Below are 113536 nucleotides of genomic sequence, written 5' to 3'. Positions count from 1 at the left end.
TGCGCGGGCGAGAGCCGGTCTTCGAGGATCAGGCCGGTCTTCGCCTTCAAGTACCCCATGTCGAGCGGTCCACCCGCGATCAGCTCGAAGAACGCGTTCGGGTCGACGTCCAGGGACTGCGACAGGGCGAGGACCTCGCCGGCCGCGGCGGTGGCCGCGATGACCCAGCTGTTGGCCACCAGTTTCAGGCGGGTCGCACTGCCCTCGCCGCCGTCCTCACCCGTCCACACCGTCCGCGCGCCCACCGCGTCGAAGACCGGCGTCACCGCGTCGCGATGCTCGCTCGGGCCCGCCGCCAGCACGGTCAGCCGACCCGCCTCGGCGGGTTGCCGGGTGCCCAGCACGGGAGCGTCGTAGAAGACGAGGTCGTGCTCGCGGGCGAAGGCGGCCAGTTCGCCGACGGCCCCCGTCCCGGCGGTCGTCGACTGCGCCCAGGCGGCACCGGCACGCAGTCCGGGAGCGGCCTCGCGCATGACGTCCAGGGCGGCGGGACCGTCGTACAGCATGGTGAGGACGACGTCCGCGCCCTCGACGGCCTCGGCGGGGGTGTCGACGACGTGGACGCCGTCGGCGGCGAGCGGCTCGGCCTTGGCGCGGGTGCGGTTCCAGGCGCGCACGGTGTGGCCCGCCCGGGCCAGGTTGCGGGCCATCGCGGCGCCCATGATGCCGGTGCCGAGGACGCCCACGGTCAGTTCGTCTGTCATGGCTTCAACCTACTTCGACGCCACGGCGACCAGGCCGTCCAGCCACGCCTGGTGGCCGTTGAGCATCGGGTTCGGCCGCTCGCCCGCCAGGGCGGCCGCGGGCTGCCCGATCTGGGTCTCCTGGGTCAGGATGCGGACCCGGCCGCCGGGCAGGTCCTCCACCAGCCAGGCGTGCAGCACGTCGAGCCGCTCCTCGGGCGTGCCGTCCTGCCCGGCCGTCCAGGACAGGCGGCCGGGGACGCCGTCCGCGGGGGCCCGGAACTCGACGACCAGCGCGTCCAGGGGCGGGAAGCCGAAGGTGCCGAAGCTGAACGCGAGGCCGTCCTTCAGCCGGGGGCCACCGCCCTGCGGGAAGGAGATGTCCGCGACGTTGTCGTAGTAGCCCTCCCACGTGGAGGTGTCGATCAGGAAGTGCCAGACCTTCGCGGCCGTGAGGCCCCGCACGATCACCTCGTTGGAGACGAAGTTGTCGCCGGTGCCGGGGAGGTACTGCTCGGGCCAGGTGATCGCGTTCTGCGTGGTCATCGTGGGTCCTTCCGGGGAGTGCGGGTGCCGCCGCTCGGCGACCGCTTCGACGGTAGGACCGCCTCCCATCGGGATGCCAATAGAGCGGTCGATGTCTGCCATCGGGATGCCGATGCGTACGGCGGTTAGGCTGGTCGGTATGGAGAACCGGACGTCCGACGTCGGCGAGCTCGTCGGCAAGGGTGGCCTCGTCGGCAAGGGTGGCGGGGCCGCCGCCGGCAGACGGCTGCCGACGCACGCCGACCTGAACCTGCTGCGCACCTTTCTGGCCGTGTACCGCTCCGGCTCCTTCACGGCGGCGGCCCCTCTGCTGGGGCTCTCGCAGCCCACCGTGACCGCCCAGATCCGCGCCCTGGAGCAGCAGACCGGGCGTGAACTGTTCACCCGGCTGCCCAGGGGGGTGGAACCCACACCGCCGGCGCATGAGCTCGCCGGGCAGGTCGCCGCGCCGCTGGACGCGCTGGCCGCGCTCGAGGGCGGTCCGCAGTCCGGGCGGAGCACGCCGGTGCATCTGGCGGGGCCGTCGGAGCTGCTCTGCGTGCGGGTGCTGCCCGCGCTGGCCCCGCTGGTCGCCGACGGGCTTCGGCTGCGGGTCACGCAGGGGCTGACCGAACCGCTGCTGGACGAGCTGCGGGCCGGCCGGCACGACCTGGTGATCGCCACCCGGCGGCCGCGCGGTCGTGCGCTGGAGTCGGTGCCGCTGGCCGACGAGGAGTACGTCCTGGTCACCTCCCCCGCCTGGGCCCGGCGGGTCGAGGAGCACGCCGGGGACGGCGGGCTGTCCGCCGCGCTACGGGACGTACCGCTGGTGACGTACGCCGAGGATCTGCCCATCGCCCGCCGCTACTGGCGCAACGTCTTCGGCAAGCAGCTCACCGCGAGCGCCGCGGTCACGGTGCCCAATCTGTACGCGGTCCTGTCGGCGGTCAACGCGGGCGCCGGGTACAGCGTGCTGCCGTACTCCCTGTGCCAGGAGTACCTGGACACGGGCCGCCTGGCCCGGCTGCACTCCCCCGAGGAACCGCCGCTCAACACGCTCTTCCTCGTCCAGCGTCCCGGCGGCGAGGCCGACCCCGATGTGCTCCGGGTCCGCGACCGGCTGCGGGCGGCGGCGCGGAGCTGGTAGCAACCGGCCCACGGACCTTGTCCGTCGTGCCCATGGAGGTCAGGATGTGAGTCTCCTCCAGGGGGTGACCATGCGGATCCGGTACGCCGCCGCGGCCTGCCTCGGTCTTGCGATGCTGGCCTCCTCGACCGGCTGCACGGTGCCGGAGGCGGGCAGCACGGGCATCACGGTGACCGAGGACGGACAGCCGGTCGGTGTGCTGATGGTCTGTCATCACCACATCGACGGAGCCGTCCTGTACACCGGGGACGGCGGCCAGGAGACCGAGGACGTGGGGAGCTGGAGCCGCGCGGAGCCCGCCGACGGCTTCGTCACCTGGCCGCTGCGCACCGGAGGCGAGGGCTGGAGCCTCGACGGGCAGCAGCCGGTCACGCTCGAACGGCAGCGCACCTACGTCCTGTACGGATCGACCGAGGACAACTCCTGGTCGACGGTCGACGTCTCCTTCACACTCGCCCACCTGGCCGCGCTCACCCCGGGTCAGGTGCGCTACTTCGCGGGTGATGTGCCGGGCGCCGACGACGACGGCTATCTGACCGCGTCGACCGCGGACTTCCGCGCCGACGCCTGCGAGGACGACTGACCCGGCACCGACCCGGCGTCACAGCGGTCCGTACTTGACCGATCGTTCTCGTCTGATCTAGCGTCACCTCATGGCCAGGACCAAGGAATTCGACCCGGACGCGGCCCTGCGGTCGGCGCTGGAGCTGTTCTGGCGGCGCGGCTACGAGGCCACGTCGATGGCGGACCTCGTCGCGCACCTGGGCATCGGCCGCGCCAGTCTCTACGCGACCTTCGGCAACAAGCACGACCTGTACCTGAAAGCGCTGGACCGGTACGGCGAGACACACCAGCCGCTGCTCCTGGACGAGTTGTCGCAGCCGGGTCCCGCGCTCCCCGCGGTGCGTGCCCTGGTGCGGCGGTTCGCGGCGGAGGCCACGGACGAGACGAGCCGCGCGTACGGGTGCCTCGTCACCAACACGGCGGCGGAACTGGCCCCGCACGACACCGCGGCGGCCCGCCGGGTCGAGCGGAGCTGGGAGCATCTGGAGACGCTGCTGGAGTCGGCGCTGGTGCGCGCGCGGGCGCGGGGCGAACTGCCGGCCGGGCGGGATCCGCGCGGACTGGCCCGCATGCTGCTGGTACTGCTCCAGGGACTGCGGGTGGTCGGCAAGGCCTCCCCCGATCCCGCGCGGGTGCGCGACGCGGCGGAGCAGGCGCTCACCCTGCTGGACTGACGGCCCCCGGGAAACCGCCAGGGTCGCTCCCCCTGCCCGCGACGGCACTGCCACCCGCCCACATATTGGAACGATCGGTCCGGAAAGGACTGGCATGCCTCGAAACCGTTTCTCCGGCCGCACCGCACTCGTCACCGGCGGTGGCTCCGGCATCGGACGTACCCTCGCCCTGGCCTTCGCCGCCGAGGGGGCCCGGGTCGTCGTGGCCGGACGCACCCGCGCCTCGCTCGACGAGACGGTCGGGCTCGTCGAGCGGGCCGGCGGAACCGCGCTCGCCCAGGTCGCCGACGTCTCACGCGCCGCCGAACTGGACACGCTCGTCGGGGCGGCCGTCGACCGCTTCGGCTCACTCGACGTCGCCGTCAACAACGCGGGGGTCCTGCGGGCGGGACAGCCGCTCGCCGATGTCGACGAGGCGGACTGGCGGTCCATGGTCGACATCAACCTGACCGGGGTCTTCCTGGCCCTGCGGGCCGAGGTACGGCAGATGCGGACCCAGCCGGACGGCGGCGCGATCGTCAACGTGTCGTCCAACATCGGTGTGCACCGGCAGATCCCGGGCGTGACCGCGTACGCCGCGAGCAAGGCCGCCGTGACCGCCCTGACCCGTGGCGCAGCCCTGGAACACATAGGGGACGGCGTCCGGATCAACGCCGTCAGCCCCGGCCCGTCCGACACGGCCATGTCGCTGCGGCCCGGCGAGTCCGAGGGCGACCGTGCCCTGCGGATGAAGGAGCAGTCGCCGCTGGGCCGGGTGTCGTCGACGGACGAGGTGGCCCGGGCGGTGCTGTATCTCGCGTCGGACGACGCGGCGTCCGTCGTGGGCGCCGACCTGGTGATCGACGGCGGAGCCGCGCTGTAGGCCGGGCAGAGGCGCAGGACGGGAACGGCCGGTTTGCCCTGCCGGGCCGCCCGGCAGGGCGGTGAGCCGGGCGGAGCCGCAGGGCCGGCGGTGTCGTGGGTGGCGCCGTGGGTCACACGGGGCCCAGCGCCCCCAGCGGGTCGTCCAGTACCGGCTGCCAGGCCAACTCGGCCGCGCCGACCAGGCTGTTGTGATCGAGGGAGCAGGCGAGGATGGGGACGCCACCGCTGCGGCCCCACAGACTCCGGTCGGCGACGACGGCGCGCAGCCGGTCGGGGTCGGCGTCGAGAAGGGTGCGGTGCAGACCGCCGAGAATGATGCGGTCGGGGTTGAGGATGTTCACCAGGCCCGCCAGGCCCAGGCCGAGCCGGTCGATCAGGGCTTCGGCGGCCGTACGGACCACCGGATCGCCGTACTCCTCGGCGATCAGTTCGTTGGCCTGCTGGAGCAGGGAACCCTCGGGGCCGGGTTCACGGCCCGCGGTGGTGAGCAGGGCCAGCGGATCGGCCTCGACGTCGAGACAGCCCCGGCTGCCGCAGTAGCAGGGGCGGCCCTCCGGGTTGACGGTGAGATGGCCGACCTCCAGAGCGAGGCCCGAACTGCCCGTGTGCAGACGGCCGTCCAGGACCAGCGCGCCGCCGACGCCCCGGTGGCCGGTGGCCACGCACAGCAGGTCACGGGCACCGCGTCCGGCGCCGTGCCGGTGTTCCGCGAGAGCGGCGAGGTTGACGTCGTTGCCCACGAACCCGGGGCCGGTGAGACCGGCCGCGCGGATCCGTTCGGCGAAGATCTCCCGCACGGGCGCGCCCACCGGCCACGCCAGGTGCAGGGGGTTGAGCGCCAGTCCCTCGGGTTCGGTGACCGCGGACGGTACGGCGAGTCCGGCGCCCACACAGGGCCGGCCCGTCTGCCGCAGCAGCTCGGCGCCGGCGTCGACCGCGGCGCCGAGGACCTTGGCGGGGTCGGCGTCGACGGTCTCGCAGCTGGGCGTGGTGGCGACGATCCGCCCGCCGAGACCGACCAGCGCGGCCCGGAACCCGTCGGCGTGGACCTGCGCGGCGAGCGCGACCGGGCCTTCCTCCGCGACCTCGAGCCGGTGCGAGGGGCGGCCCTGCGAACCGGCGGCGGCGCCCGGCCGCGCGTCGACCCTGATCAGGCCCAGCGCCTCCAGCTCCGCGGCGACCGCGCCGGCCGTCGCGCGGGTGACGCCGAGTTCGGCGGTGAGTACCGCACGGGTGGGCGCCCGCCCGGTGTGCACGAGCTCCAACGCGGGCCCGAGCGCACCGCGCCCCCGGTCCAACCGCGCTCTCGAGGTGGTCCCATCCCCCGCCGGCCGGGGGTCCGCCTTGCCGCTCATGAGGGCGAGTCTCCCATGATCCGTTCCTCAGGTGGCGTCCGGGAAGCCGCTCACCCGCAGCGTGACGTTCAGCCGTCCCGTCAGGCCGAGGCCGGCCGGCGCCGTGCCCGGCAGGACCCGCGGCACCCCGTGGTAGGCGAGCCGCGACGGCCCCCCGAACGCGAACAGGTCGCCGCTGCGCAGCTCGACGTCGGTGTAGGGCCGGGTCCGGGTCCGCGGGTTGCCGAAGCGGAAGACGCAGGTGTCGCCGAGGCTGAGGGAGACCACGGGCGCGTCGGATCTCTCGTCGGCGTCACGGTGCATGCCCATGCGGGCATCGCCGTCGTAGAAGTTGATCAGTGCGATGTCGTACGCGGCCCCCCTGGCCTCGGCCGGTCCCAGCGTGTCGGCCACCGCGCGCCGGCCCAGCTCGCCCAGCCAGGCGGGGAAGGGCTTGACGGGCGCGCCGTCGCCGTCGCTGACGGTGCGGGCGTAGGCGTACGGGTACCAGTGCCAGCCCAGGCAGACCTGGCGGGCGGTCATCGTGCCGCCGCCGGGCGTACGGACCGTGCGCAGGCCGGCCGGCGGACGGGCCCAGTCGCGGCAGGCCCGGAGCAGCTCGCGCTGGTGTGCCGGATCCATCCAGCCGGGCACGTGCACCGCGCCCGGCGCGACCTGCGCACGTTCGCGCGGAAACAGCTCGGAGTCCATGGACCCATCCTCCGCCATGGGTCCGACACCGGGCCTGAGCTGCTGCTCGGTTAGCCTTGGGGCACGATGAACGACCGTATGACGACGCCGTGGGGCGAGGTCACGCTGGCCCGCCACCCCGAGGATCCGCGTGAGACGCTGCGCGCCTGGGACGCATCCGACGCCTACCTGCTCAGACACCTCGCGGAGCAGGACGTCCCGCTGACCGGCACGGTGGTGGTGCTGGGCGACCGCTGGGGCGCGCTCGTCACGGCGCTCGCCGCGCACCGCCCGACGCAGATCACCGACTCCTGGCTCGGGCAGGAGGCGACCCGGGCGAACCTGGCGCGGGCCGGCGTGGAGACCGGTGCGGTCCGGCTGCTCACCACCCAGGACCCGGTGCCGGAGCGGATCGACGTGCTCCTGGTCCGGGTGCCCAAGAGCCTGGCGCTGCTGGAGGACCAGCTGCTGCGGCTGGCGCCCGCCGTGCACGCGGGCACGGTCGTCGTCGGCACCGGCATGGTGAAGGAGATCCACACCTCGACGCTGAGGCTGTTCGAGCGCATCCTGGGGCCGACCCGGACCTCGCTCGCCGAGCAGAAGGCCCGGCTCGTCCTCTGCACACCGGCCCCGTCGCTGCGACACCCGGCCAACCCGTGGCCGCTCGCCTACGACCTGCCCGACGACGTCGGCGGCGCCCTCTCCGGCCGTCCGGTCGTCAACCACGCGGGCGTGTTCTGCGCCGAACGGCTGGACATCGGCACCCGGTTCCTTCTGAAGCACCTGCCGGGGACCAGCGGCGCCCGCCGGGTCGTCGACCTGGGCTGCGGCAACGGGATCGTCGGCACGGCGGTGGCGCTGGCCAACCCGGAGGCCGAGGTGCTGTTCACGGACGAGTCGTTCCAGGCGGTGGCGTCGGCGGAGGCCACGTACAAGGCGAACGGTGTGCCGGGGCACGCCGAGTTCCGGGTCGGCGACGGGCTGGCGGGGGTGGCGGACGGCAGTGTCGACGTCGTGCTGAACAACCCGCCGTTCCACTCCCACCAGGCGACGACGGACGCCACCGCCTGGCGGATGTTCACCGGGGCCCAGCGCGCGCTGCGGCCGGGCGGTGAGCTGTGGGTGGTGGGCAACCGGCACCTGGGCTACCACCTAAAGCTGAAGCGGCTGTTCGGCAACAGTGAACTGGTCGCCGGTGACCGGAAGTTCGTGGTGCTGAGGTCGGTCAGGCGAGGGTGAGACCAGACCCGCACCGGTGACGATCCGCTCGACGGTCCGCGTCATGGCTTCATTCGAACGGCTTCAAGCATGCGAACGGAGAACGTCGATGTCGCGTGACGCCCGCTGGAAGGCGCTGCTGGAGCTCCTCGTCGAGCGCGGCCGGCTGGACGTCGAGGACGCGGCGGCCGAGCTCGCCGTGTCGGCGGCGACGATCCGCCGTGACTTCGACCAGCTCGCCGAGCAGCAGATGCTGTTGCGCACCCGGGGCGGGGCGGTGGTGCACGGGGTGTCGTACGAGCTGCCGTTGCGGTACAAGACGGCCCGGCAGGCCTCCGAGAAGCAGCGGATCGCGAGGGCGGTGGCCGATCTGGTCGCGCCCGGCGAGGCGGTCGGACTGACCGGCGGCACGACGACGACGGAGGTGGCGCGCGCGCTGGCCGTGCGGGGCGATCTGACGTCCGGCTCGCCCGCGCTGACCGTGGTCACGAACGCGCTGAACATCGCGGCGGAGCTGGCGGTGCGCCCCCAGTTCAAGATCGTGGTGACCGGCGGGGTGGCACGGGCGCAGTCGTACGAGCTGGTCGGGCCGCTCGCGGACGGGGTGCTGGGTCAGATCACCCTCGACGTGGCGGTGCTCGGTGTCGTGTCCTTCGACGCGACGCACGGCGCCGCCGCGCACGACGAGGCCGAGGCGGCGGTCGACCGGCTGCTGTGCGAGCGCGCCGAGCGGGTGGTGGTGGCCGCCGACTCCAGCAAGCTGGGGCGGCGGGCGTTCGCCCGGATCTGCGCGGCCGACGCGGTGGACACGCTGGTCACGGACACGGCGGCCGACGCGGCGGCGGTGGAACGGTTCGAGGAGGCGGGCATCAGGGTCCTCCTCGCCTGAGCCCGCGAGCCACCCGCTATCCGAACCGGTCCCCGGTGTGGGCGAGTTCGATGTCGTGGTCGTCCACGTCACCGTCGCCGAGGCTGACGCCGGTCGCGCGGGGCGGGTAGCCGGTCGCGATGACCGTGTACCGGCCGTCGTCCAGGTCGGAGAAGGCGTACGCCCCGTCGCTGCCGGTCGTGGCGGTCGCCACGACGTTCCCGGCCCCGTCCACCAGGGTCACCCGCGCGTCGCCCAGCGGTGCGCCCGCACCGCGTATCGTGCCCCGCACCAGCGCGCCGGGCCGCAACACGACATCGACCCGGGTGACACCGGTGCCGCCGATCTCCACGGGCAGTGCCAGCGGCCGGTACCCGGGCGAGCTGACCGCGAGGGTCACCGGACCCGGCGCCGGTCCGGCGACGGAGAACTCGCCCGTGCCGTCGGTCCGCGTGGTGACCAGCACATCGCCGCGCACGTCCGTGAGGATGACCACGGCCCCGGCGACGGGCGCCCCGCCGTCCACGGAACGTACCGTGCCGACGAGCCCGCCGGCGCCGCTGAGCAGCACGTCGTACGTCACCGGCTTCGCCCCGACCACCACGGTCGTCGCCTGTGGCCGGTGTCCGTCGGCGGAGGCGATGAGCACGTAGGTGCCCTCTCCCGGCGCCTCGACGGCGTAGGAACCGTCCGTCTCGGCGACCGTCCTGCTCAGCTGCCGCCCGCTCAGGGAGATCAGGGTGAGCGCGGCGCCGTCCACGGGCGCGCTCCGCGCGTCCCGCACGTGCCCGCGTACCGGATGCCCGCCACCGGCCGGACCGCCTTCGGTCAGCCCGGGGACGACCGCGACGAGTTCCGCGACCGCGCGGGCCAGCGGCACGGCGACCGCGGCGCCCACGACCTGCTCGTCCGGTACGGCGACCGCCGGCCTCGTGAACACCGGTGCGGCGAGCACCTGTTCGGCTCCTGCCGGACCGGCCTCGGCGGGCGACGGGGAGGCGGGTCCGGCGGCCGGCGTGGCCGGGCCCGCCGGCCGCTGCCGCGGGATGAACGCGGCGACCACGAGCGCCAGGAGCGCCGCTCCGCAGCCGACGGCCATGACCACCTTGAAGCCGTTCTCCGAAGGCAGCGCGGTACCACCGAAGCTGGTGGTCATCCGGGCCAGGATCACCCCGGCGACGGCGCCGGCGGTGGACGTTCCGATGGACCGCATCAGCGTGTTGAGGCTGTTCGCGGCGGCCGTCTCGGAGGGGTCCACGGCGCCCATGATGAGCGCGGGCATGGCCCCGTAGGCGAAGCCGATGCCGGCGCCGATGACGCAGGAGACCAGGACGAGTTCCCACACCGCGTCCATCAGCACGATGCTGAGGCCGTACCCGGCGGCGACCACGACGGCGCCGAGCATCAGGGTCGCCTTCGGGCCCCGTGTCCTGGAGATCAGCGCGGAGAGCGGCGCGGTGGCCATCATCACCAGGCCCGTGGGGGCCATCACCAGGCCGACGGCCAGCAGCGACCTGCCCAGACCGTAGCCCGTCGCCTCAGGCAGCTGAAGCAGCTGAGGGAGGACCAGGGACATCGCGAACATGGAGAAACCGAAGGCCGTCGAGGCGAGGTTGGTCACCAGCACCTGCCGGCGGGCGGTGGTGCGCAGGTCCACCAGGGGTTCCCTGACGCGCAGTTCGAACCCACCCCACAGCAGCAGGACGACGACCGCGGCGGCGAAGAGCCCGAGGGTGGCGCCGCTCCCCCAGCCCCAGTCGGCGCCCTTGGAGATCGCGAGCAGCAGACACACCAGCCCGGCCGCCATGCCGAGGGCGCCGACCAGGTCGAAGCGCCCGCCGGTGCGCACCTTCGACTCGGGCACGAGGACCGGGACGAGGACGGCGGCGACGACGCCGAGGGCGGCCGACGTCCAGAACAGCGCGTGCCAGTCGAAGTGGTCCGCGATGAGCGCGGCGGCGGGCAGTCCGAGGGCACCGCCGATGCCGAGGGAGGCGCTCATGAGGGCGGTGGCCGAGCCGAGCCGCTCGGCGGGCAGTTCGTCCCGCATGATGCTGATGCCGAGCGGGACGACCCCGGAGGCGAGTCCCTGGAGGGCCCGGCCGACGATCATCGGGACGAGCCCGTCGGCCAGCGCGGCCGTGACCGAGCCCGCGATCAGCACGAGAAGGCTGACGAGCAGCATGCGGCGCTTGCCGTACATGTCGCCGAGCCGGCCCATGACGGGGGTGGCGACGGCGGCCGCGAGGAGGGTGGCGGTGACCACCCAGGCCGTGTCGGAGGCCGGGGCGTCCAGCAGCTTCGGCAGCTCCGGGACGATCGGGATCACCAGGGTCTGCATCAGCGAGACCACGATCCCGCCGAAGGCCAGCACCGCCACGACGAGGCCGGCCCGCGGTGCGGCGGATCCCTCCCCCGCCTCCGCGGACCTGGGTTGCGCATGGGACATGGCCGAGCCTCCGTGGGGCGATGCGGTTCTGCACGACTGCGCAGCATCGTATGCCCGCTTGATTGACTCAAGCAACGAGTACTTTCGGTGTGCGCCGCGTGAAGGAACCGGGCAGAGGGCGCTGCCCGGTCCCCACGGCGTCGACTACAGCGCGCGCTCCAGCTGGTCCGCCACCAGCTTCACGAACCGTCCGGGCTCCTTCGGCCGCCCGCCCTCGGCGAGGACCGCCAGCCCGTGCAGCAGTTCGGCGGTCTCGGCGAGCCCCGCACGGTCCTCCCGCTCCTTGTAGGCCTGGTTCAGGCCCTTCACGAGCGCGTGATCGGGGTTCAGTTCGAGGATCCGCAGGGCGCGCGGCACCTCCTGCCCCATTGCCCGGTACATGTTCTCCAGCGCCGGGGTGAGATCGTGCGCGTCGGAGACGATGCAGGCCGGGGACACGGTGAGGCGGGACGACAGCCGCACCTCCTTGACGTCCTCTCCCAGCCGCTCCTTCATCCAGTCGAGCAGACCGGCGTACTCCTCGCTCTGCTTCTCGCGCTCGCCGTCGGCCTTCTCGTCGTCCTCCCCGCCGAGGTCGACCTCGCCCTTCGCGACGGACCGCAGCGGCTTGCCCTCGAACTCGCCCACCGCGTCGACCCACACCTCGTCGACCGGATCGGTGAGCAGCAGGACCTCGATGCCCTTCGCCCGGAACGCCTCCATGTGCGGGGAGTTCTCGATGCTCTGCCGGGACTCGCCGGTCAGGTAGTAGACGGCGTCCTGTCCGTCCTTCATCCGCTCCACGTAGCTCTTCAGCGTGGCCGGCTCCTCCGCGCTGTGCGTGGTCGCGAACGAGGAGACGGCGAGGAGGGTGTCGCGGTTGTCGGAGTCGGTCAGCAGTCCTTCCTTGAGGACGGCGCCGAACTCCCGCCAGAAGGTGGCGTAGCGGTCGGGGGCCGCGGTCATCATGTCCTTGACCGTGGAGACGACCTTCTTGGTCAGCCGGCGCTGCATCATTTTGATGTGCCGGTCCTGCTGGAGGATCTCGCGCGAGACGTTCAGCGAGAGGTCCGCCGCGTCGACCACGCCCTTGACGAAGCGCAGGTAGGGAGGCAGCAGCTCCTCGCAGTCGTCCATGATGAAGACGCGCTTCACGTACAGCTGCACACCGCGCTGGTAGTTCTGGTTGTACAGGTCGTGCGGCGCGTGCGAGGGGACGAACAGCAGCGCCTGGTACTCGAAGGTGCCCTCCGCCTGGAGCCGCACGGTCTCCAGCGGTTCGCGCCAGTCGTGGCTGATGTGCTTGTAGAGCTCGTGGTACTCGTCGTCGGACACCTCGTCGCGCGAGCGCGCCCACAGGGCCTTCATCGAGTTCAGCGTCTCGGGTTCGGGCGCGGCGCCGGCGGTCCCCTCGGTGTCCGTGGTGTCGGCGGTGGCGCCGTCGACCGCCTTCGGGACCAGCCTGATGGGCCAGGTGATGAAGTCCGAGTAGCGCTTGACGATCTCCTTGATCGTCCGGTCCGCGGTGTAGTCGTGCAGCTGGTCGTCGGCGTCGGCCGGCTTCAGGTGCAGCGTGACCGTGGTGCCCTGCGGCGCGTCGTCCACCTTCGCGAGCGTGTAGGTGCCCTCCCCGCGCGAGGACCAGCGGGTGCCGTGGCTCTCACCGGCCCGCCGGGTCAGCAGCGTCATCTCGTCGGCCACCATGAAACCGGAGTAGAAGCCGACGCCGAACTGCCCGATGAGCCCCTCGGCCCCGGCCTCCTCCTGGGCCTCGCGCAGCTCCTGCGCGAACTTCGCCGTGCCCGAGTTGGCGATCGTGCCGATGAGCCGGCCGACCTCGTCGTACGACATCCCGATGCCGTTGTCCCGCACGGTCAGGGTGCGGGAGGCCGCGTCGATCTCGATCTCGATGTGCGGGTCGGAGACGTCGGCGTCGAGCGTGTCGTCCCGCAGCGCGGCGAGACGTAGCTTGTCCAGCGCGTCGGAGGCGTTGGAGACGAGTTCGCGGAGAAAGACGTCCTTGTTCGAGTAGACCGAGTGGATCATCAGCTGCAACAACTGACGGGCCTCTACCTGGAACTCAAACGTTTCGGTCGACATGATGGGCGTGTACCTCACAGGTTCCGGAGTCTCCTGGACTGGCGAGAGCCACTGTAAAACACCAAGTCAGCCCGCGACGCTAGCTGTTCGTGATCGTCCGGATGCGGGCACCCCGGGCAGACGATCGCGGCGGGGGATCAATGCGGGAGATCAGCGCGGGGGATCAACGCGGGATCTCCTCCACCTTGGCGAAGCCGTCCGTTCCGCTCCACCGGAGCCGGGTCAGCGACTCGGTGGAACCGCGGGTGAAGACGAGGTCCCCCGAGCCGCCCACGGAGGCGACCTTCGACCAGCCGTCGAAGCTTCTGGTGAGTTTCGTGTCCCACCGGGTGAGATCCGCCGTACCGACGGCGGCGAGCGACTCCATGGGCGGCTCGCCGTCGTAGCAGTAGTCGCCCCAGTCCGCGATGACCGCGACCGTCCCGTCGAACGCCTTGAGCGTGAGGCTCTGGCACCGGTCGGTCGCGGTCGTGTACAGCACGCGCGGCGCGCTCCACGCCCCCGAGTCCGCGTCCCGGTGCCGTTCCACGAGCCCGCGCCCCTCGACGTACGCCATGCCCACCCGTCGGCCGTCGGGCAGGCCGATCTCCGCGTCGAACCGGGGGGCAGGTGCGGTCGGCGAGGCTTTGGTGCCTGTATCTGTATCTGTATCTGTACCTGTACCCGTGTTGTCGGCTGTGGCGGGCGCGGTGGCCGTGGCGGTCGGCGACGCGCCGCCGTCCCCCTGCCCGCCGCAGGCCGCCGCGGCACCCATCACCAGCACCGCCCCCGCCAGGGCCCCCCACCGCTCTCCGTGCATCCGCATGCCCCTATGTTCCCCTCTCCTATGTTCCCCTCTCCCCGGGTCACGTCGGATCAGGCCGGTTACAGGCAGGCCGGTTCAAGGCAGGCGGTTCAGGTCGAGCCGGTTCAGGGCGGGTCAGCTCGGTCGGATCGGTCAGGTTCCGTGGGTGACGCGGATCTTGGACTGGCCGTGCGGGAGTTCCTCCCAGTCGTCCATGAAGCCCGCTCGCAGGCCGTGCTTCTCGGCCAGGGCCACCAGGGTGTCGGTGCGGTAGTAGAAGTCCTCGCGCAGTACGTGGTGTTCCTCGCCCTCGGTGCGGTCGAAGGTGAAGTCGAACCAGCCGCCGGGCGCGAGCACCCGTCCCACGTGGGCCAGGCACTCCTCGATGACCGGGAGCGGCGAGTGGGAGAAGACGCTGTGCGCGTGCACCACGTCGAAGTGGGCGTCGGGCAGGAACCGCAGCGTCAGGTCGCGCACGGGTGTCAGCGCCGGCAGCCGCTGTTGCAGCCCCATCTCCACGATCGTGTCCTGGGCGGCCACGAGGATGTCGGGTGAGATGTCGATGCCGTGGTAGTGGCCCGGTTCCAGGTGCCGGATGAACCGCCAGCCGCCCCGCAGATTGCCGCAGCCGATCTCCAGCATGCGGTGCTCCGGACGCAGACCGTGTCCGAGCAGGTAGTCGAACTGCATGGCCCCGAGGGCGAGCCACCGTTCACGGCTGCGGCTGCCGACCGCCGCGTCCGGATCGGCCCGGGTGTCGGAGCGCATCACCGCGCGGTAGTAGGAGACATGGTCCTGGTGGCGGCGGCTCAGCCACAGGTCCCGGGCCGCGCGGGCGACATGGCGGGGCACCTTGTCGGGGTGGCGCAGGGCGTACCCGATGCGGTGGCCGAGCGCGGCGCGGTTGACGGTGAGTTTCTTGGCGGGCATGAGGGTTCCCGGCCTTTCCGAGCGAAGTTCCCGAGCGACGTTCCCGAGCGGCGGCTCCCGCACCGTGCGGGAGGATCCGGTTCCAGCCTCGGGGCGTACCGGCGTGACCGCGTCGTTCGACCGTCCCGGCCCGCCGGTCGGTCCGGGCGACCCGGATGTCAGCCGATCGGTTGATGCGACCGGGCGTCCGTCACGTTAGACACGGAGGATGAGACACACCGATCCGGACGAGCGCTGGCTCGGCACGGTCGTGCACCTCGCGTTCTTCGTGCTGCTCGGCTCCTCGTTCGTCCGCTTCCTGAGCCGCGACCGGGGCGGGACGCACACCGGATGGGTGCTGACGCTGTACGCGGCCTTCTGCCTGCTCTACGTCCTCGGGCGGTTCCTGGCGCCTGCGCCCCGGCCCGGTTCCGCGCCGACCTCGCGCCATCTGGCGTGGCTCGGCTCGGTGTCGGCCGTCTGGGTGGCGCTTCTGGTGCTCGCGCCGAGCGCGACCTGGTGTGCCATGCCGCTGCTGTTCGCCGGCCTGCACGCGCTGCCGCCCCGGATCGCGGTGCCGCTCGCGGCCGTGCTCACCGCGCTGGTCGTGGTCTCGGAGGTGCGCGTGGCCGACGGCGCGCTCAATCCCAACATGGTCGTCGCCCCGCCGGCCGTCGCCGCGGTGGCCACCGCCGTGATGGTCCATCTGCAGCGCCAGGGGGCCCGGCAGCGGGTGCTGATCGACGATCTGGTCCGGACCCGTCGCGACCTCGCGGCCTCCGAGCGGCAGGCGGGTGTCCTCGCGGAGCGTCAGCGGCTGTCCACGGAGATCCACGACACCCTCGCGCAGGGCCTGTCCAGCCAGCGGATGCTGCTGCACGCGGCCGAGCGCGTCTGGGAGTCGGACCCGGACACGGCCCGGGAGCACCTTCGCGAGGCCGCCGAGATCTCCTCCCGGGGCCTCGCCGAGGCCCGTCGGTTCGTACACGACCTGGCGCCGGCCGACCTCGCCGCACATTCGCTCCCCGAGGCCCTCGCCGTGCTCGCCGCGCGGGAGAGCGGGCCCGGCCTGGCCGTGGAGTTCCGGCTCGACGGCGACCCGGGCCCGCTGCCCGAACGGGTCGAGGCCGCGCTCCTGCGCATCGCCCAGGGGGCGCTGGCCAACGTACGCGAACACGCCGCGGCGACCCGCGGTGTCCTGACCCTGACCTGCCTGGACGACCTGGTGTCCCTGGACGTCGCCGACAACGGGCGCGGATTCGGGCCGGGGACGGGGAGGGAGAAGGAGCGGGGGAAGGAGCGGGGGAGGGAGCCGGGACCGGGGCCGGGGCCGGGGACGGGGACGGGGCCGGACGGACCGGCTCGCTCCCGGGGTGCCGGCGACGCACTCGCCGCGGCCGCCTCTCCCGACTCCCCTCCAGACACCGCCCCGGACCCGGCTCCGGACACGGCGGCTCCGAACCCTGGGGCTCCCGACACGGAGGCTCCCGACACCGGGGCTCCGAACTCGGGGGCTCCCGACACCAGGGCTGCGGACCCGGAGGCTCCCGACACCAGGGCTGCGGACCCGGAGGCTCCCGACACCAGGGCTGCGGACCCGGAGGCTCCGGACTCGGCTCCGATGCCGGAACGGGACCGCACGCGCGGGCACGGGCTGCCGGCCATGCGGATCCGGGCCCGGCAGGCGGGCGGCACGCTCAGCGTCGAGTCCGCCCCGGGCGAGGGCACCGTCGTCACCGTCGCCGTGCCCCTGACCTCGTTCGTCCCCGATCCCCTCAAGGAGCCCGTCGCGTGAGCGCGTCCGTGTCCCCGCCGCCCGTCCGGCTGCTGCTCTGCGACGACCACGCCGTCGTCCGGGCCGGACTGCGGGCCCTGCTGTCCAGCGCCGACGGCATCGACGTGGTCGGCGAGGCGGGCACCGGCGAGGAGGCTCTCGCCCTGGCCGCCCGGCTGCGCCCCGACGTGGTGCTGATGGACCTTCAGCTCGACGGCGGCATGGACGGCGTGACGGCCACGCGGCAGCTGACCGGCGGCCCGGAGGCGGGTCCCCGGGTTCTGGTGCTCACGATGTTCGACACCGACGCCGACATCACCCGGGCCATCGAGGCGGGCGCCACCGGCTACCTGCTCAAGGCGGAACGGCCGGACGAACTCTTCGCGGCGATCCACTCCGCGGCGGCCGGCCGCACCGCGCTGTCGGCCCCCGTCGCCGACCGGCTGCTGACCAGGCTGCGCAGTCCGCGTCCCGCGCTGTCCGCCCGTGAGCACGAGATCCTCGCTCAACTGGCCCGCGGCCTGGGCAACCGCGAGATCGCCCGGGCGCTGTTCATCAGCGAGGCGACGGTCAAGACCCATCTCGGCCGGATCTACGGCAAGTTGGGAGTGGAGACGCGGTCGGGCGCGGTGGCGGTCGCCAAGGAGCGACGACTGCTGCCCTGACGACGCGGTACGCGGACACCCCGTGCCGTCACCCGGCACGCGCCCCCGGCCACGCGACACCGGGCACACGACATCGGACAGCCCCCTCCGAGCGCTCGTCACCCTGCCCGACCGGTGACGAGCGATCCGCCGAGGGGGCCGGTGCCGAAGCCCCGGCCTTGTTCAGCACAGGGCGACCGCTTAGCCTGATTTTGTGCCGCAAATAAACAAAACCCGAACGCGCGACGCGGTGCCGGGTCACGGCACCGACCTCGTCCGGCTCCGTATCGCCCTGACCACGTTCTTCGCCCTTGACGGCTTCGTCTTCGCCGGGTGGGTCGTCCGGATCCCCGCCATCAAGGAACAGACCGGCGCCTCCCCCAGCACCCTCGGTCTGGCGCTCCTCGGCGTCTCCGCGGGCGCGGTGATCACGATGATGTTCACCGGCCGTCTGTGCAGCCGCTACGGCAGCCACCCGGTCACCGTGGTCTGCGCGGTCCTGCTCTCCCTCAGCGTCACGCTTCCCCCGCTCACCCACTCCGCCGCCGCGCTCGGCGCCGTCCTGCTGCTGTTCGGCGCGGCGTACGGCAGCATCAACGTCGCCTTCAACAGCGCCGCCGTCGATCTGGTCGCGGCACTGCGCAGGCCGGTCATGCCCACCTTCCACGCCGCCTTCAGCCTGGGCGGCATGATCGGCGCCGGTCTCGGCGGGCTGGTCGCGGGATCCCTGTCCCCCACGCACCATCTGCTGGGCCTCGGGATCATCGGCCTGCTCGTCACCGCGCTCACGGCACCCACGCTGCTCCGGCAGGAGCCGCCCCGGCCGCCCGAGCACGCCACCTCCGGACCCGCGGATGTCTCCGCCGGGCCCCCGGATGCCGCGGCCGGACCCGCGCACGCCACCTCCGGACCCACGGATGCCACCGCCGGGCCCGCGGGTGCCACCGCCGGGCCCGCGGGTGCCACCGCCGGGCCCCAGGATCCGACGCCCGCGAAGGCGGCCCCGCACCGGTCGGCGCCCCGCACCCGTCGTCTCGTCGTCGTCTTCGGTCTCATCGCCCTCTGCACGGCCTACGGCGAAGGGGCCCTCGCCGACTGGGGCGCCCTGCATCTGCGACAGGACCTGGGCTCCTCCGCGGGGGTCGCCGCGGCCGGGTACTCGTGTTTCGCGCTCGCCATGACCATCGGCCGGCTCACCGGCACCACCCTCCTCGAACGGCTCGGCCACACCCGTACGGTCGTGCTGGGCGGCGGTGTCGCGGCGGCGGGGATGCTGCTCGGCGCCCTCGCCCCGGCCCTGTGGGCGGCGCTCCTCGGCTACTCGATCGCGGGGCTCGGTCTGGCCAACCTCTTCCCGGTGGCCGTCGAACGGGCGGGCGCCCTGGCCGGCCCGAGCGGCGTCGCCACCGCCTCGACGCTCGGTTACGGCGGCATGCTCCTGGGTCCGCCCGCCATCGGCTTCATGGCCGACTGGTTCTCCCTGCCCGCCGCCCTCACCAGCGTGGCCGTACTGGCTGCGGCGGCCGCGGCGATCGGCTTCGCCACCCGCCGGGCGACGGCCGGCTGAAGACCGCCGCCCCTCCCCGCGACCGCACTCCGTCCGGCACACTCCCCCACATGGATACTGCCGAGTTCATCCGCGTCCTGGACCAGGAGGGCCGGTCGCTCGCCTCCGCGGCGGCGGAAGCGGGCCCCGACGCGAAGGTGCCGACCTGTCCGGCCTGGCAGGTCAGGGACCTGCTGCTGCACACAGGCGCGGTGCACCGCTGGGCGACGTCGTTCGTGGCCGAGGGCAACCCGTCGTTCCGCCCCTTCGACGAACCGCCGGAGCTCGACGGCGACCCGCTGCTGGAGTGGTTCCGCGAGGGCCACCTGCGACTCGTCGGCACCTTGTCCAGCGCCCCGCCCGACCTGCGGTGCTGGCACTTCCTGCCCGCGCCGTCGGCGCTCGCGTTCTGGGCGAGACGGCAGGCGCACGAGACGGCCGTGCACCGCGTGGACGCGGAGTCGGCCCGTGGGCGCGCGCCCGAGGAGATCGCCCGGGAGATCGCCGTCGACTTCGCGGCGGACGGCATCGACGAGCTGCTGCGCGGGTTCCACGCGCGCGAGAAGAGCCGGGTGCGGACCGACGGACCCCGGGTCCTGCGGGTACGGGCGACGGACACGGCCGACGCCGTGTGGACCGTACGTCTGTCGTCGGAGCCGCCCGTGACCGAGCGGAACGGCGAAGCGGACGCCGACTGCGAGGTGTCCGGTCCCGCGGCACTGCTCTACCTGTCGTTGTGGAACCGGCTGCCGCTGCCGGCCGTGACCGGGGACGCCGCGCTGGCGACGCTGTGGCGGGAGAAGTCCGCCGTCAACTGACGGGCCGGCGCGGTCAGTCCGTCAGCATCCGGCTCAACACCGCGCGCTGCACCGGCCGTACGTCGCCGTGCAGCGCGCGTCCCTTCCCGGTGAGCGCGACCCGGACGCCTCTGCGGTCCTCCGCGCACATGCCGCGCTCGACCAGACCGTCCTTCTCCAGACGGGCGACGAGCCTCGACAGCGCGCTCTGACTGAGATGGACGCGCTCGGCGATCTCCTGGACGCGATAGCTGCACGAGCCGTCCGGCGCCGCCGACTCCGCGAGGACGTCGAGCACCTCGAAGTCGCTTCCGCACAGGCCGTGTTGGTGCAGCGCCCGGTCGAGTTCGCACTGGGTCCGCGCATGCAGCGCCAGCATGTCCCGCCACTGTTCCACGAGCGCCTGCTCGACCTCGGTCCCGGCCTCGCCCTTCTTCGCCGCCATGGGGCGCACCGTAGCAGAGAACACCGATTATTGCATCGGAATTAAATGCACTTGCATTCGATGCATGCGCATGTAGTGTCTGCGTCATGACCTCTCCGCTCCCCTCCCCCGCGTCCCCTCTCGCCGAGGGCCGCTGGACCTCGCGGCTGTGGGGCACCCTGCTGGTGCTGTGCGCCGCGATGTTCCTGGACGCGCTGGACGTGTCGATGGTCGGCGTCGCCCTGCCGTCCATCGGCTCCGACCTCGGCCTCACCACCTCGACCCTGCAATGGATCGTCAGCGGCTACATCCTGGGCTACGGCGGCCTGCTCCTGCTCGGCGGTCGCGCGGCCGACCTGCTCGGCCGCCGCCGGGTCTTCCTGATCGCCCTCGGTGTCTTCGCGCTGGCCTCGCTGCTCGGCGGGCTGGTCGACTCGGGTCCGCTGCTGATCGCGAGCCGGTTCATCAAGGGCCTGAGCGCCGCCTTCACGGCCCCGGCCGGCCTGTCCATCATCACCACGACGTTCCCGGAGGGACCGCTGCGCAACCGGGCGCTCTCCATCTACACCACCTGCGCCGCCACCGGCTTCTCGATGGGCCTGGTCCTCTCCGGCCTGCTCACCGAGGCGAGTTGGCGTCTCACCATGCTGCTGCCCGCGCCGATCGCCCTGATCGCGCTGGTCGCCGGCCTGAAGCTGCTGCCGCGCAGCGAACGCGAGAAGGACCACAACGGCTACGACGTGCCCGGCGCCGTCCTCGGCACCGCGTCGATGCTGCTGCTGGTCTTCACCGTGGTCCAGGCGCCGGAGTCCGGCTGGACCTCCGCCCGTACGCTGCTGTCGTTCCTCGCCGTCGCCGTCCTGCTGACCGTCTTCGTACGCGTCGAGCGCCGCTCGGCCGGTCCGCTGATCCGGCTCGGCGTCCTGCGTTCCGGCAGCCAGATCCGTGCCCAGCTCGGCGCGATGGCCTTCTTCGGCTCGTACGTCGGCTTCCAGTTCCTGGCCACCCTCTACATGCAGACGCTGCTCGGCTGGTCGGCGCTGCACACGGCGCTCGCCTTCCTGCCGGCCGGTGCGCTGGTCGCGGTGTCCTCGACCAAGATGGGCTCGATCGTCGACCGGTTCGGCACTCCCCGGCTGATCGCGGCGGGCTTCGCCTTCATGGTCACGGGATACGCGCTGTTCCTGCGCGTCGATCTCGACCCGGTGTACGCGTCGGTGATCCTGCCCACCATGCTGCTGATCGGCGCGGCCTGCGCGCTGGTCTTCCCCTCGCTCAACATCCAGGCCACCAACGGCGTGGCGGACCATGAGCAGGGCATGGTCTCGGGGCTGCTCAACACCTCGGTGCAGGTGGGCGGCGCGATCTTCCTCGCGGTGGTGACGGCGGTGGTGACCGCGGGAGCCCCGGCCGACCCCACCCCGCAGGCCGTCCTCGACAGCTACCGGCCGGGGCTGGCCGTGGTGACGGTCATCGCCGCCGCGGGCCTGCTCATCACCCTCCCCGGACTGCGCACCCGGCGCACCCGGAACTCGGTCGTGATCGCCAGGTCCACCGTGGCGGAGGCGGACGCGGAGCCCGTGGGGGCCCGCGACTAGACCCGTCGGTCCGAACAGGTCCTCACCCGGGGCCTGTTCGGACCGACGGGTCCTGAGGGGGAAGCCGCCTCCAGGAGTGCGCCCGGCGGGGCCGATTGCCTCGCCGGGCGCACACCTGTGAGACTCGCCGTATGAGCGGGTACGGGGGCCGGCGCACACAGGCCGAGCGGGACGCGATCACCGTCGAGATCGGATACGCGCTGTTCAGCGCGGCGTTCGCGGCGGCGGTGCTCTTCGGGGCGGTCGCCGGTCCGGCGCTGCTGTTCGAACTGCCGCACCTGGCGGAGAAGTCGCTGCTGCGGGCGGGCCTGGCGCTCGCGCCCGTGGTGTTCCTGGTCCGGGTGGTCTCCGTGCTCGTCCGCCTGCGTACGGCCGCTCAGCCCAGCCAGCCCGGCCGGACCAGCCCCGACTCGTAGGCCAGGACGACCAGTTGGGCCCGGTCCCGGGCGCCCAGCTTCACCATCGTGCGGCTCACGTGCGTCTTGGCGGTGAGCGGGCTGACCACCAGCCTGCGGGCGATCTCCTCGTTGGACAGGCCGATCCCGACCAGCGCCATCACCTCCCGTTCCCGCTCGGTGAGCCGGCTCAACGCGCCGACCGCCGCGGGCTCCTTGGAGCGGGCCGCGAACTCGGCGATGAGGCGGCGGGTGACTCCCGGCGAGAGCAGCGCGTCGCCGGCTACCACCGCCCTTACGGCACGCAGGAGTTCCTCCGGTTCGGTGTCCTTGACCAGGAAGCCCGAAGCGCCCGAGCGGATCGCCTCGAAGACGTACTCGTCGAGTTCGAAGGTGGTGAGCATGATGACCTTGACGTGGGAGAGCGCCTCGTCGTCGGTGACCCGACGGGTGGCGGCCAGACCGTCGAGGTGAGGCATCCGGATGTCCATCAGCACGACGTCGGGACGTAGTTCACGCACCGCGCGCACCGCTTCCTCCCCGTCGGCGGCCTCGGCCGCCACCTCGATGTCCGGCTGCGCGTCCAACAGGGCCCGGAACCCCGCCCGGACCAACGACTGGTCGTCGGCGAGCAGTACGCGGATCACCGCGCCTCCCTCGTCCACGGGTCCCCTCCCGTCCACGGGTCCTCTCTCGTCCACAGGTCCCCCTCGTCCACCGGCCGTGCCCGGTTTCCCACCCGCTCTGCCCCGTCCACCCGCTCTGCCCCGTCCACCCGTCCCGCCCCGTTCGCCGGGCCTTCCCCGCTCACTGTTCCGCCCCGGCCCTCGTGGGCAGTACGGCGAGCACCCGGAAGCCTCCGTCGGGCCGCGGTCCCGCCTCGATCGTGCCACCGAGGGACGCGGCCCGCTCCCGCATCCCGGCGAGACCGTTGCCGCTGCCGCCCGCGTCGGCGCCGGATGCCGGACCGTCGTCGTCGATACGCAGCCGCAGCGTCCCGCCACCCTGATCGAGCCGCACGCGCGCATGGCGCGAGCCCGAGTGGCGTACGACGTTGGTGAGGGCCTCCTGGACGATGCGGAAGGCGGCGAGATCCGTGTGCGGCGGCAACCGGGGCGGCCGGCCCGCGACATCGACCGTGAGCCCCGCGCGCGCCGCCTGCTCCACCAGTTCGGGCAGCCGGTCCAGTCCGGGTGCGGGGGCGCGCGGCGCGTCCCCCGGCGTGCGGAGGCTGTCGAGCACTTGGCGCACCTCGCCCAGCGCCTCCTTGCTGGCGAACTTGATGGTGGTGAGCGCGGTGCGCGCCTGCTCCGGGTCGGAGTCGAGGAGCGCGAGGCCGACGCCCGACTGCACGTTGATCACCGAGAGGCTGTGCGCGAGGACGTCGTGCAGTTCGCGGGCGATCCGCAGCCGTTCCTCGTCGGCGCGCCGCCGGGTGGCCTCGGCGCGCTCGGCCCGTTCACGGGCCCACTGCTCGCGCCGGATCCGGGCCAGCTCCGCGATCGCCACGATCGCCACGGCCCATCCCGCGACGACGATCTCCTGCCCGAAGGAGGCCAGGTCGTCGCCGTCAGGCGGCAGCCACCGGTACAGCCAGTGCGCGACCAGCAGATGGACGGCCCACAGCAGGCCCAGAGCGGTCCAGGCGGCCCGCCGGTGCCCGGCGACGACGGCGGTGAAGACGGCCACGGCCACCGTCAGGAAGACGGGTCCGTACGGGTAGCCGGCGCCCAGGTAGAGCGCGGCGGCGGACGCCGTGCCGAACACGACGGCCACCGGGTGGCGCTGCCGCCACAGCAGCAACCCGGAGGCGAGCACCAGCAGCGCGCACGCGAAGGCGTCGAGCGGTGCCCGCTCACCCTCCTGCGCATGGGCCGCGAAGTTCGAGCCGACGAGGACGAAGACGGTGAGCAGCACGGTGGACCGCCAGGGCCGTCGCGCGGCCCGCGACTCCGGGTCCGCCCCGCCCTCCCGGCCCTCCGGGCGGCGCGGCCAGGGCGGCGACCGGTGCGACCACCACTGTCCCGGGCCGCCGGGCCCACGCGTCCGCTCGTCTTCCATGTCCGCCACGCTAGACGCCGCCGACCGCGCCGGACGTCCGCCGGGCGAGGTGATCAGGCGTACTCCCCTGGAAGTACGCGCCGCCCCTGGGGACGGTCGGTGGCCTTCGTCACCGGCCTTCAGCGGAAGTTCCCAGGCCCGGCGGACGCCCAGCGGTGTGCCCGGCGGTGTGCCTAGCGGAGTCCCACCTGGCGGGCGAGGCGCGTGACGGAGTACCGGAAGAACGGCTCGCGCTCCTCGACGACGCGGTTGAACTGCCCGAACAGCTCGAACCCGACCAGTCCGTACAGCTGGGCCCACGCCGCCACGAGTGCCGCGACGGCCCCCGGGGGGAGGTCGGGGGCCAGGTCGGCCGCCAGCCGGACCGCCTCGGGGACCAGTTCGTCCGTCAGGAGCGGCACCTCCAGCGCGTGTGCCTCGTGCGCGTCCCGCACGATGCCGATGAGGAGCAGGCCGACACGGGCGGCCGCCGGGACGGTCGTCAGGGGCGCGCTGTAGCCGGGCACCGGCGAGCCGTAGATCAGCGCGTACTCCTGCGGATGTGCCAGCGCCCAGCCGCGCACCGCCTCGCCGACCGCGACCCAGCGCTCGACGGGAGTGGCGTCGGTGACGGCGTCGGCGACCGCCGCGTGCGCGGCTTCCGCGGCCTCGCCGAGGGAGTCGTAGGCGTCGATGATGAGTGCGGTGAGCAGGTCGTCGCGGCTCGGGAAGTAGCGGTACACGGCGGAGGAGACCATGCCGAGCTCACGGGCCACGGCTCGCAGCGAGAGCTTGGCCGCTCCCTCGGACGCGAGCTGTCTGCCTGCCTCCTCCTTGATGGCGGCGGTGACTTCGATCCTGGCGCGGGCTCGGGCCCCTCGAACGGTGCTGCTCATGTGTGCCAGTGTGCCACGAAAGCAGAGCACCGCACCCAATAGTGATCGGTGCACAAAACAGAGAGCACTGCTCTTGCTCTGGAGCACCGACCTACGGCAGACTCGAGTCGAGCGAGAGCAGTGCTCACACTTTCCCCTTCAGGAGGCAGCAGCCATGTCCGCCCACGTGCAGAAGCCCAGCTGGTTCACCGTCAATGTCCTCAACCGCACCGTGGCCTGGCTGACGCGCCGGGGTCTGAGCGTCTGGGGTTCCCGGGTCCTGGCGGTCCGCGGCCGCAAGAGCGGCGAGTGGCGGACGACCCCCGTCAACCTGCTCACCGTGGACGGGCAGCAGTACCTGATCGCACCGCGCGGCCACGTCCAGTGGACGCACAACATGCGGGCGGTGGGCGGCGGTGAGCTGCGCCTCGGCAAGAACGTGGAGGAGTTCACGGCGGTCGAGGTCGCCGACGACGACAAGACGCCGTTGCTGCGCGCCTACCTCAAGCGCTGGAAGGCCGAGGTCGGCGTCTTCTTCAACGGGGTGGGTCCCGACTCGCCCGACACCGAGATGCGCCGTATCGCCCCCGACCACCCGGTGTTCCGGATCACCGTCACCGATCGACGGTGATCCGCGCCCTTCGGGTCAGGAGCCGCTCTCCTCGGCCGCCGGCTCGGCCACCGGACCGGCAGTCGCCGCCTGGCGCCGGTCCACCGCGGTCAGTGCCCGCTGGGCCATCGGATGCGAGCGGATGAGCTCGCCCAGGGTCGTCCGGCCGCGGGTGATGTCGGTGAACGACCGCCAGGCCGGGCGGAAACCGGTCAGGGCGGCGTGGAAGAGCCCGGGACGGCGCTCGAAGAGAGTGAGCAGCCGCTTGCCGACGCTCATCTCCACGCCGAGGCCGGCCTTGATCGCGAAGGCGTAGTTCAGCGCCTGCCGACGGGCGTCCACCGCGTCGTGCGCCTCGGCGATACGGACCGCCCACTCGCCGGCGAGCCGGCCCGAGCGCAGCGCGAAGGAGATGCCCTCGCGGGTCCACGGCTCCAGCAGCCCGGCCGCGTCGCCGCAGACCAGCACCCGTCCGCGCGAGAGCGGGGAGTCGTCGGCCCGGCAGCGGGTCAGATGGCCGGAGGAGATGCTCGGCTCGAACCCGGCGAGGCCGAGCCGTCCGATGAAGTCCTCCAGGTAGCGCTTGGTCGCCGCGCCCTCGCCACGCGCCGAGATGACGCCGACGGTCAGCGTGTCCCCCTTGGGGAAGACCCAGCCGTAGCTGCCGGGCATCGGACCCCAGTCGATGAGGACGCGGCCCTTCCAGTCCTCGGCGACCGTCTCCGGCACCGGGATCTCCGCCTCCAGGCCGAGATCCACCTGGTCGAGCTTCACCCCGACATGGGCCCCTATGCGGCTCGCGCTGCCGTCCGCGCCGACCACCACGCGCGCCAGCACCGTCTCGCCGCCCTGGAGGACGACCGCGACCGTGCGCCGGTCCGGCACCGCCGAGCCGTGCTGCTCGACCCGCTGCACGGAGACGCCCGTGCGCAGCTCGGCGCCCGCCTTCTGGGCGTGCTCGACGAGCTGGTGGTCGAACTCGGGCCGGTTGATCAGCCCGAACAGCATCTGCCGGGAGCGGCGGGTGCGGGTGAACCGCCCGTTGTTCGAGAAGGTCACCGCGTGCACCCGGTCCCGGAAGGGCAGCTCGAAGCCGGGTGGCAGCGCGTCGCGGGAGGGGCCGATGATGCCGCCGCCGCACGTCTTGTAGCGGGGCAGCTCCGCCTTCTCCAGCAACAGCACCCGCCGTCCTGTGACCGCCGCCGCGTAGGCGGCCGAAGCCCCTGCGGGGCCCGCGCCCACCACGACTACGTCCCACACCTGCCGCGCGTCGTCCGCCGAAGAGTTCTCGTCGTCCGCCGGAGAGTTCTCGCTGCTCACGATGGTCTACTGCTCCTGATCAAGCCGCTTGCCGCACCTGTCCCCCGCATCCTACGGCGGAGATCGCCACGGTCCGCTGTGGGAGGATCGGCGGCGCGCGCGCCCCGCATTCCGGCAGGCGCGTACGCTCGCACGGTCACCCGTACGGACCAGTACACACCAGTACAACGTCGCACCCACAAGGAGCGTGCCCATGTCGTCGAATCCGGTCGCCGAGACCGTCGCCTCGTTGCTGCCCAGGGCACGGGCGGAGCTCACCGAGCTGGTGGCCTTCAAGTCGGTGGCGGACTTCGACCGGTTCCCCAGGAGCGAGAGCGAGGCCGCCGCGAACTGGATCGCGGACGCGCTGCGCGCCGAGGGATTCCAGGACGTGGCCCTGCTCGACACCCCGGACGGCACCCAGTCGGTGTACGGCTGCCTGCCCGGCCCCGCCGGTGCCAGGACGGTCCTGCTCTACGCCCACTACGACGTGCAGCCGCCGCTGGACGAGGCCGCCTGGACCACCCCGCCCTTCGAGCTGACGGAGCGCGACGGCCGCTGGTACGGCCGCGGCAGCGCCGACTGCAAGGGCGGCGTCATCATGCATCTGCTCGCGCTGCGCGCCCTCAAGGCGAACGGGGGCGTCCCGGTCGGTGTGAAGGTGATCGTGGAGGGCTCCGAGGAACAGGGCACCGGCGGTCTGGAGCGGTATGCCGAGCAGCACCCCGACCTGCTGGCGGCCGACACCATCGTCATCGGCGACGCGGGCAACTTCCGGGTGGGTCTGCCGACCGTCACCTCCACCCTGCGCGGTATGACCATGATGCGGGTGCAGATCGACACCCTCGAGGGCAATCTGCACTCCGGCCAGTTCGGCGGGGCGGCGCCGGACGCGCTGGGCGCGCTGATCCGTGTGCTGGACTCGCTGCGCGCCGAGGACGGCTCCACGACCGTCGACGGCCTCACCGACGACGCGCGCTGGGAAGGCCTCCAGTACGACGAGGCACTGTTCCGCCAGGACGCCAAGGTCCTGGACGGCGTCGGCCTGATCGGCTCCGGCACGGTCGCCGACCGCATCTGGGCCCGCCCCGCCGTGACCGTGCTGGGCATCGACTGCCCGCCGGTCGTCGGCGCCACCCCGTCCGTGCAGGCGGGTGCCCGCGCGCTGATCAGCCTCCGGGTGCCGCCGGGCGTGGACGCGGCCCAGGCGACGAAGCTGCTCCAGGCCCATCTGGAGGCCCACACGCCGTGGGGCGCGCGCGTGAGCACCGAACAGATCGGCCAGGGCCAGGCGTTCAGCGCCGACACCGGCAGCCCGGCGTACGCGGCGATGGCCGACGCGATGGCGATCGCCTACCCCGGCCAGGACATGCAGTACGCGGGGCAGGGCGGTTCCATCCCGCTCTGCAACACCCTGGCCGACCTCTACCCGCAGGCGGAGATCCTCCTCATCGGCCTGAGCGAGCCGGAGGCGCAGATCCACGCGATCGACGAGAGCGTGTCCCCCGAGGAACTGGAGCGGCTCTCGGTGGCGGAGGCCCTGTTCCTGCGCAACTACGCAGCCGGCTGACCCACTCCCCCGTCGACGGAGGGCCTCACCCATCGGGCATCTCGGACGGGGCCGCCGCGCTCGTCAGCCGTCATGCCACGGTCGCCGGGGCTGGGGAAGGAGTCGAGCGGCGGTTCCGGGAGGAGAGCCGGCCGGCTGCGTTTCCGGTGGAGGCGCTGCGGCGGGTCCCGATCCGGTAGCGGCGCTCACTCGGTCGGCACGCCCGCCTCGAGATACAGCGCCGCCCCGCGCTCGCGGGCGCGCAGCGCCCAGCGCAGCCGCTCGTAGCGGACCGGCGGCAGGAGGCCGGCAGCCTCCTCCTCCGTGACGAAGCGCCAGGCCCGCAGTTCGGGGCCGGGCAGCAGCAGCCCCGCCACGGCTGCGTCGTCGAGCCGACCGCCGTCGAAGAGGAGACGCAGTCCGCCGTAGGCGGGCGGCGCCGGCCGTTCCCAGTCGACGACCAGCAGCCGGGGTAGGTCGTCCAGCCGGATCCCGGTCTCCTCCTCGACCTCGCGCACGCCCGCGCGCGCGGGCGCCTCGCCGGGCTCCACGACCCCGCCGGGAAACTCCCAGCCGGGTTTGTACGTCGGGTCGACGAGCAGTACCCGGTCCCGCTCGTCGAAGAGGAGGACCCCGGCCGCGACCGTCTCGGCGGTGGGCTCGGGGGTCTGCACGATGTCGCACGCGGCCACGGCGCCACTGCCCACGGCCTCGGCTATCCGGGCGGCCGTCTCCTGCGGAGTGAGGACTCCGTTGTCGACGGGATGGGCATCTGCGGTGAGCCAGGAGGCGAGTGCCGCGTGGTACGTCTCGATGTGATCGTACGACCACTGACGGATCCGTATCTCGCCGTCGGGGAGGTCCGGGGGGACCTCACGGGCGGCTGTTCGCTCGCGCAGGATCGTTTCCCCCGGAGCGAGGAGGACATGCCGGACCGAGATCCGGCGGGCGGCGAGACCGCCGAAGATCTCGTCGCGGTACTCCTGGCGCAGCAGGGTCATGGGGACGACGAGGGTGCCGCCCAGCTCGGCGAGCAGCGCGGCCGCCGTGTCGATCACGAGCCGTCGCCAGATCGGCAGGTCCTGGAAGTCGCCGACCTCGGCGAGACGTTTGGGCGGCAGCAGGTGCGGGAGTGCTCCGCCGATGACCTCGGGGTCGAAGAGCGTGCTGTTCGGGATCAGGTCGATCAATTCCCGTGCGGTGGTGGTCTTCCCCGCACCGAACGCGCCGTTGATCCAGACGACGGTCACAGTTCCCCCTCTTCTGTTGGCCCCCTGTGGCTTGCCCGCTCCACCCTGCCACGGAAACCAGTTCCCGTTGAGGGCGCACGAACGCCGTGGCGCCGGCCCCCTCCCGGTGGGGTGCCCGCGCCACGGCGTCGGTGGTCCTGGCCCGGTCCGTCAGCCGTTCTGCCCCAGGGCGTCGTCGTCGACGGCCAGGCTGTCGCTGGCGATGGTGTGGTCGAGCGTGCTGAGCGTGTCACCCACGTTCAGTCCGTTGAGGTCCGCACCGCCCACGCCGTGCGAGGGGGTGATCGCCGCGACGACGAAGCCGGTGGCGAGGGAGGCGATGGCGAGCATGCTGCGCTTCTTCATGCGGGGATCAACGGCGTCGGCGGGCACGGGGTCACGCCTCGTGCCCCTATCCGCGCGCACGATGGGCCGGCCTGGGGCGAGAATGCCGTGGTCACCGACGGTTCGGAGGAGCTTCGCCATGATCGACCCGCAGCATGCCCATGCCAGTCTGGACGGTCTCGTGACGGGCGACGCCTTCGGCGACAGCTGGTTCACCCGCTCCGACGAGCCCGCCGAGGAGCTGTGGGCGGCACGCGAGCCGCGTCCCGCGCCGTGGCCGTGGACGGACGACTCGGCGATGGCGTTCGTCCTGTTCGCCCATCTGACGGAGCACGGGGAGGTCCGTCCGGGCGACCTGGCACGGCAGTTCGCCGCCGAGTACCGCCGCGACCCGGGGCGTGCGTACGGCCCGTCCATGCACAGCGTGCTGCGGCGCGTCGGCGAGGGCGAGGACTGGCGGGCGGTGACGACGGGACAGTTCGGCGGACAGGGTTCGTACGGCAACGGCGCCGCGATGCGGGTCGCCCCGCTGGGCGCCTGGTTCATGGACGACCTCGCCGCGGCCCGCGAGCAGGCCCGGCTGTCCGCGCTGGCCACGCATGCCCACCCCGAGGCGGTCGCGGGCGCGGTGGCCGTGGCCATCGCCGCCGCGCTGGCGGCCGCGGGCGCGGGTGGGGACGTCCCGGCGCGGGCCTCGTTCCTGCGGGAGGTCGCCTCGCACCTGCCGGACAGCGACGTCCGCTCCGGGCTGCTGGTGGCCGCGGGCTTCCCCGAGCGCACCTCGGTGCGCCACGCGGCGTCCGTGCTCGGCTCGGGGACGCTGATCTCGGCCGCGGACACGGTGCCGTTCGCCCTCTGGTCCGCCGCGGGCCACCTGGACGACCTGCCCGAGGCGCTGTGGCAGACCGTCGGCGGGTGGGGCGACCGCGACACGACCTGCGCCGTCGCGGGAGGCGTCGTCGCGTCCCGGACCGGCACGCACGGCGTCCCCGCCGACTGGCGACGCTCGCGCGAGGCCATCCCCTCCTGGAGCGGCTGGAGCGCCGTCACCGCGGCCGGGACAACGGTCCGGCCCGTCGCCGAGTAACTCCCGGCGGGTGACCGGGGGCACGGGCCCCGGCCCGCGCCACCCCGGTCACCCGCCGCGAGCACCGCGACGGGCAGCGGCACGCCGGTGGTCCGCCACCGCCCCCACACCGCCCGGGAGCAGCGGGAACCCGGTCACGACGGGCGGGCAGCCGGTCCGGCCCACCCCGAGTGACCAGCACCCGGCCGACCGCCACGCCGGCCCCCACCCACTCCGGCCTCCACTCGCGCAGGCCCCACGCCCGCAGGCCTCCACCCGCGCGCACGCGGCGCCCGGTCGCCCCGCGGCGGGCACCGCGACACGAGCGCCGGCGAAGCCGGTCCGCGACCGCCTCCTGCGCCGCCTCGACGGTGGAACGTTCCTTCAGGGGCCGCCCGCCGGCGTCAGACTCCTGCCGCCGTCGTGCCCGCCTCCGCCCCGGCCTCCGCGCTCGCCGACAGCGCTGCCGCCGCCGCTCCCACCAGGCCCGCGTCCGTGCCCATCTGTGCGGGCGTGACGGTCAGGCGCTGGACGAAGGAGAGGGTGGCGTAGTCGCGGAGCGCCCGGCGCAGGGGGGCGAAGAGCACCTCGCCCGCCTTGCCCACACCCCCGCCGACCACCGCGATGTCGATCTCGACGAGGGTCGCCGTGGCCGCGATTCCGGCGGCCAGGGCCTGGGCGGCCCGTTCGAAGGAGGCCACGGCGACCGGGTCGCCCGCGCGGGCGGCGGCGGCCACCGCGGCCGCGGAGGTGTCGCCGTCGGGGCCGGGCAGCCAGCCGTTCTCCAGGGCGCGACGGGCGATGTTGGGGCCGCTGGCGATGCGTTCCACGCAGCCGCGCCCGCCGCACGGGCACAGATCGCCGTCGAGTTCGACGCTGATGTGGCCGATGTGGCCGGCGTTGCCGGTGGGGCCGGGGTGCAGCCGGCCGCCGAGGACCAGGCCGCCGCCGACACCGGTGGAGACCACCATGCACAGCGCGTTGTCGTGCCCGCGAGCGGCGCCCTGCCAGTGTTCGGCCGCCGTGATCGCCACGCCGTCGCCGATGAGCTCGACCGGAAGGTTCCCCGTCACCGCCCGGACCCGGTCGACCAGCGGAAAGTCGCGCCAGCCGGGCACGTTCACCGGGCTGACCGTGCCCGCCGAGGCGTCCACCGGGCCCGCGCTGCCGATGCCGACGGCTCGGACGCGCCCCCACAGCGGAGACGCGGTCAGCTCCGCCAGCGCCTCCTCGGCGGCCCGCATCACGGTGTCGCCGTTCTCCTGGGCGGGCGTGGGGCGCTGCGCGCGGGCCAGGATCGTGCCGTCGCCGTCCACCAGCGCTCCGGCGATCTTGGTGCCGCCGATGTCGAGCGCGGCCACGAGGTCGGTGTACATCAGTCTGGTTTCTCCCGGTCCACCATGGAAAGGACTGGCCGGTCCAGCGGTTGGGGGACGCGGGCCGGAGATTGCGGTGGACAGTGTCTCCCGCATCTGACAACGTTGTCCAGGCTCTATGCTCGACGCCACATCCTCATACAAACCCTGGGACCCACGCATCCCCGTGCGCAACATCTTGTGGACGGCGTGCAGGGCGCACCTCCCGTGGACGACAGGACAGGACACAGCATCGTGCCCGAGACGCAGCGCCGGCCCGAGAGCCGCTACGGCAACCGTCCCACCATGAAGGACGTCGCCGCTCGCGCCGGAGTCGGCCTCAAGACGGTCTCACGCGTGGTGAACGGCGAGCCGGGCGTCACGCCCGAGACGGAACGACGTGTCCAGGAGGCCATCGACGCGCTCGGTTTCCGCCGCAACGACAGCGCCCGGGTGCTGCGCAAGGGGAGCACGGCCAGTATCGGCCTGGTCCTGGAGGATCTCGCCGACCCGTTCTACGGGCCGCTCAGCCGCGCGGTGGAGGAGGTGGCCCGAGCCCACGGCGCACTGCTCATCAACGGCTCCAGCGCCGAGGACCCGGACCGGGAGCAGGAGCTGGCGCTGGCGCTGTGCGCGCGCCGGGTGGACGGACTGGTGGTGATCCCGGCCGGTGACGACCACCGGTACCTGGAGCCCGAGATCAAGGCGGGCGTCGCCACGGTGTTCGTGGACCGGCCGGCCGGGCAGATCGACGCCGACTGCGTCCTGTCGGACAACTTCGGCGGCGCGCACGAGGGCGTGACCCACCTGGTGACGCACGGGCACCGCCGGATCGGCTTCATCGGCGACATGCCGCGCATCCACACCGCCGCCGAGCGGCTGCGCGGCTACCGGACGGCGATGGAGGACGCGGGCATACCGGTCGAGGACGCCTGGATGTCGCTGGGCGCCACCGATCCCCTGCGGGTGCGCCGCGCGGCCGAGGAGATGCTGTCCGGGCCCGCGCCGGTCACGGCGATCTTCTCGGGCAACAACCGGGTGACCGTCACCGTGATCCGGGTGCTCGCCGAGCGGAGCCGCCCGGTCGCCCTGGTGGCCTTCGACGATCTGGAGCTCGCCGACCTGCTCCAGCCGGGGGTCACCGTGATCGCCCAGGACGCGGCCACGCTCGGCCGGACCGCCGCGGAGCGCCTGTTCGGACAGCTGGACGGCACGCTGATCACCCCCGAGCGCATCCAACTGCCGACCCGGCTCGTCACGCGCGGCTCGGGCGAGCTGCCGCCGGCCGACTGAGACGCCCATGGACGCCCGCGACGAGCACCGCACCCTTCGGGCACTCGGCCTGGCCGACGCGCCGCGCGACCACCCGCTGAGCTATCCCGGCGCCTGGCCGGCCGCGTCCGGGCTGCTCCGCGGGGACGAGCTGCTGCCGCTGGACCGGCTGACCCATCCCGGCCGTACTCCGGTCGTGGCCGTCGGCTCCAACGCCAGTCCCGCCCAACTGCGGGACAAGATGGCCCGGTTCGCGGTCACCTCAGCCGTCCCCATGGTGAAGGCCAGGGTCACGGGCATCGACATCGGCGTCTCGGCGCATGTCAGCCGCCTCGGCTATGTGTCCGCGTCCCCGGTCGACGCCCCCTCCGTCACGAGGGAGCTGTTCGTCATCTGGCTCGACCCGGAACAGCTCGCCCTGATCGACGCGACGGAGCCGAACTACGACCGGGTCCTGCTGCCCGCGCCCGGATTCCGGGTCGAGCTGGAGAACGGCGAGGCACTCCTCGACGCGTTCGCGTACGTGAATCACCATGGTGTGCTGCACAACGGCGACGGCGTGCCGCGGACCCATCCGGGGCAGCGCGCCCTGATCGCCGAACTCCTCGCCCGTTCAGCTGCGTTGCGGCGGCTGTTCGGGTCGACGCCGGAGGAGTTCTGCGCCCGCGCGCGGGCCGACGCACGGCGGTGCGAGCAGGGCACCCGTCTGTTCGCGGAAGAGAAGTGGGTGACCGCGTCCGGCCTCGAGCACCTGCGCGTCCGATAAAGTGATCGAACGGCGTCGCGTGTCGGTCACCGACCGGGTGAGGCATGGAGGTGCCCGTGAGTTTGCCTTACGGAGGCATTCCACACATGTCAGTAGAGCTGAACCACACCATCGTCCACTCCCGTGACAACCGGGAGTCCGCCGAGTTCCTCGCCCACGTCCTGGGACTCGAAGTCGGCCCCGAGTGGGGCCCGTTCGTCCCGGTGAGCACCAGCAACGGCGTCACCCTGGACTTCGCCGCCATCCCGGTGGAGTCGATCGTCATGCAGCACTACGCGTTCCTCGTCTCGGACGAGGAGTTCGACGCGGCCTTCGAGCGGATCGAGCGGGCGGGGATCACGTACTTCGCCGATCCGCACGGCAGGCAGCCGGGTGAGATCAACCGTCACCACGGCGGCCGGGGCGTGTACTTCATGGATCCGGCCGGGCACGGCATGGAGATCATCACGCGTCCGTACGAGCTCCCTCAGCAGTAGTCACCGCTGAACAGAGGCCGGTGGAGCAGGGGTTGCGGTATCGCCGTGCGGTACCGGTGCCGGGCGGGGACGCCCTGCCCGCCCTGCTCCTCCGGCCGCCGCCCGCTACTGCGCGCAGGCCGTCAGATCGCCGCGCCGCGGTGTCGCGAAGCCTTCCAGGGCCGCCCGGGTGAGTCCGGTCGCGCCGGCCACCTCGGCGGGGTCGAGGGCGCCGCAGTCCAGACCGCGCAGCAGGTAGCCGCTGAGGGCCTTGGCGGTCGCGGGCTCGTCCATCACAGCGCCGGCGGTCCGGTCGGCGTATCGCGAGAGCCGCTCGGCGGCCTGGGCGAAGCCCTCGCGGTAGAAGGCGAAGACGGCCGCGTAACGGGTGGGGATGTGGCCGGGGTGCATGTCCCAGCCCTGGTAGTAGGCGCGGGACAGGGCGCGGCGGGTGAGGCCGTAGTGCAGGCGCCAGGCGGCGTGGACCTGTTCGGTCGGGCCGACCGGCAGCACGTTCGTGGAGCCGTCCGAGACCCGCACCCCGGTGCCGGCCGCCGCGACCTGCATGACCGCCTTGGCGTGGTCGGCGGCGGGGTGGTCGCCGGCCTGGTAGGCGGCGGAGACGCCGAGACAGGCGCTGTAGTCGAAGGTGCCGTAGTGGAGGCCGGTGGCGCGGCCCTCGGCCGCCTGGATCATGCGGGCGACCGTGGCGGTGCCGTCCGTGGCGAGGATGGACTGGCTGGTCTCGATCTGGATCTCGAAGCCGAGCCGTCCGGCGTCGAGTCCCCGCGTCCGCTCGAAGGCCGCCAGGAGCCGGACCATCGCGGTGACCTGCTCCGGATAGGTCACCTTCGGGAGGGTCAGGACCAGGCCGTCGGGGAGGCCGCCGTGCTCCATCAGGCCGGTGAGGAAGATGTCGAGGGTGCGGATGCCCCGGTCGCGTACCGCGGCCTCCATGCACTTCATGCGGATGCCCATGTACGGGGCCGCGGTGCCCTTCGCGGCCGCCTCCGCGATCAGCCGGGCCGCGCGGGCGGCCGTCTCGTCCTCCTCGGCGTCCGGGCGGGGGCCGTAGCCGTCCTCGAAGTCGACGCGCAGGTCCTCGACGGGCTCGCGCTCCAGCTTGGCCCGCACGCGCGCGTACACGGGCTCGGCGAGGTCCTGGGAGAGGCCGAGACAGGCGGCGAAGGAGGCCGCGTCGGGGGCGTGCTCGTCGAGGGCGGCGAGGGCCCGGTCGCCCCAGGAACGGATCGTGTCGGCGCCGAAGGCGTCGCCGGGGACGTAGACGGTGTGGACGGGCTGGCGGGTGCCGGGGTCGCCGGGGTAGCGGCGGTCGAGTTCGGCGTCGACCGGGGCGAGGGAGGCGCTGATCTCCTCGCTGACGGCGCCCGCGAGGCTCGTCGTGACCGTCTCCTGCTGGCCCTGACCCATTCCACACCCTCCGGTTTTTCCGCTGTACGGAATCAACAATCCGTAGAACGAAGCTATCCGTGCGGCTTCCGGCAGGTCAACACCCTGTCCACGGCGCGGTCCCCTCACTCACCGGCACACCGACTCCCTCTTCCGCACAACCGTCCTCACCTTCATCCTGTCTCACAAGGGAGGGAAAATATGATCGGCACCACGGGGCAGACCCGACGGGCGGGACTGCGCACGGCCTTGGCCGTCCTGGCGACCGTGCCCCTGCTGGGCACGGCCGGGTCGTCCGCCACCCGGCACGAGAGCCCGGCACGCGGGGCGCTTCAGCCCGCGACCGTGCCACCGCCGCCACTGAAGGTCATGACCTTCAATCTCCGCTACACGGGTGCCAAGGACTCCCACACCTGGGCGGTCCGCCGTCCGGTGATGCGCGCCCTGCTGCGCCGGGCGGCCCCGCACGTCATCGGCACCCAGGAGGGTCTGCCGGCCCAGTTGCGCGACATCGAGACCGACCTCGGTCCGCACTACGACTGGATCGGCGAGGGCCGCAGCGTGGAGGACCCGGAGGCGGTGGCCGTCTTCTACGACACCCGTCGGCTCGTCCCGGTCGAGCACGCGCACTTCTGGCTCTCCGACACACCCGAGGTGCTCGGCTCCAACACCTGGGGGGCGGACTACCCCCGCACGGTCACCTGGGTCCGCTTCCGTGATCTGCGCGCGCGGCAGGAGTTCTACGTCCTCAACACCCATCTCGACAACGCCAGCCAGTACGCGCGCGTGCGCTCCGCCGACCTGATCGCCGCGCGGATCGCCCGCCTGGACCGTTCCCTGCCGCTGCTGCTGACCGGCGACTTCAACGCCGTCGCCCACGTCAATCCGGTCTATGACAGGCTGCTGACCGCCGGGCTGGTCGACACCTGGGACACGGCACGCGCGCGTGGCGGGGCCTATGCGACCTACCACGGGTACAAGCCCCTCACGCCGAACGGGGACCGCATCGACTGGATCCTGGCGACGCCGGGCGTCACCGTCCACCGCGAGTGGACCGACACCTTCCGCCTGGACGGCCAGTACCCGAGCGACCACCTGCCGGTGCAGGCCTCGATGACCCTGGAATGAGCCGAGGCCCCCGTGACCGTCGCGGTCACGGGGGCCTCGGACAGTGCGGCGACTGCCGGGTGATCAGCCCTTGCGGGTGTTGATCTCCTCGGTGAGCTGCGGGACGACGTCGAACAGGTCGCCGACGACGCCGTAGTCGACCAGGTCGAAGATCGGGGCCTCGGCGTCCTTGTTGACGGCCACGATGGTCTTCGAGGTCTGCATGCCGGCGCGGTGCTGGATGGCGCCCGAGATGCCGTTGGCGATGTAGAGCTGCGGCGAGACGGACTTGCCGGTCTGGCCGACCTGGTTGGTGTGCGGGTACCAGCCGGCGTCCACCGCGGCGCGGGAGGCGCCGACGGCCGCGCCGAGGGAGTCGGCGAGGGACTCGATGAGGGCGAAGTTCTCGGCGCCGTTGACGCCGCGGCCGCCGGAGACCACGATCGCGGCCTCGGTCAGGTCCGGGCGGCCGGTCGACTCGCGCGGGGTGCGGCCGGTGACCTTGGTGCCGGTGGCCTGGGCGGAGAAGGTCACCGCGAGGGCCTCGACGGCGCCGGCGGCCGGGGCGGCCTCGACGGCGGCCGAGTTCGGCTTCACGGTGATGACCGGGGTGCCCTTGGAGACCCGGGACTTGGTGGTGAAGGACGCGGCGAACACCGACTGGGTGGCCACCGGGCCCTCGGCGCCGGCCTCGAGGTCGGTGGCGTCGGTGATGATGCCGGAGCCGATGCGCAGCGCCAGACGGGCCGCGATCTCCTTGCCCTCGGCGGAGGACGGCACGAGGACGGCGGCCGGGGAGACCGACTCGACCGCGGCCTGGAGCGCGTCGACCTTGGGTACGACGAGGTAGTCGGCGTACTCGGACGCGTCGTGGGTCAGCACCTTGACGGCGCCGTGCTCGGCCAGCGCGGCGGCGGTGTTCTCGGCGCCCGCGCCGAGGGCGACGGCGACCGGCTCGCCGATGCGGCGGGCCAGCGTCAGCAGCTCCAGGGTGGGCTTGCGGACGGCACCGTCCACGTGGTCGACGAAGACGAGGACTTCAGCCATGGGATTGCTCTCCTGCGAAACGAAGTTGAGGGGCGGTCGGCGAAGGGCCTTTAGATGAACTTCTGGCCCGCGAGGAACTCGGCGAGCTGCTTGCCGCCCTCGCCCTCGTCCTTGACGATCGTGCCCGCGGTGCGGGCGGGACGCTCGGTCGCGCTGTCGACCGCGGTCCAGGCGCCCTCGAGGCCGACCTCGTCGGCCTCCAGGTCCAGGTCCGACAGGTCCCAGGCCTGAACCGGCTTCTTCTTGGCCGCCATGATGCCCTTGAACGACGGGTAACGCGCCTCGCCCGACTGGTCGGTGACCGACACGACGGCCGGCAGGGAGGCCTCGAGCTGCTCGGAGGCGGCGTCGCCGTCGCGGCGGCCCTTGACGGTGCCGTCCTCGACGGAGACCTCGGAGAGCAGGGTGACCTGCGGGACGCCCAGGCGCTCGGCCAGCAGGGCCGGGACGACGCCCATGGTGCCGTCGGTGGAGGCCAGGCCGGAGATGACCAGGTCGTAGCCGGCCTTCTCGATCGCCTTGGCCAGCACCAGGGAGGTGCCGATGGCGTCGGTGCCGTGCAGGTCGTCGTCCTCGACGTGGATCGCCTTGTCGGCACCCATGGAGAGGGCCTTGCGGAGCGCGTCCTTGGCGTCCTCGGGGCCCACCGTCAGGACGGTGATCTCCACGTCGTCGTCGGAGTTCTCGGAGATCTGCAGCGCCTGCTCGACCGCGTACTCGTCGAGCTCGGAGAGCAGACCGTCCACGTCGTCCCGGTCGACGGTCAGGTCATCGGCGAAGTGCCGGTCGCCAGTGGCGTCGGGCACGTACTTCACAGTGACAACGATCCTCAAGCTCACGCCGGCTCTCCTACTGCATCGTCAGTTCTCGGCTGCCTTCTTCCAGGCAGCATAGGCGCCACAATCGGCCGATCCCGGTCGGGGCGGCCCGCGCTCCGACCGAAATATTACTCGTCAGTACACCCAGTTCGTTCCCGCTAAGCAAGCGCTTTGAACTGTGACCTTTGCAACGCAGCGTAATCGGAACTCGACGACTTCGCAGGAGAGCCGGGCAGTGATCAATCCCGCAGGGCGGTGAACTGCCCCTGGTGGTAGAGCAACGGACGGCCCGCGCCCTCCGGATCGCCCAGGACCACCTCGGCCAGCACGATGCGGTGATCGCCCGCCGGGACCCGCGCGACGACCCGGCACACCAGCCACGCCAGCACGTCGTCCAGGACCGGGACACCCTGGGGACCGTCGCGCCAGGCGGTCGGCGCCCCGAAGCGGTCGGCGCCGCTCCTGGCGAAGGTGGCGGCCAGCGCCTGCTGGTGCTCACCGAGTATATGGACGCCCACATGAGTGGCCCGCGACAGCGCCGGCCAGCTGGAGGCGCCGGTGCCGATGCCGAAGGAGAGCATCGGGGGTTCGGCGGAGACGGAGCTGAGGGAGGTGGCGGTGAAGCCGACCGGACCGCCCTCACCGGCGGCGGTGATCACCGCGACCCCCGCGGCATGCCGGCGGAAGACGGAGCGCAGGAGGTCGGGAGAGGCCAGGTGCGGGGAGCCGAGGCCGGGTATGGCCGTCATGGGGTTGTCCTTCTGCGGGAGGTGGCGAGCCGGGCCGTGGGTGCTCAACGGCCCGGACAGCGCGCGCTCGCGGTACGGACCAGGTCGACGTGGACCCGTCCGTGGAGAAGGAGTTCCTCAGGCATACGGTCAGGCTGACGATAGGTGGCGCGCGCAGTCAAGTACGTTCCGGCATCTGGGAGATGCCTCACCGTCCCCCGCGGGCGGATCACACAGCCTCCCCCAGGGCCGCGAGGACGTCCGCCTTGCGGGGCTGGCCGGTGGCGCGCCGGACGATGCGACCGTCGGCGTCGAGCACCAGGACGGTCGGGGTCTTGAGGATGTCGAGCTCGCGGACCAGGTCCAGGTGCGCCTCGGCGTCGATCTCTATGTGGGTGACTCCGGGGACCACGCCGGCCACCTCGCCGAGGACCCTGCGGGTGGCCCGGCAAGGTGCGCAGAAGGCGCTGGAGAACTGCACGAGCGTGGCCCGTTCGCCGAGTTCGCCGCCGAGCCGGTCCGCTCCGAGCCGTTTGCCGTCGTCGCGCCCGCGCACCCGCACCCTCCCGCTCCGCCGCTTGTGCAGCACTCCGTAGGTGCTCGCCGCGGCGAGCACCGCCACGCACACCAGCAGTCCGGTCATCAGGTCCTCCAGCGTTCACGAGACTGCAAAGATTCCCGACCCCAGGAATCGTTTCCGTTGCGGAATGCTTGATTCATGGACATCGATGCGAGGGGCCCGCGCTTCGGGGCCGCCGTGACGACCGTAGTACTCGCGGTCGTGCTGATCAGCGGCAACGCCTGGCTGCTGGCGTGGCAGACGCTGGCGTTCGCGCTCGGCGCGGCGGGCGGGGTGGGGCGCTCACCGTACGGCTGGGTGTTCCGCACGGCCGTGCGGCCGAGGATCGGGCCGCCGGCCGAGTTCGAGGCGCCGGAGCCGCCGCGGTTCGCGCAGGCGGTGGGTCTGCTCTTCGCGGGGGTCGGACTCGTCGGATTCACGCTGGGTCCGGACTGGCTGGGCCTCGCGGCGACCGGGGCGGCGCTGGCGGCCGCCTTCCTCAATGCCGCTTTCGGGTACTGCCTCGGATGCGAGATGTACCTGCTCGTGCGGCGGGTCGCGGTACGCGCGGAGTAAAGACAACTTAAAAGCCCGAGGTGGATCAAGGGGGGGGCCGAAGTGACGAGGATCTCGCCGTTCCCGGGCACTGGGGCTGGCTCCCCGGCCGTTCTTCGGGCACGATCTGCGAGATGCCGTAAACCTACGGCTGCGTAACTTTGCCGCCGGGAGCGCCTCCCCGGCAAAGAGAAGGAAGGGTCCGCCCCGCCCATGGCAGAGATTGTCTACCGCCCCGTCGTCGGCCTCGCCCAGACGTTGTTCAAGGCCTGGGACCTCAAGATCGACTGCAAGGGGTCGGAGAACATCCCGCGCTCTGGTGGAGCCGTGCTGGTGAGCAATCACATCAGCTACCTCGACTTCATCTTCGACGGTCTGGCCGCGCTCCCGCAGAAACGACTCGTTCGTTTCATGGCGAAGGAGTCCGTCTTCCGCCACAAGATCTCGGGCCCGCTGATGCGCGGGATGAAGCACATCCCGGTGGACCGCAACCAGGGCGAGACGGCCTACGCGCACGCGCTCGAGTCGCTGCGCTCGGGCGAGATCGTCGGGGTCTTCCCCGAAGCCACCATCTCGCAGTCGTTCACGCTCAAGAGCTTCAAGTCGGGCGCGGCCCGGATGGCCCAGGAGGCCGGCGTCCCGCTGATCCCGGTGGCCCTGTGGGGTACGCAGCGGCTGTGGACCAAGGGCCACCCGCGCAACTTCAAGCGCAGCCACACCCCGGTCACCATCCGCGTCGGCGAGGCCATGGAGGCCTCCCGCGACAAGTACGCGGGCGCGATCACCCGGCAGCTGCGCGAGCGCGTCCAGGAGCTGCTGGAGGCCGCTCAGCGCGCGTATCCCGTCCGCCCCAAGGACGCGAACGACACCTGGTGGATGCCGGCCCACCTGGGCGGCACCGCGCCGACGCCGGAGCAGGTGCGCGAGGCCGAGGCGCGCTGACGCGGTTCGCGCGCGTTCACGTTCCCCGGCCGGCGTTCGCCTGCCGGGGTTCGTTTCCGTGACCCCGCGCCCCGCGGGAGCGGCGGCGGCCGATAGGGTCCCGGCGAGAACGGGAAGCCGGGTGCCGGGGCGCCGAGCGGACGTCGGGCCGGCTGTCGGCTGTTGTCTGCCGAACGCGCTACGGGGGCGAAGATGCGGCGTTGGCTCAAGGTGTCGGTCGTGGCTGCGGCCGTGCTCGGTCTGGGCGGCTGGATCGCCCAGCCGTACGTCCACCAGTGGTGGGTGATCCGCACCGCCTGCGACGGCGTGCTGCCCGACGGCGCCGTCCGCGACCTGATGCCCGAGGGCGCCCGGGTCACGGGCACCGAGGCGGGCGGGGTGAAGGCGCTCGGCGACTACGGCTGCGAGGTCACCGTCGCGGGCGACCACAGTGCCGACTGGCGGCTGCTGTCCCTGTACGCCTACACCCGGCGCGACGACGTGGACCGCGAGTTCATGTCCGCCTTCCCGGAGAGCGGATTCGACTCCCAGGCCGCGATGCCGGCCGGGCTGCCCGGGTTCGTCTCCCGCCTCGGCACCCTCCAGTTCCTGTTGCCCTGTCCCGACCTGGGCAAGGACGCCGACGGCCGGCAGCGCAAGCTGCTGGTGCACGCGGGCGTCAGCCGCAACGGCTCCTGGCGCCTGCCCGCCTCCTACGAGGTCGCCGTCGCCTTCGCCAACTCCGCCTCGAAGCGCCTGGGATGCGGCGCCGAGCCGCTGACGGCGCCTGAGGGCGTCAGCCCGGCCGACCCCGGCGAGGACGAACCGAAGACGGTCCCCCTGGCCTCCGCCCGGGGCACGGCCTGCGGCCCGCTGGCCGGGGCGGGGCTGCCGGACCCGACGCGCTGGAAGGTCGACGTCCGTCTCACCGACGCGGCGCCGACGGGTGGTTGCGAGGTGACCTTCGAGGACGAGTCCGCGAACGGCGACACGAAGGAGATGGACTTCGTCGCCTGGTTCGGGGACTGGAGCAACCGGCTCGTCTCCGGCGACGACCCCGACCGCCCCTCCGTGACGGCGAGCGCCCGCTGCGCCGGCGAGGCCGCCCACTTCGGACTCGACGCCTCCGAGGACATCCCGGGCGTCGACCGGGCGAAGGAGCGGGCGCTGCTGCGGGCGTTCGCCGCGGCACAGGTGGAGCGGCGGGGCTGCACCGGCCTCGAGGTGGACGACTCCTGACCCGGCTCGTCGTCAGATCGTCAGCCAGAGCGCCCGTACGTAGCGGTCGTCGATCGCCTGCCGCATGACGTCGGCCCGCGCCTTCGGGACCTTGCGCGCCGACGCCCAGATGGACACCACCCTGAGCAGCTGGTGCCGGCCGTCCATCAGGTCACCGCGCATCCGCCCCGCGTACCGTCCGGCGATCCCGGCCATGGGCGGACGGGTGGTCAGCTGTGTGGTGTGGGCGAGATAGACGCCGGGCGTGTGGCGGCGGACGGCCGCGTCGAAGGCCGTGACGTCGGGGACGGTGCCGTCGCGGGCGTAGCGGGCCCGGTACTTCATCAGGGCGCCGACCCGGTCGGCCATGTGCTCGAGGTCGCTGTCGACCCAGTAGGTCTCGTCCGTCTCGTACCCGTCCCTGCCCGGCTTCGGGCGGTAGTCGGGGTCGCGCCCCTGCCCGTCGAGCCGCTCCAGGTAGTAGGCCAGCCAGGCGCGCTCGGCGGAGTAGAGGATCGCGAAGGCCTCGGGGTCCTTGGCCAGTTCGGCGACCAGCTGCTCCGGGTCGGCCTCGACGTCCGAGTAGGGCTGGGTGTGCTCGAAGTCCGCGTGTGCCTCGCCTGGGGCGAGGAAACGGCCGTAGGTGGTCCAGCCCTCGTCGTCGGGGGCGGCCGACCCGGCGGGGACGGCGGGCAGGGAGGCGTCGTCGTCGGAGCCCGTGTAGCGGTTCTGGTCGACGACGTACTGGGCGAGCATGCGGGCCACCCCGGGGGCCATCCCGTCGGGCAGGTCGACCCCGTTCAGGGCGGCGGCCACCGCGAAGGCACCGCGCGCCTGGGCCAGGGTGTGCGGGTTGCGGGCGCCGGTGGCCCGGGTGGCCGCGTCCACGATCTCGCCCAGCACCTCGGCGCCGTCGCCGCACGGGTGCTCGTACACGAGGAGTTCGCGTACGGCGTCGAGACGGGCGAGGTCGTCGCCCGGGTCGAGGGCGCGGGTCGCGGCGGCCGGGTTCCGGGCCAGTGCGCGGGTGGCGGCGGGGAGCTTTCGGCAGGGGGTCCCGTCCCCGGAGCCGGCGAGGGCGATCGGCACGGCGGTCGCGGTCGCGAGGAGGGCCAGGGCCGCGGCGGAGCCGAGCAGCGGGTGCTTCCGCAGCCGGGCGACGAGGCGCCGCCGCTCACCGGGCGGGTCGTGCGGCCCGCCGGGATCGGGCGGAGCGTCCTGTTCCAGGTCCTCGTTCCCGTCCGCACCGGCCTCTCGGGCCTCTCCCCCATCACCCATGCCGGGGAGATTAGCGACCGCGACGGCCGGGGTCCGCGGCGGGGTGGTCACAGCGCGGTGGGGAGGGTCCTCCACAGGTGCGGACGGTCGGGGGCGGCCCTCAGCGCGCCGACGACGGCCGGGTGCGGTGCGGCGTAGAGGCCGGGGTAGTCCACCTCGCCCGCCGTGGGGTCGGGCACGAAGGCCAGGTGTTCGCCCTCCAGGGAGAACCTCGCGTCCACGCCCGGTTTGTTGCCGCGTGGATCCTGGCGGTGCCAGGCCCCGTTGAAGCGCACGGCGACAAGCCCGTGGAGGGCGTGCCCGGCCCCCTCGTCGTGCACGAACCGCTGGTAGCAGAGCGCGGTCGGGATGTCCTCGGCCCGCAGCAGGGCGGCCAGGGCATGCGCCTTGGCGTGGCAGATGCCCATGCCCTGATCCAGTACGTCCGAGGCGCGCCAGGTCACGCGCGGGTCACCGGCGTCCTGCGAGTGGGGGATGGTGTCGCGGACGAACTCGAACGCGAGGCGCGCATAACCATACGAGTCCTCCGCATCCTTCGCGAGGCGTGCGGCCGTGTCCCGCACCCGTGGGTGGTGATGGTCGATGACGTCGTCAGCAGCCAGATAGGCCGAGAGGTCAGGGTTCTCCTGGATCAGCTCCATGACGGGAAAGCATAGGAAAGCGATCACCCGAGAGTCAATGACTTTTCAGGTGACCGCATACCTATGCAATCCTCGGCACCGCTATCGCGCCATCTCCTCCTTGACCGCGGCGACGAACGTGTCCACGTCGTCCTCGGTCGTGTCGAACGCGCACATCCAGCGCACGACACCCGCCGCCTCGTCCCAGAAGTAGAACCGGAACTTCTTCTGGAGCCGCTCGCTCACCTCGTGCGGGAGCCGCGCGAACACGCCGTTGGCCTGCACGGGGTACAGGATCTCCACGCCGTGCACGGCCCGCACGCCCTCGGCGAGCCGCTGGGCCATCTCGTTGGCGTGGCGGGCGTTGCGCAGCCACAGGTCCCTGGCCAGCAGGGCCTCCAGCTGCACCGACACGAAGCGCATCTTGGAGGCGAGCTGCATGGACAGCTTGCGCAGGTGCTTCATGTGACGGACGGCGTCCTGGTCGATGACGACGACCGCCTCGCCGAACAGCGCGCCGTTCTTCGTCCCGCCCAGCGAGAGGAGATCGACGCCGGCCGCGTTGGTGAACGTCCGCATCGGGACGTTCAGCGAGGCGGCGGCGTTGGCTATCCGGGAACCGTCCAGGTGCACCTTCATGCCGTGCGCGTGGGCGTGGTCGCAGATCGCGCGGATCTCGTCGGGCGTGTAGAGCGTGCCGAGCTCCGTGCTCTGGGTGATCGAGACGACCTGCGGCATCGCGCGGTGCTCGTCCTCCCAGCCCCAGGCCTGCTTGTCGATCAGCTCGGGGGTGAGCTTGCCGTCCGGGGTGGGCACGGTGAGCAGCTTCAGTCCGCCCATGCGCTCCGGCGCGCCGCCCTCGTCGACGTTGATGTGCGCACTCTCGGCGCAGATCACCGCGCCCCAGCGGTCGGTGACCGCCTGGAGCGCGACGACGTTGGCGCCGGTGCCGTTGAAGACCGGGAAGGCCTCCGCCGTGGGACCGAAGTGGCTGCGGATGATCCCCTGGAGGTGCTCGGTGTAGTCGTCCTCGCCGTACGCCACCTGATGGCCGCCGTCGGCCAGGGCCAGGGCGGCCATCACCTCCGGGTGGGCCCCGGCGTAGTTGTCGCTGGCGAAACCGCGGACCTCCGGGTCGTGATGGCGCCGCGCGTCGGTCTTCGGAGGGTTCACGGCTGCTCGGTGAGCCACAGACGCTGTCCGTTCACTTCGGGGGCGGGCTTGTCCCAGACTCCGGCGATGGCCTCGGCCAGGTCCTTCACGTCGGTGAAGCCCGCGAACTTCGCGTTGGGGCGGTCGGCGCGCATCGCCTCGTGCACCAGCGCCTTCACCACCAGGATCGCAGCCGCGGAGGTCGGCCCCGCGGCGCCCCCGGCCTTCTGGAAGGCGTCGGCGAGGGCAAGGGTCCAGGCCTCGGCGGCGGCCTTGGCGGCGGCGTACGCGGCGTTGCCCGCGGTGGGCTTCGAGGCGCCGGCGGCGCTGATCAGCACGTACCGGCCGTGCTCGCTGCGCTGCAGGCCCTCGAAGAAGGCGAGCGAGGTGTGCTGCACGGTCTTGACGAGCAGGAGCTCCAGGAAGTCCCAGTCGTCCAGGCTGGTCTTGATGAACGTCTCGCTGCCGCGCCAGCCGCCGACGAGGTGGACCACGCCGTCGATCCGGCCGAACTCCTTCTCGACCCGGAGCGCCCAGTCCCGCGTCGAGTTCAGGTCGAGCAGGTCGACCGGCTCGCCGGTGACGGTGGCGCCCCCGGCCCCGTAGCGGGCCGCGTCGACGGCCTCCGCCAGGCGCTCGGGGTCGTTGTCCGCGCCGACGACGATCGCGCCCGCCTCGGCGAGCCTGAGCAGCGCCGCCCGGCCGGCCGGTCCGCCGGCACCGGCCACCGCGATCACCGCACCGCTGAGAGCCCCGTTCCCCATGGTCTTCGCCTCCTGCTGAGCAGTGTTCTCCGTACGCAGGTCGCTCACGCGGCGATCCGCTCGGTGCCGTCCGCCGTGATGCCCCGGGTGGAGGCGATCACGTTCTTCAGCTTCTTGGACAGTGCCTCATAGAACATGCTCAGCGGAAACTCGTCCGGAAGCACGTCGTCCACGAGTCTGCGGGGCGGCTGGGTCAGGTCCAGGGCGTCGGGACCCTTGGCCCACTTGGAGCCCGGGTGCGGGGCGAGGTAGGCGGAGACCAGCTCGTGGGCGGCGAACCAGTGGACGAGCTTGGGGCGGTCGATGCCGTCGCGGTACAGCTGCTCGATGTCGGCGCACAGCTGGTTGGTGACCTGCGGGGCCCGCTGCCAGTCGATGTGCAGCTTGTTGTCGGTCCAGCGGACGACGTCGTGCTTGTGCAGGTAGGCGAAGAGCAGCTGGCCGCCGAGGCCGTCGTAGTTGCGCACCCGGTCTCCGGTGACCGGGAAGCGGAACATGCGGTCGAAGAGGACCGCGTACTGCACGTCACGGGCCTGCGGGACGCCGTCGGCCTCCAGCTTCACGGCCTCCTTGAAGGCGGTGAGGTCGCAGCGCAGCTCCTCCAGGCCGTACATCCAGAACGGCTGGCGCTGCTTGATCATGAAGGGGTCGAAGGGCAGGTCGCCGTGGCTGTGGGTGCGGTCGTGGACCATGTCCCACAGGACGAAGGCCTCCTCGCAGCGCTTCTGGTCGTGGACCATGGCGGCGATGTCCTCGGGCAGCGAGAGGCCCAGGACGTCGACGGCGGCGTCGGTCACGCGGCGGAAGCGGGCGGCCTCGCGGTCGCAGAAGATGCCGCCCCAGGAGAAACGTTCCGGCGCCTCGCGGACGGCGATGGTCTCCGGGAAGAGGACGGCGGAGTTGGTGTCGTAGCCGGCCGTGAAGTCCTCGAAGGTGATGCCGCAGAACAGCGGGTTGTCGTAACGGGTGCGCTCCAGCTCGGCCAGCCACTGGGGCCAGACCATGCGCAGCACGACCGCCTCCAGGTTGCGGTCCGGGTTGCCGTTCTGCGTGTACATCGCGAAGACGACCAGGTGCTGGAGACCGTCACGACGGTTCGCGGCGGGCTGGAAGGCCAGCAGCGAGTCGAGGAAGTCCGGCACCTCGAAGCCGCCGTCGGCCCAGACCCGCAGGTCCTCGGCGAGCGCCCGGTGGTAGTCGGCGTCGTGCGGAAGCAGCGGGGACAGCTCCTCGACGGCCTCGATCACGCCCCGGACGGCCTGCTCGGCGTCGGCGCGCAGCGGTGCGCCCTCGGCCGCGAAGTCGATCGACCCGTCCTTCGACTGCCAGGGCCTGATCCGCTCCACGGCATCCTTGAGCACGCGCCACGCCGGGTGCTCCACCACCCTGGACGCCGGAGAAACCTGCTCCCCCGTGGTCGCCTGCACAAGAATTTCCGTCATGTCCCATCCTTCACTGGAGAAGCTCACGTCAGGACACCGTATGCATAGGGGGTTTCCTCCAGCAAGTGGACCTTCCGGAAATTATCCTGCGCTCTCGCATCTTCACCGCACTTTTTCCTGCCGGACACCGAAGGGGCGGCTACTTCCGCTAGTGCCGGTCCGACGGGTCGGATCTTCGCGCGGGGCGGGTAGAGGAACCCTCGGTGCACGCACATGTCCATGGCGGCCCGGGGCCACTAGGCTGCGTGCTCCTCCGGCCCCAGCCGTCGACGGAAGCGAGTCGTGTCTTGAACTTCCTCACCATCGGTCACCGCGGAGTCATGGGCGTCGAGCCCGAGAACACCCTGCGTTCCTTCGTCGCCGCGGAACACGCCGGCCTCGACGTCATCGAACTCGATCTGCACCTGAGCAAGGACGGCGCTCTGGTGGTCATGCACGACCCCGATGTGGACCGGACGACCGACGGGACCGGGCCCATCGCCGACCAGACCCTCGCGGAGCTGCGCACCCTCGACGCGGGCCGCGGGGAACGCGTGCCGTCCTTCGAGGAGGTCGTGGACGCCGTGCGGCTCCCGCTCCAGGCCGAGATCAAGGACGTCCAGGCCGCGCGGGCGCTGGCCGAGGTGATGCAGGCGCGGGACCTGGTGGACCGCGTGGAGGTGTCCTCCTTCCACGACGAGGCCGTCGCCGAGATCGCGCGCCTCGTACCCGGGGTGCGCACCGCCCTCATCGGCAGCCGCTACGGCCTCGACATCGTCGACCGCGCCGTGGAGGCCGGCGCGGCGACGGTCTGCCTCAACCTGCGCCGGCTCACCCTGGAGATCGTCGAGGAGGCGCGGAAACAGGACCTGCGGATCATCGGCTGGGTGGTCAACACCCAGGACCAGCTGCGGCTCGTCCGCGCTCTGGAACTCGACGGCGCGACCACCGACTACCCCGAGATCAGGCGCACGGGCCGCTTCACGGCCTAGGCCGTGCCCTGAAGGTCAGCCGAGTTCCTTGACCAGCAGCTCGAACTGGAGGTCGTCGCGCTGCGGAATGCCGAAGCGCTCGTCGCCGTAGGGGAAGGGGGTCATGCGACCGGTACGCCGGTAGCCGCGACGCTCGTACCAGGCGATGAGGTCCTCGCGTACGGAGATCACGGTCATGTGCATCTCGGTGACGCCCCAGTTCTCGCGGGCCTGCCGCTCGGCCTCCGCCATGACCGTCCGGCCGAGGCCGGCGCCCTGGACCGTAGGACTGACGGCGAACATGCCGAAGTAGGCGTGGGTGCCGCGGTGTTCCAGCTGGCAGCAGGCGACGATCCGGCCCTGCCGCTCGACCGTGAGCAGTCGGCTGTCCGGCGCCTTGATGACCGCGAGCACGCCGTCGGGGTCGGTCCGCTGCCCATGGAGGATGTCCGCCTCGGTCGTCCACCCGGCCCGGCTGGTGTCTCCGCGGTAGGCCGACTCGACGAGCGCGACGAGCGCGTCCACGTCGGTGTCGACGGCGTCGCGGAAGGTGAATGCGGTGGCGGCGGTGTCCATGCGCGCGATCTCCGGTCTCTGACTCTGCTGGGGCACCGCCGAGCGTAGACCCTGCGCCGGTAGGCTCCGGCTGCATGGTGCACGTACTCAGCAGCAGGACCCTGCTCCGGCCGACCGATCCGGAGCGTTCCCGCGCCTTCTACGGGGAGCGGCTGGGCCTGGCGGTCTACCGCGAGTTCGGTACGGGGCCGGAGCGCGGGGTCGTCTACTTCCTCGGCGGCGGCTTCCTGGAGGTCTCGGGCCGCTCGGAGACACCGCCGGATCCCGCCGTACGGCTGTGGCTCCAGGTACCGGACGTGACGGCGGCGCACGACGAGCTGCGCGCCGAGGGGGTGGAGATCGTCCGGCCACCGGTGCGGGAGCCGTGGGGGCTCCTCGAGATGTGGATCGCCGACCCGGACGGCACACCGATCGTGCTGGTGGAGGTACCGGCGGACCATCCGATCCGCTACCGCCCGGGAATCTGAGCCACCCGCGGACCACCGGGCGGCTGCCCGGCGGCAGCCGGGGGGCCGCGCGGCAGCCAGGGAGACCGGGCGGATGCTCGGCGGTAGCCGGGGGCCGCGCGGCAGCCGGGAGGTCCGGGCGGTAGCCGGGGTGGGGCGGGCGGCAGCCGGGGAGGCCGGACGGCAGCCGGGGGGCGGGCGGCAGCCGGGGGCCCGGGCCGTTCGGTGGCGGCAGCCGGGTGGTTCGGTGGGTGGTGTCGGGCGGTTCGGTGGCGGCAGCCGGGGGCATCGGGCCTGGCCGGGCCGTGTTTGCGGGCGGTGGCGGCCACCGGATGCCGTCGCGCGGGCCGAGGCATAGCGTGCTGGAGGGGGTCCCTTTCGGAAGGAACGCCATGAAGCTCGACGCGCCCGTGCCCGGCGGGCCCTGCTGGGCCGAGCTGGGGACCAGTGACCTGGAGGCGGCGAAGCGGTTCTACGCGGAGCTCTTCGGCTGGCGCGCGGAGACGGATCCCCGTCAGGAGGCGGGTGGCTACACCGTCGCGCATCTCGGCGAAGCGGCCGTCGCCGCGCTCACCCCCCTGTACCAGGAAGCGCAGCCCTGCGCCTGGAACGTGTCGTTCGCGGTGACCGACGCGGACGTCAGCGCGCGGCTGCTCACGGAGGCCGGGGGCAAGGTGCTGGTCGGCCCGATGGACGTCTTCGACGTGGGTCGTTTCGTGGTCGCCCTCGATCCGGCCGGGGCCGCGTTCCAGTTGTGGCAGGCGCGGACCTTCCCGGGCGCCGGGCTGTTCAACGCGCCCGGCTCGCTCGGCTGGGTCGAGCTGCTGACCCGCGACCGACACCGGGCGGAGGCCTTCTACACCACGGTGTTCGGCTGGACGGTCCGCTCCTCGGAGAACTACCTCCAGTGGGGCGTCGGCGGCGCGGACTTCGGCGGCGTGATCACGATGGACGAGAAGTTCCCTCCCGAGGTGCCTTCGCACTGGCTGCCGTACTTCGCGGTGGCGGACGTCGAGGAGTCCACCCGGACGGCGGTCGGGGCGGGCGGCACGACGCTCATGGAACCGACCTCGGTGCCGGACGGGCCGCGCATCGCCGTGCTGCGGGACCCGCAGGGCGCGGTGTTCGGCGTGTACCGGGCGGCAGACGAGGGGTGAACGCGGCGGGTCGCGTGGTCCGGCCCCGCGCCGGCGCGGCGCTCAGACCCGCAGCGCTCTCATGTGTCCCTCGAGTCGGCTCAGCAACTCGCCCAGCAGGTCGGCCAGTTCGCCCTGCCGGCCGTCGTCCAGGGCGGACAGCACGGCGCTCTCGTAGACGAGCTGTTCGGGCATGATGCCGTCGACGAGGTCGCGCCCGGCGTCGGTGAGCCGGAGGTGCGCGACACGGCGGTCCCGGGTGTCGACGCGACGCTCCACCAGGCCGCGCTCGGTGAGCTGCTTGAGCCGCTTGGTGACGGCAGCCCCGGAGGAGAAGGTCTCGCGGGCCAGTTCGCCCGGGGTCAGCTCGTGGCCGGTACGGCGCAGCGCGCCGAGCAGGTCGAACTCCGCACGGCTCAGACCGGCTCGCCGCAGGGGCGCGTCCTCGGCCTGCTGGAGGAGCGCGGCGCAGCGGTTGACGCGGCCGATGATCTCCATGGGGCCGGTGTCGAGGTCCGGCCTGACCGTCTGCCACTGCCGTACGACGGCGGCGACGGTGTCGTTGCGTACCGACTGTCCCGGCGGGACAGTCTGTGCCGGCTGGACAGTCTGTGCCGGCTGGACAGTCTGTGCCGGCTGAATCGGCTGTGCCGGCTGTGACGGGGCGCCGCCGCCCTTCCGGCCACCGCTCCCCCGCGCGTCGCCGCTGCCCCGCCCGTCGCCGCTCCCGGGGCGGTCACCGGTGGTTCCGGGGGCCTCGGCCGACGGTCCCTCCCCGGTCGCCCGCCCTTCCCCCGTCCCGTTCCCGGCCGCCGCCCGTCCCTGCGTCGCCGTCATCGCCGTACGTCCTCCGCTCCCGTGCTCGCGTCCCGGTCCAGGAGCAGCCCCTGGCGCCGTACCGTCGCCGCGAGCGTACGGTGTCCGGACTGTTCGGCCGACACGACCCGCTCCTCGGGCAGCGCCCGCTGCCACCACTCGCCGGACGCGGCGTCGGCGGTGGCTCGCAGGTCGACCAGAGCGGCGGCGAGGCCGCGGCGGGCGGACTCCAGGGTGCCGGGAGCCGGGCGGGGCTCCGCCAGGAGGCGGGCGGCCTGCTCGCGGGACCGTTCGACAGCCGTCAGGGCGTGCCCGAGCCGGTCGCCGGCCCTGCGGTTGGTGACGGCGACCGCGGCGACGAAGCCGACGACGGCTCCGACGAGGGTGTCCACCAGCCGCTCGGTGATCAGCCGGCCCGAGTCCTGGACCTGCGCGAACTCGGTGATGAGCAGGGCCATCGGGGTCACGCAGACACTGCCGAGCCAGTAGTTGCGGCTGATCAGCGCCTCGGCGCCGAAGTTCAGCGCCAGACAGACCAGGACGAGCGCGGCCTGGGTGAGATGGGCGAGCGGGACGAGCGCGGCGAAGGCGAGCACGCCGACCAGGTTGCCGACGACGCGCTGGACTCCACGGCTCCAGGTGAGCGTGACGTTCGCCTGGTAGAGGGACGCGGCGGTGACCAGGGCCCAGTAGGGGCGGCCGATCCCGAGGGCGAGGGAGGCGTATCCGGCGAGGGCGCAGCCCAGGGCGGTGCGTGCGGCGATCGGCGCCAGGGGGCCGAGGCGGAGCCACAACGGCGTTCGGCCGGTGGCGAGTTCGGCGTCGACGCCGAGGAGTTCGTCGTCGTCCACCAGGTCGCCCGGGTGCGGGACCGGGCCGGTGCCGCGCAGGTCGCGGGCCCAGTCGCGCAGCCGCTTCGGGTCGGTGTCGGCGGGGGCGGCGAGGGCGATCTCGGCGCGCACGACGAGGCGCTCCAGGGCCCTGCGCGCCTCCGTGGCGCGGGCCGACAGGAGGGTCTGCCAGGCCGCGTGCACGGCGCCTGCCGCGGCGGCGCGGGTCCGGGCGTGGCCGTCGCCGGTGCCGTCCGTGGCGGCGTGGGCGGCGGCCGCGTTCAGGGCGTGGGCGGTGGCGCGGCGCTCGGGGCCGTGCGGCCGCAGCAGCCCGGGCGCCATGCCGATCAGCCAGGCCCAGGCGCCCGCGGCGAGTGCCAGTCCCAGATGGCCGGGGACCTGCCCGGGGCTCTGCGGTGTGAACAGCGCGGCGGAGCTGATGAAGGTGAGGACGACATTGCCGGGCGGGCCGAGGCGGGTCGCGTCGCAGAGGGCCTTCTGCGCGGCCGCGAGCAGCGCGCCGACGGTGACCAGGGCGACGGCGTCGGTGGTCAGCGAGGCCGCGAGCAGGGCGACCGTCAGGCCGCCGGTCATGCCCAGCACCACCCAGGCCAGGACACGGGCCCGGGCCGCGTAGGGGCGGTTGTGGGCGTACAGCGCGCACAGGGACCCGGCCATCGTGTACAGCGCCAGGTCCAGCCGCCCGAGGGCCAGCAGGATCAGGTTCGGCGGGGCGACGGCGGCGATCACGCTCAGGGCGGGCTTGAACCAGATGTCGGAGGGCCGGCCGAGGCGCAGCACTCCGGCGATCGGGAGGCGGCGCACGGGTCGCCGCCCACGGTGCCTGCCGCCGGGCTGACCGCCGCGCGGTCCGGGGCGGGTCTCGGGGCGGGGGTGCTGCGGGGTCGCACTGCTCATACCCACTAATTTAGCATGTGTTTTACCCGTGAAATATCTCGTGCTCCGTCGAATGCTCCCCGTGTACACCCTTGCGCCCGCGTGCGCACGGTGTGCCCTGGGCATCGCAACCCTCGATTGCGAACGTCGAGCGGGGAGGTGCGCGTGCACGGACCGGCTTCGCCCGGCTGGCTGCTGGTGGCGCTGTGTGCGGCGACCGGGGCCTACTGCCTGCTGCGGATGCGCAGCGGGGTCGAGGAACAGCGCAGGGCCGCGGGCGGCGAGGCGCTGATGGGCTTCGGGATGGCGGCGATGGCCGTGCCCGCGGCCGCGTTCACCCCGCCCGCGTGGGCCTGGCCGGCCTTCGCGGCGGTCTTCGGGACGGCCGCGCTGCGGGCCCTGTGGGCGGCCCGCGCCGGCGCCCACCACCTGCACCACCTGGTCGGGACCGCGGCCATGGTCTACATGGCGGCCGTGATGGCCGCCGCGCCCGCGCACCAGCACGGACACGGCGGCTCCGACGTCCCGCTGCTGACGGGGGTGCTGCTGCTGTACTTCACCGGGTACGTCCTGCTCGCCGGGGTCCGGCTGCTGCCGGTGGCCGGGGCGGGCGGCGCCGCGGTGGCCTGGAGCGACCGGCCCGAGGTGGCACGGGCGTGCCGGCTGTCGATGGGGATCGGGATGCTCGCCATGCTGCTGACCATGTGAACCCCAACTCGGGCGTGGCCTGCGTCACTTCACCACGAGAAGCCGTACCCCTGAGCGGTGCGCCGCTCATAGGGTGCTGCCCATGATGGTCCCCGCGGTACTGCTGCTGCTCGGTGCCCTGACCGCCGTGATCGCCCCCCGGCTGATCGCCCGGGCCGACTGGCCGGACCACGAACCGGTGGTCGCGCTGTGGGCGTGGCAGTGTGTGGTGGCCGCGGTCCTGCTGTGCTGCGCGCTGTCGATGACGCTCAGCGCGGCGGCGGCCTGGCAGGCGGTGCGCGGGCATGTCTTCGCGCCGGCCCCGCGCTCGGTGGTGGAGGCGTACGCGCTGGGCGCGGCCGGCCCCTGGGCGGCGGCGACCGCTGTGGCGCTCGCCTGCGGCGGGCTGTGGAGCGGGGCGATGCTCGTACGGGAGGTACTGCGCAACCGGGCCGGACGCCGGTCCCGGCACGCCGAACTGCGTTTGCGTGCGCCGTTGTTGCCGGGCGAGGACTCCGCGTCCGGCCGACTGCTCGTACTGGAGGGCGAGCGTGCCGACGCCTGGTGGCTGGCGGGCGCCGCACCCCAACTGGTGGTCACGACAGCCGCGTTGCGTCGCCTGAAAGGGCGTCAACTGGATGCCGTGCTGGCCCACGAGCAGGGTCACGCCCAGGCGCGGCACGACTGGCTGCTGAACTGCTCGACGGCGCTGGCCACCGGCTTTCCGCAGGTACCGGTGTTCGCCGCGTTCCGCGACGAGATGCACCGGCTGGTCGAGTTGTCGGCCGACGACATGGCCTCCCGGCGCTTCGGCCGGCTGACGACCGCGCTGGCTCTGGTCGAACTCAACGAGGACCGGGGCGTGTTCGGCCCCTCCCCCGCCCCGCAGGCCCATGTCCCGCAGCGCGTGCACCGGTTGCTCACCCCGCCCGGCCGCCTCACCGCGGCCCGCAGACTGCGCCTGACGGCGGCGGCCTCCCTCGTACCGGTGGTCCCGGTACTGATAACCCTGGTCCCCGCCCTTCGGACACTGGGCTGACCCCGACGGCTCCGCAGAAGCCACCCCGAAGCCACGACCAGCACTCCACCCACGGCCCGGCAGCCCTGCCTCCCGCAGCCGGGCGACGCCCCCCTGGCGGCAGGACGCCCCCTTAGGGAGACCGGCCCTGCTTCGCGCTTCCGGGCGGCGCCCCCCCTGGTGGCAAGAACGCCTGCTCCGGCCACCGGCCCGGCAACCCTGCCGCCCTGCTGCCCTGCTGCCCGCCGCCGGGCGATACCCCCGGCGGCAGGACGCCCCCTCGGGAGACCGGCCCGGCAACCGTGCCTCCCGCCGCCGGGCAGCGCCCCTCGGCGACAGGAACGCCCCCCTCGGGGCCCCGGCAGCCGCCCCGGGGGCCTCGCCCGGCCGCTTCGCGCACCGGGACCGACCGGCCCGCCCCGGTGGTGGCCGGACCACCCGTCCCGGGGCTACGACCGGCCGCCCCGGCCCCCGCACCGACCGCCCCGGAACCGGGACCGATCGCGCCGGGTTCGCTTCCGGCCCCACCGTTCGGCGAGGATCTCCGTATGCACCATCCGTCCGTCGAATCCCCGCCCCGCCTCCCGGCTCCGCGCGTCGCACTCCGGACCGCGCTGGTCCTGGGACTGTGCTCCGCCCTGCTGCTCGCCCTGGTCGCGGCCGACTGGCATCCCCTGATCTCCGTCGACGGCGACATCGCCCGCACCACCCACCGCTGGGCCGTCGCCGACCCCGACATGACCCAGGTCTGCCGCATCCTCACGGACTGGGTCTGGGACCCCCTGACCATGCGTCTGCTGGGCGCGGCGGTCGCCGTGTGGCTGGTGTGGCGACACGCGGCCTGGTGGACGGCCGGGTGGCTGGTCGTCACGTCGGCGGTGGGCACACTGATCCAGCAGTCCCTCAAGGCCTGGGTGGGCCGCGAACGCCCGGTCTGGCCCGACCCGGTCGACTCCGCCCACTACGCGGCCTACCCCTCCGGGCACGCGCTGACGGCCACGGTGGTGTTCGGCCTCCTGCTGTGGCTGCTGCACCGGCACGGCGTCCCACCTGTCGTGTGGCGTACGGCGCTCGCGGTGGCGGTGGTCTCCGTGGCGGGCGTGGGACTGACCCGGATCTGGCTGGGCGTGCACTGGCCCTCGGACGTCCTGGGCGGCTGGCTCCTGGGCGCCCTGCTGGTGACCGTGGCGATCGCCGCGCACAGGCGGTGGCGGCCTTGACCCTGCGATCTTCCGCTCGCAGGGAACACGGCTCCGCGTGATCCGTGATCCGTGATCCGTGATCCGTGATCCGTGATCCGTGATCCGTGATCCGGCAAGGAGTACGGGGCCCGTGAGATCCGCCCGGTTCATAGACTCGGCCCCATGCGCATGACAGCTGTGTTGTTCGACTTCTCCGGGACCCTGTTCCGCATCGAGTCCGCCGAGTCCTGGCTGCGGGCCGTGCTGGAGGCGGCCGGCGTCTCGCTGCCCGCGTCGGAGCTCGCCGCGAAGGCGCGGGCCCTGGAGACGGCCGGCGCGCTGCCCGGCGGGGCTAGTCCGGTCCGGCTGCCCGCCGAAGTCGCCGGGGTGTGGCGGGTGCGGGACGAGAGCGCGGCGCTGCACCGGGCCGCGTACACCGGTCTGTCCCGTCAGGTGCCGCTGCCGGATCCGGCGCTGTACGACGCCCTGTACGAACGGCACAGGACGCCGGCGGCCTGGGCGCCCTACCCCGACGCCCTCGAGGTGCTGAGCGGGCTGCGTGAGCGTGGGCTCCGGGTCGGCGTGGTCAGCAACATCGGCTGGGATCTGCGGCCGGTGTTCCGGGAGCACGGCCTCGACCGGTACGTCGACGCGTACACGCTGTCGTACGAGCACGGCTTCCAGAAGCCGGACCCCCGGCTGTTCACGGTCGCGTGCGAGGCCCTGGACGCAGCTCCCGGCGGGACTCTGATGGTGGGCGACGACCGGCGCGCGGACGGCGGGGCGGCCGCACTGGGCTGCGCGGTGCACTTCGTGGACCATCTGCCGGCGGCCGATCGTCCGGACGCGCTGCGGACGGTGCTGGACCTGGTGGGCCGACCCGGCGACACCGGCCCGCTCTCCACCGACGACCAGACGGTCGCCTGAGGCCACCATTACGGGAAAAGCACGCCCACTCTGGACGATCCCCCGCGTCGCCCAGAGCAGGCGGCAGCCCGGTGTGCTCCGATCCGGAACCTCACCGGGTTGTCCCTGAGTATAGTTGGCTGGCAGCCAGTCAACGCAGGAGTTCCAGGATGTCCCCGCGCAGCGCCTCGGTCAATGAAGAATTGCGGCGCCGTTCCCGGGAGCGGCTCCTTCAAGCCGCGGTGGAGCTGGTGAGCGAGCGCGGGTACGAGGCGACGACGCTCGGCGACATCGCGGACCGGGCCGGCTCGGCGCGCGGTCTGGTGTCCTACTACTTCCCCGGCAAGCGTCAGCTCGTCCAGTCGGCCGTGCACCGGCTGATGCACCGCACGCTGGAGGAGGCGCTGGAGCGGGAGCCGCGCACCGAGGACGGCCGGGAGCGGATGGCGCGGGCCATCGACGCGATCCTGGGCCTGGCCCGGGACCGTACGGTGCTCATGCGCCAGCACATGGCGGGCCTTCTGCAGGCCGAGGGGTTCGTGCAGTGCCCGGAGCAACAGCGGCTGGCCGAACTGCTGCGGGACACCGCGGCCCGGCGCGGGTCGCAGGACGTCGACCACGACTACCCGATGCTGCGCTCCCAGCTGATGGGAGCCGTCTACGCGATGGTGCTGCCGAACGTGCCCCTGCCGCTCACGACGTTGCGCGCCGAACTGTTCGCGCGCTACCGGCTCGACTGGGAGCAGGGGGTCCCGCCGGACGCCGAGGCGCCCGGCGGGAGGACCGACACGGATCTGTCGCGCTTCTTCGCGACCGACCCGCCGGCACCGCGGAACGAGGATCAGTCGAAGTAGTCCGGCTGGGTCTGGACGTTGAGCTCGGGGACACGGACCCGCTTGGCCGGGTCGGTGCGCCGGTCGCTGAGCTTCAGCACGTCGAAGCCCTTGGCGATGTCGTTCGAGTAGATGTAGCCGTTGTAGTAGTACGCCGACCAGGAGCCGCCGCCCCTCAGCACCTGGGTGTCGAGCGGACCGCGTTCGAAGTAGGCGATCTCCTTCGGCTTCGACGAGTCGGTGAAGTCCCAGACCGAGACACCGCCCTGGTACCAGGCCTGCACCATGATGTCCCTGCCCTTGACCGGGATCAACGAGCCGTTGTGGGCCACGCAGTTCTCGGTGTCCGCCTGGTGGCGGGGGATCTTGTAGTAGCTGCGGAAGACCAGCTTGCGCTTGTCACCCTTGCCGACGATGTCGTAGATGCCGTCGGCGCCCTTGTCCGGCCCGATCGCCGCGTTGCACGTGGCCGCGCCGCCGCCGCCGAGCTCGTCGGTGAACACGACCTTGTTCGCCTTCTGGTTGAAGGTCGCCGAGTGCCAGAACGCGAAGTTCACGTTGTCCTGGACCTGGTCGATGACCTTCGGGTGCTCCGGGTCCTTGATGGAGAACAGGATGCCGTCGCCCATGCAGGCGCCGGCCGCCAGGTCCTTGGAGGGCAGGACCGTGATGTCGTGGCAGCCTGTCGTCTTGGAGACCCCGGGGTTGGTGGGTGAGCCCGGGTTGCCGCCGCCGTCCGGGCCCTCGCCCGGGAACAGCACGGGGAAGCTCACGATCGCGGCCTTCTCCGGCGACTTGCGCGGCACCTTGATGACCGAGATGCCGTCGTGCGGGGGCTGGCAGTCCGGGTAGGCGGCGTTCGGCGAGTACGAGGAGACGTAGACGTAGACGTTCTTGCGCTCGGGCACCAGGGTGTGGGTGTGCGAGCCGCAGGCGGTCTCGACGGCCGCGACGTACTTCGGGTTCGCCTTGTCGCTGATGTCGAAGACCTTCATGCCCTCCCAGGAGGACTTCTCGGTCACCGGCTGCGTGGTGCTGTTGCAACTGCTGTCGCTGCGCGAGGAGTCGGTGGACAGGAAGAGCAGGTCGCCCGAGACGGAGATGTCGTTCTGCGAGCCGGGGCAGAGCACCTGGGCGACGGTCCTGGGGGACTTCGGGTTGCTGATGTCGAAGACGCGGAAGCCGTCGTAGTTGCCGGAGAAGGCGTACTTGCCCTGGAAGGCCAGGTCCGAGTTGGTGCCGGGCAGGGCGTCCTTGGGGATGTTCGTCAGATGCTCGATGTTGGCGGAGTGGACGATCTCGTCCTGTCCCGGTATCTCGCCGTCGGCGATCGCCGCCGCCGCCTCGGCCCGGGCGCCCTGGGACACCTCCTGCTGCACGGCGGGTCCGTCCCCCGGGTCGGGGGTCGCGGCCGCCGGGACCGCGGTCAGGAGCGCGGCCAGGAGTCCGGTACACGCGGCGGCCACTCCCAGCCGTCTGCGTCGCGTTCGAAGGTCGTTCAACAGGGTCACTGCGTCCTCCCTTGTCGCCGTTCACGTGGAACGGTTCGCGGTGCTCCGAAGTATCGTCTTCATCATGCACATATCAAGGGCTGGCAACGCACTCGTAATGAATCTCTCGGCCCCTCGGTGCGATCCATGGTGCGAAGATCCAGACGAGGACGGCATCCCCGCCCTCAACTCACCTGCTTCAGGAGGTCGTTGTGCTCGTCCGCCGCGCGCCCCTCGTCTCAGCCTCGCTGCTGCTCGCCCTCGCCCTCGCGGGCTGCGACTCCGGGCCGGACACCAAGTCGGGTGCCGCGAGCGGCCCTTCGGTGATCGCGCCGGGCAAACCGGGTGATTCGAACCGGACCCTCTCCGCCCAGGACGCGGCCGAGCAACGCGCCGACGACGACACGCCCAACTCCGCCGACGTGGCGTACGCGCGGATGATGATCCAGCACCACACCCAGGCCCTGGAGATGACCGGACTCGTCCCGAAACAGGCCGGGTCGACAGCCGTCAAGGGCCTCGCGTCGCGGATCGGCGCCGCACAGGGGCCGGAGATCGAGGCGATGAAGGGCTGGCTCACGACATACGGGGAGGACGAGACGGCCGGCGGGCACGAGCACACGGCGATGCCCGGGATGGCCACCGAGGCTCAGCTGACCGAGCTGCGCGCGGCCCGCGGCAAGGCGTTCGACGCGTTGTTCCTCACCCTGATGATCACCCACCACGAGGGCGCCCTCACCATGGCCGCGGACGTCAAGGCACAGGGCAACAACGTACGGATCGAGGAGATGGCGGACGACGTGATCGCGCAGCAGACGAGTGAGATCGCCCGGATGCGCGGGATGCAGTAACGCCCCTCGGCCGGTCCACGCACCCCGGCAACGAGCCCTGTCAGCGCCGTGCGTGACGTGGCGTCAGGTATTCCGCGTCACGCGCCTGCGCGATCAGCCTCAGCGATCTGCGGCGGCTGCGCCCCGTCGCGCGCATGACCGCGAGGACGGGGTCCTCCCCCTCCCCCTGGGCCGCGCGGTACTCCTGTGCCACCAGCCACCGCCCCTCGAGGCCACGCGGCCAGGCGGGACGGGCCCGCCGGGGACCGAGCGGCTCGTCGCCGTCCCCGCCGACGGCCGGCTCCCGCAGACCCTCCGCGCCGCACCCGCCGTCCACGGCACCGTCGCCGTCCGCGACTCCCACGCTGTCCACGTCGTCCGCGACACCCACGCCGTCCGCGTCGTCCACGCCCTCCGCGCCGACCGCACCCTCCGCACCCTCCGCGCCCTCCGCGCCGACCGCGCCCTCCGTATCGTCCGGACCCTCCGTGCCGTCCGCGACGTTCACGCTCGTCGTGTCGAGGCCGCCGTGTTCGGCACACCTCTCGAACAGCGGCCCCTCGATCCAGTCCGCGAGCACCGTGAGGTCCGCGAGCGACAGGGGCGGCTGGGCGCGGACGTCCTCGACCGAGACACGCCCCCCGCAGGCGACGGCCAGCAGCTCGACCCACGCACCGTCGACGAACCCCAGCCGCACATGAAGCCAGGAAGTGGCGCCCCCGGCTTCCCGGACCTCCCACGCGGGCCACACGGACACCGTGCCGTCCTCGGCGGAACGATCAGAAAGATTAAGAAACGATGGTTCCAGCACACACACAACGTAACCGCATGATCACTTTCCATACGAACGGACACGCGCGCATCCAGCGCGCACAGCACCCTGTCAGCGGAGCCGCCCTGATGCGATGCTGGAGACACCAGCGATCTCCTCCGTCCCCCTGGGTAAGGAGTTCCGCGTGCTGCGTGTCGCCGTCGTCGGCTCAGGGCCGAGTGGGGTCTACACCGCCCAGAGCCTGGTCCAGCAGGACCCCGAGGTGCTCGTCGACGTCCTGGACCGGCTGCCCTGCCCGTACGGGCTGGTGCGGTACGGCGTCGCCCCCGACCACGAGAAGATCAAGTCGCTCCAGAACACCTTGCGCACGGTGCTCGAGCACGAGCGGGTGCGCTTCCTCGGCGGGATCCGGGTCGGGACGGGCGGGGTGCCGGCGGCCCGGCTGCGCGAGCTGTACCACGCGGTCGTGTACTGCGTGGGCGCCGCGACCGACCGGCATCTCGGGATACCCGGCGAGGAGCTGCCGGGCAGCTGGTCGGCGACGGAGTTCGTGTCCTGGTACAGCGCCCATCCGGACACCGTCACCGACGGGTTCCTGCATGACGCCCGCTCGGCCGTCGTGGTGGGCGTGGGGAACGTGGCGGTGGACGTCACCCGGATCCTGGCCCGGCGGGCGGCCGAGCTCAGCCCGACCGACATCCCCCAGGCGGCGCTGACCGCGCTGGCGGCGAGCGAGGTCGGCGAGATCCACATGGTGGGGCGGCGCGGCCCGTCCCAGGCCCGCTTCACCACCAAGGAGCTGCGCGAGCTGGCCGGCCTGCCGGACACCGAGGTGGTCGTGGACGAGGCCGAGCTGGCGCTGGACCCGGCGTACGGCGACCCCTCCGCGCTGCCGGCGGCGCAGCGGCGCAACGTGGAGGTGCTGCGCGTCTGGGCGGCGACCGCACCGGCCCGTGGCGTCCGACGGCGGATCCGGCTCCGGTTCTTCCTGCGGCCCGTCGAACTGCTCGCCGACCAGGGCCGGTTGGGCGCGGTGCGTTTCGAGCGGACCGCGCCCGACGGGCACGGCGGGGTGACGGGCACCGGGCGGTACGAGGACATCCGGGCGCAGTTGGTGCTGCGGTCGGTGGGCTATCGCGGGGTGCCGCTGGAGGGGCTGCCGTTCGATCCGGAGCGGGGCACGGTGCCGCATCTCGCGGGGCGGGTCCTGCGCGAGGGCGCGGTGGCACCGGGCGAGTACGTGGCGGGCTGGATCAAGCGGGGCCCCACCGGGGTCATCGGCACGAATCGGCCGTGCGCGAAGGAGACGGCGACGTCCCTGCTGGAGGACGGCCCCGCCCTCGCCCGGCGGGAGCTGCCGGGTGAACCGCTCCGGCTGCTGCGGGAGGCCGGGGCCGAACCCGTCGAGTGGGCGGGGTGGCTGGCGATCGAGCGGGCCGAGGCGGCGCTGGGCGCCTCACTCGGGCGGGGTGCGGTGAAGCTGCCGGACTGGGCGGCGCTGTGGACGGCGGCTGGTCCCGCCGGAATCGGTGTACAGGACACACAGCAGCAACACCGGTGAAATCAACAAACTGTTCAATCCCCGTACGTTCTCGTGCTGTTCGGCCTGCCCGATCCGTTCGGCCTGCCCGATCCGTTCGGCCCGTTCGGCGCGTTCAGGCCGGTCGGACCGTTCGGATGCCCCCGCCGCCGCCCTGGAGTGCCCATGACCACGACCGTGCCCGTTCATCCCGTCGACGAGGTGCCACCCGCACGTCAGTTGGCCGCCTTCGGCCTCCAGCACGTGCTCGCGATGTACGCGGGCGCGGTGGCCGTGCCGCTGATCGTGGGCGGTGCGATGAAGCTGTCGCCCGCCGACCTGGCGTATCTGATCACCGCCGACCTGCTGGTGTGCGGTATCGCCACGCTGATCCAGTGTGTCGGCTTCTGGCGGTTCGGCGTACGGCTGCCGATCATGCAGGGCTGTACGTTCGCCGCGGTGTCGCCCATGGTGCTGATCGGGACCTCGGGCGGCGGACTGCCCGCGATCTACGGGGCGGTGATCGTGGCCGGGCTCGCGATCATGCTGCTGGCGCCCCTGTTCGGCAGGCTGCTGCGCTTCTTCCCGCCGCTGGTCACCGGCACCGTCATCCTGATCATCGGTGTCTCGCTGTTGCCGGTCGCGGGCAACTGGGTGGCGGGCGGCGCCGGTTCGGCGGATTTCGGGGCGCCGAAGAACATCGGGCTCGCCGCTTTCGTCCTCGCCGTGGTGCTCGCCGTGCAGCGGTTCGCACCGGCGTTCCTGAGCCGGATCGCGGTGCTGATCGGCATCGTGGTGGGGCTCGCGGTGTCGGTGCCGTTCGGGTTCACCGACTTCGACGGGGTCGGTGACGCCGACTGGGTCGGGATCAGTACGCCGTTCCACTTCGGTGCGCCCGCCTTCGAGGCGTCGGCGATCATCTCGATGCTGGTCGTCGCGCTGGTCACGATGACGGAGACGACCGGAGACCTCATCGCGGTAGGCGAGATGACGGGCCGCAGGGTCGAGCCGCGCAGTCTCTCCGACGGGCTGCGTGCCGACGGACTGTCGACCGTCCTCGGCGGCGTCTTCAACACCTTCCCCTACACCGCGTACGCGCAGAACGTCGGCCTGGTGGGCATGACCCGGGTACGCAGCCGCTGGGTCGTCGCCACCGCGGGCGGCGTCCTCGTGCTGCTGGGTCTGCTGCCCAAGCTGGGCGCGGTGGTGGCCGCCGTTCCGGCGCCGGTCCTCGGCGGGGCGGGCCTGGTGATGTTCGGGACGGTCGCCGCGAGCGGTCTGCGCACGCTGGCCGGGGTCGACTTCGAGGGGAACCACAACCTGACGGTGGTGGCCGTGTCGGTCGCGATGGGCGTGCTCCCGGTCGGTGTGCCGACGATCTACGAGCAGTTCCCCGACTGGTTCCGGACGGTGATGAACAGCGGTATCAGCGCGGGCTGTCTGACGGCGATCGTCCTGAACCTGCTCTTCAACCACCTGCCCTCGAAGACCGGTCCGGCACCGGAGCCGGTCGCCCTGCCGACCGGCGGCGGCGAGGAGCCCACCCGGGACGAGAAGGCGAAGTCCAGGGAGGAAGTCGTCTAGGCGGCCGTGGGCGGCCGGGCTCACCGGCCGCCCGCGGAGGCGTCAACCCACGGCGCAGGTGGCTCCGTTGAGCGTGAAGGCGCCGGGTGCCGCACTGTTGCCGGTGTGGTTCGCCTGGTAGCCGATGGTGACGCTCGCGTCGGGGGCGAGCGTGCCGTTGTACGTGGCGTTGGTCGCCGTCACCGCCCCGGAGGCCGGTGCGTAGGTGGCGCCCCAGCCGTTGGTGATGGTCTGGCCGGAGGGCAGGGCGAAGCCGAGCCGCCAGCCGTCGACCGTGGTGGTGCCGGTGTTGGTCAGGGTCACGGAGGCGGTCAGACCGGTGTTCCAGGCGTTGGTCGTCGCGGTCACCCGGCAGCCGCCGGGCTGGGGCTGCGGGGCGGGTCCCGCGGCGTCCAGGCCGAAGAAGGTGATCACGCGGGCGGCCATGCCCCAGGCGTACAGGTTGTGGCCGACGCCCTGGAGGCTGACGGCCTCCACGGGGGCCTGGTCACCTGTGCCGCCGTACCGGGTGCGGGTCCAGCCCGAGACGGGCGAGTCGGTGGCGGCCGGGGTCTGGCCCACACCCCGCACATCGGTCCACTGCTTGATCTCCTCACCGAAGTTGGGGTAGCGCAGCACATCGTCCTCGGTGCCGTGCCACAGCTGCATCCGCGGCCGGGGCCCGGTGTAGCCGGGGTAGGCCGCACGAACGAGGTCGCCCCACTCCTGCGCGGTGTGGATCACGGTGCCGCCGGAGCAGGCGCTGTTCCACTCGGATCCGTCGGTGGTCGCGAAGCAGCCGAAGGGAACCCCGGAGAAGGCGGATCCGGCGGCGAACACGTCGGGGTAGTCGCCGAGCAGGACGTTGGTCATCATCGCCCCGGAGGAGATTCCGGTGGCGTAGACGCGGCCGGTGTCGGCCGCATAGGCGGCGGTCACCCAGTCGATCATCGACTTGACGCCGACCGGGTCGCTGCCGCCGCCACGCCTGAGCGCCTGGGGCGAGGAGACGTCGAAGCACTTGCTGCTCCGGGTGACGGACGGGTAGACCACCACGAACCCGTACCGGTCGGCGAGTTGGGCGTACTCGGTGCCGGAGTGCATCGCGGGCCCGGAGCCGCCGCACCAGTGCACCGCGACGAGCACCGGCGGGTGAGCGGTGACGGTGGCCGGCGCGTAGACGTACATCTGGAGACTGCTGGGGTTGGCGCCGAATCCGGTGACCTCGGTGAGCGTGGCCGGGGGGACCGGCGCGGCGGCCCGGGGGCGGGCGGTGGCCGTGGGGGCGGTCAGAAGAGCGGCGGCGAGCAGGAGCAGCAGTACCCCGCAGAGCGGACGCAGGGCTCTCCCAAGGGAGTTCGACACGTGCTTGTCCCTTTCTGGTAGCGGCTCGGGGGACGTCGTACGTGGGGTGCGCGAGAGGGATGCGGCGGCTCGGCAGGCGGCGCCGGCCCGCGTCGGTCGGACCCGGACGCACGTCCCTCTCCGACAGTCACGAGGGGGACGTCCGCACCGCATGGTGGCATGCGCGCGCTGCCCATGGAAGCGCTCCCACGCCAACTTCCCGCAAGCCCTTACTGGTTGACCGAGGCCTGTCCGGGTGGCCGAATGTGTTCTGCGCAAAGCGTTGACCAGAAAGCGCTTACCCTCTACGTTCCGTTCAGCAGTGTGACCGAGCCGCTCGCACCGACCCCACAAAGGGCCGCACTGCCCCCGCAGGGCGTTCAACATGACGGACAAAATTCACGTACCTGACCCATCCCCCTCGCCCGAAGGGACGCACCCACATGCGCGCAGGGCCCCCGCGTACACAGGCGCAAAGATCCGCCCCCGTCGCGACGGCCGCCGCTCGCGCCACGGCGGCGATCCTCGCCCCGCCCCGGTCGGCCGGTGCCGGAACGCTCTGACCGCCCGCCGTGCTCTCCCCATCCCCCACCAGGAAGAAGGCATCGGGACATGACTTCACCAGCACTGCCGCGCCGACGGCGCACCCTGACCGGCGCACTCGCCGCTCTCGCCCTCTCGGTTGGCATGATCATGACTACCGGGGCGATGACCCCGGCGAACGCGGCCACCTGGCCCAGCGCGACCGGCAGCCAGGCCGTCTCCTCGACCATCGCGGTGTCCGGCACCAAGGACTACGGGATGATCCGCCTCTACGGCACCGGTGACCTGGGCAGCGGCAGCCAGGACGAGGACCAGGGGCCGATCCTGGAACTGGCCGCCGGCGCGGTGCTCAAGAACGTCATCATCGGCGCCCCCGCCGCCGACGGCATCCACTGCAAGGGCGCCTGCACCCTGCAGAACGTCTGGTGGGAGGACGTCGGCGAGGACGCGGCGACCTTCCGCGGCTCCTCGTCGTCCAACGTGTACACCGTCTCGGGCGGTGGCGCGCGGTCGGCCAGCGACAAGGTGTTCCAGTTCAACGGCGCCGGCACGCTGAACGTCTCCAACTTCGCGGTGCAGACCTTCGGCACCTTCATCCGCTCCTGCGGCAACTGCTCGACGCAGTACAAGCGGACGATCAACCTCAACACCATCGAGGCGACCTACTCGGGCAGCAAGCTCGTCGGCATCAACACCAACTACGGCGACAGCGCGACCCTGAAGAAGATCACCATCGTCGGGGACAGCAGCAAGAAGATCATCCCGTGCCAGAAGTACATCGGCAACAACACGGGGGCGGAGCCGACCACCAACGGCACCAGCGCGGACGGGACCTACTGCAAGTACGCCTCGTCCGACATCACGTACAAGTAGCCCCCACCCGGTAGCCCCACCGATCCCCCCACGGCAGGAAGGCGGCCGTACGAAGCGCCCCCGCACGGCGCTTCGCACGGCCGCCGTTCCTATGCGCCGGCTCCTGGCACCATGGCGACGAGCTCCCGTTGACCGTGACCGTAGGCGGTGCGCAGGGCCGGTCCCGGCCAGTCGGCGGGGAGGAGCCGGGCCGGCAGCACCGGGTCGGCTACGAGATGCCGTACGACGGCGGCGAGGGCCGTGAAACGGTCGGCGGGCCGCCGGGTCCGCTCGACGTGGGCCAGCAGGACCCGGGCCGTCCGCGCCCACGCGTCGAGGGGCCACAGCCCGGCGACCAGGTCGGGGGCGGGCGAGCCGGGGCGGGCGGTGAAGTGCTGGAGCACGTCGCCGAGATCCACGGGCCAGGGCCGGCCCAGGTTGGCCGGCCGCAGCCAGACCCCCTCGCGGAGCTCGGCGAGCCGGAGGGCGCTCAACCGGCCGCGCAGTTCGGCGCGCTCGGCGGGACCGCGACCGGTCGCGGTGATGACGGCCATCTCCCACTCGCCGTCCCACGCGCGCGTGTCCGGATGTACGGCGTCGTCCTGGCGGCGCTGGCGCTCCAGCAGCCGGTCACTGAGCCGGTAGACGCCGTCCGTCCGCCGCAGGTCGCCCGCCGCCACCATCCGGCTGAGCGCGGCCCGCACCGTCGATCCGCCGACGCCGAACGGCTCCACCCCGCGCACCAGGTCCTTCGCCGCCATCTCGGGCGGATGCGTGCCCAGCAGCAGACTCAGGACCACCGACCGCGCGGACAACGGCGGCAGGTCGACCTCGCCGGGCTCCGCCGGCACGTTCCTCCGCATGAGGCCGTACTTTACGTGCGCCCCGATGTTGCACTATTGCTACAGTCGTATGAAAAGTGCAACATGGTCGCATGGCCAAGACACTCACCCAGCCGCAGCCGCAGGCCCCGGCCGTACCGCCCGTCTCGTCGTACGCCACGCACGACGTCACCAATCAGCCGCCGCCCCTGGCCCCCTACGACGCCTCCGACGACGCGGCCCTGCTGGAGGGGCTGCGGCGGGAGGGCGCCGGCTGGGCGGAACCGGACGTCCGCCGGATCGGTCTGCTGGCGGGCGGTGTCGAGGCACAGGAGTGGGGCGACCTGGCCAACCGGCACGAGCCCGTACTGCGTACGCACGACCGGTACGGGCACCGTGTCGACGAGGTCGACTTCCACCCCGGCTGGCACGAGCTGATGCGGGTCGCGGTCGCGGAGGGGCTGGCCGGCGCGCCCTGGGCCGACGACCGGCCGGGCGCCCATGTGGCGCGCACGGCGGGCGGTCTCGCCTGGGGACACACCGATGCCGGGCACGGCTGCCCCACGTCGATGACCTATGCCGCCGTCCCCGCGCTGCGTCGCCAGCCGGAGCTCGCCGCCGTCTACGAGCCGCTGCTGACCGGCCGGGAGTACGACCCGGGGCTGCGGGTGCCGACACAGAAGCGCGGGCTGCTCGCGGGCATGGGGATGACCGAGAAGCAGGGCGGCTCCGACGTCCGGACCAACACGACGACGGCCCTGCCGACGGCGGAGCCCGGCGTCTACACCCTGCGCGGGCACAAGTGGTTCACGTCGGCGCCGATGTGCGACGTCTTCCTGGTGCTGGCGCAGGCGCCGGACGGGCTCTCGTGCTTCCTCGTCCCGCGCGTGCTGCCCGACGGCACCCGCAACACGTTCCGCGTCCAGCGGCTCAAGGACAAGCTGGGCAACCGCTCCAACGCCTCCTCCGAGCCCGAGTTCGACGGGACCGTGGCCTGGCTGGTCGGGCCCGAGGGGCAGGGCGTGAAGACCATCATCGAGATGGTCAACTGCACCCGTCTGGACTGCGTGATGATGTCGGCGACGCTGATGCGCAAGACGCTCGTCGAGGCGGGACACCATGTGCGGCACCGCAGCGCTTTCGGGGCGCGGCTGCTGGACCAGCCGCTGATGCGCAATGTGCTGGCCGACCTGGCGCTGGAGTCGGAGGCCGCCACCACACTCACCCTGCGGCTGGCCGGGGCGGCGGACCGGGCGGTGCGCGGGGACGACGGCCAGGGGGCCGAGCAGGCCTTCCGGCGGATCGCCACCGCCGTCGGCAAGTACTGGGTGACCAAACGCGGGCCGGCCTTCACCGCGGAGGCCCTGGAGTGCCTCGGCGGCAACGGCTACGTGGAGGACTCCGGAATGCCCCGCCACTACCGCGAGGCGCCCCTGCTGTCCATCTGGGAAGGGTCGGGAAACGTCAACGCCCTCGACGTGCTGCGGGCGTTGACCCGCGAACCGGAGACGGCGGACGCCCTGTTCGGTGAACTCGCCCTGGCGCGAGGGGCGGACGCCCGTCTCGACGCCGCCGTGTCGCGGCTGCGGACCCGGCTGGGCCAGGCGACACCGGCCGGCGCCCGCCGGCTGGTGGAGCAGATGGCTCTCACCCTCCAGGCCTCGCTCCTGGTCCGGCACGCCCCGCCCGCCGTCGCCGACGCGTTCTGCGCGACCCGGCTGGGCGGCGACTGGGGGTACGCCTTCGGCACGCTCCCGGACGGCGCCGATCTCGACGGGATCCTGGAACGGAGCCTTCCCGACACCGACTGACTTCTCCCACGGGTGCGTTCGAGTGTGTCGCCGCCGCCCCTCGGCGGTCCGCGCCCCGCCCCCGCCTTCGGGTCTCCGGCCGGGCGGGGGCGCGGGGCGGATCAGCCCGTGGGGCGGCCCCAGAGCGCGTCGAAGCGGGCCCAGTCGAGGTCCCACTGCTCCACGCGCCGGCGTTCCAGCCGGCCCCGCAGGACACGGCCGCCCGCGAAGGGGAGGGTGGCCGCGCCGAGTCCCGCCAGACCGCCGACGAGGGAGGCGCGCAGTCTGGCCTGGGCCACGGTGGCCGGTTTCGTCACCAGGCGGCCCTGCCGGTCCGTCCAGACCGTGACGGGGGTGCCCGCGGCGCTGCCGGGGCCGACCCGGACCTGGCCGTTGTGCGCGGAGCCGTCCGGTCCGGTCCAGCCGACCTTCGCCCACACCTGGTCACCGGCGGTGGAACCGTTCACGGCGGCCTTGCCCGGGGCGTGCTCGGTCAGCCGCCCCAGGAGGGGCCGCCACTCCACACGTTCGCGCGCGAGACCGTGTTCGACGGACCCCGCGGTCGCCCACCCCGCCAGCAACCCGGCGAGGACGGTCAGCGCCCACACGCCGAGCACGACCCAGGCCTCCACCGTGTCGGCGCGACGCTTGAGCGGGTTGCGCCGCCAGCGCCACAGCCACACCTTCGGACCACGGAACGCCATCGAAGGCTTCCTCCTCATGAGCGCATGAACATCCCGGCCGCCCTCCCATACGGGGCAGGCGGCCCCGATGCTCAGGCCGAATCCGCCGTCCCGACGGTCCCACGGGCCCGGCGCCCTTGCAGGCGTCCCGCCGAAAGTGGCCGATGTCTTGCCCTCCGGACCCGCCATCGCCGCTGTGACCTGCGGCAACGGCATGTGCAGAGGTGACTGTCAGTGGCGGGGTGCAGACTGGCCGGTGTCTGGGACAAGGACGTCAAAGACACCGCGGAGGTGATCGGCATGACCGAGGCACTGCTCGCCGTGGGCACGCGCAAAGGCCTGTTCATCGGGCGTCGGCGCGGGGGCGCATGGGAGTTCGACGAATCCCCCTACTTCAACGCACAGGCGATCTACTCGGTCGCCATCGACACCCGCGGCGACCGGCCGCGGCTGCTGGCCGGCGGCGACAGCGCGCACTGGGGCCCGTCGGTGTTCCACTCCGACGACCTCGGCCGGACCTGGACCGAACCGGCGGCACCGGCCGTCAAGTTCCCGCAGGACACGGATGCCTCGCTGGAGCGGGTGTGGCAGCTGCACCCGGCGGCCGCCGAGCCGGGCGTGGTGTACGCGGGCACGGAACCGGCCGCGCTGTACCGCTCGCGGGACCGTGGCGAGAGCTTCGAGCTGGTCCGGCCGCTGTGGGAGCACCCCACCCGCTCGAAGTGGGTGCCGGGCGGTGGCGGCGAGGGCCTGCACACGGTCCTCACCGACAGCCGCGACCCGCGGTCGGTGACCGTGGCCGTGTCGACGGCCGGGGTGTTCCGCACGAGCGACGGCGGCGCGAGCTGGGCGCCCGCCAACTCCGGTGTCGCCGCGGTGTTCCTGCCGGACCCGAACCCGGAGTTCGGCCAGTGCGTGCACAAGGTCGCGAGGGACGCGGCGAACCCGGACCGCCTCTACCTCCAGAACCACTGGGGGGTCTACCGGAGCGACGACAAGGGCGGGCAGTGGACGGACATCGGCGCCGGCCTGCCCTCCACCTTCGGCTTCGCCGTCGCCGCGCACCCGGCCCGCGGGGACACGGCGTACGTGTTCCCGATCAACGCGGACGCGGACCGGGTGCCCGCCGACCGCCGGTGCCGGGTCTTCCGCACCTCGGACGCGGGGCGGAGCTGGGAGCCGCTCACGGCGGGCCTGCCGCAGGAGGACCACTACGGCACGGTGCTGCGCGACGCGCTCTGCACGGACGACGGGGACCCGGCGGGCGTGTACTTCGGCAACCGCAACGGCGAGGTGTTCGCCTCGGCCGACGACGGCGACAGCTGGCGGCAGTTGGCCTCGCACCTGCCGGACGTCCTGTGCGTACGGGCCGCGGTGGTGGGATGAGCGCGCCCGTGCGCGGGGGGCGGCGGTCCGGCCTTGGCCACCGGTTGATCAACGCCGTGCTTACGGCAGTAGGGTGACGCCGTGGCACCACGACCCTTGCATGAAATCATCGAGCCGGGCTGGGCCGAGGCCCTCGAACCCGTCGCCGGGAGGATCGCCGAGATGGGCGACTTCCTGCGCGCGGAGATCGCCGCCGGACGCACCTACCTCCCCGCCGGACAGAACGTCCTACGGGCCTTCCAGCAGCCCTTCGAGGACGTCCGCGTCCTGATCATGGGCCAGGACCCGTATCCGACGCCCGGGCACGCGGTGGGTCTGTCGTTCTCGGTCGCCCCGGAGGTCCGTCCGCTGCCGGGCAGCCTGATCAACATATACCGGGAGCTGAACACCGACCTGGGCCTGTCCCAGCCGTCCGACGGCGACCTGACGCCGTGGACGCGGCAGGGGGTGCTGCTGCTCAACAGGGCGCTCACCACGGCTCCGCGCAAGCCGGCCGCGCACCGCGGCAAGGGCTGGGAGGAGGTCACCGAGCAGGCGATACGGGCGCTGGCGGCGCGCGGCAAGCCCCTGGTGTCCATCCTGTGGGGCCGGGACGCCCGCAACCTGCGCCCGCTGCTGGGGGACCTGCCCTCGGTGGAGTCAGCGCACCCCTCCCCCATGTCGGCGGACCGCGGTTTCTTCGGCTCGCGGCCGTTCAGCAGGGCGAACGACCTGCTGGTCCGGCAGGGAGGTCAGCCGGTGGACTGGCGCCTGCCGTGACCGTCGGCGCCGGTCCGGGCGACGCGGCCGGGACCGGCACCGCGAACGGCTCCGGCGGCGGCATCCTCGCCGTGGACTCGGGTGGTTCCGGTCTCCGGGTCGTCCTGGGGACCGCCGAGCGCGGCGCCCTCGCCCAGCGCTCGTCCCAGGTACCCGCGCGCACCGGTGCCCGGGGCCTCGACCCGGACCATCTGATGGCACAACTGACGCCGCTGGTAAGGGCGTTGTCGGCCGAGACCGGTGTCCTGCGGCCCGCTACGGCGGTCGTGGGCGCGGCGGGGCTCAGCACCCTGGGCGACGCGCTGCGCGCCGAGCTCCCGGGCGCGCTGGCACGGGAGTTCGGCGTCCGGACGACCGCGCTCGTCGCCGACGCCGTCACCGCCTACGTCGGCGCGCTCGGCCCGCGGCCGGGCGCCGTGGTGGCCGCGGGCACGGGCCTGATCGCGATCGGCACGGACCTGACGGCATGGCGGCGGGCGGACGGCTGGGGCCATCTGCTGGGCGACTGCGGCAGCGGCGCCTGGATCGGGCGGGCCGGCCTGGAAGCCGCCCTGCGCGCGTACGACGGACGCCCCGGCGGGTCGGCCGCCCTGCTGGCCGGGGCCGAGGAACGGTTCGGGCCGCTGTCCGGGCTGCCCGGCCGCCTCTACCCGCGCCCGGACCGCCCGGCCGTCCTCGCCTCCTTCGCGCCGCAGGTGGCCGCCTGCGCCGCGGACGACCCGGTCGCCGCCCGCGTCCTGCGCGACGCGGCCCGGCACATGGCGGAGTCGGCCGCAGCCGTCTGCCCGGCGGGCGACGAGCCCCGGATCGCCCTCACCGGCGGGCTGTTCAGGATGGGCGACCCCCTCCTCGTGCCCCTGGAGGAGGAACTGGCGCGGCTGCTGCCGCATGCCGTGCGGGTGCCCGCCGAGGGCGATCCGCTGGACGGCGCCGTGCGCATCGCCACCGCACTCGCGACGGGCGCGTTCACGCTGCCGCGCGAGGAGAGCCTGTTCTCGGTGGAGAGCCCGGTGAACCCCATCTGATGCATCGTGCGTAGGGAACGTACGTCATGCCCCAAAAGGGGGATTACCGCCTCCGAGGGCAAGTCGCCTGGAAAACACGCTGATCACTTCTGATCCGTACGTAACTCATCAGACAAAACCGGACGGATACCGCTCACGTGCACCCTCCCCGAACAGGGGAGCCCAGGAAGCCAGTAACATGCGTCGCCATGAGCTCCCCCACTGGGCCCGCGTCCGGCCTGCCAGTACGAATGCCGCGGCCTCGCCAGCCCGGGCGGCACCGCCGACCCGAGCCGCTGGCGGCTCCCGAGGGCGCGCCCGCGCTCGTCCTCGCGGTGCCTGGTCCGCCGAGTGCCGCCACCCGCGGCCTCGCCGAGGAGATCGTGAGCATCGCCCGCTCCGAGCTGCCCGGCCTCGACGCCCGCATCGGCTACCTGGACGGGGACGACACCGGTTTCCCCACCCTGCAGTCCGTTCTCGCGCACGCCGCCGACGAACGCACCGCCCGCTTCGAGCAGGCCCGTGCCGCCGGACTGGACGTCAAGGAGCCCGACGGCCCGGTGGGCGTCGTCGTGCCTCTGCTGGCCGGCCCCGACGGCGCGCTGCTGCGCCAGGTCCGCCAGGCCGTCATGGACAGCCGGATCGCGGCCGAGCTGACCGATGTGCTCGGCCCGCACCCGCTGCTCGCCGAGGCGCTGCACGTGCGGCTGTCCGAGGCGGGTCTGGCCCGCGCCGACCGCGCCCGGCTGTTCACCGTGGCGACGGCCGCGGACGGCATCATCCTCGCCTCCGTGGGCGGCGAGGAGGCCGTGCAGGCCGCCGGGATCACCGGCATGCTGCTCGCCGCGCGCCTCGCCGTACCGGTGATGGCCGCCGCTCTCGACCAGGAGGGTTCCATCGCCTCCGTCGCGGAGCAGCTGCGCTCCTCCGGCTCCCAGCAGCTGGCGCTCGCGCCCTACCTGATCGGCCCGGAGATCGACGCCACGCTGATCGAGGAGGCGGCCAGGGAAGCCGGTTGCGCCGCCGCCGAGGCGCTCGGCCCGTACCCGGCCATCGGCAAGCTCGCGCTGGCCAAGTACACGACCGCCCTCGGTATCGCCCCGCCGCAGCCCCAGGGCGCGCCGGTCCGCTGAGCCGACCGCACGGACGCCGTACGAACGAAGGGCCCGCTCCGGGTACGGAGCGGGCCCTTCGCGTCGGCGTCCCGGGTCCGGCGCGCGGGGCCGGTCGGCGGCGCGGGAACAGCGGCCCGGAACAGCGCACCGAGCGGGGGCGCCGAGCAGCGGTGCGGGTCAGCCGAGGACGACGCAGGAGGCGGCGGGGACGGCGATCGAGCCGCCGCGCCGGGGCAGGCCGGTCGCGGGGTCGAGGGAGAACCAGGTGACGTCGCCCGAGCGCTCGTTCGCCACGTACAGGAAACCGCCGGACTCGGCGACGGCCCGCGGCCAGCGCCCGGCGCAGGGCACGGTCCCGACCAGCCGCAGTGCCTCACCCGCGCCCTCCACGGCGAACACGGAGAGCACGTCCTCGCCTCGGGTGGCGGTCCGCACGAACCGGCCGTCGGGCGAGACGACGAGCCCCGAGGGGTAGGCGTCCCCGGCCGGCGCGCCGGGCAGTACGGCGGTCTCGGCCAGCGGCTTCAGGGAGCCGTCCGAGGCGTCCCAGCGGCAGACGGTGACGGTCGGGGTGAGCTCGTTGACCACGTAGGCGTACCCGCCTCCCGGGTGGAAGGCCAGGTGGCGCGGCCCCGAGCCGGGGCGCAGCGCGTGCTCCCGGTGCAGGACGGGGCTGCCGTCGCGCAGGGCGCACACCCGCACGGAGTCCGTCCCGAGGTCCACGCTGACCGCCCAGCGGCCGCTCGGGTCGGGCTGCACCTGGTGGGCGTGCGGGGCCTGCTGGCGTCGCGTGTGCGGGCCCGAGCCGGTGTGCCGCAGGACGCCGGAGGCGACGCGGGCGAGGGTGCCGTCGGCGCGGACCGGGACGGCGGTGACGCTGCCGGAGCCGTAGTTGGCGGTGAGGACGTGTCCGTCGAACACGCTGAGGTGCGTGGGGCCGCTGCCGCCGACCGGCACGGGCGGCCCGGTCTGCTCCGGCGCGTCGCCCGTCACCCGGTACGCGGCCACCGCGCCGTCCGCCGTCTCGCTGACCGCGTACAGCGTGTCCCCGTCGGCCGACAGGGCCAGATACGAGGGGTCGGGGACGCCGTTCACGCTGCCCAGGACGGTCAGCGCGCCGCTGACCGGGTCCACGGCGGCGGCCACGATCCCGGGCCCTCCAGCCGCCGTGAACGAGCCGATGAACGCCCGCCGTCGCCTTCCGCCGAGGTCTGCCACCGCTGTCCCCTCCCGGGTCGCCGCTGTCGCTGCTGACGCTGCTGCTCGGGGTGACGGTAGCAGTCGATCACCAGCGGTCTAGACCAGGCGCGCTCGCTCGGCCGGGCGACGACGCCCGGGCGGCGGGGCCCCGCGGCCGGCGGGCCGGCTCAGGCGTTGAGGGGGACCCGGGTGGCGCCACGCAGGGGCACGGCGAGTTCGAGGAGGGCCCGCTCCAGGGCGTGGAGGTGGACCAGCACCGGCTCGGCCGCCGCGCCGGGCGGTACGGCGACGGTCCCGGCCGGGCGGGGCCGCGCGTCGGCCTGCGGTGCGGTGAGCTCCTCGACCGCGGCCTCCACCCGCCAGCAGGCGGCGACGAGGCGGGCGTCGTGCGAGGCCTCGGGGTCCGCGGCGACCGAGGCCAGCGCGCGCACCTCACGGGCGCAGTCGTCGAGCAGCTCCAGGACATGCCGGGCCCTGCCCTTGCGCGCCCGCAGGGGGCTGAGCGGATGCACCAGCGGCGCCAGGGACAACCGGACCCGGGCGAGGATCTGCTCCAGCTCGACCACCCGCCGGGCCGGGTCGGCCGCCGCGGACCCCGCGAGCCGGGCGGCGGCCTCGGCGGTGCAGAGGTGCACACAGCGCAGCGCGCGCTCCACCCAGGCCTCGGTGACGGAGTGCGTGGTCACCGGGAGCACCAGCAGCACCGCCAGCGCGGCCCCCAGCGCCCCCACGGCCGTCTCGGTCACCCGCAGGGCGAGCAGCGCCGGGTCGAGCAGGCCGAGCAGCCCGTACAGCGCGCTCGCCATGACGGTGACGGCGAGCATCATCCAGGTGTACGACACGGCGGCCGAGTAGAAGATCCCGAAGACGCCGACGGCGACGACCACGGCGGTCGCCACCGGCTCCCCGTGCAGGGGCAGCGCCACGACCAGACCCAGCACGATCCCGAGGACCGTCCCGAGGAACCGCCGGAACCCCCGCACGAGGGTCTCGCCGCGCGAGGTGGTGTTCACGAACACCCACCAGGTGGCACCCACGGCCCAGTACCACCGCTGGTCCGACAGCGCCTGCCCGGCGACGAGGGCGAGCGCGGCGCCCACGGTGGCCTGCGTCGCCTGCCGCGTGGTGATCCGCGCCAGCCCCGTCCCGCCGGCCGGCGGGGCGACGGCCGCCGGCGCCGGCAGCCTGCGTTCGTAGGGCCACACCCCGAACCGCACCGCGGACGACGCGGCGATCGACAGCAGGACGGCCGCGCACAGCTCGGGCAGCCGGCCGGGGACGATGTGCAGGAACTGGGCGGCGAAGAAGGTCATGAACGCGAACACGCCGAGCGAGTGCCCGCGCGGCCCCCAGCGGCGCGCGTACACCCCGGCTCCGACCACGGCGAGGAAGGCCGCGTCACGGGCGACGGGCACATCGTGCAGGACGGCCGCGAGGGCGAGCACCGGCAGCCCGACGACCGGGAGCAGGGCGGTGGTCACGGCCTGTCCGCGCACCGTGGCGTCCGTCACCGTGAACAGCGCGAGCAGCGCGGCCAGGCCGCCGGTGATGGCCGCCACCAGCGAGTGTCCGGCCAGCCCGCACAGTACGACGGCGAGTCCGATGCCGAGCACGGCCCGGCAGGCGAACCGCAGTCGCACCCGTCCGGGATCCGGTGCCACGAACGCCCTCTTCAGCAAGCTGCCCCGCCCTTTCCCCACCCTGACGCGCCGCGGAGGTGCCGCGACACGAGAAAGGCGCCGCGGAGGTCCGCAGCGCCATCGACCTCGCCATTTGAGCATCCGGAGGGCTGGTGGTTCAACAGGAGCCGATTTGACCGAGCCAATGGCTCAGCCTGAAGGAGGAATTCCCCGCCATCAGCCTGCCAACGGCACACCCATTGGTACAGTCGACGCTGATCACGAACGCGCGAGGAGGCCCGCCGGATGGCCGTGGACGAACTGGACACCCGCATCCTGCGCCTGCTGCTCGAGCAGCCGCGGACGAGCGTGCGGGAGTACGCCCGGCTTCTCGGGGTCGCGCGCGGCACCCTGCAGGCCCGCCTCGACCGGCTGGAGCGGGACGGCGTGATCACCGGCACGGCGCCGTCGCTCTCCCCCGCCGCGCTGGGTCACCCGGTGCTCGCGTTCGTGCACATCGAGGTCACCCAGGGACACCTGGACGACGTGGGCGACGCGCTGGCCGCCGTACCGGAGATCGTCGAGGCGTTCTCCATCACCGGCGGCGGCGACCTCATCACCCGGGTCGTGGCGCGCGACAACGCCCACCTGGAGGACGTGATCCAGAAGCTGATCAGCCTGCCCGGCGTGGTCCGCACCCGTACCGAGGTCGCGCTGCGCGAGCGGGTGCCGCACCGGCTGCTGCCACTGGTGGAGTCGATCGGGCGAGCGGCCTCGAAGTAGCGGCCGCCTTCGCAACTTTCCGTCCCGTCGGGACCGTTGACGCTCTCCCGTCACGCCTCTAACGTCTGGTCGACCATCCGCACATCGTTCGCGATATCGAACGACCGTGTGGATCACCTGTGGCCCGGAGGAGCAGCACATGGCACCGCCCCTCACCCGACGGATCCTTCTCCGGAGCGCGATGCTCGCGACGGCCGTGCCGGCGATCTCCGTCCCGGCCGCCGCGCGGGCCTCGGCGGCCGCGCTCCCGCCCTCGGCCGCCTGGTCCCTGCGGCCCTTCGGCCTCGAGGACGTCACGCTCGGCGCCGGTGTCTTCGCCGCCAAGCGGCAGCTGATGCTCGACCACGCCCGCGGCTACGACGTGAACCGGCTGCTCCAGGTCTTCCGCGCCAACGCCGGCCTCTCCACCCTCAGCGCGGTCGCCCCCGGCGGCTGGGAGGGCCTGGACGGGGAGGCCAACGGCAATCTGCGCGGCCACTACACCGGGCACTTCCTGACGATGCTCTCCCAGGCGTACGCGAGCACCGGCGAGCAGGTGTTCGCGGACCGGATCCGCACTGCGGTCGACGCCCTGACGGAGGTGCGCGAGGCCCTGCGGCACGACCCCGCCGTCCTGAGCACCGAGGGGCGGTCCGGTACGGCCGTGGAGAACGTCCGCGGCTCCTACCAGTACGTCGAGCTGCCCTCCGGCGTCCTCGGCGGCGCCACCGAGATCACCCTCGCCGCCTGGGTGAAGCCCACCCATGACGCCGCCTGGACCCGGATCCTCGACTTCGGCGACGACACGACCCGGTACCTGTACCTGGCCGCCCGCAACGCGAGCGGGGTGCCCCGGTTCGCGATCACCACCGGCGGGGCGGGCGGCGAGCAGGGACTCGACGGCACGGCCGCGCTCCCCCTGAACCGGTGGAGCCACCTCGCGGTGACCCTCGCCGCAGGCACCGGCACCCTGTACGTCGACGGCACGGCCGTGGCCCGCAACGCCGCCATGTCGCTCACCCCGGCCGCCCTCGGCGCCCTCACCGGCCACTGGCTCGGCCGGTCCCACTACGCCTCCGACGCCGTCTTCGCGGGCGCCTTCGGCGGCTTCGACGTCTGGTCGCGCGCGCTGACCGCCGACGAGGTCGCCGGGCTGCAGAACGGCCCGGCGGCCGGCGACCTCGCCTCGTACGCCTTCGGCGAGACCTCGGGAAGCACGTTCGCGGACGCCTCCGGACGCGGTCTGACCGCCACCCTGCGCCGCACCTGGGGCGGGCCCAGCCACCCCGGGTTCCTCGCGGCCTACCCGGAGACCCAGTTCATCCAGCTGGAGTCAATGACCGGCCCCGACTACACGAAGGTGTGGGCGCCCTACTACACCGCCCACAAGATCCTGCGGGGTCTGCTGGACGCGTACCTGGCCACCGACGACGACCGCGCGCTCGATCTGGCGTCCGGGATGTGCGACTGGATGCACTCACGGCTGTCGAAGCTGCCCGAGGCGACGCTCCAGCGCATGTGGGGGATCTTCTCCAGCGGGGAGTTCGGCGGCATCGTCGAGGCGATCTGCGATCTGCACGCCCTCTCCGGCAGGGCCGAACACCTCGCGCTGGCCCGGCTGTTCGACCTCGACAAGCTCATCGACGCCTGCGCGGCCGACACCGACACCCTCGACGGGCTGCACGCCAACCAGCACATCCCGATCTTCACCGGGCTGGTGCGGCTGTACGACGCGACGGGCGAGGCGCGCTACCTCACCGCCGCGAAGAACTTCTGGCGCATGGTCGTACCGCACCGCATGTACGGCATCGGCGGCACCAGCACGGCCGAGTTCTGGAAGGCGAGGGACGTCGTCGCGGGGACGATCGGCGCGACCACCGCCGAGACGTGCTGCGCGTACAACATGCTGAAGCTGAGCCGGATGCTCTTCTTCCACGAGCAGGACCCGGCCTACATGGACTACTACGAGCGAGCCCTGTACAACCAGGTCCTCGGCTCCAGGCAGGACATCGCGGACGCGGAGAAGCCGCTGGTCACGTACTTCATCGGGCTCACCCCGGGCCATGTGCGCGACTACACCCCCAAGCAGGGCACGACCTGCTGCGAGGGAACCGGCATGGAGAGCGCCACCAAGTACCAGGACTCGGTGTACTTCCGGGCCGCCGACGGCGGCGCGCTGTACGTCAACCTGTACAGCCCGTCCACGCTCACCTGGGCCGAGAAGGGCATCACCGTCACACAGAGCACCGGCTTCCCGCGCGAGCAGAGCAGCACGCTCACCGTCCGGGGGCGCCGGGCCGCCTTCGCGCTGCGGCTGCGCGTGCCGTCCTGGGCGACGGCCGGCTTCGGGGTGACGGTCAACGGGCGCAAGGCCGACGGGACGCCCACGCCCGGCAGTTACTTCACGGTGTCCCGGACCTGGCGCGACGGGGACGTCGTCCGGGTGACGATGCCGTTCCGGCTGCGGGTCGAGAAAGCACTCGACGACCCGTCCCTGCAGACCCTGTTCCACGGTCCGGTCAACCTCGTCGCCCGCAACTCCGCCACGACATACCTGGAGTTCGGGCTCTACCGGAACGCGGCCCTCTCCGGCGACCTGCTGCCCTCCCTCACGCCGGTGGGCGGGAAGCCGCTGCACTTCACCCTCGACGGCACCGAGTTCGCCCCGTTCTTCGAGGGCACCGAGGACCCGACCCACGCCTATGTGCGGCGGGCCGAGCCCAGGGTCGTCTTCGGCGAAAGCGACTCGGGCGTGCCGAACCCGGCGAAGACGGACGGCACCACCCTGCTCGACGAGGTGTGGGCGGGGGCGCCGTTCCGCGGGAAGCCGGCGCTGGTGGCGCGGGTGCGGGCGGTGGTGGCGGCCTGGGTGGCCGCCGGGCTGCTCGGCGCGGCCGACGGAGCGAAGGTGGTGAGCACCGCACGCGGGGCGACCTACGTGCGCTGACGGCGAGCGAGGTCGCTACGGCCGGCGGCGAGGCTTGCCGCCGCCGGTACCGCGTCGGCCGCCGCCCTTCGCGGCACCGCCCTTGGCGCCACCGCTGCGTCCGCGGGCACCCCCGGCGGCGCCCTTGCCCGCACCACCGGAGCCCGGCTGCGGCTTACGGCGCTCGCGCTCGCCCTTGCGCTCCGTCGCCGGGGCCTGCTGGGCGCGGCCCCGGGTGCTGTTGACGGTGCGGCCGCGGACGATGCCGATGAAGTCCTCGACCAGCTCGGTGGTCGCGTCCTCGGGCCAGGCGAGGCCGATGTCCGACTGCGGGGCGTCGACGACCGTGCGGTAGGTGAGGTCCTTGCGGTGGTGGAGGCGGGCCAGGGACTGGGGCACGACCAGCACGCCGATGTTCGCCGCGACCAGCTCGATCGCGTCCTCGGTGGTCGCCGGACGCTCGAAGGCGGCCTCGCCGGGCAGCCGCTCCCAGCCGAGCACGTCGTCCAGCGGGTGCAGCACCACCTCGTCGGCGAGGTCGGCCACCGTGACCTCCTCGGCCGCGGTGATCAGGTGGTCCCTGGGGACCACGACGACGGTGGTCTCCGTGTAGAGAGGGATCGCGCTGAAGACCGTACGGTCGACCGGAAGCCGCACGAAGGCGGCGTCCGCGGCGCCCCGGCGCAAGACCTCGGAGGCCTCGGCGGGGGTCGCCTGGAGGAGGGTGAGGGGGGTGTCGGGCAGGCGCTCCGCCCAGATCCGCACCCACTTGGCGGGCGTCACTCCGGGGACGTACGCGAGCCGGAACGAGGGGGAGTCCGCCGAGTCGGTCATCCCGCCAGGCTACCGGCTGTGGTCGGAGGTCTCCGCCGCGGCCGATACCCTGGACTGTATGAAGTCCCAGCAGAGCACCCAGACGATGAAGCCCGCCACCGCGGCGAAGAAGCTGGGTGTGCACCTCCCCGCCACGCCCGCCGAGTTCCAGGAGGGCGTCGTCTCGCGCGCCGAGCTGACCGAGCTCCAGGCGAACCCGCCCGAGTGGCTGCTCAAGCTGCGCGAGACCGGCCCGCACCCCCGTCCGGTGGTCGCGGCCAAGCTGGGCGTCTCCATCGCGGGCCTGGCCCGCGGCGGGGTGACCGAGGCGCTCACCACCGAGCAGATCGAGGCCGTCAAGGACGCGCGTCCCGAGTGGCTGGAGAAGGAGCGCGCCACGCAGGCCGAGGTCCGCAAGGAGACCGTCCGCATCAAGAAGCGCAACGCGGAGCGAGCCGAGTCCTGACCCCGGTCAGCGGCGCGGCACGACGATGCTGAGGGCGTTGGCGCAGACGACGGCGGCGATCGCCGACCAGTCGGCGAGGCCGAGGTCCTGCCCGAGCCCGAACCGGCCGACCAGCGCGGCGAGCACCGGGTTGACGCTCATGAACAGGCCGAACGTGGCGGCGGGCACATGCCGCAGCGTGAACAGATCGGCGAGGCAGGGCACGGCGGAGGAGAGGACCCCGGCGGCCACGGCGTAGCCGACGGATTGCAGGGTCGGCGGGTGGCGCAGGACCAGGACGGCGCCGACCGGCAGGAACAGCACGGCTGAGACGGCCGCGGCGGCCGCCGCGCCCTGTGCCCCGGGGACACGTCGGCCGACCGTGCGGTTGAGCAGGATGTACGACGCCCAGCAGACGGCGGCCAGCAGGCCGAGCCCCATTCCCAGGTAGTCGGTGGAGGGCTGCGGGCGCATCAGGGTGACCGCGCCCGCAGCCGCGATCAGCGCGCAGCAGGCGTCGACCCGGCGGCGCGCGGCGGCCAGCGCGATGGTCAGCGGCCCGAGGAACTCCAGGGTGACGGCGAGACCGAGGCCGATGCGGTCGATGGCCGTGTAGAGCGACAGGTTCATCGTCCCGAAGACCACCGCCAGCAGCAGGACAGGGGCCCACTGCCGCCGGGTGAAGGACCGCAGCCGGGGACGGCCCACGGCCAGCAGGACGAGTGCGGCGACGTACTGGCGTACCGCGACGACCCCCGTGGGACCGAGCACGGGGAACGCGAGGGAGCCGATCGCGGCGCCGGTCTGGTTGGACAGACCGCTGCCGACCATGGTGGCCACCCCGGCGAATCGCCGCCCGCTCCGGGACCCGGGTACGGGAACCGTCCCGGGAACGGGGACCGTGGCGGGAAGGGGGGCGGTCGGCGTGGGCAGGGGGACGGTCGGCGCGGGTGCGGGTATGGGCGCGGCTGGCATACCCGGATCGTCCTCCCGGTCCGGCCTTGCGCAAAATGCATGAGCGGCTCCATCTATACGATGAAGTCATGGACAAGAGCGGTCGAGGGCCGGGCGTGGAGCTTCGGCAGCTGCGGTGTCTGGTCGCGATCATCGACGAGGGCGGTTTCACCGACGCCGCCGCCGTGCTCGGGGTCTCCCAGGCGGCGGTGTCCCGGACTCTGGCCTCACTCGAACAGGCCCTGGGCGTAAGGCTGTTGAGGCGCACCTCCCGGGTGGTGACGCCGACCGCGACCGGGCTGCGGGTGGCGGCGCACGCGCGACGGGTGCTCGGCGAGGTGGACGCCCTGGTGCAGGACGCGGCCTCCGGCCACACCCGGCTGCGCATCGGCTACGCCTGGTCGGCGCTCGGCCGCCACACCCTCGCCTTCCAGCGTCAGTGGGCGGCGCGGCGCCCGGAGACGGAGCTCCAGCTGGTGCGCGTGAACTCCGCCAGCGCCGGTCTCGCGGAGGGCGCCTGCGAGATGGCGGTGGTGCGCAGGCCGCTGGAGGACCGGCGGTTCGACGCGGCGATCGTCGGCCTCGAACGGCGCCTGTGCGCGCTGGCCGCCGACGATCCCCTGGCCCGGCGCCGCTCGGTGCGGCTGGCCGACCTCGGCGGACGGACCCTCCTGGTCGACCGCCGTACCGGCACCACCACCGCCGAGCTGTGGCCGCCCGACGCGCGCCCGCTCACGGAGGAGACCCATGACGTCGACGACTGGCTGACGGTGATCGCCACCGGCCGCAGCGTCGGGATGACCGCCGAGGCGACCGCCAACCAGTACCCGCGGCCCGGCGTCGTCTTCCGGCCGGTGCGGGACGCCGAGCCCGTCGCCGTCCGTCTGGTGTGGTGGCGCGACGACCCGCACCCCGCGACCCAGGCCGTGATCGAACTGCTCACCACGCTGTATCGCGCCCAGTGAATCCCCGGAGTCGCCCGGTGCCCGCCGCCTTGACTACGATCTGGGCAGGTTCACCGATGTGGGTGTTTCGAGGTTGCTGGGGGTTGGGATGGTTGCTGGTCGTGTGGTGCGCTTCGACAGTCAGCGGGGCTACGGCTTCATCGCGCCCGACGACGGCGGGGAGGACGTCTTCCTGCACGTCAACGACATGTTGATGCCCGAGTCGCAGGTGCGTCGGGGCATCGTGGTGGAGTTCGAGATCGAGGACGGCGAGCGCGGTCCGAAGGCGTCCGACGTCCGGCTCGCGCGGGGTGCGGACGGCAAGCCGCTGGCCGCCGACGACGACGTCCTGTGCGATGTGCTGAGCACCGAGGAGTTCACCCGGGACGTCACCGAGGCGCTGCTGACGGCGGCACCGTCGCTCACCGGTGAGCAGATCGTCCAGGTGCGGGCCGGCCTGGCGCAGTTCGCGAAGAACCACGGCTGGGTCGAGGGCTGACACCCTGGCCGGCCGAGGGCGCGTGAGGTCCCCGGCGAGGCCCGCCACAGGGCGCTGACCTGGGGTCCCGCGCTGCCGGACCCCAGGGTGCCGCCCGCCCCGCCGTCGTCCGGATCCCGTTGTCAGTGGCCTGTTCTACAGTTCCCGTCACTTGATCACTGCGGGTGCGGGAGGCACACATGGGGTGGGTGTCGGCCGGCGACTACGAAGTCGCCCTCGATGACGGCAAGGTGGTGTGCCGCAACGCGGCGGGGCGGCGGTTGAAGTCCGTACCGCCCAAGATCGCCGACGATCCGGCGGTGGTGGGCCTGCGTCAGCTCACCGAGTGGCTGGAACGGCACGAACGCCGATGCCTGGCCGACGTGGAGCGGTGGATGGTGCGCTCGCTGCCGGTGCCGTTCGCCGTGGTCGCCCAGGTGTGGCCCGACCCCGCCTGGCAGGCCGCCCTGCGTGACCTCGTCGTCACCGGGGCCGACGGCGAGGTGGCCGGATTCCTGCGGGACGCCGGCACCGAGCGCGGACTCGGTCTGGTCGATCTCGACGGCGACACCGTCCGCATCACCCCCGACCTGGTCCGCCTCCCGCACCCCGTGCTCCTCGACGACCTGGAGGAACTGCGGGAGTTCGCCGTCGAACTCGGCGTCGAGCAGCGCGCGCAGCAGCTGTTCCGCGAGGTGTGGCGGCGCCCGTCGACGCTCGACGAGGAGGGCACCGCCGTCGAGGAGTACGCGGGCGGCGTGTTCAAGGAACAGCGGTTCCTGCACGGCCGGGTCACCCAGCTCGGCTACCGCGTGCGCGGCGGCCACGCCGTCACCTCCGTCCTCGAGGAGAACCGCACCGTCGAGGCCCGGGTGTGGGTCGGCGACTACGAGGGCTACGAGCAGGCGGAGACCGGCCCCCTGGTGTTCACCGACACCGCCGGTCGGGTCCTGAAACTCGGTCTGATCGGGCCGGTGGCCTGGTCCGAGGGCATGCGCATGGCGGCCGCGCTGTACGCCGGGCGGGACATCGAGGACGAGGAGCGGGCGGCATGACGACCTACGACGAGACCACCGCGGGCGCGCTGCTCGACGCGGGCGCCGTGCTGCCCACGGGGAGCACCACCCGCGAGGACGCCGACACGCTCACCGTCCGCAGGTACTCCCACCCCGCGCTGGACGACCGCCTGATAGTGCGGCTCGTGCCGGGCACGCTGGGCGAGGCCGAGGACCTGGCGCTGGACTTCCTCGGACTGGCCCGGGACCCGGAGACGCCCGAGGTCGGTCAGGTGCGCCGGGAGACGCTCGGCTTCCCGGCCTGGGCGCTGGTCAACGACCCGGCGAACGGCCACCACGCGCTGGCGCTGGTCAAGGACGTGGAGCGGCTCGCGCGGCAGGCCAAGTCCCGCCCCGGCAACGCCAAGGACGGCTTCGAGGCGCTCGGCACCCGGCTCGGCCGCGCGGTGCCGCACTTCCTGCCCACCTTCTACGAGCAGGCCGCGCGCGTCTTCCTCCAGTACGAGAACACGACGTACGCCTCCGCCTTCTTCGGCAAGGCCCGGGAGGCCGAGCGGGTGCACGCGCTGAAGGTGGACGAGGAGCGGCAGCGGGCCGTGTTCCTGGAGTTCGCGTTCGCCGGGGCGCTCACGGTCAAGGCCCTCAAGGAGCACGTCAAGGCCCTCGCGGCACGGCTCCACGCGGCCGAGGCCTGGGCGCAGTTCCGGCAGCTGACCGTGGAGCGCTGCGCGGCCGGGATGCCGCCGTACGCCTCGCTGCCGCAGGACGCGCGCGGGCTGATCAAGGCCGCCGGTCTCGACCGGGTCACCGAGGAGTGCGGTCTGGTCGCCGACCTGCTCTCCTCGCCCGCCGCGGTCCGGGCCCCCGCGTCCTTCTGGAACGCCTACCGGGGGACGCTCGCCGTCCTCGCCGGGCGTCAACCGGAGGTGCGGGCCCGGCTGCTGGAGATCATGCCGGCCGGCCTGGGGCGGTCCGTCGAGGACGACGAGTTCTGGCTGGCGCTGCTCGCGGAGTGCGGGGCGGACCTGCTCCTCACCGGCGAGACGGCGTCCGACGTGGACCCGGCGGACTGGCTCGGCCGGTGGGCTCTGCACCGCAAGCACGGCGGCAATGTCAGCGGCCGTTCCCCGGCCACCCTCGCCCTCGTGGAGCGGATGGGGCCCCGGCTGCGTGACCTGGGCCGACCCGTCGATCTGTGCTCGGGCCGCTGGCACGCCGGCGCCGATCTCGACCTGCTCGACCTGTGCGCGGCCCAGGGGGTGCCGCTGACGCTGCCCGCCCCCGACCAGGTCGTCTACCTCTCCGTCGACCGCTGGTTGCGCGAGGCTCTGCCCGGCCGGCGTGACCTGACCGCGGTCGCGGCCGACCCCCGCCTGCGCCGCCTGCTGTACGCCGAGATCAGCACCCTCGGCGGCAACCGCCCCGCGTCCGAGGTGCTGGAGAAGCTGGCCGCCCACCCGGTGCTCAGCGAGGTGCTGCGCGCATGGCTGGACGACGCGGCCGGGGAACTGGCCTCGGCCGTCGGCCTGCCCGCCGCGCGGGCGGCGCTGGACCGGCTGCGCCCCTTCCGCTCGATCGCCGCCCGGGTCAGCCCGGCGGCCGTCGCCGTGGTCGCCGCGCACACGGTCGCGCCGCTGCTCGGGCACACCCTGCGGGCCGGCCTGCTGGACGAGCTGGGCTGGCCAGCGCTGGACGAGGCGCTGCGCCGGCTCGACGCCGAGACGAAGCGCGACCGCGACGACACGCTCGCCGTCAGCGAGGCCTGGCCCGCGCTGATCCTCGCCCGCGCGCACAAGGTGATCGTCGTCGGCCCCGAGGAGATCCTGCTCGAGCACGACCTTCGGCTGCCCGTCGCACTGGACCGCTGGCAGCGCCCGAGCTACCGCTACACGGACGGCGAACTGCTCGTCATGTGGCGGCAGGACGGCAAGCAGCACGGCTACTGGTCGGCCCGCCCCGCCGACGTCTTCCCCCTCGGCGGTGAGCAGCTTCCGCACTGGTACGGCGGCAACGACGCGGGCGAACCGTCGATCCCGGTCCCCGGCGGCGGTCGCGCCACCGGCGGACGCACACTGCACGCCGGTGACACCGTCGTGCCGCCGAGCCGCCGCATCCTCGGCGACGGCACCTCCTTCTGGCGCCAGGGCCGGCAGGGCCGCCGGCAGGTGTGGCTCGAGTACGACCCGGCGACCGGCACCCACGGGCGTGCCTCGCTGCCCGCGTTCCTGTCCTCCGGTATCCGACAGGACACGAGCCTGTTGCAGCAGCACTGCGAGGTGCTGCCGCTCCAACCCGGCCTGGAGCGGAGCCCGTTCGGTACGGACGGGACCGTGCTCGGCCGCTGGGTGCGCACCGAGGGCGAGGGCGCCGAGGCGCGCACCGTCGCCGGTACCCCGGACGGCCGCACCGTCACCCTGCCGTGGGCCGACGGGCGGGCGCCCGGCGTCCTGCTCGGCGCGCTGCGGCTGCCGGGCGGGGCCGCGCCCGTGGCCGTCGCACTGCACCGGCAGATCGCCCTCTACGCGGGCGACGACCCGTCCGCCGCCGGGGAGCTGGGCCGGGTGACACCGATGGAGCGCGGCGGCGAGTTCGCCGCCGGCACCCGGTTCGTCCCGCCGGTCGACTTCTGGCACGCCCTTCGCCCGCGCGACGAGGACGCGTCGGCGGTGCTGCGCGCCCTGACCGACGAGCGGGCGGCCGCGATGCTGGGGGCCGCGAAGGAGGCGCTGACGCAACGACAGGCGCAGCTTGCGGCGGCCAAGGTGGTCGACGGGACCTCGGAGAGCGCCGCCCTCGTGCCGTCCGCGGACCAGGTCGTCCAGGAGGTCGTGTCCCGCGCCCTGCCCTCGCTCGGCGACGGGAGCCTCGTCACGGGTGTCGCCGCCCTGGTGCGCGCGATGCTGCGGCTCGCGGAGTCGACCGCCGCGTTCGTGGCGCCGCCGGTCGAGCGGCCGAAGGCGGAGCGGCGGCGGGCCGACGGCATGTTCGCCGACCTCAAGCCCGAGCACGGCGACGACGCGACGCTGCGCGAGGCCACCACGGGGCTCACCGAGGTGCACGGCTGGTGGGGCAGCGAGGTCCGCTGGAGCACGCTGCGGCAGGTCCGCGCCGTGAACCACGTGCTGTCCGGGAAGCCGGCCGACGGCAAGGCCCTGGCCGAGGCCTCCCGGACCACGAAGGCCGCCGACGGATGGCGCAGCGACGAGTTCACCCTGCCGGGCATCGGGCTGGTGTGGACGCCGGTGCTCGACATGCTGCGCCCGCTCGCGTACCGCGCCGCCTCCGCCACGGTGACCGAGGCGCACCGCGAGGCGCTGCTGCTGCTGTTCGAGGCGATCGCGGACGGTCCGCTGGCCGCCCCCGGAGCCGCCCTGCGCGAGGTCGTGCTGAGCGAGCCGCACGAGAAGCAGGAACGCGTCGGTCAGGTGCTGCGCCGGGACGGCCGTACCGTCGTCGTCCTCGGCTGCCAGAACCTGGACCGGCAGGCGGGGCGGGTGCACTGGCTCGCCCTGGACCACGATCCGTCCGGCGTCTTCGGGGCGATCGCCCACTTCACGCTGGAGCGGGAGACCGCGCACCCGGCGCTGTTCCCCGCCGACGCGCTGAGCGCCGTCACCGGGCTCGTCCGGGACAAGGGCCCGGCGCCCTGGCAGCCGGAGGCGCCCGCCGCCCTCGCCACCGCGACCCGCGGCGGGCTGGGGCCCATGCAGGCGGCCCTGCTGCTCTCCGGCCTGCCGAAGCAGCTCACCGCCGAGGTGATCGCCGCGACCGGGCTGAAGCCGCGTCAGAAGGAGCTGGCCGACGCCCTGCTGTCCTCGGTCGGGAGCGGCGACCGGGCGGCTCTCGTCGGCGCCCTGCTGCCCGGGAACCCCGGTGACCTGTGGACGGCCGGGCCGGACACGGAGGCGGCGGGCCGGGTGTGGGCCGAGCGGCTCGGCGAGGTCGTGCGGCTGCCCGAGGACCTCGCCGGGGAACTCTCCCTGGGCGGCCTGCCCACCGGTTCCGCCGAGGAGATCCTCAACCCGGGGCTGACCCGCTGGATCAGCCGCACCACCGTCCAACGGCCGGACAAGGACGGCAACCTGGTCGCGGAGGACCCGGCGGCGCTGCCCGGCCGGAACAACCTGACGGGTGCCGTGACCGCGCTGGCCGGACTCGCCTACTCCCTGCCGTACGGGCACCCGCTGCGGGCCCTCCTGCCGGAGAGCCTCGCCGCGTTGCGCCGCCGCGTCGCCGACCGGGGCCTGTTGCTCGACCTGGACGTCGCGTGGACGGAGAAGGGCACCTCGTCCGCCGTCGAGCTGCGCAAGGCGTACGGGCTGCCCGCCACCGGGGGCGCCGACGCCCACGGCCTGACACCCGTGGGCGAGGCGCTGGTGCTGCGCCCCTGGTACGGCGACCAGGAGACCGTCCTGGTCCGGGCGGGCGCGCTCGAAGCTCCCGACGACCCCGTGTTCGGCCTCGTCGAGGGGCTGGTCGGGCACGGGCGGGGCGAGGGCATGTGGGCCCTGCGGACCCTCCTCGACGAGGGGCTGGCCCGCGCGCTCGCGGCCGGGGGCGATCCCGAGGGACCCTCCGGACACGCCCAGGACCCGGCCTTCACCGTGCCCGGCCTGGTCGCCGAGGTCGCCGAACGGCACGGCCTCGGCGAGGACGCGGCGGCGCTCTATCTCCAGCTGCTGGCCCTCCCGGACCCCACGGACCGCAACTGCGCCCGCTGGACCGGCTGGAAGCCCGCCCGGATGAAGAAGGCCCGCGCCGAACTCGCGGCGAGCGAGCTGGTCGTCGAGGCCAAGCGGGCGCGCGCCGGACGCACCCTGTTCCTGCCGTGCGGCTGGCTGGACCTGGCATCGCCCGCGCTTCCGCTGGAGATCTGGAAGGAGGGCCTCTACCCGGTCCGCTTCTACTCGCGCGTGATGCCGTTGGTGCCGGTGCCCGAACTGTTCACGCGCGCGTGGGACCGCGTCCGCTCCGGCGACGCCCCGGCCTACGAGCAGCTCACCACCCGCGCCACCCGCAAGGGCCGCCGCCGATGACCACCCTCCCGCCCGCTACGGAAGAACGCGCGCCGATGACCACGACCACCCTGTCCCTCGACTCCGGTTCCGACTCCGCCGGCTCCCCCGGCCCGGTTCGCCAGATCGTCCCGCCCGAGGACCGCTTCGCCGGCGAGCTGGCCTTCCTGGCCGCGTACGACGACGGGCCGCGCCCGCCCGCCTGGCGGCTCACCCCGCGTGCCGTCGTCACGTTCGTCATGGGCAGCGACGGCCGCGCCCTGAAACTGCCCGAGGAGGCCGGGGCGCCGGACGGGGTGCCGCGCCGGCTGGTCGTGGAGGGCAAGTTCGTCGGCGACCGGGCGCTGGTGGAGCGGTGCGTGGTCACGCTCGCCGGCGAGCGCGGACTGCTGCTCGTCGGCGAGCCCGGTACCGCCAAGTCGATGCTGTCCGAGCTGCTCTCCACCGCCGTGTGCGGGACCAGCGGGCTGGTCGTGCAGGGCACCGCGGGCACGACGGAGGACCAGCTCAAGTACGGCTGGAACTACGCCCTGTTGCTGGCGCAGGGGCCGAGCCGGCAGGCGCTGGTGCCCTCGCCGGTGCTGACCGCCATGTCGCGGGGCGCCATCGCCCGGGTCGAGGAGGTCACGCGCTGTCTGCCCGAGGTACAGGACGCGCTGGTCTCGCTGCTGTCGGAGCGGCGCATCGCCGTGCCCGAACTGGCGGGATCGGACGACGCGTTGGCGCACGCGGCCCCCGGCTTCAACCTCATCGCCACGGCCAACCTGCGGGACAAGGGCGTCTCGGAGATGTCCGCGGCCCTCAAGCGCCGCTTCAACTTCGAGACGGTCGGGCCGATTCCGGACCTCGACGCGGAGACCGCCCTGGTGCGCAGCCAGGCACGGGCCTCGGTGGAGCGGGCCGGCGCGCCCTTCCAGGTCGACGACGCCGTGCTGGAGGCGCTGGTCACCGCCTTCCGTGATCTGCGTGAGGGCCGGTCGGCGGAGGGCTGGGAGGTGGAGCGGCCGTCCACGGTGATGAGTACCGCGGAGGCCGTGTCCGTCGCGGGTGCGCTGGCGCTCGCGGCGGCGTACTTCCCCGGCGACCGTGATGTGCTCGGGCTGCTGCCGGGCCATCTGCTGGGTGTGGTCCGCAAGGACGACCCGGCCGACGCGGCCCGGCTGCGCGGCTACTGGGACGGGCCCGTCCGGCGCCGCGCCGAGCAGGGTTCCGCCACCTGGCGCACCCTGTGGGACCTGCGCACGGTCCTGGAGGGCTGACGGCCGTGTCCCCACACCCCACCACCGCGCCGGACTCACCGGGCTCCCCGGGCTCCCCGGACTTCCCGGGCTCCCCCGACTCGCCGGTTCTCCCGGACTCCGCGGGCCTCCCGGGCTCGCCCGGATCCCCGGACGAGGCGCTCGCCGCCCTCACGGACCCGGCCGCGCCCTATCTGATCGGCGTACGGCACCACGCGCCCTCGCTGGCCGCCGCCGTGCCCGCGCTGCTGGACGAGGCGAAGCCCGACGTGCTGCTCGTCGAGCTGCCGGCCGAGATGCAGGAGTGGCTGCCCTGGCTCGGGCACGAGGAGACCCGTGCCCCGGTCGCGCTGGCCGCCGCGCCCGGTGGCGGGGGCAGGGACGGGGGCGGGGGCGGCGGGGGTCCGGCGTTCTATCCGTTCGCCGACTTCTCGCCCGAGCTGGCCGCCGTGCGCTGGGCCGCCCGGCACGGCGTCCCGGTGCTCGCCTGCGACCTGCCCCTCGCGGACCGGGCGTGGGGCGAGGGGCGCGACGGCACCGCGCAGGAAGCGGTGCCCGGACTCGCCGGCGCGCTGCGGGCCCGGCTCACCGGCCGTCCCGGGGACGACCTGTGGGACCGGCTCGTCGAGGCCACCGCCCCGGGTTCGCCGCCCGAGGCGCTGCGCCGTGCGGCCCTGCTGACGGGGTGGGCGCTGCGCGCGGACGCGGCAGCGTCCGGCGGGGTGCCCGAGCTGGACCTGCGGCGTGAGCGGTGGATGCGGGCCCGGATCACCGAGGCCACCGCGCGGGGCGAGCGTGCCGCCGTGCTCGTCGGCGCCTTCCACGCGCCCGCGCTGACCGGTTCGGCCCTCGCCGAACCGGTCGACGGCTCCGCCCCGGCCGCCGTCGGCGAGCAGGGCGAGGCCGCTGCCGGGGGCGTCGGCGGGCAGGGCGACAACGGGGTGCCGGTCACCGGCGGGCGTCGCGGAGCCACGGCGGCCCCGGCCGGCAACGGACAGGGCGGCAGCAGCATGCCGGTCACCGGCGGGCAGGGCGGCAGCAGCGTCCCGGTCACCGGCGAACATGCCGGAGCCGTCGTCCCGGGCGTCGGCAAGCGGGGCGCGGAGGGCGGGCCGGGTGCCGGGGGCGGGGGCAGTCGGGTGGGGTGGGTCACCTCGCTCATTCCGTACGCCTATGCCCTGCTGGACGAGCGGTCCGGTTATCCGGCCGGTATCCGGGATCCGGAGTGGCAGGACATGGTGCTGCGGGCCGCGGGCGATCCGGCGGCGCTGGAGGAGGCGCTGACGGGGGCGGCCGTGCGGGTGTGTGCGGCGTTGCGCGACCTCGGGCATCCGTCCGGGCCGGCCGACGCGCGCGAGATCACCCGGCTGGCCTCGGATCTGGCCCGGCTGCGCGGGCTGCCCGCGGCGGGCCGGGGCGAGTTGGTCGAGGCGGTGCAGACGGTCCTCGCGCAGGGTGAGCCGTACGGGCGGGGACGGGCCGTGGCGCGGGCGATGGAGCGGGTGCTGGTCGGCACGCGCACCGGCCGTCCCGCGCCGGGCGCGCCGCGCAGCGGTCTCGTCCCGGCGGTCGAGGACGAGGTGGCGGGGCTCGGCCTGCCGGGTCCGGAGAACGCCTCCGGCCCGGCGCGGGATCTGCGGCTCGATCCGCTGCGGTCGGACCTCGACCGGCGCCGTGAGCTGCTGCTGCGCCGGCTGACGGTGTGCGGTGTGCCGTACGGCGAGGCGCGGGAGGTCGTCGGCGCGGGCGGCGCCGAGGCCCTCACCTCGCGCTGGGAAGTGAGGTGGACGCCGGCGACGGCGGCCATGCTGACCGCGGCCGGCGTGCGCGGGGTCACCGCGGCGCAGGCCGCCGAGGGTGTGCTGCGGGAGCGCCGGCGCGGGGAGCGGGACGCCGGCGGGCCGACGGCCGCGCAGGTGCTCCAGGGGCTCGCGGAAGCCGCGGAGTGCGGCCTGCCGACGCTGGCGGACGAACGGCTCGACGATGTCGCCGAGGTACTGCCCCTGGCCGGTACGCTGCCCGAACTCCTGGCGGGGCTGGCCGTGTCGGACCGGCTGCGGGCCGGTCATGTGCCGGGGCTCGGCGCCGACGCGGGCCGTACGGCGCGGGCGGCCGCCGTGGCCGAGCTGCTCACCGCGGCCGCGGTGCGGCAGGTGGACGGACTGACCGGGTCCGAGGACCCGGCCGACGCCCACGCCCTGCTCGAACTCGCGCACCGGGCCGACCTGTTGGGCGGTATCCGGCTCACCGACGCCCTCGCCCGGCTGGCCGCCGACGGCTCCCCGCTGATGCGCGGCGCCGCCGGAGCGGTCCGGGTGCTGCTCGGACAGGAGAGCGCCGGGGCCTTCGGCGACCGGGTCGCGTCCTGGGTGGACGGCGCCGTCGACCCCGACTCGCGGTCGGCTCTGACGGCCCGGCTGAGCGGCCTGCTGGCCGCCGCGGGCCCGCTGCTGGAAGCGGCGGCGCCCGCGCTGGAGCCGCTGCTGGGCCGGGTGTCGGAGCTGCCCGACCGGGAGTTCCTCGACCGGCTGCCCGCGCTGCGGGGCGGTTTCGAGACCCTGAGTCCCGCGGCCCGCGACCGTCTCCTCTCGGCCGTCGAGGAACGCCTGGGCACCGGACGCGTCGCCGACACCGACGGGCTGGACCCGGCCGCGCTCGCCGCCTGGGCCGGGGCGGACCTCGCGGCCCGCGCCGCCCTGCGGTCACTGGGGTTGCTGCCCGCCCCGGGCGGCGACGAACGGACGCCGGACGCAGGGACCGTCGCCGACGAGTCGGCGCCTCCCGGGCCGGAGCGTCCCGACCGGCGGCTCGCCCCCGCCGACCGTTGGCGGCTCCTCCTGGGCCGTCGCAGCGATCAACTCCCGGCGTCCGCACGCGCGTTGGCGACGGCTCTGGACGAGCTGTACGGCAGCGGCCGCGGCGAGGGCAGCCGCGGGGATCTGACGGGACCGGGGGCCGGCGGTGGCCGGGAGGTGCCGTATCCCGGGGTGCGGGAGTGGTCGCAGGAGCTGGCCGCGCTGTTCGGGCCGGGCATCCGGGAGGAGGTGCTGGCGGCGGCCGCCGCGTCGGGCCGCAGGGACGTGCTCTCGGAGCTGGACGCGGACAGTGTGCGCCCCTCGGTCGATCTGCTGCGTACCGTGCTGCGGCACGCGGGCGGGCTGCCCGAGGCCCGGCTGGCGGCGCTGCGTCCGCTGGTACGACGGCTGGTCGAGGCGCTGACCCGGCAACTGGCCACCCGGCTGCGCCCCGCGCTGCACGGCACGGCGCTGCCGCGCCCCAGCCGCCGTCCGGGCGGCGGCCTCGACCTCCCGCGTACGCTGCGCGCCAACCTGGCGACCGCGCGGCGCGCCCCGGACGGCACGGTCCGGGTCATCCCCGAGCACCCGGTGTTCCGCACCCGGGCCCGGCGGGCCGCCGACTGGCGGCTGATCCTGGTCACGGACGTGTCGGGGTCCATGGAGGCGTCCACGGTGTGGGCCGCGCTGACGGCGTCGGTGCTGGCCGGGGTGCCGACGCTGTCGACACACTTCCTGGCCTTCTCCACCGAGGTCATGGACCTCACGGGCCATGTCGAGGACCCGCTGTCGCTGCTGTTGGAGGTCAGTGTGGGCGGCGGCACGCACATCGCGGCGGGGCTGCGGCACGCCCGCGAGCTGGTCACCGTGCCGTCGCGGACGCTGGTCGTGGTCGTCAGCGACTTCGAGGAGGGCTATCCGCTCGGCGGGCTGCTCGCGGAGGTGCGTGCGCTGGTCGGTGCGGGCTGCCACGTGCTGGGCTGCGCGAGCCTCGACGACACGGGCCGGCCGCGCTACTCCACGGGCGTCGCGGGGCAGCTCGTCGCCGCGGGCATGCCCGTCGCCGCTCTCAGTCCGCTCGAACTCGCCCGCTGGGTAGGGGAGAAGATCGCATGAGCCAGGACCTGTTGCCGCCTGTCGCGCCGTCCGTCACCGCCGAACTCGTCGAGGCGCTCTCGCCCCGGCTGCGCAAGCGGCTGGACGCGGGCGTCGCCAAGCTGACGGCGCGTCCGGCCGTCCGCGAGGGCGACACCGTGCGGATCGCCGTCGACGACGACACCGACCTCGAACTGCACGCGCCCGGAGGCGCGGTGACCAGCGCGAACGCGATCCGCTGCGGTTGTCTGCTCGCCCCCGACTGTCTGCACCGCGCGGCGGCGGCCTCGGCCGCGCCGGTGGCCGAGGACACTCCCGACAGCACGTCCGGCAGCACTCCCGACAGCACGTCCGCGCAGTCTGAGGGCGAAGGGGCGTCGCAGCCGTCGGCCGCCGAGACCGCCCAGACCGCCCAGACCGCCGACCCGGGCCAACTCGCCGCCGCGCGGGCCGTGTACGACGCGACGGCCGCCGTACTCGAAGCCGGTGCGGACGGATCCGGTGCCGTGCTCCAGGCGGAGCTTCTGCGGGCGGCGCACACCGCGCGGCTCGCGGGGCTCCCCCGGGTCGCCGCCGCCGCGGTCTCCGTGGTCAACGGGGTCCGCGCGGCCCGCTCCGCCGACCCCGCCCACCGACTGCCCGACCTGGTCGAGGCGCTGCGCACCGTGCTCGGCATGGCGCACCGTCTGCCGTTCGCGACCGGCCAGGACCTGGCCGAACTGCGCGGCGGCGTACGTCAGCCGTACACCCCGGACGGCTCGCTGCGGCTGTACGGGCTGTTCTCGGAGCCCGTCCTGACGACGACCGGATACGCGGGAGCCGTCACCTGGACCGCCGACGCCGAGGGCCGTCTCTACACGGTCTCCGACGTGGCTCCGGGCGGCCCGGGCCGGGCGACCGGCGCCGCGGACCGGGCCGTACGGATCGGCGACACCGCTCTGACCCACCGTGAGCTGTCGCGGGCGGGCCTCGCGGTCTCCGGTGCGACGGTGTCCCCGACCGGCCGGCTCGGGGCCGGGGCCGGGGTGCGGGCGGTGCGTGCCTCCGGTGCCGCCTGGCGCGCCGAGCCGCTCGACCGGCTGTGGGCGGTGCCGGTCGCCGAGCAGGTCGCGCGCGCCCTGGGCGGCGGGCACGGCCTGCTGTTCCTCGACGTCACCCTGGCGGGCACGGTCCGGGAGGCGACGGGCGACCGGCTGCTGGCCGAGTGCGAGGGCCGCACGGTCCGGCTCGCCGTGGCCCACGACGATCCCGCGCTCCCCTACCGCGACAACCTGCGCCTCCTGGCCGCCGCCCGGGGCAGTCGGCTGCGGGTCGTCGCGCGTCTCACGCCGGGACCGCTCCCGCGCGCCCTGCTGCTCGCCGCCGAGCACCCGGCCCGGGCCGGCGACCGGGTGGATCTGGGCCTGGACCGTCTCCAGCACGCGGACCTGCCCGCGTCGACGGCCGCGCCCGCCGCCCCCGCTCCCCCGGTGGACGAGGCCCCGTTGCACCTTTTGCGCCGCCGCGTGCACCAGACCGTGTCCGGGGGCCGCCGGGTGCTGGCGTTCCCGGACAGCGGGGCGGGCGACGGCGGGCGGCTGCGTCGCGTCGGTCTCGCCACCGCGGGCGATCTGCTCGGCGAGCTCCGGTCCGCCGCGGCGGACCGCTCACGCGACGCCTTCGGCCGTCTGCTCCCGGCGGACACGGGCCGTTTCGCCGGTGCCTGGCTGGCCGCGGCCGTCTACACCGGCGAGGTCGAGCGCGCGCTGTGCGCGGCGGCCTGGGGAGCGGACGCGGAGGTGGTGGCGACTTCGCGGTGAACCCGGCGCCTTTAGGTCAGGATCTGACCTCTATCGCTCCTAACGTGGTACTCGTTCGCGGAACAGCACTCACGGAAGAAGGCGACCATGAGCAAGCCCACCCCCCTCGGCGAGACCACCGCAGCCCCCGTCGGCGGCGAGCGCTTCGATCTGCTGGAGTCGCTCGCCAAGCAGCGGCACTTCCTGCGCTTCACCACCCGCGACCTCACGGACGAGCAGGCCGGTCTGCGGACCACCACGAGCGCACTCTGTCTCGGCGGCCTGATCAAGCACGTCACCTCGGTCGAACGGGGTTGGGCGGCGTTCATCCTGGAGGGCCCCTCCTCGATGCCCGACTTCACCAGCATGACCGAGGAGGACTTCGCCAAGCGGGCCGACGAGTTCCGGATGCTGCCCGGCGAGACGCTGGCGGGGGTGCTGAAGGAGTACGACGAGGTGGCGCGGCGTACCGACGAACTGGTCGTGTCCCTGCCCGATCTGAACGCGGATCACCCGCTGCCGCCGGCGCCGTGGAACGAGCCGGGCGTACGCTGGTCGGCCCGTCGCGTCCTGCTGCACATCGTCGCGGAGACCGCCCAGCACGCGGGTCACGCCGACATCATCCGGGAGTCCCTGGACGGCGCGAAGAGCATGGGCTGAGGTCCCTCGCCAAGGGCCGTCACCGGACCTCGAGGACATGGGTCTGCCAGGCCTCCAGGGCCACGAACAGGCCGGGGTCGGTCAGTTCGCCGCCGTCACGGTCGTACGACTGTGAGGTGAGCAGGTCGGTCAGGCGGTGCTCGGGCCCGGGCAGGTCGTCCCAGGGCAGGGGCAGCCGTGCCTGGGCCGGGCGGTCGGAGTGGTTGACGACGACCAGGTGGCGTACGTCCGCGTGCGTCCAGGTCCAGGCGAGCAGGTTGCGGTGGGTGTCGTTGTCCGGCCAGCCGGTCGGGGCGAGCGGCCGCCATTCGCCCCGGCGGACGGCGGCCGCGGCCGTCAGCAGCCGGTGGTGGAAGGCGCGCAGCGGCTCGTCGACCGGTTCCTGCGGTCTGCGCGCGAGGAACACCGGCGGGCGGACCCGGCGCCCCTCGAACTGGCCCTCGTGCCAGAGCGTCGCGCCGGGCAGGGTGGCGACGGCGACGGCTGCCGCCCGCCCCCGCGCGCCGGGCAGTCCGGCGGCGGCCCGCGGCTCGTCGTGGTTCTCGAGGAACCGGACGAGGCCTCGCTGGTAGGTGAGGTCTGCCCGCAGATGGGCGCGGACGGAGTCGGCGTCCTCGTGCAGGAGCCGGTCGTGCAGCCGCTTGTCGTAGCAGTGGTCGAAACCCTGCTGCTGGAGGGCCCCTTCGAGGTCCCAGTACGCCTCCGCGACGAAGAGGAGGTCCGGGTGGCGCTCGCGGACGCGCGGGAGGACGTGCGGCCAGAAGTCCTCGGCGGGCGGCGGGCCGGCCCGGTCGCCCCACGTCTTCGCGAAGACGTCGTTCATCAGCAGCATCGCCATGTCGCAGCGCACGCCGTCCGCCTGGTCGCCGATGGACACCAGCGTGGCCACGGTCGCCGCGCGCAGGGCGTCGCCGAAGGCGTTCAGCTGCACGACGTCGGGCCAGGGCGGGAAGAACGGGTCGCGTCCCCGGGCGAGGACGCGACCACCGGACTCGATGAAGTCGCCCGGGCTCCGGGACAGGTCGTCCGCGGTGCCCTGGATCAGCCGGTCGGGGTGCCCGGTGACCCAGGGGTGGTCGGGGGCGACGTGGTTGGGGACGAAGTCCAGGATCAACCGCAGTCCCCGGGCGGCCAGTTGCCCCCGGGCCTCGGCCAGTCCCCGCGGTCCGCCGAAGGAGGCGTCGACGACGTAGTCCCGTACGCAGTAGGGGGATCCGGCGATGTCCGCCTCGGTGACGTCGGGCAGGGCGGCGCGGAACGACGTCCGCAGGGACTCGTCGCGCAGCGCGATCCGCAGTCCGGCGGGGCTGCGCTCCCAGACGCCCATCAGCCAGACGGTGTCGATGCCGGGCAGGGCGATCTCGTCCCAGGCTTCGCCGGGCACGTCCCCCAGCGTGACCAGGCGCCCGTACCGTCCGCTCAACTCGCCGAGCCAGACGGCCGTGTTGATCTCGTAGAGCACCGTCATGACAGGGGCTCCTCGCGGTCGCCGTCGCTCTTCGGCCGCAGCGACTCCCGGCCGCCGCGGTGCCATTCCTCGGCGGTGAGGGTGTGGAACAGCGATGTGGTGGCCGCCACCAGGCCGGTCCAGCCGGTCTGGTGGGAGGCGCCGAGGCCCGCGCCGTTGTCGCCGTGGAAGTACTCGTAGAACAGGATCAGGTCCTTCCAGTGCGGGTCCTTGGCGAACTGGGGCCGCGCGCCGTGCACCGGGCGGTGCCCCTCGGCGTCCCGCAGGAAGGTGGAGGTGAGCCGGTCGGAGAGTTCACGGGCGACCTCGTACAGGTTCATCAGCCGTCCGGAGCCGGTGGGGCACTCCACCGTGAAGGCCGCGCCGTGGTAGCCGTGCAGGTTCAGCAGCGCGCGGATCAGGAGCAGGTTGATCGGGAACCACACCGGCCCGCGCCAGTTGGAGTTGCCGCCGAACATCCCCGAGTCGGACTCGGCCGGCAGATAGCCGACGCCGTAGGTCTCGCCGTGCACCTCGAAGGTGTACGGGTGCTCGGCGTGATGGCGCGAGAGGGAGCGGATGCCGTGCGGGCCGAGGAACTCGTCCTCGTCGAGCATCCGGGCCAGGACGCGGCGCAGCCGGTCCTCGCCGAACAGGGCGAACAGGTACCGGCCCTCGGCGCTCGGATCCGCGCTGACGTGTTGGGAGACGAAGGCCTCGACGGCCGGGTGCCGCTCGATGAACTCCCTTGCCCCTTGGACGAGTTCGGGGAAACGCTGGTCCGCGCGGCCGCCGATCACGCTGGTCGCCGCCAGCGGGATCAGGCCGACCAGGGAGCGCACCCTGAGCGGGGTCGCGCTGCCGTCGGGCAGCCGCAGGACGTCGTAGAAGAAGCCGTCCTCCTCGTCCCAGAGGCTGGCGTTGTCCTTGCCGACGCGGTTCATGGCGACGGCGATCCACGCGAAGTGCTCGAAGAGCGACTGCGCCTGCTCCACGTACACCGGGTTGTCCACGGCCAGTTCGATGGCGATGTCCAGGAGGTTCTGGCAGTACAGCGCCATCCAGGCGGTGCCGTCGGCCTGGTCGAGGTGGCCGCCGGTGGGCAGCGGGGCGCTGCGGTCGAAGACGCCGATGTTGTCGAGGCCGAGGAAGCCGCCCTGGAAGACGTTGTTGCCGTCGACGTCCTTGCGGTTGAGCCACCAGGTGAAGTTCTTCATCAGCTTCTGGAAGGCGTTCTCCAGGAAGGCGCGGTCGGCGCGTCCGGTGCGGTGCTTCTCCAGTTCGTAGACGAAGAGGGTGGCCCAGGCGTGCACGGGCGGGTTGACGTCGCCGAAGTTCCATTCGTATGCGGGGATCTGGCCGTTGGGGTGCAGGTAGAGGCGGTGCAGCAGCAGTTCCAGCTGGCCCTTGGCGAAGCCGATGTCGACCATGGCCAGGGCGAGGGTGTGGAAGGCGAGGTCCCAGGCCGCGAACCACGGGTACTCCCACGTGTCCGGCATCGACATGACCTCGTCGTTGACCATGTGGTACCAGGCGCTGTTGCGGATCCGGGGGTCGGCGGCCAGCGGGTCGACCCCGTGTTCGGCGAGCCAGCGCTGGACGTCCAGGTAGTAGTACTGCTTGCTCCACAGCATGCCGGCCAGCGCCTGGCGGACCAGGTGCCTCTCGTCCTCGCCCATGCCGTCGGGGGTGATGTCCTCGTAGAAGGCGTCGGCCTCGGCCCGGCGTGACTCCAGGGTCGAGTCGAAGTCCCGCCAGGGGTCGGCGAGTTCGGCGGCGGTGAGGCGCAGTCTGAGGGTCGTGCTGCCGCCGCCGGGGACGGTGCGCATCCGGTGGACGGCCGCCTTGGTGCCGGTACGGGCGGGGTCGACGGCGCCGGTCTCGCCGTGCACGACGTAGCGGCCGATGCCGTCCTTGACGTAGGGGGTGGTGTTCGGGCTCCCGAAGATCCGCTCGTTGTCGGTCTCGTTTCCGGTGAACAGGAGCTCTGCCGCGCCGTCGTGGTACAGCCACCGGGGGCCGAGCTCCTCGTGGTCGGCGCGGATGCCGCCGTCCGCCGCGCGCAGGGCGGGCACGGCCGTGCCGCCGGCCCAGGACCAGGTGTGCCGGAACCACAGCGTCGGCAGCAGATGGAGGACCGCCTCGTCGGGGCCCCGGTTGTGCGCCGTGATCTCGACCAGCAGATCCTCCGGCCCGGCCTTCGCGTACTCGACGAACACGTCGAAGTAGCGGTTCTCGTCGAAGACACCGGTGTCGAGCAGCTCGTACTCGAAGTCGTCGCGCCCCCGGGCCCGGTTGGTGTCGACGAGGTCGGCGTAGGGGAACTCGCCCTGCGGGTACTTGTAGAGGTACTTCATGTACGAGTGCGTGGGCGTGTTGTCGAGGTGGAAGTAGTACTCCTTGACGTCCTCGCCGTGGTTGCCCTCGGTGTTGGTGAGCCCGAACATCCGCTCCTTGAGGATCGGGTCGCGGCCGTTCCACAGCGCCAGGGCGAAGCACAGCCGCTGTCCGTCGTCGCTGACACCGGCGATGCCGTCCTCGCCCCAGCGGTAGGCGCGGCTGCGCGCCTGGTCGTGGGTGAAGTACGACCAGGCGTCGCCGTCGGTGCTGTAGTCCTCCCGGACCGTGCCCCACTGCCGCTCGCTCAGGTACGGCCCCCAGCGCCGCCAGGGCGCCACGCCCTCGTCGGCCTCCGCCAGCCGCCGCCGCTCGGCGTCCGCCGCGCCGTCGCCGTCCGTCATCGCCCGTCCTCCTCGCCGCCGCCCGCCACCTGGCTCCACCCTCGGGCGTCCGGGGGCGGGCCGCAATGACAGGGGCGTGGGCACGGGCACGACTTGGGCCGAACGACTGACGCGCGGCGGGGCCGAACAGTCAGCTCGCCAGGCCGGCCTTCGTCAGCCACTCCTTCGCGACCGTGGCGGCGTCCTCCTTGTCGTTGACGAGCTTCTTCATCATCTCCACCAGGTCCTCGGTGGTGAGCTTGGCGGAGACGCCGTTGAGCGCCGCCTTGGCCGTGTCGTCGACGGCGGACTTGTAGACCAGCGGCGTGATGTTCTGCGAGGAGAAGAGGTTCTTCGGGTCCTCCAGCACCACCAGCTTGTCCTCGACGATGGCCGGGTCCGTGGTGTAGATGTTCGCGGCCTGCACCTTGTCGGACTTCAGCAGCTTCAGCAGGGTGCTCTGGGCGCCCGCGTCGAGCGGCTGGAACTTCCCGAACTCGACGCCGTAAACCTTCTTCAGACCGACCCAGCCCTGGGTGCGGGTCTTGAACTCCGAACCGGCGCCGATCGTCCAGTCCCCGGCGACCGGTTCGAGGTCGGCGAGGGTCTTGAGGTGGTACTCGGCGGCGGTCTCGGCGGTGACCGTGACCGAGTCCTTGTCCTGCGCGGCGGCCGAGTCGAGTATCTCCACCGAGGACGGGAGCTTCTTCTTCAGCTCGGCGTTGATGTCCTCCGTGCCCGTCGCGGTGCTGGTCTTGTCGACCGCCGTCGCCAGCAGGGCGCCGTTGTACTCGGGGAAGACGGTGATGCCTCCCTTGACCACCTGGTCGTAGTAGACCTCCCGGGCCCCGATGTCGAACTTGCGCGTCACCTTAAGGCCCTTGGCCTCCAGCGCCTCGGCGTAGATCTCGGCCAGCAGCTGGTTCTCGGGGAAGTTCGCCGAGCCGACGACGAGGGCCTTGCCGTCGCCGCTGCCGGCACTGCTGCCGCCGCCGGTCAGCGGGTTGCTGTCGCTGTCGTCGCCGCTGCCGCAGGCGGTCAGCGCGAGCGCGGCGACCAGGCCGAACGCGGCGCCCCTGGACACGCCTCTGGACATGCGTCGCACGGTGTTCATGGTGGTCACGGGTGGTTCCTTTCTCGGGCCCCGAACAGATCGGGAGAATTCAGGACTTCGACGCCGAGACCCGCAGGCCCGGCGAGACGAGGACGCGCCGCAGCGCGGTGAACGCGATCTGGACGACGAGCGCCAGCGCGACGACGACGGTGGAGCCGCCGACCACCAGCTGGTAGTCGTTGCGGGAGAGCCCGTCGACGATGAAGCGGCCGAGGCCGCCGAGACCGGGATAGGCCGCGACGGTCGCGGTGGCCACGACCTGGATCGCGGCGATCCGGAGCCCGAGGAGGATCAGCGGGAGCGCCATGGGCACCTCCACCCGCACCAGGACCTCCCATTCGGTCATGCCCACCCCTCGGGCCGCGTCCCGGGTGGCGGGATCCACGCCCCGGACCCCCTCGAAGGTGTTGATGAGGATCGGCGGGACCGCGAGCGCGACCAGGGCGATCAGCACCGGCGTGGTGCTCAGTCCGGCGATCGTGACGACGAGGACCACCAGGCCGAACGTGGGGATGGCCCGGGCGAGGTTGACCACGCCGGCCACCGCGAACGCGCCCCGGCCGGTGTGCCCGACGAGCAGCCCCAGGGCCAGCCCGATCAGCGCGGCGAACAGCAGCGACAGACCGCTGTAGGTGAGGTGTTCGACGAGCCGCCGGGGAATTCCCTCGTCGCCGTGCCACTGCTTCGAGGAGGCCAGCCAGTCCCCCACGAGCCGGACCTGGTTCAGGAGATCGTTCATGACGACGTCACCTTGCTCCGGGACCAGGGGGTGAGCAGCCGTTGCGCGAGGACCAGGAGCGCGTCGGTCGCGAGGGCGAGCAGCATGATCAGCACGATCGCGGTGACGATCGGGGTCGGGAAGTCGAGCTGGAGGCCACGGGTGATGTAGTAGCCGAGTCCGCCCTGTCCGATCAGCTGCCCCACGGCGACGAGGCTGATGGACGAGACGGCGGCGACGCGTACGCCGGCGATGACGACGGGCACGGCGATCGGCAGTTCGACCTGGACGACGCGGCGTACCGGGCCGAAGCCCAGCGCGGTGGCCGCCTGCCGGACCGGGTCGGGAACCGAGGCGAGGCCGTCCACGACATTGGGCACCAGCACCGACAGCGTGTAGAGGGTCAGCGGGATCAGCACCGTGCGCTCGGTCAGCCCCGTATACCTGACGAAGATCATGAACAGGGCCAGGGACGGTATGGAGTACAGGATGTTGGCCACGGTCAGCACCGGCGGGTACAGCCACCGCCAGCGATGGCACGCGATCCCGAGCGGCACGGAGACGATCAGCCCGAACAGCACCGGCAGGAGGCCGAGCCGCAGATGGGCGCCGGTGTAGTCGGCCAGCTCGCCCGCATGGTCGCCGATCCAGTCCCACCGGATCAGCGGCTCGCCGCCACTCATCGCTCACCACCGCCCACGCCGTCGGCACCGCCCGCTGTGCCCACGTCCGCCCGGCCCACGTCCGCCTGGTCCGGGACCGCCTTGTGCACAACCGCCTTGTGCACAACCGCCGGGTCCGGGACCACCTGCTCCGGGACCGTCCGACGGGCCGGCACCGCCGCCGTCGCCGTCGCTTCCGCCGCGGCCGTCACCGCGGACAGCTCGTAGGCGTCCGCCACCCCGATGACCGCGCCGTCCGCGTCCACGCCCACGGCGAGCCGGGAGGGCGACAGCAGCGCCGCGTCGAGGGCGGCCCGGGCCGAGTCGCCGACCAGGCTGAACGTGTGGCCGAGGGGCGTCAACGGCGCGTCGGCGAGCGTGCCGCTCTCCGGCAGGCCGGCGACCGCCGTCCAGCCGAGCGGGCGCCGGGCGCCGTCGACGACCAGCACCCAGGGCTCGTCGGCGGCCCGGGCGAGGGCCACCGCGGAGGTCGCCGGCAGCACCGGCCCGGCGCGCAGCGGCACCTCGGCCGCCTTGACGAAGGACAGCCGCCGGATGCCCCGGTCCTGCCCCACGAAGCCGGCCACGAACTCGTCGACGGGCCGGGCCAGCAGCCGTTCGGGGGTGTCGAACTGCGCGAGCCTGCCGCCGGTGCGGAACACCGCGATGTGGTCGCCGAGCCTGATCGCCTCGTCGATGTCGTGGGTGACGAACACGATCGTCTTGTGGAGTTCCTTCTGGAGCCGGAGGAACTCGCCCTGGAGCTCCGCGCGCACGATCGGGTCGACGGCGCTGAACGGCTCGTCCATCAGCAGCACCGGAGGGTCGGCGCCCAGCGCCCTGGCCACCCCGACGCGCTGCTGCTGTCCGCCGGAGAGCTGGTTCGGGTACCGCTTGGCCATCTCGGGCGGCAGCCCCACCAGTTCCAGCAGCTCCGCCGCCCGCGCCCGCGCCTTCTTCCGGCTCCAGCCGAGGAGCAGCGGGACGGTGGCTATGTTGTCGAGGACGGTGCGGTGCGGGAACAGTCCCGCGTGCTGGATCACGTACCCGATGCCTCGGCGCAGTTCGGGGGCGTGGACCTCCCGGATGTCCCGGCCGCGCAGGCTCACCGTCCCGGCGGTCGGCTCGACCATGCGGTTGATCATGCGCAGGGTCGTGGTCTTGCCGCACCCGGAAGGGCCGACCAGAACCGTGATGCCGCCCTCGGCGAGTTCCAGGGACAGCTCGTCCACGGCCGTGGTGCCGTTCGGATAGTTTTTGCTCACCGCGTCGAACTTGATCAAGACTGCCCCTCACCCGACTGCATATGGTCATGCAGAGTTACCGGTGACTGAATGGCAGTCAATGCCCGACTGTAAACGGCGCGTTACGTTCGTACGAAATCAACAAACCCCCAGCTCCGAGGCAGGTACACAACTCATGGAACCGGTCTTGTTCACGTTCCTGAACGGTGCGGACATCGAGCGGCTCGAGCTGACCGACACCGAGATACTCGACGCCGTCGAGGACGGACTGCGCGCCCAGGGTCTGGGCGAGACGGTGATCGAGCCACGTGTGCATCTCATGCCCGATCCCGCCTTCCACGGTCACTTCAATGTTCTCCGCGGCTATGTCGCCCCGCTGTCGCTGGCCGGGGTCAAGATCGTGGGCGACTACGTGGACAACTACCGGCAGGGGCTCCCCTCCGAGATGGCCATGCTCAACCTCTTCGACCCGCGGACCGGCATGCCGGTGGCCGTGCTCGACGCCACCGCGATCACCGAGATGCGCACCGGCGCCCTCACCGCACTGGGGGCACGCCACCTGGCCCGTCCGGACTCGACGGTGCTCGGGCACATAGGCGCCCGCGCCACGTCGTACTGGAACGTCCGGCTGCTCGACCGGATCTTCGACCTCACCGAGATACGCGTCCACTCGCGCCGCCCCGAGAGCCGGCGGGCCTTCGCCGAGCGGCTGGAGCGGGACCTCGGCAAGCCGGTCGTCGTGACGGAGGACTGGCGCAGCTGTGTGGAGGGCGCGGACATCGTCGTCGAGGCGTCCCGCCTGGAACGGCCGGAACCGCTGCTGAGGACCGAGTGGATCGCCCCCGGCGCGCTGGTCGTGCCCTACGGCACGAACAGTGCCGTCGAGCTCACGCTCACGGACATCATGGACAAGATCGTCGTCGACGACTGGGGACAGGCACACGCCGGACCGTTCGGCGCGCTGCGTGCGCACGTCGACTCCGGCAGGCTGAACGAGGCCAATCTGCATGGCGAGTTGGGCGAGATCGTGGCCGGCCGCAAGCCCGGCCGCGAGAGCGCGGACGAGACGAACCTGTTCTGGCACCGCGGCCTCTCGCTCTCCGACATCGCGCTGGGCGCGGCTCTGCTCAGGAAGGCCGAAGAGCGCGGCCTCGGCCAGGAACTGCGGTTCTCGTGACCGGCGTCGCGGTCACCGAGGTCCTCGTCGACGGGCGGACACTGTCGTACGACGATGTCGTCGCCGTCGCCCGCCACGGGGCCCGGGTGGTCCTCGCGGACGAGGTGCTCCCCCGGCTGACGGGCGACCGGGCCGTCGTGGACGACGTCGTCGACCGCCAGGTGCCGACGTACGGCCTGACCACGGGCCTCGGCTCCCGCTCCTCGTACGCCCTGCCGCGCGAAGAGCTCGAGCTCTTCAGTGTCCGTACGGTCCGGGGACGGGCCGACGCGGTCGGTGAACCGCTTCCGGCGCCCGTCGTGCGCGCGGCCGTCCTCGCCCGCGTGAACGGCATCGCGGGCGGCGGCAGCGGGGTACGCCCCGAGATCCCGCGGCTGCTGGTGGACATGCTCAACGCGCGGGTGCATCCCGTGGTCCCCGAGGTGGGGTCGATCGGCGCCTCCGACCTGTGTCAGATGGCCCATGTCGGCCTGGTCGCCATCGGCGAGGGCGCCGCCGAGTTCGCCGGCGAGGTGCTCGACGGCGGCACGGCGCTGCGCCGGGCCGGTCTCGCCCCGGCGGTGCTGGGCCCCAGGGACGGGCATGTGCTGTGCAGCGCGAGCCCGCTGGCCGCCGGGACGGGCGCCCTCGCCCTGCACGAGGCGGCCGCCCTCCTCACGCTCGCCCAGGCCGTCACGGCGCTCACCTACGAGGGGTTCCGGGCCAACACCAGCCCGCTCGACGCCCGGGTGCTGGGCCTGCGCCCCGCCCCCGGTCAGTCCCGCGCGGCGGCCGGCCTGCGCGCCCTGCTGGCCGGCGGCGAGCTGGTCGATCCGCGCAACGCGCGCCGGGTGCAGGACCCCGTCAGCCTGCGCTGCGCGGCCCAGGTGCACGGGGCGCTGTACACCGCGCTGGACTTCGCCGACGCCGCGCTGCGGCCGGAGCTGAACGGCTGCGGCGACAACCCTGTGGTGCTGGCCGGCAGCGGCGAGATCGTCTCGTCCGGCAACTTCCACACCCCGGCCCTGGCCCTCGCCTTCGACACCCTCGCGCTGGCGCTGACGCAGACCGCGTCGGTGTCGGCGGAGCGCATGCGTCGCCTGCTGGACCCGGCCGTGAGCGGACTGCCCGCGAACCTCTCGCCGTACGGCCCGGAGCGCTCGGGCTTCGCACCGCTGACCAAGACCGCGCAGGCCCTCGTCGCCGAGATCCGCATGCTGTCCGTACCGGTGAGCACCGACCCCCGGCACGGCGCGGATGCCGTCGAGGACGACTCGACCAACGCGGCGCTCGGGGCACGGCGGCTGACCACGATCCTGGGCCTGCTGCGGCACCTGCTCGCCGTGGAGGCCGTGGTCGCGGCGCAGGCGGTTGATCTGGCGGCGCCGTCGGCGCTCGGGCGGGGCCCGGCGCTCCTGCACCACGCGATCCGCGCGATCGTGCCGCGCCTGGACGACGACCGGCCCTGCGGGGTGGACGTGGAGGCGGTGAGCCGCGCCGTCCTGGGCCGTGAGGACCTGCGGGGCTCACTGCACACCTGGGTGACGGAGGCGGCGGCCGCGGAAGCACCGGCACCACCAGCACCGGCACCGGCACCGGCACCGGCACCGGCACCGGCACCGGCACCAACACCAACACCATCGGCATCGGCATCGGCATCGGCATCGGCATCGGCAGGAGCGTCATGACGGCCGTCGACGTCCACCAGCATCTGTGGACCCCGTCCCTGGTGGCCGCGCTGCGGTCGCGCCGCGAACCGCCCTGCCTGGACGGCTGGACGCTCCACCTGGACGGTGAACCGCCCTACGAGGTCCCGCCCGCCGACCACGACGTGGCCAGGCGCACGGAGATCGCCGCCGCCGACGGACTCGGCCGGGCGCTCGTGTCGCTGTCCGCCCCGATCGGGGTGGAATGGCTGCCCCCGGCCGAGGCGCGCCCTCTGCTCGACGCCTACCACCGGGGTGCGGCCGCCCTCCCCGAGCCCTTCGGCGCGTGGGCCGCGGCCTGTGTGCGGGACATCGACGCGCGGCTGTTGGCAGAGAACCTCGACCAGGGCTTCGTCGGACTCCAGCTGCCGGCGAACGCCCTTGCCGACGCGGCCGGTTACACGCGCTGCGCCCCGCTGCTCGATCTGCTCGAGGAACGCGGTCTGCCGCTGTTCGTCCACCCGGGGCCGGCCGCGCCCGGGGGGTCCGAGGTGCCGGGCTGGTGGCCCGCGATGGTCCCCTACGTCCAGCAGATGCACTCCGCCTGGTTCGCTTTCCGGGCCTTCGGCCGGCCGCGCCATCCGCGGCTGCGGGTGTGTTTCGCGCTGCTGGCGGGGCTCGCGCCGCTGCACGGCGAACGGCTCGCCGCGCGCGGCGGAGGGCGGGAGGAGGCCGACCCGGGCGTCTTCGTCGAGACGTCCTCGTACGGCCCCGGCGCCGTCGGCGCGATCGTCCGTGCCCTGGGCGCGAGTGCCGTGGTGCTGGGCACCGACCGTCCGTACGCGGAGCCGCCGGAGCAACCCGGCTTCGGCCTGGGCGAGGCGACGGCACACGCCTTCCGCGTCACCAATCCGCGACGCCTGCTCACCGGAAGGCGCTGACCGACCGACCACGGCCCCGCCCGGTCCCGACGGGCCTGCTCACCGGTTGGCGATGACCGGCCGACGTCGCCCCGGCCCGGTCCCGACGGGCCTGCTCACCGGAAGGCGCTGACCGACCGACGCCGACCCCGCCCGGTCCCCGACAGGTCTGCGCACCGGATAGCGACGACCGGCCGACCGCGGCCCCGCTCCTTGTCCAACGGCCTGCGCGCCGAGGGGTGCCGGCCGCGGTCGTCCGGGACCCCGCTCGAGCCCTCGCCGCCGGCTTCCCCGGCCGCCGTGACCCGGCCACTCGTCACGCTCCATTGACGGCCTCGGTACGACCGGCCAGAATCCTCGCATGGATGTGACCGGTCACACACCTCCCCCGGCAGCAGCCGCCGCGGCCGCCCCGCAGCGCCTCACCGTCGACCTCGCCGTCTCCGAAGGCCCGGTGCTGCTCGGCGCCAACGGCGCGCTGTACGGGATCGGCGACGACGGGGTGCCCAGCGACGCCGCACTCGCACCGCTGAAGATCACCAGCATCACGCAGAAACCGGAGGGCGGCGCCCAGCACCCCAACGGGGGCGCGCTCTCGGTCGCCGGGTCGTTCTTCCGCAACGGCGGCGGCGAGATCAACGTGATGATGCAGGACGTCTACGCCCGGTGGCCGTACGAGGACCTGGGCATCGACGACTACCTCCCCAAGGTCGACGAGATCGTCGAGAAGGTGTCGGCGGACCCGCACGCCGACCGCTTCGTCCACATCCCGTTCAACGAGCCCGACTGCATCTGGTACGACCTCGGCGTCCCCGACCGGGCGCGGTACGAGGCCAACCGTGACCGGTTCTTCGAGGACTGGAGGACGGTGTACCGGCGTATCCGCGCCATCGACCCCGGGGCGCGGATCGCCGGGCCCAACGAGACGGGCTACCACTCCCGTCTGATGGGCGACTTCCTCGCCTTCGCCCAGCGGGAGAACGTGCTTCCTCAGGTGGTGACCTGGCACGAGTTGAGTCCCGACTCGCTGCGGGACTTCCAGCGTCACCACGACGACTACCGTGCGATCGAACGCCGGTTGGGCATCGCACCGCTGAGGATCAGCATCGACGAGTACGCCAACCGCCGCGATCTGTCCGTGCCGGGACAACTCGTGCAGTGGGTGTCGATGTTCGAGCGGAACAAGGTGTACGCCAACCAGGCCTACTGGGACGCGGCCGGCAACCTGGACGGCAACGTGGTGCGCACGAACACACCCAACGGCGGCTGGTGGTTCTTCCGTTGGTACGCCGGGCTGACCGGCGACACCGTCGCGGTCACCCCGCCGCAGCCGCACACCGTGGACACCCTCCAGGGCCTCGCCTCCCTCGACATCTCGCGCCGTCAGGCCCAGGTGCTGCTCGGCGGCTCGGACGGCGACACGGACGTCGTGGTGCGCGGCGTCCCCGGCGCCGTCTTCGGCCGCACGGTCGTCGCCACCGTCGCCGAGGCCGCCTGGTCGGGATACGAGGGGCAGCACGCGGCTCCGCGGGTCCTCGCCCGTACCGGGCTCGAGGTGGCGGACGACGGTTCGGTGACCGTGCCGCTGCGCGGCGGGCACAGGATGTCCGCCTACCGGATCGTCCTCACCCCGGGCGGCGCCGGCACCCCCTCCACCGCGTCCGTGCCCTGGTCGGCGTCGTACGCGGCCCAGGACGCGGCGGTCACCGCAGGCCGGGTCCGCACCCCGGGGACGGTCGCCGCCGCCGACGGCTACGCCACCTCCGGCACGCAGGACGCCGGTGCCCTCGACACCGTCGCCGACCGGGTCGACTTCACGGTGACGGTCCCGGCGGACGGGACGTACGACCTGGCGGTCCTCTACGGCAACGAGTCCGGCGCCCCCGCCACCCAGAAGCTGCTCGTCGACGGCGCGGACCCGGTCACGGTGACGTACCCCTCGACCCAGAACCGGGCCTACCGAGCCAAGAAGGAGCTCGGTGTCGAGCTGTCGGCCGGCCCCCATGTGCTGACCTTCGCGAGGGACGACGCCGAGGTCTCCCTCGACCGCCTCGACCTCACCGCGCGCACCGGCGCACCCTCGGCGTCCTACGAGGCGACCCTCGCGGACATCGGCGGCAGCCCGTCGTACGACTACTCCTCGTCGGCCGGAGCGGGCACGGGCGCCCTGGTCCTGCGGGCGGGCGACCGGGCCGTCTTCGACGTCTACGCCCCTCGCGACGGCTACTGCACCGTCGTGCCGCGGGCCTCGGCGGCGGTGCGGCTCACGTTGCACGGCGAGCAGGTGACGGCGGCGCCTGACCGGCCCCTGCGGCTCTACCTGGTCGCGGGCAACAACCGCGTCACGCTGACCGCCGGGCACGCGGCCGTGCGGTCCCTCGACGTGTCGGGGGCGGGCTCGACCGCCGACACCCTCTGCTACGCCGCCGCGTCCGCCGCCCTCACCGGCGGGGCGAAACTCATCGGCTCCGCCCATGCCTTCGGCGGCTCCTGCATCGACGACCTCGGCAACAGCCCTTACAGCGCGGCCGAGTTCACGGTGCGCACGCCCGACTCCGGCCGCCATGTGCTGGTCGTCCACTACGCGCACGACGACCGCCGCGACAACGGCCACGCGTACAACACCGACATCCTGTCCCGTACGGCGGATCTCACCGTCGGCGCCGCGGCGCCGCTGAGGATCACCTTCAAGAACACCTGGAGCCGCGAGGACTACTGGACGCTGGGCGTCCCCGTCGACCTGCGCAAGGGCGTCAACAGCGTGACCTTCCGCAACGCGACGGGCCGGGCCCCGCGCATCGGCGGCATCGAACTGGGCCGGGTGTTCCGGCAGCCGTAGTCCGACGCGCGCCGATGCCCCGGGTCAGCGGCCCACGCCGATCAGGCCCGTGAGATAGCGCCACAGCGACGAGCGCTGGCGGACCGCCGGATCGGGCAGTCCGGTCCCGGCCGGTTCCTCGGCCGGGACCGGCGCGGAC

The 113536-nt window shown here is 73.2% G+C and carries 99 protein-coding genes (2 of these 99 running past the window's edge); 54 read left to right on the top strand and 45 right to left on the bottom strand.

Annotated features, from left to right (window positions below):
- A protein-coding gene (locus ABT070_RS06615; protein ID WP_351755584.1) for an NAD(P)-dependent oxidoreductase crosses the window boundary here: on the bottom strand, window positions 1-704 show its 5' portion. The gene continues 181 nt to the left of window position 1, outside the view; the window shows 704 of its 885 coding nt (coding positions 1-704); it begins with the start codon at window positions 702-704; its stop codon lies off the left edge, out of view.
- 9 nt (window positions 705-713) lie between these two features.
- Window positions 714-1229: an SRPBCC family protein gene (locus ABT070_RS06610; protein ID WP_351755582.1), complete on the bottom strand. Its 516-nt coding sequence runs from the start codon at window positions 1227-1229 to the stop codon at window positions 714-716.
- A gap of 139 nt (window positions 1230-1368) precedes the next feature.
- Here ABT070_RS06610 and ABT070_RS06605 point away from each other — a divergent pair, with 139 nt between their 5' ends.
- The 4 genes from ABT070_RS06605 (at window position 1369) to ABT070_RS06590 (ending at window position 4455) form a co-directional block, all read left to right on the top strand.
- Window positions 1369-2355, top strand: coding sequence for a LysR family transcriptional regulator (locus ABT070_RS06605; protein WP_351755579.1), 987 nt, complete (start codon window positions 1369-1371; stop codon window positions 2353-2355).
- A gap of 46 nt (window positions 2356-2401) precedes the next feature.
- Window positions 2402-2938 carry a hypothetical protein gene (locus ABT070_RS06600; RefSeq protein ID WP_351755577.1) on the top strand — a complete coding sequence of 179 codons (537 nt, stop codon included), beginning with the start codon at window positions 2402-2404 and terminating at the stop codon, window positions 2936-2938.
- Between the two features lie 70 nt (window positions 2939-3008).
- The gene (locus ABT070_RS06595) at window positions 3009-3593 is read left to right on the top strand and encodes a TetR/AcrR family transcriptional regulator (RefSeq protein ID WP_351755574.1); all 585 of its coding nucleotides are present in this window, start codon (window positions 3009-3011) and stop codon (window positions 3591-3593) included.
- A gap of 94 nt (window positions 3594-3687) precedes the next feature.
- On the top strand, window positions 3688-4455 hold the full coding sequence (locus ABT070_RS06590; RefSeq protein WP_351755571.1) for an SDR family NAD(P)-dependent oxidoreductase: 768 nt from the start codon (window positions 3688-3690) through the stop codon (window positions 4453-4455).
- A 112-nt stretch (window positions 4456-4567) separates the two neighbouring features.
- Here the strand turns inward: ABT070_RS06590 and ABT070_RS06585 are convergent, their stop codons facing one another.
- Together ABT070_RS06585 and ABT070_RS06580 are read right to left on the bottom strand one after the other, a co-directional pair.
- On the bottom strand, window positions 4568-5812 hold the full coding sequence (locus tag ABT070_RS06585; protein ID WP_351755569.1) for an ROK family protein: 1245 nt from the start codon (window positions 5810-5812) through the stop codon (window positions 4568-4570).
- A 27-nt stretch (window positions 5813-5839) separates the two neighbouring features.
- Complete coding sequence (locus ABT070_RS06580; protein WP_351755566.1) at window positions 5840-6502, bottom strand: alpha-ketoglutarate-dependent dioxygenase AlkB family protein; 663 nt, start codon at window positions 6500-6502, stop codon at window positions 5840-5842.
- A gap of 78 nt (window positions 6503-6580) precedes the next feature.
- Here ABT070_RS06580 and ABT070_RS06575 point away from each other — a divergent pair, with 78 nt between their 5' ends.
- Both ABT070_RS06575 and ABT070_RS06570 read left to right on the top strand, forming a co-directional pair.
- Window positions 6581-7720: a methyltransferase gene (locus ABT070_RS06575; protein ID WP_351756001.1), complete on the top strand. Its 1140-nt coding sequence runs from the start codon at window positions 6581-6583 to the stop codon at window positions 7718-7720.
- A gap of 88 nt (window positions 7721-7808) precedes the next feature.
- Entirely contained in the window at window positions 7809-8588 is a 780-nt protein-coding gene (locus tag ABT070_RS06570) for a DeoR/GlpR family DNA-binding transcription regulator (RefSeq protein ID WP_351755563.1), read from the top strand.
- A gap of 16 nt (window positions 8589-8604) precedes the next feature.
- On the opposite strand, the gene ABT070_RS06565 is transcribed toward ABT070_RS06570, so the two are convergent.
- The 4 genes from ABT070_RS06565 to ABT070_RS06550 form a co-directional block, all read right to left on the bottom strand.
- Window positions 8605-11016 (bottom strand): MFS transporter, encoded by a 2412-nt coding sequence (locus tag ABT070_RS06565; RefSeq protein WP_351755561.1) that lies wholly within the window; start codon window positions 11014-11016, stop codon window positions 8605-8607.
- 144 nt (window positions 11017-11160) lie between these two features.
- Window positions 11161-13095, bottom strand: a complete 1935-nt coding sequence (gene htpG / locus ABT070_RS06560) for a molecular chaperone HtpG (protein ID WP_351755558.1) — start codon at window positions 13093-13095, stop codon at window positions 11161-11163.
- Between the two features lie 163 nt (window positions 13096-13258).
- Window positions 13259-13900, bottom strand: coding sequence for a hypothetical protein (locus ABT070_RS06555; RefSeq protein WP_351755555.1), 642 nt, complete (start codon window positions 13898-13900; stop codon window positions 13259-13261).
- Window positions 13901-14032: 132 nt separating this feature from the next.
- Window positions 14033-14809, bottom strand: coding sequence for a class I SAM-dependent methyltransferase (locus ABT070_RS06550; protein ID WP_351755553.1), 777 nt, complete (start codon window positions 14807-14809; stop codon window positions 14033-14035).
- A gap of 208 nt (window positions 14810-15017) precedes the next feature.
- On the opposite strand from ABT070_RS06550, the gene ABT070_RS06545 reads away from it, so the two are divergent.
- The 4 genes from ABT070_RS06545 (at window position 15018) to ABT070_RS06530 (ending at window position 19570) form a co-directional block, all read left to right on the top strand.
- The gene (locus ABT070_RS06545) at window positions 15018-16583 is read left to right on the top strand and encodes a histidine kinase (RefSeq protein WP_351755551.1); all 1566 of its coding nucleotides are present in this window, start codon (window positions 15018-15020) and stop codon (window positions 16581-16583) included.
- Window positions 16580-17227, top strand: a complete 648-nt coding sequence (locus ABT070_RS06540) for a response regulator (protein ID WP_351755549.1) — start codon at window positions 16580-16582, stop codon at window positions 17225-17227. Before ABT070_RS06545 ends, ABT070_RS06540 begins: the two co-directional genes overlap by 4 nt.
- Before the next feature lie 193 nt (window positions 17228-17420).
- Window positions 17421-18773 (top strand): MFS transporter, encoded by a 1353-nt coding sequence (locus ABT070_RS06535; RefSeq protein ID WP_451099737.1) that lies wholly within the window; start codon window positions 17421-17423, stop codon window positions 18771-18773.
- A gap of 50 nt (window positions 18774-18823) precedes the next feature.
- A complete protein-coding gene (locus ABT070_RS06530) occupies window positions 18824-19570 on the top strand; it encodes a maleylpyruvate isomerase family mycothiol-dependent enzyme (protein ID WP_351755546.1) in 747 nt (248 codons plus the stop codon).
- Window positions 19571-19583: 13 nt separating this feature from the next.
- On the opposite strand, the gene ABT070_RS06525 is transcribed toward ABT070_RS06530, so the two are convergent.
- Window positions 19584-19994 (bottom strand): MarR family winged helix-turn-helix transcriptional regulator, encoded by a 411-nt coding sequence (locus tag ABT070_RS06525; protein ID WP_351755544.1) that lies wholly within the window; start codon window positions 19992-19994, stop codon window positions 19584-19586.
- An 86-nt stretch (window positions 19995-20080) separates the two neighbouring features.
- On the opposite strand from ABT070_RS06525, the gene ABT070_RS06520 reads away from it, so the two are divergent.
- A complete protein-coding gene (locus ABT070_RS06520) occupies window positions 20081-21571 on the top strand; it encodes an MFS transporter (RefSeq protein WP_351755541.1) in 1491 nt (496 codons plus the stop codon).
- Between the two features lie 131 nt (window positions 21572-21702).
- Window positions 21703-21987: a DUF6332 family protein gene (locus ABT070_RS06515; protein ID WP_351755539.1), complete on the top strand. Its 285-nt coding sequence runs from the start codon at window positions 21703-21705 to the stop codon at window positions 21985-21987.
- Here the strand turns inward: ABT070_RS06515 and ABT070_RS06510 are convergent.
- The 3 genes from ABT070_RS06510 to ABT070_RS06500 all read right to left on the bottom strand — a co-directional run bounded on the left by ABT070_RS06510 (window position 21948) and on the right by ABT070_RS06500 (window position 24902).
- Window positions 21948-22613 carry a response regulator gene (locus ABT070_RS06510; protein WP_351755995.1) on the bottom strand — a complete coding sequence of 222 codons (666 nt, stop codon included), beginning with the start codon at window positions 22611-22613 and terminating at the stop codon, window positions 21948-21950. The genes ABT070_RS06515 and ABT070_RS06510 overlap by 40 nt on opposite strands.
- A 160-nt stretch (window positions 22614-22773) precedes the next feature.
- Window positions 22774-24027: a sensor histidine kinase gene (locus ABT070_RS06505; protein WP_351755536.1), complete on the bottom strand. Its 1254-nt coding sequence runs from the start codon at window positions 24025-24027 to the stop codon at window positions 22774-22776.
- Window positions 24028-24200: 173 nt separating this feature from the next.
- Complete coding sequence (locus tag ABT070_RS06500) at window positions 24201-24902, bottom strand: TetR/AcrR family transcriptional regulator (protein WP_351755533.1); 702 nt, start codon at window positions 24900-24902, stop codon at window positions 24201-24203.
- A 154-nt stretch (window positions 24903-25056) separates the two neighbouring features.
- On the opposite strand from ABT070_RS06500, the gene ABT070_RS06495 reads away from it, so the two are divergent.
- A complete protein-coding gene (locus ABT070_RS06495; protein WP_351755531.1) occupies window positions 25057-25512 on the top strand; it encodes a nitroreductase family deazaflavin-dependent oxidoreductase in 456 nt (151 codons plus the stop codon).
- Between the two features lie 15 nt (window positions 25513-25527).
- Here ABT070_RS06495 and ABT070_RS06490 read toward each other — a convergent pair whose 3' ends face one another.
- Entirely contained in the window at window positions 25528-26811 is a 1284-nt protein-coding gene (locus ABT070_RS06490) for a geranylgeranyl reductase family protein (protein ID WP_351755528.1), read from the bottom strand.
- Between the two features lie 193 nt (window positions 26812-27004).
- Here ABT070_RS06490 and ABT070_RS06485 point away from each other — a divergent pair, with 193 nt between their 5' ends.
- Window positions 27005-28360, top strand: a complete 1356-nt coding sequence (locus ABT070_RS06485; protein ID WP_351755526.1) for a dipeptidase — start codon at window positions 27005-27007, stop codon at window positions 28358-28360.
- A 185-nt stretch (window positions 28361-28545) separates the two neighbouring features.
- Here the strand turns inward: ABT070_RS06485 and ABT070_RS06480 are convergent, their stop codons facing one another.
- Together ABT070_RS06480 and ABT070_RS06475 are read right to left on the bottom strand one after the other, a co-directional pair.
- A complete protein-coding gene (locus ABT070_RS06480; protein WP_351755523.1) occupies window positions 28546-29589 on the bottom strand; it encodes an NUDIX hydrolase in 1044 nt (347 codons plus the stop codon).
- 150 nt (window positions 29590-29739) lie between these two features.
- Window positions 29740-29934 (bottom strand): hypothetical protein, encoded by a 195-nt coding sequence (locus ABT070_RS06475; protein ID WP_351755521.1) that lies wholly within the window; start codon window positions 29932-29934, stop codon window positions 29740-29742.
- A 118-nt stretch (window positions 29935-30052) separates the two neighbouring features.
- Here ABT070_RS06475 and ABT070_RS06470 point away from each other — a divergent pair, with 118 nt between their 5' ends.
- Window positions 30053-31000 (top strand): ADP-ribosylglycohydrolase family protein, encoded by a 948-nt coding sequence (locus ABT070_RS06470; RefSeq protein WP_351755519.1) that lies wholly within the window; start codon window positions 30053-30055, stop codon window positions 30998-31000.
- A gap of 383 nt (window positions 31001-31383) precedes the next feature.
- Here the strand turns inward: ABT070_RS06470 and ABT070_RS06465 are convergent, their stop codons facing one another.
- Window positions 31384-32355, bottom strand: coding sequence for an ROK family protein (locus ABT070_RS06465; protein ID WP_351755516.1), 972 nt, complete (start codon window positions 32353-32355; stop codon window positions 31384-31386).
- Between the two features lie 234 nt (window positions 32356-32589).
- On the opposite strand from ABT070_RS06465, the gene ABT070_RS06460 reads away from it, so the two are divergent.
- From ABT070_RS06460 to ABT070_RS06450, 3 genes are all read left to right on the top strand, one after another.
- Window positions 32590-33627 (top strand): LacI family DNA-binding transcriptional regulator, encoded by a 1038-nt coding sequence (locus tag ABT070_RS06460; protein WP_351755514.1) that lies wholly within the window; start codon window positions 32590-32592, stop codon window positions 33625-33627.
- 7 nt (window positions 33628-33634) lie between these two features.
- Window positions 33635-34372, top strand: coding sequence for a hypothetical protein (locus tag ABT070_RS06455; RefSeq protein WP_351755511.1), 738 nt, complete (start codon window positions 33635-33637; stop codon window positions 34370-34372).
- Window positions 34373-34458: 86 nt separating this feature from the next.
- A complete protein-coding gene (locus ABT070_RS06450) occupies window positions 34459-34848 on the top strand; it encodes a VOC family protein (RefSeq protein ID WP_351755508.1) in 390 nt (129 codons plus the stop codon).
- A gap of 105 nt (window positions 34849-34953) precedes the next feature.
- Here ABT070_RS06450 and ABT070_RS06445 read toward each other — a convergent pair whose 3' ends face one another.
- Window positions 34954-36258 (bottom strand): DUF6986 family protein, encoded by a 1305-nt coding sequence (locus tag ABT070_RS06445; protein ID WP_351755505.1) that lies wholly within the window; start codon window positions 36256-36258, stop codon window positions 34954-34956.
- A 180-nt stretch (window positions 36259-36438) separates the two neighbouring features.
- Between ABT070_RS06445 and ABT070_RS06440 the strand changes: the two genes are divergently transcribed.
- Window positions 36439-37365 carry an endonuclease/exonuclease/phosphatase family protein gene (locus ABT070_RS06440; RefSeq protein ID WP_351755502.1) on the top strand — a complete coding sequence of 309 codons (927 nt, stop codon included), beginning with the start codon at window positions 36439-36441 and terminating at the stop codon, window positions 37363-37365.
- A 63-nt stretch (window positions 37366-37428) separates the two neighbouring features.
- Here ABT070_RS06440 and ABT070_RS06435 read toward each other — a convergent pair whose 3' ends face one another.
- The 4 genes from ABT070_RS06435 to ABT070_RS06420 form a co-directional block, all read right to left on the bottom strand.
- Entirely contained in the window at window positions 37429-38391 is a 963-nt protein-coding gene (locus tag ABT070_RS06435; RefSeq protein WP_351755500.1) for an electron transfer flavoprotein subunit alpha/FixB family protein, read from the bottom strand.
- Window positions 38392-38441: 50 nt separating this feature from the next.
- Window positions 38442-39230, bottom strand: a complete 789-nt coding sequence (locus ABT070_RS06430) for an electron transfer flavoprotein subunit beta/FixA family protein (RefSeq protein ID WP_351755497.1) — start codon at window positions 39228-39230, stop codon at window positions 38442-38444.
- A gap of 218 nt (window positions 39231-39448) precedes the next feature.
- Window positions 39449-39958 carry a flavin reductase family protein gene (locus ABT070_RS06425; RefSeq protein ID WP_351755494.1) on the bottom strand — a complete coding sequence of 170 codons (510 nt, stop codon included), beginning with the start codon at window positions 39956-39958 and terminating at the stop codon, window positions 39449-39451.
- Between the two features lie 208 nt (window positions 39959-40166).
- Window positions 40167-40580, bottom strand: coding sequence for a thioredoxin family protein (locus ABT070_RS06420; protein WP_351755491.1), 414 nt, complete (start codon window positions 40578-40580; stop codon window positions 40167-40169).
- Between the two features lie 75 nt (window positions 40581-40655).
- On the opposite strand from ABT070_RS06420, the gene ABT070_RS06415 reads away from it, so the two are divergent.
- The 3 genes from ABT070_RS06415 to ABT070_RS06405 all read left to right on the top strand — a co-directional run bounded on the left by ABT070_RS06415 (window position 40656) and on the right by ABT070_RS06405 (window position 43211).
- Entirely contained in the window at window positions 40656-41072 is a 417-nt protein-coding gene (locus ABT070_RS06415) for a DUF4395 domain-containing protein (RefSeq protein WP_351755488.1), read from the top strand.
- 192 nt (window positions 41073-41264) lie between these two features.
- Window positions 41265-41993: a lysophospholipid acyltransferase family protein gene (locus tag ABT070_RS06410; protein ID WP_351755486.1), complete on the top strand. Its 729-nt coding sequence runs from the start codon at window positions 41265-41267 to the stop codon at window positions 41991-41993.
- Between the two features lie 219 nt (window positions 41994-42212).
- Window positions 42213-43211, top strand: coding sequence for a hypothetical protein (locus ABT070_RS06405; protein WP_351755483.1), 999 nt, complete (start codon window positions 42213-42215; stop codon window positions 43209-43211).
- Window positions 43212-43223: 12 nt separating this feature from the next.
- On the opposite strand, the gene ABT070_RS06400 is transcribed toward ABT070_RS06405, so the two are convergent.
- The 5 genes from ABT070_RS06400 to ABT070_RS06380 form a co-directional block, all read right to left on the bottom strand.
- Window positions 43224-44468: a hypothetical protein gene (locus tag ABT070_RS06400; protein WP_351755481.1), complete on the bottom strand. Its 1245-nt coding sequence runs from the start codon at window positions 44466-44468 to the stop codon at window positions 43224-43226.
- Window positions 44469-44515: 47 nt separating this feature from the next.
- Window positions 44516-45109 (bottom strand): transglutaminase domain-containing protein, encoded by a 594-nt coding sequence (locus ABT070_RS06395; protein WP_351755478.1) that lies wholly within the window; start codon window positions 45107-45109, stop codon window positions 44516-44518.
- Window positions 45110-45190: 81 nt separating this feature from the next.
- A complete protein-coding gene (locus ABT070_RS06390) occupies window positions 45191-46261 on the bottom strand; it encodes a threonine aldolase family protein (protein WP_351755476.1) in 1071 nt (356 codons plus the stop codon).
- Window positions 46258-47004 (bottom strand): SDR family NAD(P)-dependent oxidoreductase, encoded by a 747-nt coding sequence (locus ABT070_RS06385; RefSeq protein WP_351755992.1) that lies wholly within the window; start codon window positions 47002-47004, stop codon window positions 46258-46260. The genes ABT070_RS06390 and ABT070_RS06385 overlap by 4 nt, the downstream gene beginning before the upstream one ends.
- A 44-nt stretch (window positions 47005-47048) precedes the next feature.
- Entirely contained in the window at window positions 47049-48446 is a 1398-nt protein-coding gene (locus ABT070_RS06380; RefSeq protein ID WP_351755473.1) for a DUF6421 family protein, read from the bottom strand.
- 287 nt (window positions 48447-48733) lie between these two features.
- On the opposite strand from ABT070_RS06380, the gene ABT070_RS06375 reads away from it, so the two are divergent.
- Complete coding sequence (locus tag ABT070_RS06375) at window positions 48734-49417, top strand: glycerophosphodiester phosphodiesterase (protein ID WP_351755470.1); 684 nt, start codon at window positions 48734-48736, stop codon at window positions 49415-49417.
- A gap of 15 nt (window positions 49418-49432) precedes the next feature.
- Here the strand turns inward: ABT070_RS06375 and ABT070_RS06370 are convergent, their stop codons facing one another.
- A complete protein-coding gene (locus tag ABT070_RS06370) occupies window positions 49433-49972 on the bottom strand; it encodes a GNAT family N-acetyltransferase (RefSeq protein ID WP_351755467.1) in 540 nt (179 codons plus the stop codon).
- A 74-nt stretch (window positions 49973-50046) separates the two neighbouring features.
- Here ABT070_RS06370 and ABT070_RS06365 point away from each other — a divergent pair, with 74 nt between their 5' ends.
- Together ABT070_RS06365 and ABT070_RS06360 are read left to right on the top strand one after the other, a co-directional pair.
- Window positions 50047-50439, top strand: a complete 393-nt coding sequence (locus ABT070_RS06365) for a VOC family protein (RefSeq protein WP_351755464.1) — start codon at window positions 50047-50049, stop codon at window positions 50437-50439.
- 371 nt (window positions 50440-50810) lie between these two features.
- The gene (locus ABT070_RS06360; RefSeq protein WP_351755461.1) at window positions 50811-51575 is read left to right on the top strand and encodes a VOC family protein; all 765 of its coding nucleotides are present in this window, start codon (window positions 50811-50813) and stop codon (window positions 51573-51575) included.
- A 42-nt stretch (window positions 51576-51617) separates the two neighbouring features.
- Here ABT070_RS06360 and ABT070_RS06355 read toward each other — a convergent pair whose 3' ends face one another.
- Both ABT070_RS06355 and ABT070_RS06350 read right to left on the bottom strand, forming a co-directional pair.
- Window positions 51618-52196 (bottom strand): MarR family winged helix-turn-helix transcriptional regulator, encoded by a 579-nt coding sequence (locus ABT070_RS06355; protein WP_451099846.1) that lies wholly within the window; start codon window positions 52194-52196, stop codon window positions 51618-51620.
- A gap of 191 nt (window positions 52197-52387) precedes the next feature.
- Window positions 52388-54118: an FUSC family protein gene (locus ABT070_RS06350; protein ID WP_451099726.1), complete on the bottom strand. Its 1731-nt coding sequence runs from the start codon at window positions 54116-54118 to the stop codon at window positions 52388-52390.
- A 144-nt stretch (window positions 54119-54262) separates the two neighbouring features.
- On the opposite strand from ABT070_RS06350, the gene ABT070_RS06345 reads away from it, so the two are divergent.
- The 5 genes from ABT070_RS06345 (at window position 54263) to ABT070_RS06325 (ending at window position 58743) form a co-directional block, all read left to right on the top strand.
- Entirely contained in the window at window positions 54263-54805 is a 543-nt protein-coding gene (locus ABT070_RS06345) for a DUF5134 domain-containing protein (protein WP_351755455.1), read from the top strand.
- An 82-nt stretch (window positions 54806-54887) separates the two neighbouring features.
- Window positions 54888-55823 carry a M56 family metallopeptidase gene (locus ABT070_RS06340; protein WP_351755452.1) on the top strand — a complete coding sequence of 312 codons (936 nt, stop codon included), beginning with the start codon at window positions 54888-54890 and terminating at the stop codon, window positions 55821-55823.
- A 527-nt stretch (window positions 55824-56350) separates the two neighbouring features.
- On the top strand, window positions 56351-57022 hold the full coding sequence (locus ABT070_RS06335; protein WP_351755449.1) for a phosphatase PAP2 family protein: 672 nt from the start codon (window positions 56351-56353) through the stop codon (window positions 57020-57022).
- A gap of 150 nt (window positions 57023-57172) precedes the next feature.
- Entirely contained in the window at window positions 57173-57910 is a 738-nt protein-coding gene (locus tag ABT070_RS06330) for an HAD family hydrolase (protein WP_351755988.1), read from the top strand.
- A 149-nt stretch (window positions 57911-58059) separates the two neighbouring features.
- Complete coding sequence (locus tag ABT070_RS06325; RefSeq protein WP_351755446.1) at window positions 58060-58743, top strand: TetR/AcrR family transcriptional regulator; 684 nt, start codon at window positions 58060-58062, stop codon at window positions 58741-58743.
- Here ABT070_RS06325 and ABT070_RS06320 read toward each other — a convergent pair.
- Entirely contained in the window at window positions 58731-60233 is a 1503-nt protein-coding gene (locus ABT070_RS06320) for an LVIVD repeat-containing protein (RefSeq protein WP_351755443.1), read from the bottom strand. The genes ABT070_RS06325 and ABT070_RS06320 overlap by 13 nt on opposite strands.
- 191 nt (window positions 60234-60424) lie before the next feature.
- Between ABT070_RS06320 and ABT070_RS06315 the strand changes: the two genes are divergently transcribed.
- On the top strand, window positions 60425-61063 hold the full coding sequence (locus ABT070_RS06315) for a DUF305 domain-containing protein (protein ID WP_351755441.1): 639 nt from the start codon (window positions 60425-60427) through the stop codon (window positions 61061-61063).
- A gap of 40 nt (window positions 61064-61103) precedes the next feature.
- Here ABT070_RS06315 and ABT070_RS06310 read toward each other — a convergent pair whose 3' ends face one another.
- A complete protein-coding gene (locus ABT070_RS06310; RefSeq protein ID WP_451099843.1) occupies window positions 61104-61739 on the bottom strand; it encodes a DUF6214 family protein in 636 nt (211 codons plus the stop codon).
- A 259-nt stretch (window positions 61740-61998) separates the two neighbouring features.
- Here ABT070_RS06310 and ABT070_RS06305 point away from each other — a divergent pair, with 259 nt between their 5' ends.
- Both ABT070_RS06305 and ABT070_RS06300 read left to right on the top strand, forming a co-directional pair.
- On the top strand, window positions 61999-63375 hold the full coding sequence (locus tag ABT070_RS06305; RefSeq protein WP_451099841.1) for an FAD-dependent oxidoreductase: 1377 nt from the start codon (window positions 61999-62001) through the stop codon (window positions 63373-63375).
- A 144-nt stretch (window positions 63376-63519) separates the two neighbouring features.
- On the top strand, window positions 63520-64917 hold the full coding sequence (locus ABT070_RS06300; protein WP_351755436.1) for a nucleobase:cation symporter-2 family protein: 1398 nt from the start codon (window positions 63520-63522) through the stop codon (window positions 64915-64917).
- 42 nt (window positions 64918-64959) lie between these two features.
- Here ABT070_RS06300 and ABT070_RS06295 read toward each other — a convergent pair whose 3' ends face one another.
- Window positions 64960-66261: an extracellular catalytic domain type 1 short-chain-length polyhydroxyalkanoate depolymerase gene (locus ABT070_RS06295; protein WP_351755434.1), complete on the bottom strand. Its 1302-nt coding sequence runs from the start codon at window positions 66259-66261 to the stop codon at window positions 64960-64962.
- A gap of 591 nt (window positions 66262-66852) precedes the next feature.
- Between ABT070_RS06295 and ABT070_RS06290 the strand changes: the two genes are divergently transcribed.
- Window positions 66853-67656 (top strand): pectate lyase, encoded by an 804-nt coding sequence (locus ABT070_RS06290; RefSeq protein WP_351755432.1) that lies wholly within the window; start codon window positions 66853-66855, stop codon window positions 67654-67656.
- An 89-nt stretch (window positions 67657-67745) separates the two neighbouring features.
- Here the strand turns inward: ABT070_RS06290 and ABT070_RS06285 are convergent, their stop codons facing one another.
- The gene (locus ABT070_RS06285; protein ID WP_351755429.1) at window positions 67746-68498 is read right to left on the bottom strand and encodes a PaaX family transcriptional regulator C-terminal domain-containing protein; all 753 of its coding nucleotides are present in this window, start codon (window positions 68496-68498) and stop codon (window positions 67746-67748) included.
- Window positions 68499-68569: 71 nt separating this feature from the next.
- Between ABT070_RS06285 and ABT070_RS06280 the strand changes: the two genes are divergently transcribed.
- Window positions 68570-70267, top strand: coding sequence for an acyl-CoA dehydrogenase family protein (locus ABT070_RS06280; protein WP_351755426.1), 1698 nt, complete (start codon window positions 68570-68572; stop codon window positions 70265-70267).
- A 101-nt stretch (window positions 70268-70368) separates the two neighbouring features.
- Here the strand turns inward: ABT070_RS06280 and ABT070_RS06275 are convergent, their stop codons facing one another.
- Complete coding sequence (locus tag ABT070_RS06275) at window positions 70369-70950, bottom strand: Rv1733c family protein (RefSeq protein WP_351755423.1); 582 nt, start codon at window positions 70948-70950, stop codon at window positions 70369-70371.
- 213 nt (window positions 70951-71163) lie between these two features.
- Between ABT070_RS06275 and ABT070_RS06270 the strand changes: the two genes are divergently transcribed.
- The 4 genes from ABT070_RS06270 (at window position 71164) to ABT070_RS06255 (ending at window position 75211) form a co-directional block, all read left to right on the top strand.
- Window positions 71164-72315: a WD40/YVTN/BNR-like repeat-containing protein gene (locus ABT070_RS06270; protein ID WP_351755421.1), complete on the top strand. Its 1152-nt coding sequence runs from the start codon at window positions 71164-71166 to the stop codon at window positions 72313-72315.
- An 81-nt stretch (window positions 72316-72396) separates the two neighbouring features.
- Window positions 72397-73074 (top strand): uracil-DNA glycosylase, encoded by a 678-nt coding sequence (locus ABT070_RS06265; protein ID WP_351755418.1) that lies wholly within the window; start codon window positions 72397-72399, stop codon window positions 73072-73074.
- Window positions 73071-74099: an N-acetylglucosamine kinase gene (locus tag ABT070_RS06260; protein WP_351755415.1), complete on the top strand. Its 1029-nt coding sequence runs from the start codon at window positions 73071-73073 to the stop codon at window positions 74097-74099. The genes ABT070_RS06265 and ABT070_RS06260 overlap by 4 nt, the downstream gene beginning before the upstream one ends.
- Before the next feature lie 188 nt (window positions 74100-74287).
- Complete coding sequence (locus ABT070_RS06255) at window positions 74288-75211, top strand: sirohydrochlorin chelatase (RefSeq protein ID WP_351755412.1); 924 nt, start codon at window positions 74288-74290, stop codon at window positions 75209-75211.
- 159 nt (window positions 75212-75370) lie between these two features.
- Here ABT070_RS06255 and ABT070_RS06250 read toward each other — a convergent pair whose 3' ends face one another.
- Together ABT070_RS06250 and ABT070_RS06245 are read right to left on the bottom strand one after the other, a co-directional pair.
- A complete protein-coding gene (locus ABT070_RS06250; protein ID WP_351755410.1) occupies window positions 75371-76411 on the bottom strand; it encodes a lactonase family protein in 1041 nt (346 codons plus the stop codon).
- A gap of 149 nt (window positions 76412-76560) precedes the next feature.
- Window positions 76561-78072: an FUSC family protein gene (locus ABT070_RS06245; protein WP_351755407.1), complete on the bottom strand. Its 1512-nt coding sequence runs from the start codon at window positions 78070-78072 to the stop codon at window positions 76561-76563.
- 246 nt (window positions 78073-78318) lie between these two features.
- On the opposite strand from ABT070_RS06245, the gene ABT070_RS06240 reads away from it, so the two are divergent.
- Entirely contained in the window at window positions 78319-78795 is a 477-nt protein-coding gene (locus ABT070_RS06240; protein ID WP_351755405.1) for an Lrp/AsnC family transcriptional regulator, read from the top strand.
- Window positions 78796-78934: 139 nt separating this feature from the next.
- Window positions 78935-81721 carry a beta-L-arabinofuranosidase domain-containing protein gene (locus tag ABT070_RS06235; protein WP_351755402.1) on the top strand — a complete coding sequence of 929 codons (2787 nt, stop codon included), beginning with the start codon at window positions 78935-78937 and terminating at the stop codon, window positions 81719-81721.
- Window positions 81722-81736: 15 nt separating this feature from the next.
- On the opposite strand, the gene ABT070_RS06230 is transcribed toward ABT070_RS06235, so the two are convergent.
- Complete coding sequence (locus ABT070_RS06230; RefSeq protein WP_351755400.1) at window positions 81737-82534, bottom strand: LysR family substrate-binding domain-containing protein; 798 nt, start codon at window positions 82532-82534, stop codon at window positions 81737-81739.
- A gap of 58 nt (window positions 82535-82592) precedes the next feature.
- Here ABT070_RS06230 and ABT070_RS06225 point away from each other — a divergent pair, with 58 nt between their 5' ends.
- Window positions 82593-82979 carry a DUF5997 family protein gene (locus ABT070_RS06225; RefSeq protein WP_351755397.1) on the top strand — a complete coding sequence of 129 codons (387 nt, stop codon included), beginning with the start codon at window positions 82593-82595 and terminating at the stop codon, window positions 82977-82979.
- A 6-nt stretch (window positions 82980-82985) separates the two neighbouring features.
- Here ABT070_RS06225 and ABT070_RS06220 read toward each other — a convergent pair whose 3' ends face one another.
- Window positions 82986-83933 carry an EamA family transporter gene (locus ABT070_RS06220; RefSeq protein ID WP_351755394.1) on the bottom strand — a complete coding sequence of 316 codons (948 nt, stop codon included), beginning with the start codon at window positions 83931-83933 and terminating at the stop codon, window positions 82986-82988.
- A 68-nt stretch (window positions 83934-84001) separates the two neighbouring features.
- Here ABT070_RS06220 and ABT070_RS06215 point away from each other — a divergent pair, with 68 nt between their 5' ends.
- The 8 genes from ABT070_RS06215 (at window position 84002) to ABT070_RS06180 (ending at window position 98931) form a co-directional block, all read left to right on the top strand.
- Window positions 84002-84877 (top strand): LysR family transcriptional regulator, encoded by an 876-nt coding sequence (locus tag ABT070_RS06215; protein ID WP_351755391.1) that lies wholly within the window; start codon window positions 84002-84004, stop codon window positions 84875-84877.
- Window positions 84878-84965: 88 nt separating this feature from the next.
- Entirely contained in the window at window positions 84966-85355 is a 390-nt protein-coding gene (locus tag ABT070_RS06210; RefSeq protein WP_028806173.1) for a cold-shock protein, read from the top strand.
- Window positions 85356-85534: 179 nt separating this feature from the next.
- Entirely contained in the window at window positions 85535-86389 is an 855-nt protein-coding gene (locus tag ABT070_RS06205) for a DUF4132 domain-containing protein (RefSeq protein ID WP_351755387.1), read from the top strand.
- Complete coding sequence (locus ABT070_RS06200; RefSeq protein WP_351755384.1) at window positions 86386-91386, top strand: hypothetical protein; 5001 nt, start codon at window positions 86386-86388, stop codon at window positions 91384-91386. The genes ABT070_RS06205 and ABT070_RS06200 overlap by 4 nt, the downstream gene beginning before the upstream one ends.
- A 35-nt stretch (window positions 91387-91421) precedes the next feature.
- The gene (locus ABT070_RS06195) at window positions 91422-92624 is read left to right on the top strand and encodes an ATP-binding protein (protein ID WP_351755381.1); all 1203 of its coding nucleotides are present in this window, start codon (window positions 91422-91424) and stop codon (window positions 92622-92624) included.
- Between the two features lie 5 nt (window positions 92625-92629).
- Window positions 92630-96514, top strand: a complete 3885-nt coding sequence (locus tag ABT070_RS06190; protein WP_351755378.1) for a vWA domain-containing protein — start codon at window positions 92630-92632, stop codon at window positions 96512-96514.
- Window positions 96511-98292, top strand: coding sequence for a hypothetical protein (locus tag ABT070_RS06185; RefSeq protein ID WP_351755375.1), 1782 nt, complete (start codon window positions 96511-96513; stop codon window positions 98290-98292). Before ABT070_RS06190 ends, ABT070_RS06185 begins: the two co-directional genes overlap by 4 nt.
- A gap of 87 nt (window positions 98293-98379) precedes the next feature.
- Window positions 98380-98931 carry a DinB family protein gene (locus ABT070_RS06180; protein ID WP_351755372.1) on the top strand — a complete coding sequence of 184 codons (552 nt, stop codon included), beginning with the start codon at window positions 98380-98382 and terminating at the stop codon, window positions 98929-98931.
- Between the two features lie 19 nt (window positions 98932-98950).
- Here ABT070_RS06180 and ABT070_RS06175 read toward each other — a convergent pair whose 3' ends face one another.
- From ABT070_RS06175 to ABT070_RS06150, 6 genes are all read right to left on the bottom strand, one after another.
- Window positions 98951-100399 carry an alpha-amylase family protein gene (locus ABT070_RS06175; RefSeq protein WP_351755370.1) on the bottom strand — a complete coding sequence of 483 codons (1449 nt, stop codon included), beginning with the start codon at window positions 100397-100399 and terminating at the stop codon, window positions 98951-98953.
- On the bottom strand, window positions 100396-103119 hold the full coding sequence (locus tag ABT070_RS06170) for an MGH1-like glycoside hydrolase domain-containing protein (RefSeq protein WP_351755367.1): 2724 nt from the start codon (window positions 103117-103119) through the stop codon (window positions 100396-100398). The genes ABT070_RS06175 and ABT070_RS06170 overlap by 4 nt, the downstream gene beginning before the upstream one ends.
- Window positions 103120-103249: 130 nt before the next feature.
- Window positions 103250-104212 (bottom strand): ABC transporter substrate-binding protein, encoded by a 963-nt coding sequence (locus ABT070_RS06165; RefSeq protein ID WP_351755984.1) that lies wholly within the window; start codon window positions 104210-104212, stop codon window positions 103250-103252.
- A 49-nt stretch (window positions 104213-104261) separates the two neighbouring features.
- Window positions 104262-104951 (bottom strand): ABC transporter permease, encoded by a 690-nt coding sequence (locus tag ABT070_RS06160; protein WP_351755364.1) that lies wholly within the window; start codon window positions 104949-104951, stop codon window positions 104262-104264.
- On the bottom strand, window positions 104948-105613 hold the full coding sequence (locus tag ABT070_RS06155; RefSeq protein WP_351755361.1) for an ABC transporter permease: 666 nt from the start codon (window positions 105611-105613) through the stop codon (window positions 104948-104950). The genes ABT070_RS06160 and ABT070_RS06155 overlap by 4 nt, the downstream gene beginning before the upstream one ends.
- Window positions 105610-106875 carry an ABC transporter ATP-binding protein gene (locus tag ABT070_RS06150; protein WP_351755358.1) on the bottom strand — a complete coding sequence of 422 codons (1266 nt, stop codon included), beginning with the start codon at window positions 106873-106875 and terminating at the stop codon, window positions 105610-105612. The genes ABT070_RS06155 and ABT070_RS06150 overlap by 4 nt, the downstream gene beginning before the upstream one ends.
- A gap of 136 nt (window positions 106876-107011) precedes the next feature.
- Between ABT070_RS06150 and ABT070_RS06145 the strand changes: the two genes are divergently transcribed.
- The 4 genes from ABT070_RS06145 (at window position 107012) to ABT070_RS06130 (ending at window position 113397) form a co-directional block, all read left to right on the top strand.
- Window positions 107012-108013, top strand: a complete 1002-nt coding sequence (locus tag ABT070_RS06145; RefSeq protein WP_351755356.1) for an ornithine cyclodeaminase family protein — start codon at window positions 107012-107014, stop codon at window positions 108011-108013.
- Complete coding sequence (locus ABT070_RS06140; protein WP_351755353.1) at window positions 108010-109680, top strand: HAL/PAL/TAL family ammonia-lyase; 1671 nt, start codon at window positions 108010-108012, stop codon at window positions 109678-109680. Before ABT070_RS06145 ends, ABT070_RS06140 begins: the two co-directional genes overlap by 4 nt.
- On the top strand, window positions 109677-110579 hold the full coding sequence (locus ABT070_RS06135) for an amidohydrolase family protein (RefSeq protein WP_351755350.1): 903 nt from the start codon (window positions 109677-109679) through the stop codon (window positions 110577-110579). Before ABT070_RS06140 ends, ABT070_RS06135 begins: the two co-directional genes overlap by 4 nt.
- Window positions 110580-110919: 340 nt before the next feature.
- On the top strand, window positions 110920-113397 hold the full coding sequence (locus tag ABT070_RS06130; protein WP_351755347.1) for a carbohydrate-binding protein: 2478 nt from the start codon (window positions 110920-110922) through the stop codon (window positions 113395-113397).
- Between the two features lie 24 nt (window positions 113398-113421).
- Here the strand turns inward: ABT070_RS06130 and ABT070_RS06125 are convergent, their stop codons facing one another.
- A protein-coding gene (locus tag ABT070_RS06125) for a cytochrome P450 (RefSeq protein WP_351755345.1) crosses the window boundary here: on the bottom strand, window positions 113422-113536 show its end. Its footprint extends 1286 nt past the window's final position; only the last 115 of its 1401 coding nucleotides appear in the window; its start codon lies off the right edge, out of view; it ends in the stop codon at window positions 113422-113424.

The sequence above is a fragment of the Streptomyces sp. NPDC002884 genome, assembly GCF_040295245.1.
Lineage (GTDB): Bacteria > Actinomycetota > Actinomycetes > Streptomycetales > Streptomycetaceae > Streptomyces.
The sequence above is the reverse complement of the archived record's forward strand: the minus strand, read 5'-3'. Positions and strand labels throughout refer to the sequence as shown.

Coding starts and splice junctions, on each gene's coding strand:
- ABT070_RS06595 (WP_351755574.1), top strand. CDS start 3,009: ATGGCCAGGACCAAGGAATTCGACCCGGACGCGGCCCTGCGGTCGGCG.
- ABT070_RS06565 (WP_351755561.1), bottom strand. CDS start 11,016: ATGTCCCATGCGCAACCCAGGTCCGCGGAGGCGGGGGAGGGATCCGCC.
- ABT070_RS06455 (WP_351755511.1), top strand. CDS start 33,635: ATGGACGCCCGCGACGAGCACCGCACCCTTCGGGCACTCGGCCTGGCC.
- ABT070_RS06135 (WP_351755350.1), top strand. CDS start 109,677: ATGACGGCCGTCGACGTCCACCAGCATCTGTGGACCCCGTCCCTGGTG.
- ABT070_RS06350 (WP_451099726.1), bottom strand. CDS start 54,118: ATGAGCAGTGCGACCCCGCAGCACCCCCGCCCCGAGACCCGCCCCGGA.
- htpG (WP_351755558.1), bottom strand. CDS start 13,095: ATGTCGACCGAAACGTTTGAGTTCCAGGTAGAGGCCCGTCAGTTGTTG.
- ABT070_RS06335 (WP_351755449.1), top strand. CDS start 56,351: ATGCACCATCCGTCCGTCGAATCCCCGCCCCGCCTCCCGGCTCCGCGC.
- ABT070_RS06200 (WP_351755384.1), top strand. CDS start 86,386: ATGACGACCTACGACGAGACCACCGCGGGCGCGCTGCTCGACGCGGGC.
- ABT070_RS06410 (WP_351755486.1), top strand. CDS start 41,265: ATGGCAGAGATTGTCTACCGCCCCGTCGTCGGCCTCGCCCAGACGTTG.
- ABT070_RS06285 (WP_351755429.1), bottom strand. CDS start 68,498: ATGCGGAGGAACGTGCCGGCGGAGCCCGGCGAGGTCGACCTGCCGCCG.
- ABT070_RS06445 (WP_351755505.1), bottom strand. CDS start 36,258: ATGGGTCAGGGCCAGCAGGAGACGGTCACGACGAGCCTCGCGGGCGCC.
- ABT070_RS06475 (WP_351755521.1), bottom strand. CDS start 29,934: ATGAAGAAGCGCAGCATGCTCGCCATCGCCTCCCTCGCCACCGGCTTC.
- ABT070_RS06290 (WP_351755432.1), top strand. CDS start 66,853: ATGACTTCACCAGCACTGCCGCGCCGACGGCGCACCCTGACCGGCGCA.
- ABT070_RS06195 (WP_351755381.1), top strand. CDS start 91,422: ATGACCACGACCACCCTGTCCCTCGACTCCGGTTCCGACTCCGCCGGC.
- ABT070_RS06360 (WP_351755461.1), top strand. CDS start 50,811: ATGAAGCTCGACGCGCCCGTGCCCGGCGGGCCCTGCTGGGCCGAGCTG.
- ABT070_RS06215 (WP_351755391.1), top strand. CDS start 84,002: ATGGACAAGAGCGGTCGAGGGCCGGGCGTGGAGCTTCGGCAGCTGCGG.
- ABT070_RS06545 (WP_351755551.1), top strand. CDS start 15,018: ATGAGACACACCGATCCGGACGAGCGCTGGCTCGGCACGGTCGTGCAC.
- ABT070_RS06395 (WP_351755478.1), bottom strand. CDS start 45,109: ATGGAGCTGATCCAGGAGAACCCTGACCTCTCGGCCTATCTGGCTGCT.
- ABT070_RS06605 (WP_351755579.1), top strand. CDS start 1,369: ATGGAGAACCGGACGTCCGACGTCGGCGAGCTCGTCGGCAAGGGTGGC.
- ABT070_RS06210 (WP_028806173.1), top strand. CDS start 84,966: ATGGTTGCTGGTCGTGTGGTGCGCTTCGACAGTCAGCGGGGCTACGGC.
- ABT070_RS06470 (WP_351755519.1), top strand. CDS start 30,053: ATGATCGACCCGCAGCATGCCCATGCCAGTCTGGACGGTCTCGTGACG.
- ABT070_RS06440 (WP_351755502.1), top strand. CDS start 36,439: ATGATCGGCACCACGGGGCAGACCCGACGGGCGGGACTGCGCACGGCC.
- ABT070_RS06165 (WP_351755984.1), bottom strand. CDS start 104,212: ATGAACACCGTGCGACGCATGTCCAGAGGCGTGTCCAGGGGCGCCGCG.
- ABT070_RS06500 (WP_351755533.1), bottom strand. CDS start 24,902: ATGAGCAGCACCGTTCGAGGGGCCCGAGCCCGCGCCAGGATCGAAGTC.
- ABT070_RS06450 (WP_351755508.1), top strand. CDS start 34,459: ATGTCAGTAGAGCTGAACCACACCATCGTCCACTCCCGTGACAACCGG.
- ABT070_RS06495 (WP_351755531.1), top strand. CDS start 25,057: ATGTCCGCCCACGTGCAGAAGCCCAGCTGGTTCACCGTCAATGTCCTC.
- ABT070_RS06580 (WP_351755566.1), bottom strand. CDS start 6,502: ATGGACTCCGAGCTGTTTCCGCGCGAACGTGCGCAGGTCGCGCCGGGC.
- ABT070_RS06325 (WP_351755446.1), top strand. CDS start 58,060: ATGTCCCCGCGCAGCGCCTCGGTCAATGAAGAATTGCGGCGCCGTTCC.
- ABT070_RS06420 (WP_351755491.1), bottom strand. CDS start 40,580: ATGACCGGACTGCTGGTGTGCGTGGCGGTGCTCGCCGCGGCGAGCACC.
- ABT070_RS06235 (WP_351755402.1), top strand. CDS start 78,935: ATGGCACCGCCCCTCACCCGACGGATCCTTCTCCGGAGCGCGATGCTC.
- ABT070_RS06170 (WP_351755367.1), bottom strand. CDS start 103,119: ATGACGGACGGCGACGGCGCGGCGGACGCCGAGCGGCGGCGGCTGGCG.
- ABT070_RS06585 (WP_351755569.1), bottom strand. CDS start 5,812: ATGAGCGGCAAGGCGGACCCCCGGCCGGCGGGGGATGGGACCACCTCG.
- ABT070_RS06280 (WP_351755426.1), top strand. CDS start 68,570: ATGGCCAAGACACTCACCCAGCCGCAGCCGCAGGCCCCGGCCGTACCG.
- ABT070_RS06400 (WP_351755481.1), bottom strand. CDS start 44,468: ATGGGTGATGGGGGAGAGGCCCGAGAGGCCGGTGCGGACGGGAACGAG.
- ABT070_RS06425 (WP_351755494.1), bottom strand. CDS start 39,958: ATGACGGCCATACCCGGCCTCGGCTCCCCGCACCTGGCCTCTCCCGAC.
- ABT070_RS06380 (WP_351755473.1), bottom strand. CDS start 48,446: ATGACGGAAATTCTTGTGCAGGCGACCACGGGGGAGCAGGTTTCTCCG.
- ABT070_RS06160 (WP_351755364.1), bottom strand. CDS start 104,951: ATGAACGATCTCCTGAACCAGGTCCGGCTCGTGGGGGACTGGCTGGCC.
- ABT070_RS06230 (WP_351755400.1), bottom strand. CDS start 82,534: ATGACCGACTCGGCGGACTCCCCCTCGTTCCGGCTCGCGTACGTCCCC.
- ABT070_RS06505 (WP_351755536.1), bottom strand. CDS start 24,027: ATGGAAGACGAGCGGACGCGTGGGCCCGGCGGCCCGGGACAGTGGTGG.
- ABT070_RS06330 (WP_351755988.1), top strand. CDS start 57,173: ATGACAGCTGTGTTGTTCGACTTCTCCGGGACCCTGTTCCGCATCGAG.
- ABT070_RS06220 (WP_351755394.1), bottom strand. CDS start 83,933: ATGCCAGCCGCGCCCATACCCGCACCCGCGCCGACCGTCCCCCTGCCC.
- ABT070_RS06525 (WP_351755544.1), bottom strand. CDS start 19,994: ATGGCGGCGAAGAAGGGCGAGGCCGGGACCGAGGTCGAGCAGGCGCTC.
- ABT070_RS06555 (WP_351755555.1), bottom strand. CDS start 13,900: ATGCGGATGCACGGAGAGCGGTGGGGGGCCCTGGCGGGGGCGGTGCTG.
- ABT070_RS06180 (WP_351755372.1), top strand. CDS start 98,380: ATGAGCAAGCCCACCCCCCTCGGCGAGACCACCGCAGCCCCCGTCGGC.
- ABT070_RS06365 (WP_351755464.1), top strand. CDS start 50,047: ATGGTGCACGTACTCAGCAGCAGGACCCTGCTCCGGCCGACCGATCCG.
- ABT070_RS06590 (WP_351755571.1), top strand. CDS start 3,688: ATGCCTCGAAACCGTTTCTCCGGCCGCACCGCACTCGTCACCGGCGGT.
- ABT070_RS06485 (WP_351755526.1), top strand. CDS start 27,005: ATGTCGTCGAATCCGGTCGCCGAGACCGTCGCCTCGTTGCTGCCCAGG.
- ABT070_RS06575 (WP_351756001.1), top strand. CDS start 6,581: ATGACGACGCCGTGGGGCGAGGTCACGCTGGCCCGCCACCCCGAGGAT.
- ABT070_RS06175 (WP_351755370.1), bottom strand. CDS start 100,399: ATGACGGTGCTCTACGAGATCAACACGGCCGTCTGGCTCGGCGAGTTG.
- ABT070_RS06340 (WP_351755452.1), top strand. CDS start 54,888: ATGATGGTCCCCGCGGTACTGCTGCTGCTCGGTGCCCTGACCGCCGTG.
- ABT070_RS06300 (WP_351755436.1), top strand. CDS start 63,520: ATGACCACGACCGTGCCCGTTCATCCCGTCGACGAGGTGCCACCCGCA.
- ABT070_RS06435 (WP_351755500.1), bottom strand. CDS start 38,391: ATGGCTGAAGTCCTCGTCTTCGTCGACCACGTGGACGGTGCCGTCCGC.
- ABT070_RS06240 (WP_351755405.1), top strand. CDS start 78,319: ATGGCCGTGGACGAACTGGACACCCGCATCCTGCGCCTGCTGCTCGAG.
- ABT070_RS06370 (WP_351755467.1), bottom strand. CDS start 49,972: ATGGACACCGCCGCCACCGCATTCACCTTCCGCGACGCCGTCGACACC.
- ABT070_RS06155 (WP_351755361.1), bottom strand. CDS start 105,613: ATGAGTGGCGGCGAGCCGCTGATCCGGTGGGACTGGATCGGCGACCAT.
- ABT070_RS06610 (WP_351755582.1), bottom strand. CDS start 1,229: ATGACCACGCAGAACGCGATCACCTGGCCCGAGCAGTACCTCCCCGGC.
- ABT070_RS06205 (WP_351755387.1), top strand. CDS start 85,535: ATGGGGTGGGTGTCGGCCGGCGACTACGAAGTCGCCCTCGATGACGGC.
- ABT070_RS06145 (WP_351755356.1), top strand. CDS start 107,012: ATGGAACCGGTCTTGTTCACGTTCCTGAACGGTGCGGACATCGAGCGG.
- ABT070_RS06550 (WP_351755553.1), bottom strand. CDS start 14,809: ATGCCCGCCAAGAAACTCACCGTCAACCGCGCCGCGCTCGGCCACCGC.
- ABT070_RS06255 (WP_351755412.1), top strand. CDS start 74,288: ATGAGCTCCCCCACTGGGCCCGCGTCCGGCCTGCCAGTACGAATGCCG.
- ABT070_RS06570 (WP_351755563.1), top strand. CDS start 7,809: ATGTCGCGTGACGCCCGCTGGAAGGCGCTGCTGGAGCTCCTCGTCGAG.
- ABT070_RS06530 (WP_351755546.1), top strand. CDS start 18,824: ATGGATACTGCCGAGTTCATCCGCGTCCTGGACCAGGAGGGCCGGTCG.
- ABT070_RS06185 (WP_351755375.1), top strand. CDS start 96,511: ATGAGCCAGGACCTGTTGCCGCCTGTCGCGCCGTCCGTCACCGCCGAA.
- ABT070_RS06515 (WP_351755539.1), top strand. CDS start 21,703: ATGAGCGGGTACGGGGGCCGGCGCACACAGGCCGAGCGGGACGCGATC.
- ABT070_RS06520 (WP_351755541.1), top strand. CDS start 20,081: ATGACCTCTCCGCTCCCCTCCCCCGCGTCCCCTCTCGCCGAGGGCCGC.
- ABT070_RS06415 (WP_351755488.1), top strand. CDS start 40,656: ATGGACATCGATGCGAGGGGCCCGCGCTTCGGGGCCGCCGTGACGACC.
- ABT070_RS06130 (WP_351755347.1), top strand. CDS start 110,920: ATGGATGTGACCGGTCACACACCTCCCCCGGCAGCAGCCGCCGCGGCC.
- ABT070_RS06385 (WP_351755992.1), bottom strand. CDS start 47,004: ATGGGGAACGGGGCTCTCAGCGGTGCGGTGATCGCGGTGGCCGGTGCC.
- ABT070_RS06225 (WP_351755397.1), top strand. CDS start 82,593: ATGAAGTCCCAGCAGAGCACCCAGACGATGAAGCCCGCCACCGCGGCG.
- ABT070_RS06275 (WP_351755423.1), bottom strand. CDS start 70,950: ATGGCGTTCCGTGGTCCGAAGGTGTGGCTGTGGCGCTGGCGGCGCAAC.
- ABT070_RS06465 (WP_351755516.1), bottom strand. CDS start 32,355: ATGTACACCGACCTCGTGGCCGCGCTCGACATCGGCGGCACCAAGATC.